We start from the raw sequence: 113,102 nt of genomic DNA on the forward strand, positions 1-113,102 counted from the left end.
AGGACATTCACGAGACCCGCGAGTGGATCATCCGGAACTCGCCGGTGCCGATCGGCACCGTGCCCATCTACCAGGCGCTCGAGAAGGTCGGTGGCCGCCCGGAAGAACTCACGTGGGAGATCTATCGCGACACGATCGTCGAGCAGTGCGAGCAGGGGGTCGATTACTTCACGGTGCATGCGGGCGTCCTGCTGCGGTACATCCCGCTCACCGCGGCGCGCGTCACCGGCATCGTGTCGCGCGGCGGCTCGATCCTGGCAAAGTGGTGCCTCGCCCACCACAAGGAAAACTTCCTCTACACGCACTTCCGCGAGCTGTGCGAGATCATGGCGCGCTACGACGTCGCGTTCTCGCTGGGCGACGGTCTTCGCCCGGGCTCGATCGCAGACGCGAACGATGAGGCGCAGTTTGCCGAACTGCGGACGCAGGGGGAGCTGACGCGAATCGCATGGGAGCACGACATCCAGGTCATGAACGAGGGCCCGGGGCACATCCCCATGCACCTCATCAAGGAGAACATGGACAAGCAGCTCGAGTGGTGCGACGAGGCGCCGTTCTACACGCTCGGCCCGCTCACCACCGACATTGCGCCGGGATACGACCACATCACGTCCGCCATCGGCGCGGCGATGATCGGCTGGTACGGCACCGCCATGCTCTGCTACGTGACGCCGAAGGAGCACCTCGGCCTGCCCAACCGTGACGACGTGAAAGCGGGCGTCATCGCCTATAAGATCGCGGCGCACGCCGCGGACCTGGCGAAAGGGCACCCGCGCGCACGCGAATGGGACGACGCGCTGTCGCGCGCGCGCTTCGAGTTCCGCTGGCAGGACCAGTTCAATCTCGCGCTCGACCCGGTGACCGCGCGCGCGTACCACGACGAGACGATGCCGGCCGAAGGCGCGAAGCTGGCGCACTTCTGCTCGATGTGCGGCCCGAAGTTCTGCGCGATGGAGCTGACGCAGCAGATCCGCGACGCCGGAATGAAGGAGAAAGCGGTCGAGTTCCGGAAGGCGGGCGAAATCTACGTGAGAACGTAGGGAGCACCGCGGAACGCGCGAGTGCCTGCGGTGCGCTATCGGGCAGTCGCCGGCGCCGGAACGATCTGGATAATCGTGCGGTATCGCTGGGGCGCCTGGCCGGGCCGCACGTAGAGATACCCTTCCGCGCCGTTCCAGGTGTAGTCCTTCACCGTGATTCCGGGCGGATACGCCATCGTCTCCTCGCGGAAGCGGCCCACTTCGAAGACGTGCGTCGGCGGGTCGTTGTCAAAGACCTCGTTGCCGCGCTGTTTCAGGTACGTCTTGTAGTAGGCCACGATCTCCACGAAGGTGGCGTTCGTTCCGTAGAGGTAGTAACGCTGCCCCTGCCCCGCGTCGGTCGAGGTGAGATACGTGGCAGCGGGATAGACTGGCAGGCCGCCGAGCGCCTCGTCCGTGGGAGTGCCGGCCCCCTTTGCGGTGGCCGGCTGCGGCGCGCCCGGTGCCGGCGCGGTGGCCGGCTGCTGCGGCGCCGGCCCGGTGACCGGCGGCGCCGGACGCTGCGGCGAACCGGGGCGCGGGAACGGCTGCGGCACCGGCTGCTGCTGCGCAAGACCGAGCACGACGAGGATTGCCGCGGTGACCATCGCCACCTCATTATAAGACGAGTGTCCGGGATGCAGGCCTTTTGCGAATCGCAACTGGGGTGGATGCTCGATGAGATCGAGCGGCTCGTGCGCGCCGAATCGCCCAGCACCGACAAGTCGGCGGTCGATCGCTGCGGTGAGATCCTGGCCGAGCGGCTGACGTCCATCGGCGGCCGCGTCCAGCGCATCGGGCGCGCCGCCTCCGGGGATCCGATTCGCGCGGCGTTCGGCCGCGGCACGCGCCAGGTGCTGCTGCTTGGCCATCTCGACACGGTCTGGCCGGTGGGGCAGCTCGAACGCATGCCCGTCCGGCGCACGGGGGATCGGCTCCACGGTCCCGGCACGCTCGACATGAAAGCCGGCCTTGTGGTCGCGATGACGGCGATGCGCGCGATCGATCGCGCGAAGGAAGCCGATGGCATGCGGCGCGTCATCCTGTGCACGACCGACGAGGAGATCGGCAGCGCGGCATCCCGGGAGCTGATCGAAGAGGAGGCACGCCGGAGCGACGCGGTGCTGGTGCTCGAGCCCGCCCTGCCTGGAGGCGCGGTGAAGACGAGCCGCCAGGCCGTCGGACAGTTCGAGCTGGCGATTGGCGGCGTGTCGGCCCACGCCGGGATCGATCCCGGAAAGGGGGCGAGCGCCATCCATGAGCTGGCGCGCCAGATCGCGCGCGTCGAAGCGCTGCAGGATCTCTCGCGCGGTGTCTCGGTCAACGTGGGAATCATCAGCGGCGGCACCCGCCCGAACGTGATTGCCGAACAGGCGCGCGCCACCGTCGACGTGCGCGCCCCGCGCATGGAGGACGCCCGCCGCGTGGAAGACGCGTTTCGATCGCTGTCCGTCCAGGATCCGCGCACAACCCTGACGCTCGCAGGGGGTTTCGAGCGGCCGCCGCTGGAACGCACGGCGGCCGTTGTGCGTCTGTACGAGATGGCGAGGGACGTCTCGCGCGATCTCGGCCGTGAGTTGCGGGAGGGGGGCACGGGCGGTGGATCCGATGGCAGCTTCACCGCGGCGCTCGGCGTGCCCACGCTGGACGGGCTCGGTCCGGACGGCGATGGCGCGCACGCCGTGCACGAGCACGTCCTGATCTCGAGCCTGGCGTGGCGGGCCGCGCTCGTCGCCGGGCTCGTGAGCCGCATCGCAAAGGCTGGTAAGATAGGGCCATGAATGGATTGAAGACGGCGTTCCTGCTCGGCCTGCTCAGCGCGCTCGTGCTGGTCGTGGGCGAAATGCTGGGCGGCTCGCAGGGGCTGGTCACGGCCTTCATCTTCGCGGCGTTGATGAACCTCGTGTCGTACTGGTTCTCCGACAAGATCGTGCTTCGCATGTACGGGGCGAAACAGGTTGGTCCGGAGCACCCGCTGCACCGGGTCGTCGCGCGCCTCGTGCAGCGTGCCAGCCTGCCGATGCCGAAGGTGTACGTGATTCCGGATGCGTCCCCCAACGCGTTTGCCACCGGGCGGAACCCGTCGCACGCGTCGGTTGCCGCGACCGAGGGGATCCTGCGCGTGCTGTCGGAGCACGAACTCGAAGGCGTCATGGCGCACGAGCTTGCGCACGTGAAGCACCGCGACATCCTGATCAGCTCGGTGGCCGCGACCATCGCGGCCGCCCTCATGATGTTCGTCCGCATGTCCATGTGGTTCGGCATGGGCGGCCGTGACGAGCGCGAAGGAGGGAACCCGATCGCGATGATCGCGATGGTCATCCTCGCGCCTCTCGCCGCGATGCTGATCCAGGCGGCGATCTCGCGGTCGCGCGAGTTCGCGGCCGACGCGGGGGGCGCGGCGATCGCGGGCAATCCCTACGGACTCGCCGACGCGCTTCGCAAGATCGAAGCGGCGGCCCGGCGCGTGCCGCTGGACGCCAACCCCGCGACCGCCCACATGTTCATCGTCAAGCCGTTTTCGGGCGGCGGGCTGATGTCGCTGTTCAGCACGCACCCGCCCACCGAGCAGCGCATCGCGGCGCTCCTCGGCACGATCAGGTAGGTAAGCCGTTTCCGCGCCGTAAGCGGGGCAGCACTCCTTTCCTCGACCCGCGGGGAACGTCGAACTGTCCCGCCTTTCCTTTTCAATCACTTCCACAGCCCAGCTTTGCACCATCGCGCGGGCGCGCATTTTGCGTTTCGCCGTTCCTGAGTACTGCACGGAGGGCCGAACGTGGTTGAGGATCTCGACATCCCGCAGAACAGGTTGGCCGAATCGGCCGAGCGCGTCGTGGACCGGGCCGTCGAGGAAGCTCGCCGCCGCGAGCACGCGCTGCTGACCAACGAACACGTGTGCCTGGCCTTCGCGCAGGTCGAGTGGGACTTCTTCGGGCAGGTCATGCGCGACAACGATCTCAACCCCCACCAGTTCCTCCAGGCGCTCGAAGAGCACCTGCGGATGCTGCCGGCCTCCGGTCGGGAGTTGCGCGTGGCCCCGGCCACCAAGCTTCTGTTCAAGCTCGCGCTGCTCCACGCGAGCCGCTGCGGCCGCCACGCGATCGAAGCGGTGGATCTGTTTTCCGCGATCTTCGAGGAGACGCAGGGCGTGCCGGTGTCGATCCTGCGACGCCAGGGGATCGAGCCGGAGGTGCTCGTTTCGCGCCTGACGACCCGCATGCGCGACCAGGAGGTCCGCGAGGAGCGTCTGAAGAAGCGCTTCGAGCTGCCGCCGTTCCTCAAGCATTTCGCGACGAACCTCAACCAGCTTGCGTGGCAGGACAAGCTGCCGCCTGTGTTCGGCCGCGAGGCGGAGATGCAGCAGGCGCTCGAGATCCTCTGCCACCGCGAACGGTCGAACTCCGTGCTCCTGATCGGAGAGCCCGGCGTCGGCAAGACCGCCATCGTCGAGGGGCTCGCGAGACGGATCGAGTTCGAGCCCGAAAGCATCCCCGTGCGGCTGCGCGACTGCCAGATCGTGAATCTGCAGATGAACACGATGGTGGCCGGCACGATGCTCCGCGGCATGTTCGAGGATCGCATCCAGAACGTGATCCGCGAGATCAAGGAGCGCCCCAACCTCATCCTGTTCATCGACGAAGTGCACACGATGATCGGCGCGGGCTCCGCGCTTGGCGCGCCGTCCGACGCCGCGAACGTCTTCAAGTCCGTGCTGGCCCGCGGCGAGGTCCGCATCATCGGCGCCACGACGATGGGCGAGTACAAGGAGTTCATCCAGGAAGACGAGGCGCTCGCGCGGCGATTCCGCACGGTGTACATCGCGGAGCCGTCGATCGAGCAGACGCGGACGATCCTGTACAACCTGCGCCCGCGGCTCGAGCGGAACTACTCGGTGCGCATCCTCGACGAGGCCGTCGAGATGGCGCTCGAGATGTCGTACCGGTACATGCGCCATCTCCAGCTGCCCGACAAGGTCATCGGCTGGCTCGACACCGCGTCGGTCCGCGCGGAGATCGACAAGCGCTACGAAGTGCGCGGCGACGACGTCGCGGACGTCATCTCCAACGTCGCGCGGATTCCCAAGGACATGGTGTTCCGCGACGTGACGGATCGGTTCAAGGACATCGAGTCGAGCCTCTCCCGGCGTGTCGTCGGGCAGCGGCAGGCGATAGGGTCGGTTGCGCGGCGCCTCGTGCTGAACAAGGGGCCCCTGAAGGACGGGTTCGACCGGCCGGATGGCGTGTTGCTGTTCCTCGGGCCGACGGGCGTCGGGAAGACGGAGCTCGCCAAGTCGGTGGCGGAGTTCCTCTTCGGCGACGACAAGAAGATGATCCGCGTGGACATGTCCGAGTACCAGGACGGCGCGGTCGGCGTGGACAAGATGATCGGCATGCCGCGCGGCATCGTGGGATCGGAGCGAGGGGGCGTCCTGACCAATCAGCTGAAGGACAACCCGTACAGCGTGGTGCTGCTCGACGAGATCGAGAAGGCCAGCCCGAACATGCTGAACCTGTTCCTGCAGGCGTTCGACGAGGGCTGGGTGACCGACGGTCGCGGCAAGCGCGTGTATCTCTCGGACGCGATCGTCATCATGACGTCGAACGCCGGGACGGAGCACTTCCGCAAGCTGACCAACCCGCTTGGGTTCTGCTCGGGGCAGACCGGGATCGACCAGGTGCGGGGCGAGGTCATGAAGGATCTGGAGCGCTGCTTCGCGCCCGAGTTCCGGAACCGCATCGATGAAGTTGTGCTGTTCACACCGCTGACCCACGACGACGTGCGGATCATTGCCGAGCAGGAGCTGGCCAAGATCGCGGCGACGCTGGAGAAGTCCGGCAAGCTGCTGACGATCGACCCCGAGGCGATCAATCAACTCGTGCGCGACGGGTACAGCCTCCCGTACGGCGCCCGTTTCCTGAAGCGGGTCATCGAGCTGAACGTGAAGCTGCCGATCAGCCAGTTCTGGCAGGGCGGGGTCGAGTTCCGCGTGACCTGCGACAAGGGCCAGGTCGTCATCGAGTCCGCGGGGATGCGGCTGGTGAAGGGGGCCGCCGCCGTGGCGTAGGTACAGACGCCGGGTCCTGAGATCGCCCGGAACGTAAGTGTGACTGTCACACTTCCTCGACTGTTGCGCTTCAGAACAGATAGGCGGCGGCGAAGCCGGTCTGGGCGACGAACATCATTCGATACATGTGCGCCCAGGAGACGTGGTTCTCTTCCACCGCGAGGTCCTCCGGCCGCCGCAGCATGAGGTAGCACACGTAAATCCCGTACGCCGTCATGAGGGCGCCAAGCGTCTGCAGCATCCAGAAATGTCCCGTGAGGATGTGGGTCGACGCGCCGATGTTGATCATCAGGAAGGGCACCACGAACGACGGGGAGATCATCCACGCGGCGCGCGACACGCCGTAGACGATCGGCAGCGTGCGGCAGCCGCCGCGCCGGTCCCCATCCATATCGGCAAAGTCCTTCGTCGTCGACGCGCCCAGCAGAAACAGCCCGAAGATTGACCCGATGTACCACGGCTCGACGCCGACGACGGTCTTGACGGTCGACCAGCCCGCGACCTTCAGCAGCAGCCCGCGAGGGATCGCGATCGTCACGTTGGCCCAAATGCCGAGGCGTTTGGTGCGCAGCGGCGGCACCGAATACATGTGGGTGCAGACCACGGCGGCGAGCACGATCCAGAAGCACTCGTGACGTCCGCCAGGCGCGACGAACCACGCCAGGATCAACGCGACCACGTAGCAGAGGATTGTGAACCCCCATGCCTCGCGGAGCGCCAGTCGGCCGCTCGGCAGCGGGCGTCTTGGCTTGTTGACGCGGTCGATCTCCAGGTCATAGATCTGGTTGAGTGCGTTGTTTCCCGCGTTGAGCACGGCCGCCATCGACGCGCCGAGCAGCGGGTAGGTCAGAAGCGTGAGGGCCCACGGTTCGCGTGGCGCGGCGCCGGCGGCCGTCACGGCGCCGGAGACGACGCCGAGCGCCGGCGCGACGAGCGTGAAGGGACGTCCGAATTCGAAGTAGGTGCGCCAGCGATTCATCCGAGTCCCATCAGAGTCGTGACGCGAGCAGCAGCGCGATGGCGGCAGCGGCCGCGGTGTTCACGAAGTTCAGCAGATCGTTGTTGAGCACCCGCGGCGCTTCCAGCGTCGCCCCGAGCGCGCTCTCGATGAGCGATGCGGCCGTTGCGGCGATGACGACGATCAGCAGCATGGCCTGGGGCACCAGCCCGACGCGCACCGCGACGAGGCCGAGCAAGGCGGCGGCGGCGACGCCCGCCGCGGTTCCCTCGAGGGACAACGCCCCGGAGGTGCCCGGCGGTACCGGCCGGAAGCCGACGACGAGGAGCGTGCGGCGGCCGAACGCTTTGCCGATTTCGCTCGCCACCGTGTCGCTGCTGCCGGCGATGAGCGCCACGGCGGTTGCCAGCAGTGCTTCGGCGCGATAAGGAGAGATCACGGCGAGGACTGCCGCAATGGCGGCGAGGCCGGTGTTGGCGACGGCGTTCGCCGCGCCGCGCCGCCCGCCGCGCTCCTCGGCAATCCCGAGCTGCAGCTTCCGCTTGTAGCCAATCCTCGAGGTCACCGCGGCGGCGCCAAACGACAGCAACAGCAGGATCCACGCGCCGGTACCGGCCGCCGCGAACACAATCGTGCCGATCGCGATCCCCGCGACGACGCCGGATCGCGACACGGTGCCCGCCATCCATCCCGCCAGGGCGACGGCGGCGTTGAGCGCGAGGCCAATCGCGATGCGCGGCCACGTGTCTGCCGCGTGAAGCGACCACGATGCCGCGCTGCTGATGTCGGCGCATACGATCACGAACGCGGCGGCAGCGGCCACCGAGATGTTGTCATCGAGCCGCACGGGGATCGTTTCGACGAGTCCCGAGGCCAGCGCGGCAGCGAACGCCACGAGCAGCCAGTAGGCCAGTCCCTGCGCCGCGCCGATTCCGCCCGCGACAAACCACCCCAGCGCGGCGCCGGCCAGGGTGCCGGACACCACGAACGCGATCGTCCCGCCGACGGACTTTTCCGCGTTCCACGGAAGGCGCGCCACCGGCGCGCGACGCCCGACGAGCGTTGCGAAGCCGTCACCGGCCGCGAGGATGCCCCACGCGCCCGCGACGATGTCGAGCCGCTGCCGGAAGATCAGGACGAGGACGAGCACCACGAACGGGTAGAGGAGGATGCCGATCGGATATCCGCGCGCCCGATCGACGTGCCGGTACATCGAACGGCCGCCGATGCGCGGCAGCACCAGCCAGTTGAACAGCAGCGCGGTCGCGGCCAGCGCGGCCGCCTGCGGCCACGTCGCCCAGCGCAGCACGATCGCCCACGCTCCCATCGTGACGTGAACGACCTGGCGCAGATCCTCGGAGACGCGGCTCACGCGGGTGACCTGCCTGCGGCGACCTGCATGCGCCAGTGCGAGAGCAGATCGGCCAGCGTCTCCTGGATCGGGATCTCGGCGCGCCAGCCCAGTTCGGCGGCGATGCGCGACGGATCGCCGAGCAGCACCGGCGTGTCGGAGGGACGCAGCCGGCCGGGGTCGGGCCGGACCTCCACGCGCACGCGCGCGAGCGAGACGAGGCGTTCGAGCAGGTCGCCGATCCGGTACGCCTGCCCCGAGCAGACGTTGTAGACGCGGCCGGGCACGCCACGCTCGGCAATCAGCTCGTAGGCCCGCACGGTGTCGCGCACGTCGGTGAGGTCGCGACGCGCGTCGAGGTTCCCGACGCGGATCACCGGCTCCACGAGCCCCGCTTCGGCGTCGGCGATCTGCCGGGCGAATGCGGATGCGACAAACGACGCTTCCTGGCGCGGTCCGATGTGATTGAACGGGCGCGCGATCAGCGCCTGGATCCGGCGGTCGGATTCCGCGCGCCGCGCGAGCATTTCCTGGGCGAGCTTGCTGATGCCGTAGGGGGTGCGAGGCGCCACGGGAGCATCTTCGCGCAACGCCTGGCCGTGAGGCCTGTACACCAGCGCCGACGAGGGCACGAGCAGCCGGGCATCCGGCGCATGCCGCTCGAGGGACAGCAGCACGTAGTGGGTCGCCAGGACGTTCGACTGCAACGGAACGAGCGTGTCGGACCACGAGCTGGCGACGTGCGGCGAGCCGGCGAAGTGGTACATCGTGGCGGGCGCGGCCGCGGCGATCGCCGCGTCGACCGCGTCGGCGTCGAGCGCGTCAACCGCCTGCCATGCCACGCGCGGCGACACGACGCGCGGCGCGGTGCCGCCGGGGCGGCGCCAGGCGACGAGCGGCTGCCCGGCCGGCATCCGCTGCACGAGCCGATCGAGCAGATGGCTGCCGGCAAAGCCCGCGGCGCCGGTCACGATGACGGGACGATCCACGATGGCGATCAGGAGGTCACGCGGCGGCCGTACTGCGCTTCGTAAAACGCGCGGTACCGCTCGTCGCGTTCCTTGACGGGGCGCCACCACCACTCGTTCTGCCGGTACCACTCCACGGTGCCGCGCAAGCCGTCGTCGAATCGAATCTGGGGATGCCAGCCGAGCGCGCGCAGCTTCGCACTGTCGAGGGCGTACCGCCGATCGTGGCCAGGCCGGTCGGCGACCGGCCTGACGAGGGAGTCCGGGCGCGACGTCAGCTCCAGGATGCGACGCGTCAGGTCGATGTTCCTGACCTCGTTGCCGCCACCCACGTTGTAGACCTCGCCCCCCTGTCCCTTCTCGAGCACGACATCGATCGCGCGGCAATGATCGCTGACGTGCAGCCAGTCACGGACGTTGAGCCCGTCGCCGTAGAGCGGCAGCGGCAGGCTGTCGACCGCGTTGGTGATGAACAGCGGGATGATCTTCTCCGGGAACTGGAACGGCCCGTAATTGTTCGACGCGCGCACGATCAGGACCGGCACGCCGTACGTGGCCCAGAAGCTGTACGCGAGGCGGTCGGCGCCGGCCTTGCTCGCCGCGTACGGATTGCGAGGCTTCAGCTCGTCGGTCTCGCGGCTCGCCCCGTGCGCCACGCTCCCGTAGACCTCGTCGGTCGAGATCTGCACGAACCGACGGAGCCGCGGTGCGGTCCGCGCCGCCTCGAGGAGCACGAAGGTCCCGAACACGTCGGTGGTGATGAACTCGCCGGCGCTCATGATCGAGCGGTCCACGTGCGTCTCGGCCGCGAAGTGGACGACGATCTCGGACTGGTCCACCAGGGGCGCCGCCACCGCGGCGTCGATGATGTCGCCGTGCACGAACGTGTGCCGCGGATGCTCGAAGACCTCCTTCAGGTTTTCGACGCGGCCCGCATACGTCAGCTTGTCGAGCGTGGTGACGTGCCAGTCCGGGTGAGCCGCGAGCGCGTGGCGGACGAAGTTGCTGCCGATGAAGCCGGCGCCGCCCGTGACGAGGACGCTAACCATCTTTCCGTGACCAGTCGTAGGGAAGCGTTCCGTGCGGATCCAGGCGGTACTCGTCCGGGGCGTCGTGCTGATACGGCTCGCTCGGGATATTGAGGACGAGCGAGGGCTCGACGCTGACGCACTTCCACCCGTGGTACACGCGCGCGGGAATCTGCACGAGCAGCGCGTGCTGCGTGCCGAGGTAGAACTCGTTCACGACGCCATGGGTCGGCGAGCCCTCGCGGGTATCCACCAGCACGAGCTTGACCATGCCGGCGACGCACGCGAAGTTGTCCACCTGCTTCTCGTGGTAATGCCACGCCTTGACCACGCCCGGGTAGGTCGCCGACACGTACACCTGCCCGAACTTGTGGAACACCTCGTCGTCGCTGCGAAGGATTTCGAGGAGCCAGCCCCGCTCGTCGGGAATCAGGCGGAGGTCCTTCGTCTTCACGCCGTCGATCCGCGTGGACGTCCTGGCGACGTAGGTGGTCGGCTGCGTCATGGCGCTCCTGTCCTACCAGCGGATGCCGATCTCCGAGCTGTCCCCGAGCATGAAGCGGTACGCGGACGGCTTCACGGGCAGCCGATAGATGCGGACGTTCTTCCCAATCAGGCTGTCCTCGATGCGGCTCGCGAGGTCGCTGATCACGCTGCCTTCGAGGATGATGCTGTGCTCGACTTCCGAGTCCCGGATCTCCACGTCGTTCATGATCGACGTGAACGGGCCGATGTACGCGTGCACGATGCGCGATCCGGCGCCCACGATCACCGGGCCTCGGATCACCGATCGCTCGATGACGGCGCCCGGCTCCACGATCACCTTGCCCTCGATCCGCGACTCGTCGTCCACGGTCCCGTCGATCCGCCGGGCGATCGTGTCGAGGATCAGCCGGTTGGCTTCGAGCATGTCGTCGAGCTTCCCGGTGTCCTTCCACCAACCGTCCACGACGTGCGGCCTCACCTCGAGGCCGCGGTCAATCAGGTCCTGGATCGCGTCGGTGATCTCCAGCTCGTCGCGCTGGCTCGGCTTGATGCGCTTGACCGACTCGAACACCTCGGCGCCGAACATGTACACGCCGACCAGCGCGTAATCGCTGATCGGCTCCTTCGGCTTCTCCACCAGGCGGACGACGCGGCCGTCGACCAGCTGCGCCACGCCGAAGCGGTGCGGGTCGGGCACGCGCGCGAGCAGGATCTGCGCGGCCGGGCGCGCCGCGACGAACTCCTCGACGAACGGCGTGATCCCCTTGTTCAGCAGATTATCGCCGAGATACATCACGAACGGCTTGCCAGAGAGAAACGGCTCGCTGATGAGGACCGCGTGGGCGAGTCCCCGCGGCGCGTCCTGCTCGATGTAGGTCACGCGCGCCCCCCAGCGCGACCCGTCGCCGACCGCCGCGCGGATCTCCGCCTGCGTTTCGCCGACGACGATGCCGATCTCCCGGATGCCGGCGGCGACGAGCGCCTCGATGCCGTAGAAGAGCACCGGCTTGTTGGCGACCGGGACCAGCTGTTTCGCACTCGTGTAGGTCAGCGGCCGGAGCCGCGTGCCCTTGCCGCCGCTCAGGATGAGGCCTCTCATCGGCGTCCTTCCTGCGTGCCGTTCAGGCCGCCGAAGGGGGGCGAAAACGTGCCGATGCCGGCGAGCGTCACCGAGATGCTGAACCGCCTGTCCTGCGCGACGCCGGCGAGCGTCCGCAGGTTGCCGTAGTTGTAGGTCTGGAACTCCGCCGCCACGCCGCAGCACTGCGCGTTGTAATAGCCGGTCACGCGCTGCTGCAGGAACGACCCGCGCCCGATGTCCCAGTTGAAGCTGTAGGCGCCGCCCACGCGGTTGCGCGGCGTGCGCAGGTTGGTCGCGGCGTTGAGATAGTGGTCCTTGCGGTTCGGATCGTCGAACCCGGGCAGCCCCTCGATGAACCGCCGCAGGCTCCAGCTCGCGGTCAGATCGAGCCAGCGCCCCTGGTGGTGCGTGCCGCTCGCGCTCACCGTGCGGACGGCGTTGAACGAGGTGTCGTACTCGGCCCGCAGCTCCCCCTGCGTGTCGTCGGTCATCGAGACGCCGAGATTGACCGCGACCGGCGAGAGCCGCGACGGCCTGAACCCGCTGAAACTGCTCTGGAAGTACCGATCGAACGCCGCCGCGTTCGCGTCGGTGTAGAAGGTCTGCGACAGCGAGAGCCGCGCGATCTCGCGCGCCGGCGCGCCGGGGCCGCCCGGGCGCTTGGCGTACAGCCGGTTGGTCAGGCCGTACACCACGCGCGTCACGCTGCCCACCACCGTATCGGTGCCGTCGTTCTGCAGGACCCGATCGAATTCGTCGACCGCCGTGATGCGCTGCACGGTGAGGTTCGGTTCGATGATGTGCTTGTACTTCTCCGCGTACGCACTCCCGGGCGTGTTGAACACGCGATTGAACGTGGGCCCGGTGAACGCGGCCTGCAGATCGAAATACCGGCGCGAGATGCCTTCGTCCAGCGGCGCGCCGGTCGCCGCGTCCTTGCTGCGGCTCCACCACGTGGTACGCCACGAGGCCGACGAGTTCATCGTCAGAAAGGGCCACCGCGTGAACGGAAAGCGAACGGCCGGCATGAGGTCGAGCCGGTTCACGCCGCGATCCACAATCCGCTCGGCGGTGCGGTCCTCGCGCGCAAGCGCGCCGTACTCCCCGGTCACCTGGAAGTAGACCGGCAGGGATCCAATCGGTTTCTCGGAGCGGGATACGCCGATGCGGGGAAGCGACCCGTTCACGCTGGAGGACGTCTCGTTGAAGAAGACCTCGTCACGCTGCAGCGTGCCGGTCAGGAGATACCCGCCGTACGAGGCGCTCACGTTGCCGCCGATGCGGCGCTGGCGGTTCGACGAGCGGAAGACGTCCTGGTTGTACAGCTGCTGCACCGTGACGTCGCTGAAGTAATTGGCGCTCCCACGGGCGCGGACGTTCCGCGCGACCGCCTGGTTGAACCCGCCGTCGACCCGGTAGCTGCGCCGCGGGTTGCGATGGAAGGACGAGCCGTCCGGCTGCGCGATGTCCGCCTCGTGCTCGTCAAGCCAGTACGACTGGAGATTGCCGTTGCCCCCGGCGAGCAGGTACCGGTACTCGCCGCCAATCCCCTGACCGGTTTTCGAGAACCAGTCGTGGAAGACCGTCGCGTCGTGGCTGCGCCCGATGGCCCAGAAGAACGCGTTGCTGATCTTCTGCCCCTGCACGGTCGAGACGCCGTACACCGGAAGCAGAAACCCGGTCGCGCGGTCGTCTTCCTGCATCGGGTAATACAGCGCGGGAAGGTAGAAGACCGGCACGCCCTTCACCTTCAGGACGGTGTTCACCAGCAGCGCGTAGTCATCCAGGTTGATCGTGACGCTGCGGCTCGCCATCTCCCAGCGCGGCGTGGGCTGCACGCAGGTGGTGAACCCTCCCCTGGTGACCCGGTAGCGCTTGGCGCCAATCTTTTCGAGCGTCTCGCCGTAGAAGTACGCATCGGGCTCCTGCGTGCCGAACATGCTCCGGTCCGCCCGCTCGCCGAGGGAGACCGTCCCCGACGCGTTGTAGAAGACGCCCGTGCGGCTCTCGGTGTCGAACTCCATCCGGTCCGCACCGATCCGGCTGCCCCCTTGCGTGAAGACGACGTTGCCGCGCGCGACGAGCCGGTGCGCGTCCAGGAACAGCTCCATCTCGTCGGCGAAGAACTTCATGTCGGCACAGGTCACCTCGACCGCGCCGGTCCGCTTGATGTGGTCCTTCGTGACCTGCACGAACTCGAGGCTGGTCTGCTCCCACTTCTCGCCGCAGCCCTCGAGCGTCTGCGCCGATGCCGAGCGCGCGGCCCAGAGGACAAGGAGGCACGCGCAGATCCGGATCAGGACAACACGTTTCATTCCGATGATTTACCGAACAATATCATTTGCCAGCCGGCCGCGCACCTCGCCGATGAGGAAGATCGAGCCGGCGACCACGGCGCGCCGGGCGTCGGCCAGCGCGGCGCGGCAGGCCTCGACCGGATCGGCGAGGCAGACGACGTCGAGCGCCGGAAACGCCTGCCGCGCGCGGCGCGCAACCTCATTGGCGGCCAGCGCGCGTGGCGTCCGCGCCTCGGTCGCGATGACGCGCGAGACGACCGGCGCCAGCGCGCCGAGCATTCCGCCGACGTCCTTGTCTTTCATCACACCGAAGACCAGGGGCAGCGGGGCGGATGCGGACAGATGCGCCGCGAGGCTTCGCGCGCCGGCGGGATTGTGCGCCGCATCGAGCAGCAGCTCGCCGCCTTCCACGCGGATCCACTCCAGCCGCCCCGGCCAGCGCACGTCCCGCAGGCCGCTCACGATGGCCTCGGCGCCAACAGGGATTCCCGCCGCGTCGATCGCCTCGAGGAGCCGTACCGCGACGAGGGCGTTGGCGACCTGGTGCATGCCGGGCAGCCCGAGCGTGAGCCGCGGATACTCGCGGAGCGGCGTCGCCAGCGCAACCGTGCCGTCCTCCGGATGGCAGGAGGCGCGGCAGCCGCCCGCGGGGGTCGCCTCGAGCAGCGGCGCGCCGCGCTCGGCCGCCACGCGCGCGATCGCCCCCCGCGGCCCGTCCGTCATGGCGCCGACGACCACGGGACGGCCCGCCTTGATGACGCCTGCCTTCTCGAGCGCGATCTGCTCGAGCGAGCTTCCGAGCTGCTGCTCGTGGTCGCGGTCGATCGAGGTGATGGCCACGGCGAGCGCGCCGGCGACGTTGGTCGCGTCCAGCCGGCCGCCGAGGCCGACCTCGAGCACCGCGATCTCCACGCCGGCCTCGCGAAACACGTCGAAGGCGATGGCCGTCGTCGCTTCGAAGAACGTGGGGGGCGCGTGGAGAACACCGCGCGCGAGGAGGTCGTCGATCGCGCCCAGGGTCCGTGCCGCGGCCCGCTCCAGCGCGGGCGTCTCGATCTCGACGCCGTCGATCGCGAATCGTTCCTCCACGCGGACGAGGTGCGGCGACGTGTAGCGCCCCGAGCGGTGACCGGCGGCGATGAGTGCGCGATCCACCATGGCCGTCACCGAGCCCTTGCCGTTCGTGCCCGCGACGATCACCGTCGCGAAGGCGCGCTGCGGGCCGCCGAGCGCCTGGCAGAGCGCGCGGATGTTGTCGAGCCCGAGCTTGATGCCGAACTGTTCGAGGGCGAAAACGGATTGGAGCGCGGTCACGGCGACAACGGGGCGGGACCCTGCTGTCAGGGCTGCGACACGTCCTCGACCGGCTCAGGACCGACCGGCACAGCGGCGTCGGCGAGCGCCGGCCCCTCTTGCAGCGCGGGAGAGTCGTCTGCGAGCATGAAGCGGAGCGCGCGCGCGATCGTCGCCTTCATCTCGCGCCGATCCACGATGGCGTCCATGAACCCCTTCTCGAGGAGGAACTCGCTGCGCTGAAAACCTTCGGGCAGCTTCTGCCGGATCGTCTGCTCGATCACGCGCGGTCCGGCAAACCCGATGAGCGCCCTCGGCTCGGCGATGTTGATGTCTCCCAGCATCGCGAAGCTTGCCGTCACGCCGCCGGTCGTCGGATCGGTCAGGACGGCGATGTAGGGGAGCCCGGCGCGATCGAGCTTCGCGAGCGCCGCGCTGATCCGCGCGAGCTGCATCAGCGAGAGGATGCCTTCCATCATCCGCGCGCCGCCCGAGCACGAGACGATGACCAGGGGGATTCGCTGGTCGAGGGCCCGCTCGATCGCGCGCGTGATCTTTTCTCCCACGACCGCGCCCATGCTGCCGCCGATGAACGAGTACTCCATCGCGGCGACGATCGTGCGGATCCCGTCGATCCGGCCGCTGGCGACGATCACCGCATCCTTCAACCCCGTCGCCTTGATGCTGGACTTGAGCCGCTGCTTGTACGGCTTGGTGTCCGTGAACTCCAGGGGATCGGTCGACACCAGGCCGGCGTCATGCTCTTCCCACGTGTCGTCGAAGAGGGACCGGAGCCGCTCGGCGGCACTCAGCCTGAAATGGTGCGCGCATTTCGGGCAGACGTTCAGGTTTGCCGCGAGGTCCTTGTTGTAGATGATGGTGCTGCACGACGGGCACTTCACCATCAGGCCTTCGGGCACCCGGCTCGGTTTGTCCGAGGGGGGCTCGATCGGCTTGCGGACCTTCTTGAACCACGCCATAACAGGTGAGCTTAACACTAGGCGCGCGGCACGTAATAGCGGGTGCCCTTGCCCATGTCCTTCAGCTGGCGCACGAGGTCGTCGAGCGCCGCGTCTCCCCACGTGAGATCGAACTGCGACGTTTCGACGACGAGCAGCGGAGTGGCGGAGTAATGGAAGAAGAAGTGGTTGTACGCCTCGTTCAATTCCTTGAGGTATTCGTCGTCCGGCACGGCGAAATCCGGATCGCGCTTCGCGCGGTCGCGCAGCCGCCGCCGCATCACATCGGTCGGCGCCTGCAGGTAGACGACGAGATCCGGGGCGGCAACGTCACCGGCGAGCAGGTCGAACAGCCGCTGGTAGATGAACAGCTCGTTGTCGTCCAGGTTCAAGTACGCGTAGATGCGGTCGCGCTCGAACAGATAATCCGACACCGTGGACTGGGCGAACAGGTCCGCCTGGCGCAGCTCGGTCTGCTGCCGGTGCCGCGCGAGCGTGTAGAAGAGTTGTGACTGGAACGCCGCCCCCGCGCGCCCGGCGTAGAAGTCGGCGAGGAAGGGATTGTCGACCTCGTCGAGGACGACCGTCGCGTCAAGGCGCGCGCCGAGGCGCTCGGCGAGCGCGGACTTGCCGACTCCGATGGGGCCTTCGATGGCCAAGTAGCGGAACTCCAAGGTGTTGTGGGCGCAGTATATCGAAATCGCACTTGCGATAGCATTACGCGCGTGAGGATTGACCGGCTGGAATTGCGGCTGCTGCGGCTGCCGCTGGTGCACTTTTTCGAGACCTCGTTCGGTCGCAGCTACGACAGGGAATTCGTGCTCGTCACGGCGTTCGGCGACGGCGCTGAAGGGTGGGGCGAGTGCGTCGCTGAGGCCGGCCCCTTCTACAGTTCCGAGACGACCGAAACGGCGTGGCACGTGATTTCGGCGTTTGTCGCGCCCCGCGTGATCGGCGTGCCGTTCGGGCACCCGCGCGAGATCCTGCCCGCGCTTGCCCTCATTCGCGGACACAACATGGCGAAGGCGGCCGTGGAGATGGCGGCCTGGGATCTGTTCGCCCGCCAGGAGGGGCTGACGCTGTCGCGCGTGCTCGGCGGCACTCGCGCGCGGATCGAGTCGGGCGTGTCCATTGGCATCCAGGACACGCTGGCCCAGTTGGTCTCGAAAGTGGAAACGGAAATGGCCGCCGGGTACCGGCGCATCAAGATCAAGGTGAAGCCCGGATGGGACGTGGAGGCGGTGCGCGCGGTTCGCGAGCGGTTTGGCGCGGTGCCGCTGATGGCCGACGCGAACGCGGCGTACCGGCTGTCGGATGCCGATCACCTGCGCCGCCTGGACGAGTTCGATCTGATGATGATCGAGCAGCCGCTCGGGTACGACGACGTGCTGGACCACGCGCGGCTGCAGGAGCGGCTGAAAACGCCTGTGTGCCTGGACGAATCGATCCACGACGCGAAGGCCGCCGCCGAGGCGATCGAGCTGGGCGCGTGCCGGATCATCAACGTGAAGCCCGGGCGCGTGGGGGGGCACGCCGAGTCCGTCCGCCTGCACGACGCCTGCGCGGCGCGCGGCGTGCCCGTGTGGCACGGCGGCATGCTCGAGAGCGGCATCGGCCGCGCACACAACGTGCACCTGGCGTCGCTCCCGAACTTTTCGCTGCCCGGCGACATCGCCGCGAGCCGCCGGTACTTCGTGCCCGACCTCATCGAGCCGGCGATCGACGTCGCGCCGGACGGCACGATCGCGGTGCCGGCGGCGCCCGGCATTGGCGTGGCGATCGATCGCGAGCGCGTCCAGGCGGCGACGCTGCGGCAGTTGAGCTTGCCGTAGCGATCGAGCACGTACAATGAAAAAGGTCGTGGAGAAAACGAAATCGATGTCGATGCCCCGGTGGGTTCTCGCGCCCGCGCTGGTGCTGTTCGGTGGCGCGTGCGCGTCCGCGCCCGCGTCGAAGGCGCCCGTGTTCACCTTCGAGCAGAAACTGGCGGACATCGTCCGTCTCGAGGACCAGCGAATCCTCCGCGCGGACCCGCCGCCGGCCCCGGTGGCGACCGGGCGCAAGGCGCGGAACGTGCCGCCCCCGCACGTCCCCGACCTCGTACCGCTGCTGGCCGATCCTGACGCGAAGGTGCGGCGCCGCGCCGCGCTCGCCGTGGGACGCGTCGGCGTTGCGGAGGGGGTGCCGCCGCTCCTGCCGCTCCTCAAAGACCCGGATCCCGACGTTCGGCAGATGGCGGCGTTCGCGCTCGGCCTGATCGGCGAGGCGCCGGCGGCGGCACCGCTGCAGGCGCTGCTCTCGGACACGTCGATGATCGTGCGCGGCCGCGCGGCCGAAGCGCTCGGCCTGATCGGCAGCCGCGCGGCGGCCGCGCCGATCGCGGCGATGGTGCGGGAGGCGGCGGCCCAGGGGAATGTCGGCGCGGTGCCAGCAGACACCGAGGAATGGCCCGCTGACGCGCCGCTCGAGGCGTTCCGCCTCGGGGTGTACGCCCTGGTCCGGCTCAAGGCGTACGAGCCGCTGGCATCCGCGGTGATTGGACCCGACGGGCAGCCGGTCACCAGGTGGTGGCCGGTGGCGTTCGCGCTGGCGCGCATTGAAGACGCGCGCGCGGTGCCCGCGCTGACCGCGCTCGCCTCCGGCGAGGGGCGCTACACGCGCGCGTTTGCCGCGCGAGGCCTGGGCGCCGCGAAGGCCCCGGCGGCGGTCGCGGCGCTGGCCGGGCTCGCCGATCCGGCGCGGCTCGACCCGCTCGTTGCCGTGTCCGCCGTGCGGGCGCTGGCGCAGGTCGGCGGCGATCGCGCGCTGTCCGCCGTGCTCGCCCTGGTGACCGCGCCACAACTCGATCCCAACGTCCGGCTGGAAGCTGTCGCGGCGCTGGTGTCGCTGGCCTCGCCAGCCGCGCCGCTGGCGAATCTCGCGCCGCAGGCCGCCGATGCGCTGATGGATCGGGTGGCCGACCCGTGGCCCGCCATGCGCGGACAGGCGCTTCGCGCGCTGGCGCAGATCGATCCCGATCAGTTCCTGTTCGCGCTCTCCGGCCTCGACCCGGATCCGCACTGGAGCGTGCGCGCCGCGCTGGCCGGCGCGCTCTCGACGCTGTCCCCCGACGTCGCGGTCCCACGGCTCGAGGCGATGCTCGCAGACGCCGACCGGCGCGTGATCCCGCCGGTCCTCTCCGGCCTGGTGCGCGTCAGAGCCCCGGACGTGGAAGCGATCCTGCGGAAACACCTGACCGATTCCGACGTCGTGATCCGCATGACGGCGGCACGGGAGCTGGGCGAGCTCAAGCCGGCCGATGGCCCGCAGCTCTTCGCCGATGCCTACCGGATGTGGTCAGGCGACGCCACGTATCTGGCGCGCGCGGCGGCGCTCACGGCGCTGGCCAGGTACGGCGCGGCGGCGAACGAGACGCTCAGCGCCGCGCTCAGCGACAGGGAATGGGCCGTCCGCGTCAGGGCGCTCGATCTCCTCGAGGAGATTGACCCCGAGGCGGCGCGCACCGCTGCGACCACGATCCGGCCTGCCCCGGGACAGCCCCTGGTCGCGTACGACGCGCCCGAGGTGGTCGCGCCCCGCTTCTCGCCGCATCTCTACCTCGAGACCACCAAGGGCCTGATTGAAATCGAACTCGCCGTCGGCGAGGCGCCGCTGACGGCGCACACCATCATGGCGCTCGCGCGCAAGGGGTTCCTGACGAACATCCCCTTCCACCGTGTCGTTCCGAATTTCGTCGTCCAGGTGGGGGACCCGCGCGGTGACGGCGAGGGGGGACCGAACTTCACGATCCGCGACGAGATCAACCAACTGCCGTACGTGCGCGGCGCGGTCGGCATGGCGCTCGACTGGCGCGACACGGGGGGGAGCCAGTTCTTCATCACGCACTCGCCACAGCCGCACCTCGACGCGCGCTACACGATTTTCGGCCGCGTGGTCAAAGGCATGGAGGTGGTCGATCGGCTGCAGCAGTGGGACGTGATCGAGCGGGCGCGGGTGTGGGACGGGGTGACCTTGACGCGTGCAAGGTAACAGGGAAAAAGGGAAAAGGTAAGAGGGAAGAAGAACGTCCGCAATAAAAAAAGGGGGCTGCTTTCGGCCCCCTTTCCCTAGTGGCTAGGGCAGAAGCTTACCGCTTCTTGCCACCCTTCTTCTTGGCGCCACCTTTCTTCGCGCCGCCTTTCTTCGCCATGTGTGTTCCCCCCTTTCGTCCGGGCGTTCGTGAGAGCTTCAACCGCGCGATTGCCTGCTGCCTACCGGCACGCCAGGGAACCCGTGCGGCGCCCTCAGCTTCGTTGCACTTCCGGGCGTCATGCCCGGAAGATCCTGCTGCAAAAAACTTCGGGGGTGTCAGGCTCGCCTAACACCCCCGGGACCGGCGACGGCTATCTCTTTTTGCCGCCCTTTTTCTTGCCGCCCTTTGCAGTCTTCTTCGCCATTCTTCCTCCTCAGGAATTTGGCAGCTCAGCGTTCTATCCGGTTCCGAGTGGTCGCTACAGGTGGGCTGAGCAAGCCACCTGCATACCAGATGTAGATTATGGATGAGAAAAATTCGGTGTCAAGCACAAAACATCGCTTGAAGTCAAAAATTTTCTCTCCCGAAGGTGTTTTCGGCGCCGCACGGCGCGCGCTGTAGGAGACCGCGGCCTAGCGGCGCGCCGCGCGCGCGGCGCGCGGCGATGCCGTGGCCGCCGAGAGGCGCGCGAGCAGTCGCTGGGCGAGCGTGCGCGTTTCGGCGGACGCGCCGAACACGCCGGACGCGCCGCGATACATCGCCGCGGCGCGATCGCGGCGCCCGGCCCGCTCGTGCAGTCGTCCCGCATCGAGATACGCGGCGGCGAGGATCGTTGGCGGGCATGCGGCGCGCAGCCGGATCGCGCGGTCGTACGAGCGAAGCGCGTCCGCCTCGTCGCCGCGCGCCTGCGCGAGGCGCCCTGCGCGATAGTGCGACACCGGATCGTTGCCGCGCAGCTGCAGCGACCGGGTCAGCGCCGCGGCGGCCGTTCCCAGCTCGTTGCGCTGCAGGGCGCGCCACCCCTCCATCGACAGCCGGTACGCGTCGGCGACCCGCGCATCCGGCCGCCGGCCCAGCGCGCGGTTCGCCTGGTTGACGATGCCGAGCGGGTCGTCGGCGGGGGCGGCCGCGAGCGCCGACCGGTACGCGGCCGAGGCCAGATCCCGGTCACCCATGCGGTCGTACGCCTCGCCGAGGCGGAACGCCGCCAGCGCGCGCGCCGAGTAGGGGGCCTCCGGGCGCAGCTCCAGCGTCGCCTTCAGCTGCTCGATGGCGCGGTCGGTTTCCACCAGTGCCTCGAGCTGGCGCGCCATGCCGATCCGCGCCTGCGTCTCCGCCATGCGCGGGTCGCTGACGCGGTGCTCGCGCGCCGAGGCGAGCACCGAGGCGTAGGCGGCCAGCGCCGCGGTCGGGTCGTGAAAGTAGATGTCCTGGATCTCGGCGATGAGGATCGCGAAGTACGCGTTGGTCGGATGCCGCGCGCGGAGGCGCTCGAGCAGTTCCACGGCGCGGTCAGGCCGGTTCTCGTACCAGAGGTACAGGATGTGGAGCTGGAAGTCCGCCTCCCCCCTCAGCACCTCTCCCAAGGCCTGCGTGCGCAGCATCTGCCGCAGCCCCTCCTTCTTGTCACCGCCGGGCAGCAGCAGGAGCCACCGCAGGATCTTCGCGGCCGCCGGCGCCACGTCGGCATAGTACTGGTAGAGGCCGATGCCGAAGTACGCGTCGTTCAGCCGCGGGTCGAGCGCGACCGCGCGTTCGAGCGCCTGTTTAATCCGCTTGCCATCGCGCGCGGCCGCCAGTTTCTCGGAGCGCAGCACGCGGAACTGCACGCGCAGCGCGTATGCGGCGCCGAGATAAAACCAGGCCTCCCCGTCGCGCGGCGCGCGGCCGGTCCACGCCTCGGTCGCCGCGATCGCCGCGTCCACGTCGTGCATGAACGCGGCATCGCCGGCGCGCGTGTGCGGATCGCGCTGGATGCGCCACCAGGCCCCCGTCACGCGCAGGACCTGGCACGCTTCCGCCGGAGCCGGCGGGCAGGCTTTCCCCAGCTCGATGTCGATCTGATCGGCGCTTCGTCCGTCCAGGATGGTGTCGTAGACCGCCCCGAGCGCTTCGGAACCGCGGAGCCGCCTTGCCGGCGGGGCCTGCGCGGCCACCGGCAGTTGCAGCAGCGTCACGCAGATGAGCAGCGCCGCAATCATCCGCCGAAGTTGCCGCAGGCCGCGGTTGACCCGGACCGCCGCGCGAGCCGGCCGATCCGCCGCAGCCGGCCGCCCCCCGAGGGTCATACCGAGGTCTTGAGCTGCTGGCGTTCGGCGTGGCGCTCCAGCGCGAGCGCGATCAGCCGGTCGAGCAACGCGGGGTAGGACAGCCCGGAGGCTTCCCACATCTTCGAGTACATGCTGATCGTGGTGAAGCCGGGGATCGTGTTGGCCTCGTTGATGTAGATCTGGCCGGTCGACCGGCTCAGGAGGAAGTCGACGCGCGCCATCCCGCTGCAGTCGACGCAGTCTGCTCCCCGGTGAGCGGCGCCGGGATGAGGAGCCTCGACCCCTCGTCCAGGTACTTGGCCTCGTAGTCGTAGAACTCGCGCGAGGGAATGATCTCGCCGGGGACCGACGCTTCCGGCGTGTCGTTGCCGAGGACGGCCACCTCGATCTCCCTCGCGTCGGGCACCGCGGCTTCGACGATGATTCGCCGGTCGAAGCTGGCGGCCAGATCCATGGCCGCGGCGAGCTCGTCCGCGATCTTCACCTTCGAGACGCCGACGCTCGATCCCAGGTTGGCCGGCTTGACGAAGACCGGGAATCCGAGCCGCTTCGCGACGCGCCTCGCCACGCCGGCGCGATCGGCGAGCCAGTCCCCCCGGAGCACCAGCTCATAATCGGCCACGAGCAGTTTCCGCGCGGCGAAGATGACCTTGGACGTGACCTTATCCATGCCAACCGACGAGGCGAGGACGCCGGCGCCGACGTACGGCACGTTGGCCAGCTCCAGGAGCCCCTGCATCGTCCCGTCCTCGCCGTACGGCCCGTGCAGGACCGGGAAGATCACGTCGAGGTGCAGCTCGGTCACGTTCGCCGGGCTGCCGTCGCCGTTCCCCGTGCCGCGGCGATCGATCGCCAGCAGCGTCTCGTCGCCCGGGCGCGGCAGCAGGAAGATCTCGCGGCCGCCGCGGGAGCGCGAGCCTTCGAGACGCGCCTGTTCGATCACTTCAGCCGCCGAGGCGGCCGTGGGCGGGCGATCGGCGAGCACCCAGCGGCCATCCTTTTCGATCCGGATCGCGATCGGCTCGTAGCGCTCGCGATCGAGATTGGCAAACACCGCCGCCGCCGACGCGAGCGACACTTCATGCTCGCCGGAGCGGCCGCCGTACAACACGCCGACGCGAAGACGCTTACGTGGAAGATTCACGGGAAATCCCTGCTGGTCCGAGCATTCGATTATAAGCTACGAGCGTGGCGCCGGCGCTCGAGTTCACGATCACCCATCGCTCAGGCCACGCGCGGGCGGGCGTGCTGCGCACGGCGCACGGCGAGGTCGACACGCCGGCGTTCATGCCGGTCGGCACCCGCGCGGCGGTGAAGGCCGTCACGCACCGCGATCTGCTGGACGCGGGTGCGCAGATCGTGCTCGCCAACACGTACCATCTCTACCTGCGGCCCGGCGACGATCTGATTGCCCGGCACGGGGGGCTTCACCGCTTCATGTCCTGGGACCGGCCGATCCTCACCGACAGCGGAGGCTATCAGGTCTTCAGCCTCGCGGACACCAGGACGGTCACCGACGAGGGTGTCCGCTTCCAGTCGCATCTCGACGGCAGCGCGCACGCGATCTCGCCGGAGAAGGCGACCGACATCCAGGCCCAGCTCGGATCCGACATCGCGATGGTGCTCGACGAGTGCGTGGCCTCGCCCGCCACGCCGGACGTCGCGCGACGGGGGATGGAGCGAAGCGCGTCATGGGCGGCGCGCGCCCGCGCGCGGTTCGAGGCGATCGGCGCCGGCGAGGCGCCGGGCGTGCGGGCGACCAATCGGGGACAGGCGCAGTTTGGCATCATCCAGGGGGGCGTGTACCCGGACCTGCGCACCGAAAGCGTCCAGCGGACGACGGAGGTCGGTTTCGAGGCGTACGCGATCGGAGGGCTCAGCGTCGGCGAACCGGTGGACGTGATGTATGACGTGGTGGGGCACACCGCGCCGCGGCTGCCGGACGACCGGCCGCGGTACTTGATGGGCACCGGCATGCCCGACGACCTGATCGAGTGCGTGGCGCGCGGCATCGACCTGTTCGACTGCGTGCTGCCGACCCGCAACGCGAGGAACGGGCAGCTGCTGACGCGCGATGGCCGCCTCGTCATCAAGAACGCGCGCTACGCCGACGACGAGCGCCCGCCCGACCCGGCGTGCGGCTGTTACACGTGCCGTACTTTTTCACGGGCGTACCTGCGCCACCTTTTCCTCAGCCAGGAAATGACCGCCGCGACCCTCAACTCGTTGCACAACCTCTACTTTTACCTTGACACCATGCGGAGGATTAGGGAGGCTATAGTGTTCGGCACGTTCGAGAATTTGCGACAGGAATTCCATCGGACGTTTTCTCGCCGATCCATCACGACATGAACAGCCTTGCTGACCTGCATCTGATCGCGATGGCGGCCCCGGCCGGAGGGCCGAGCCCGCTCTGGCAGTTCCTGCCCTTCGCGCTCATCCTCGCCATCTTCTATTTCCTGATCCTGCAGCCGATGAAACGGCGGCAGCGCAAGATCCAGGACTTCCAGAGCTCGCTCAAGGTGGGCGACCAGGTCGTCACCACCGGCGGGATCTACGGCCAGGTGACGAAAGTCGACGAGCGCACCGTGCAGCTGCAGATCGCGGACAAGGTCCGGATCCACATCGCCCGTGCCGCCATCGGCGGGTACCAGGGCCAGGAGCCGGTTGTCCCCGAACAGGGCGCATGAGCGGCACGGTCACGTAGACCCGAGATTCAGACCCCATGACCAAGAACCTTCGCTGGAAAGTGATCACTATCCTCGCCGTCACGGCGATTGCCGTGTGGGCCTTCTACCCGCCGCAGCAGAAGGTGCGGCTCGGTCTCGACCTCAAGGGGGGGGTCCACCTGGTCCTCCGGGTGCAGACCGACGATGCGCTGCGCATTGAAACCGAGGCGTCCTCCGAGCGCCTGCGCGAGACGCTGAGCGGCAAGGGCATCAACGTCACGATCGCGCCGGCCTCCCCGACCGAGTTCCGTGTCGAAGGGGTGTCCGTCGATCGCGACCAGGAGTTCCGGCGGACAGCCGACGAAGAGGTGGGCACGGTCTACAACCGCGAGTCGGGCGCGCGCGGCACGTACGTGTACCGCATGAAGCCGAACGTCGCGATCCAGCTCCGCCAGGATTCGGTCACGCAGGCGCTGCAGACCATCGAGCGGCGCGTGAACGAGCTGGGCGTCGCCGAGCCGATCGTCGCGCTGCACGGCACGGCGGCGGACCAGATTCTCGTCCAGCTGCCGGGCGTCAGCGACGTCGCCCGGGCGAAGGAGATCATCCGCTCGACGGCGATGCTCGAGCTGAAGATCGTCGAGTCGGGTCCCGCCACCTCGCGCGAGGAGCTGCTGAAGGCGAGCGGCGGCAAGGAGCCGCCGGAGATGCAGGTCGTGCCCGGCGTCAGCGCCGCGACGGAGGGAGGGCGCGCGGAAACCGTCTATTACACGGTGCGCCGGGTCGCCGCCGTCACGGGGCGCGACCTGCGCAACGCGCGCCCGACGCTCGACGAGAACAACCAGCCCGCGGTCAGCTTCTCGCTGAACCGCGAGGGGGCCCGGAAGTTCGGGACGGTGACCGGCGCCAACATCGGGCGCCAGCTCGCCATCATCCTGGACGGGCGCGTCCAGTCGGCGCCGACGATCGAGGGGCGCATCACCGACGAGGGGCGCATCACCGGCTCCTTCACCCAGCAGGAGGCCGCGGACCTGTCGCTGGTGCTGCGGTCGGGCGCGCTGCCGGCGTCGCTGACCTACCTGGAGGAGCGCACGGTCGGGCCGACGCTGGGCCGCGATTCCATCCGCGCGGGCGTGTACGCGTCGATCACCGGACTCCTGCTCGTCGCCCTGTTCATGCTGGCGTTCTACAAGCTCTCGGGCATCAACGCGCTCGTCTCGGTGGCGATGAATCTCGTGATCCTGCTCGGGTTCATGGCGTACATCGGCGCCACCATGACGCTGCCCGGCATCGCCGGCTTCATCCTGACGATCGGCATGGGTGTCGATTCGAACGTGCTGATCTTCGAGCGCATCAAGGAGGAGATGGCCGCGGGCAAGGGGGCCCGCGCGGCGGTCGCCGCGGGGTTCGACCGCGTGTTCCTCACGATTCTCGACACGCACGTGGCGTCGCTCATCGCCGCCGCCTTCCTCTTCCAGTTCGGCACGGGGCCGATCCGCGGGTTCGCGACGACGCTGTTCTTCGGGCTGCTGTCGAACGTGTTCACCGCCGTGTTCGTGTCGCGCACGATTTTCGAGATGGTACTGGGACGCCGCACCGCGGCGAAGTTGAGCATCTAGGGTCCTTATGCGAATCTTCACGAACGCGCACTACAACTTTCTCCGCTGGCGCTGGCACGCGCTCGCGCTCTCGGCGGTCGTCGTCCTCGGCGGACTCGCCCTGATGGTGTCGCGCGGCGGTGTGCCCCTCGGCGTGGACTTCTCGGGCGGCACGGTCCTCGTCTATAAGTTCGACCGGCCGATCTCCGAAGACGCCGTGCGCAGCGCGATCAGCGGGCTGCCCGGCGAGGAGATCATCCAGTCGTACGGCCAGCCCGGCGAGAACGAGATCCTGATCCGCCTGCCCGAGATGGTGGCGGAGGAGGGGGCGAGCCTCGAGCAGGGCTCTCGCGCCGTCGAGGACGCGCTCGTCCGCGCCGACATCGGCAAGCCCGAGCTCCTCAGCCGCGAGATCGTCGGGCCGGTCGTCGGCCGCGACCTGCAGCGCAAGGGAATCTACGCCACCCTCGCCTCGATCCTCGGGATCACGGCGTACATCGCGTTCCGGTTCCGCTTCAGCTTCGCGATCGGCGCGATTGCCGCCACGCTCCACGACATCCTCGTCACGCTCGCCTGCCTGTCGTTTGCCGGCTACGAGCTGTCGCTGAACGTCGTCGCGGCGCTGCTGACGATCACCGGGTACTCGGTGAACGACACGATCGTCGTCTTCGACCGGGTGCGCGAGAACCTGCGCGGCATGCGGCGCGATGCGCTGGACCAGGTCGTCAACCTCAGCGTGAACCAGACGCTGGGGCGGACGATCATCACCGCCGGGACGACCTTCGCGGCGGTGCTGGCGCTGTTCTTGTTTGGCGGCGAGGTGCTGCACGCCTTCGCCTTCACGATGCTCGTGGGGATCGTCAGCGGCACGTACTCGACGATCTTCATCGCCTCGGCGATCGCCATCATCCTGAGCAAGCGGCGCGCGCGGGCGCGCGCGCCGGCCGCGCCGGCGGGCGACAAGGGCGACAAGGGCGACAGGAAAGACCGCAAGGCGCGCGCGTCGTAGCCCAGTGGGCCTGGTGGATCTGCTCACCGCGGCGCTGCTCGGCGTCCTGCAGGGGCTCACCGAGTTCCTGCCGATCTCGTCCACCGCGCATCTCCTTGTGGCGGCGAACCTGCTCGGCTACGAGGACCCGGGCGGCGCGTTCACCGTCATGATCCAGCTGGGATCGATCCTGGCGGTCATGTGGCTGTACCGCGCGAAGCTGCGCGCGCTGGTGGCAGGACTGCCGGAGGAGGCCGGCGCGCGCCGGTTCGCGATGGCGATCCTGGCGGCGTTCGTGCCGTCGCTCGTCGCGGGCGCGCTGCTGGCGGACTACGTCAAGACGGTCCTCTATCACAGCACGGCGGTGATCGCGGCCGCGTTCATCGCGGGCGGCATCGTCATGCTGCTGGTGGAGCGGTTCCGATCGCCGGCTGCCGTGGCGGAAGCGGACCAGACGCCGGTTGCGCGCGCGCTCGGCGTGGGCGCGTTTCAGGTGCTGGCGCTCGTCCCCGGCGTGTCGCGCTCGGGCGCGACGATCGTCGGCGGCCTGCTGATGCGGCTCGACCGCCGCGCCGCCGCGGAGTTCTCGTTTTTTCTCGCGATGCCCACGATGGTGGCGGCGTTCGTGCACGACCTGGTCGCCTTCCGCGGGCACTTCGCGTTCGACCGCGCGGCGGAGATCGTCGTGGGGTTCGTCGCGGCGTTCGTCGCCGCGGCCCTCGTCGTGCGGCCGTTCCTGGCCTTCGTCGGGCGGGCGGGCTTTGCCCCCTTCGCCTGGTATCGCATCGTGGCGGGCGTGGCGCTGCTTGGCGCGCTCGCCGTGGGACTGCTGTGATCCAGTGGCTGCGCCGCAGCTTCATCACCGGCTTCTTCGTGACGGTGCCGCTCGTCGTCAGCGTCGCGGCGCTCGTCTGGCTGTTCCGCCAGGCCGACGGGTTTCTCGGACCGCTCTACGCGAAATGGCTCGGCCGCGAGGTGCCGGGGCTGGGCGTCGTGACGATTGTCCTGGGCGTGCTGCTGATCGGCGCCTTCGCGGGCAACGTGATCGGCAGGCGGTTGGTGCAGCGCGCGGAGTACTATCTGCTGCGCGTGCCGGTGTTCCGCACGATTTACGCGCCAGTCAAGCAGCTGGTCGTCGCCTTTTCGCCTGATAACGAGTACGGGTTCAAGCGGGTGGTGCTGCTGGAGGACAGCGCGCGCGGGTTCGTGCTCGGCTTCCTGACGCGCGAGTTCACCATCGATCGCGGGCAGGGGCCCGAGCGGCTCATCGCGGTCTACGTCCCCACCAACCATCTGTATCTCGGCGACGTCCTGATCTGCCCGCGCGACAAGGTGTTCTATCCCGACATCACCGTCGAGCAGGGGATCCGGATTTTCCTGACCGGCGGCATGGCGCTCGCCGCGCGGCTGCGGGTGCGACGCGGTGAGGATCTGGGGATATGAGGATTCGACGATCCAGGGATGTGACGATGTTCAAGAGAGGAGAGACGAGCGTGAAGAGTGTTGTGCTCGCGGTACTGCTGCTCGCGATGCCGGCGATTGCGGTGGCGCAACCATCGACTCCGCATCCGACCCCGGAGTCATCCGCCGTGCCGGCGCAGGGGCCGCAGCACCGCGGCGGTGAGGCCAACCTCGTGCTGCCGGATCTGTCGCCGGTCACCTTCGGCGGCATCGGGGCCCGGACGCTGCTCCTGGCCGGGCTCGGCGTGTGCCTGCTCGGCCTGGGCTTCGGGTACGTGATGTTCACGCAGCTGCGCGGCCTGCCGGTCCACCAGTCGATGCGGGAGATCTCGGAACTGATCTACGAGACCTGCAAGACCTACCTGATCACACAGGGGCGTTTCATCCTCCTGCTCGAGCTGTTCATCGGCGCCGTCATGTTCTTTTATTTCTATTTCCTGGCGCATTTCGCGCTGGTGAAAGTGGTGATCATCCTGATCTTCAGCCTGATCGGGATCGGCGGCAGCTACGGCGTGGCGTGGTTCGGCATCCGCATCAACACCTACGCGAACTCGCGGACGGCGTTCGCGGGGATGCGCGGCAGGCCGTTCCCCATCTACGACATCCCGCTCAAGGCGGGCATGAGCATCGGGATGCTCCTCATCAGCGTCGAGCTGTTCATGATGCTCTGCATCCTGCTGTTCATTCCGGGCGACTACGCCGGACCGTGCTTCATCGGGTTTGCCATCGGCGAGTCGCTGGGCGCGGCGGCGCTCCGAATCGCCGGCGGCATCTTCACGAAGATCGCGGACATCGGGTCCGACCTCATGAAGATCGTCTTCAACATCAAGGAAGACGACGCGCGGAATCCGGGCGTGATCGCCGACTGCACCGGGGACAACGCCGGCGACTCGGTGGGCCCGACGGCGGACGGCTTCGAGACGTACGGCGTCACCGGCGTCGCCTTGATCTCCTTCATCCTGCTCGCGGTGAAGGACCCGCTCGTGCAGGTCCAGCTGCTCGTGTGGATCTTCATGATGCGCGTCATGATGATCGTCGCCAGCGGGCTGTCCTACGTGATCAACAACGCGATAGCCCGCGCCCGCTACGGCGAGGCGCGCGCGATGAACTTCGAGGCGCCGCTCACCTCGCTGGTGTGGATCACGTCGGTCGTGTCGGTCGTCCTCACCTTCATCGTGTCGCGCTGGCTGATTGCCGACCTCGGCGACGGGTCCCTGTGGTGGAAGCTGTCGGTCGTGATCACGTGCGGCACGCTCGCCGGCGCGATCATCCCCGAGCTGGTGAAGGTCTTCACGTCGACCGAATCGGGCCACGTCAGGGAAGTGGTGGCGTCGGCGCGGGAGGGGGGGGCGTCGCTCACCATCCTGTCCGGCTTCGTGGCGGGCAATTTCAGCGCGTACTGGCTCGGCGTCAGCATCGTCGCGCTGATGGCGATCGCCTACGGCGTCAGCCTCATGGGGCTCGAGGCGCTGATGATCGCGCCGGCGGTGTTCGCGTTCGGCCTCGTGGCGTTCGGCTTCCTCGGGATGGGGCCGGTGACGATTGCCGTGGACTCGTACGGGCCGGTCACCGACAACGCGCAGTCCGTCTTCGAGCTGTCGGTCATCGAGACGCTTCCCGGCATCAAGCAGGAGATCAAGCGGGACTACGGCTTCGACGTCGACTTCGAGCGCGCGAAGCACCTGCTCGAGGAGAACGACGGCGCGGGCAACACCTTCAAGGCCACCGCCAAGCCGGTGCTGATCGGCACCGCCGTCGTGGGCGCCACGACGATGATTTTCTCGATCATCGTCGTGCTGACCGAGGGGCTGCAGCCGGAGCTGGTCCGGAACCTGTCGATCCTCCACGCGCCGTTCCTGCTGGGGCTGGTGACCGGCGGCGCGATGATTTACTGGTTCACCGGCGCGTCCACCCAGGCGGTGACCACGGGCGCGTACCGCGCCGTGGAGTTCATCAAGCGCAACATCCGCCTGGACCGGCCGGAGCGGGCATCGGTGGCCGACAGCAAGAAGGTCGTCGAGATCTGCACGCAGTACGCGCAGAAGGGGATGTTCAACATCTTCCTGGCGATCTTCTTCGGCACGCTCGGGTTCGCGTTCCTCGAGCCCTACTTTTTCATCGGCTACCTGATTTCCATCGCGCTCTTCGGCCTCTTCCAGGCGATCTTCATGGCGAACGCCGGCGGCGCGTGGGACAACGCCAAGAAGATCGTCGAAGTGGAGCTGAAAGAAAAAGGCACGCCGCTCCACGCGGCGACGGTCGTGGGCGACACCGTCGGGGATCCCTTCAAGGACACGTCGTCGGTCGCGATGAATCCTGTCATAAAGTTCACGACGCTGTTCGGGCTGCTGGCCGTGGAGCTGGGGGTGCAGCTGTCCAGGGACGTGGGGGTGGGGCTCGGCTATGGGCTTTCGGCCCTGTTCCTGCTGATCTCGATGACGTTCGTGTACCGGTCGTTTTACAGTATGCGGATCAAGGCGTAAAAACGGGGTCGGGGTCTCTTGTCGCCCCGGACGGGGCGTCCGGACCATAGAGGCCGGCCCATCCGCGGCTCCTGCCTTTACGGCCGGGTTCCCGGGAGCCGCGCCGGATTTTTCGGAACCGGTGGCCATCGTTCGGGATCCGGTGTCTAAGGCTTCAAGGCGATTCGTTGACACCGGTTTTTGGCTGCCGATATACTTGCGTCCTTTGTCGGCTCCCGCTCCTTCTGTAGGAGGACTCACCCGTGCCGCGTGAAATGTTCGGCGATGTGACCGATCCATCCGTCAGGGTTGGATCGAAGCAGTGGTACGTTGTCCCGCTCTCCATTGCCGCTCACGTTCTTATTCTTGGTGCTCTCATCATCATTCCGCTGATGGCGGCTGACGTGCTGCCGACACCGCCGGCAATGATGGCGTTCGTGGCGGCTCCCCCACCCCCGCCGCCACCCCCACCCCCGCCGCCAGCGCCCACGCCTGCTGCGCCGAAGGTGCAGCCGGTGCAGGCCAATCCCGCCGCGGCGCCGATCGAGGCGCCGAGCGAGATCAAGCCTGAAAGCGCGGTGGCGGCCACCGCAGCCGAAGGGGTCGCGGGCGGCGTCGAAGGCGGCGTCCCTGGCGGCGTGGTCGGCGGCGTCGTTGGCGGATTGCCGGAGGCGCCGCCTCCCCCCCCGCCGCCCCAGGCGCCGGTGCGCGTCGGCGGCAACATCCGCGCGCCGCAGAAGCGCAAGCACGTCAACCCGGCGTATCCGCCCATCGCGCAGTCGGCGCGCGTGCAGGGGGTGGTCATCATCGAGGCGACGATCGGACCGGATGGCAAGGTGAAGGACGCGAAGGTGCTCCGCTCGATCCCGCTGCTCGACCAGGCGGCGCTCGACGCGGTGAGGCAGTGGGAGTTCACGCCGACGCTGCTCAACGGCGTGCCGGTGCCGGTCATCATGACGGTCACCGTCAACTTCACGCTGCAGTAGACACGTAACCCGCACTTATTCGGAGGTTGGATCGATGGAAGGCGGAATGAACCTGATCGAAATGTGGAACCAGATGGGTTGGGTCGCGAAGGCCATCGCGGTCATCCTGGCCATCATGTCCATGTGGTCTTTCGGCGTCGCGATCGAGCGCATCTACACGTTCACCCAGGCGCGGAAGCAGTCGAAGCTGTACGCGCCGCAGGTCGCCAAGCACCTCAAGGAAGGGCGCCTGAAGGATGCGATCGCCGTGTCGTCCTCGAAGAACTTCCGGTACAGCCACCTCGCGAAGGTCGTGCTCGCCGGCCTGCAGGAATACCAGTTCCAGCAGGAGAGCGGCTCGACGCTGAGCCGTGAAGACCTCGTCGACACCGTCCGGCGCGCGATCCAGCGCGCGGCGGCGCTGACGGCCAACGACCTGAAGAAAGGGGTCGCGGCGCTCGCGACCATCGGCGCGACCGCGCCGTTCGTCGGGCTGCTCGGCACGGTGGTCGGCATCATCACCGCGTTCCAGGGCATCGCGGCCACAGGCTCGGGTGGTATCGGCGCGGTGTCGGCCGGTATCGCGGAAGCGCTCGTCGAAACGGCGCTCGGGCTGCTCGTCGCCATCCCGGCGGTGTGGTTCTACAACTACCTGTCGGGGCGCATCGAGTACTTCAACGTCGAGATGGACAACTCGTCGTCCGAGCTGGTCGACTACTTCATCAAGAAGACCGCGTAAGGGGACACAACCATGGCAATGGATGTTGGCGGCGCCAAAGGCGGCCTCAAGGCCGACATCAACGTCACGCCGCTCGTCGACGTCATGCTGGTGCTGCTCATCATCATGATGCTGGTCGCGCCGATGCTGCAGAAGGGCGTCGACGTCAAGCTGCCGCAGGCGGCGAACACGAGCGACAAGCCGGACACGCAGGAGCAGACCGTCCTGCACGTCACGGCGGACAGCCGGTTCTTCGTGAACGGCGTGCCGGTGGATCGCCGCGACTTCGCGGACCGCGTGGCCAACGTGCTCGAGGATACGAAGGAGCGGGTCGTCCTCATCAAGGGGGACGAGGACGCGCCGTACAGCGCCATCATGGAGGCCATGGACGACCTCCGGAAGGCGAACATCGAGAACGTCGGCCTCATCACCGAGCGCAAGCTGCGGCCCGGTGAGACGGGAGGCAAGTAATGTCACACGCGCACAAGCACCACGGCGCCGAGAAGGTCGTCAAGGGCGCGGAACTGCACGCGTCGGCGGATATGAACGTCACGCCGCTGATCGACGTGCTCCTCGTGCTCCTGATCATCTTCATGGCGGCCCTTCCGTTGACCCAGAAGGGCGTGGACATCAACCTGCCGCTCGAGACGAACCAGAACCCGAACGACACGCCGGACCTCAACCAGATCGTCGTTGAGTACAACGCGGGCCGGCAGATGGCCGTCAACAAGCAGCCGGTCAAGATGTCGGAGCTCGAAACGCGGCTCCGGAACATCTTCGAGCAGCGCAAGGACAAGACGATGTTCATCGTCGGCGATCCGTCCGTGCGGTACGGCGAGATCGTCGAGATCATCGACGCGGCGAGGGGCGCCGGCGTGGAGAAGGTCGGGATCGTCACGCTCGGCATGCGCCAGGCGGCGGCCGCAAGCGCCCCGTCGGGACTGTAAGCTTCACATCGATCGAACAACCTGGGGCCGCCTGTCGCACAGACAGGCGGCCCTTCTTACGTACGCAAAGGTTCGCACGGAGGGGAGGTTCACCTTCGTCCTGCTGTGGCGTCCCCACGCCACGATGACGCCCTCGTGAAGGCGTGCGACGGCATCGACTACGTCACGCAGGACATGGCGATCACGATCCTGACCGACGAGCAGGAGCACCTGGGAGTTCGAGGGGTTCCTCAGGGAGTACGAGTCGAAATAGGGTCGCTCGCAGAAGCGAAAAGGGCCGCTGGCGATGATCGCCAGCGGCCCTTAATGAACCGAACCCTGAACCCTGAACCCTTAGTCGCCCACTCCCGCGGTCTTCTTCTTCTGGAGTTCGATGGCCTTGTTCCGCAGCGTATCCGCCTCCTTGTAGAGCGCGGCGCGCTTGGCGGGATCCTGTTCCAGGTTGCCCTTGAGCCGGAGCAGGAGGTTCTTGTAGGTCAGTGCCTCCATGTAGTTGGGATTGAGCTCGATCGCCCGGGTCGACGCCTCGATCCCCTTCTCGATGTTGTCTTTCTTCTCGGCGTCGGTCAGCCGGAAGTTCCGGAAGGCGTTGTCCCAGTAATACGTCGCGATGGTGTAATGCGCCTCGGGGTTGTTCGGCTCGATCTGGGCGCGCTGCTGGAGCGCTTCCATCGTCTTGTCGAACTCACCCTGCCGGTTGTAGAAGCCGGCGATTGTCATGTACACGGTGGGGTCGTTCGGGCGGGCCTGCTTGGCCTGCTCGAGCACCTGCGCGGCCTCGTCATAGCGGCCTGCATCCTCGTAGATGCGCGCGAGCGCCGAGTAGTTCTCGACTTCCTTCGGATCCATCTCGATCATCCGCCTGACGATGGGCTCGGCCTGCTCCGGGTCGTTCAGCTTGTCGGGCCCGTACGCGGCGACCAGGTACTGCAGCGCAAGCCGCTTCATCTTCGGGTTTTCTTCCCGTTCAGCGGCAATCCTGTAGTTCTTGATCGCGTTCTCGAGCAACTTGTCGTTCTCGGGCTCACCCTTGCGGGTGGCCTTGTACAAATTGTCATAGCTGTTACCCAGATAGAAGTAGGCGGTCACCAGGTTTGGATCCTGCTGGAGCGCCGTTTCGTACTCCGTGGCGGCGCGGCGGAACTCCCCCTGCTGGTACAGGGCGTTCGCGTCCTTGAAGTTCTTCTTGGCCTTGAGTTCGTTGAACTTGCCGCAAGCCGTGACGGACAGGGCCAGCGCCGCGACCATCGCCATGGCCAGCAGGCCCCGCATGGACTTTCGCATAAGCTCCCCCTTGATGCGACCGGGAACGTCTGGCCCGGCGCCCGGAGTGGGTTTGTAGGACGGGGAGAATGAATTCGCCCGAACCCGGTCAGTATAGTGAACCGGATTTCGGACCGTCAAGCGCCGTATGGCGAAAAACAGGGCCTTTTTGCCGTGATTTCCCGCGCCGCGGCCGCCCGCCTGCGCCCGTCCGGTTATCATGAAACTTAGACACCGCTCTCCATGATCAGGTTCGAAGATCTCGTCGAAAAAGTCCGGTCGGCCAGCCCGGATGCCGATATCGAGTTGCTGCGGCGGGCCTATGTCTTTTCCGCCTTCGAGCACAAGGGACAGGTCCGCCACTCCGGGGAGCCGTACCTGGTGCATCCACTCGAGGTGGCGGACATCCTGGCCGACATGCGGCTGGACGTGGTGACCATCGCGGCCGGCCTCCTCCACGACGTGGTGGAAGACACGCTGACCACCATCGAGCGGATCCGGGAGCTGTTCGGCGAGGAGGTGGCCCACCTGGTCGAGGGGGTCACCAAGCTGGGCGCGATTCCGTTCAGCTCCAGCGAGGAGCGCCAGGCGGAGAACTTCCGCAAGATGCTGCTCGCCATGGTTGACGATGTGCGCGTCATACTCGTCAAGCTGGCCGACCGGCTCCACAACATGCGCACGCTGCACTTCCTGCCCGAGGAGCGGCGCCTGAAGATTGCCCAGGAGACGCGCGACATCTACTCCCCGATCGCCAACCGGCTGGGGATGGCCAAGGTCAAGAACGAGCTGGAGGAACTGGCGTTCCGCTCTCTCGAGCCGAAGGCGTACGAGGCGCTGCGTTCGCAGGTCGAGGCGCGCCGGAAGGCCACCGAGGGGATGATCGAGGACCTGAAGCGGACGATCGCGGCCAAGCTCGAGGAAGCGCAGGTGCCGATCATCGAGATCGACGGGCGGATCAAGCGCCTGTTCAGCATCCACCAGAAGCTGCGGCGCCAGAAGATCGATCTCGACCAGGTGTACGACTTCGTCGCGCTGCGCATCCTGACCCACTCGGTGAAGGACTGTTACGCCGCGCTCGGGATCATCCACCAGACCTGGTCGCCGGTCCCGGGGCGCATCAAGGACTTCATCGCGATGCCGCGGCCCAACGGGTACCAGTCGCTCCACACGTCGGTGATCAGCGAGCGGGGGTTCCCCTTCGAGGTGCAGATTCGCACCGCGGACATGCACCGCATCGCGGACGAGGGGATCGCGGCGCACTGGAAGTACAAGGAGGGGCGCGTCGGCGCCGACCGCGACGAGCAGTACTTCATCTGGCTGCGCCAGCTCCTCGAGTGGCAGCAGGAGGTGCGCGATCCGCAGGAGTTCATCCAGAACCTCAAGATCGAGCTGTACCCCGAGGAGGTCTACATCTTCACGCCGAAGGGGGAGGTGAAGGCGCTGCCGCGCGGCGCCACGCCGGTCGACTTCGCCTACGGCGTGCACACCGACGTCGGACACCAGTGCGTCGGCGCGCGCGTGAACGGCAAGATGGTGCCGCTCCGCACGCGCCTCAAGAACGGGGACATCGTCGAGATCGTGACGACCGCGGGGCACAAGCCGAGCCGCGACTGGCTGAACTTCGTCGCGACCTCGCGCGCGCGCAGCAAGATCAAGCACTTCATCCACGGCGAGGAGAAGGCGCGCGCGATCGAGCTCGGGCGGAAGCTGTTCGAGAAGGAAGCGCGCCGCTTCGACGTCAACCTGAAGGATCTGCTCGCACCCGAGACGATCGCGAAAGCGGCCTCCGACTACGGCGTCACGAAGGCGGACGAACTGCTGGCGGCCATCGGCTACGGGAAGCTCGAGCCGCGCGCCGTCCTGACGAAGCTCGCACCGCAGGGCGGGCTCAAGGAGAAGGCGCCGGACACCGCGCTCACGTCGGTCGTCAAGCGCGTCCTGGGCACGGGAGAGGAGAAGATCAAGGTGCGCGGGTTCGACGACCTGCTCGTCTTCCGTGCCAAGTGCTGCAACCCGATCCGCGGGGAGAGCATCGTGGGCTACATCACGCGCGGCAAGGGCGTGTCCGTGCATTCCGCCACGTGCCGCAACGTGGTCAACCTGCTGTTCGATCCGGAGCGGCGAATTGACGTCGAGTGGGACAAGGGCGGGGACGCGGCGCCTTACGTCGTCCGCCTGGCGATCCAGGTCGAGGACCGCAAAGGGATCCTCGCCGACGTCAGCTCGAAAGTATCGGGCATCAACACCAACATCCGGAACGTCGAGGCCACGAGCAACGGCGAGCGGCTGGGGCGCATCAACATGACGGTGGAGATCAGCGACCTGAAACACCTGCAGAAGGTGGTGAAGTCGCTCAAGAGCGTGGAGGGCGTGCTCGACGTGGAACGGGAGCGGGCACGGCGGTGATCGGATCGCCGGGAGCCTCTGGGATCTACAGGATGGCGATCACGTCGATCTCGATTCGCGCGTCCTTCGGGAGGCGTGCCGCCTGCACGGTGGCACGCGCCGGCGCCGGGTTGGAGAAGTAGCCCGCATAGACGTCGTTCATCGCGGCGAAATCCCCCATGTCGGCGAGGAACACGGTCGTGCGCACGACGTGGTCGAGCGAGCCGCCGGCCGCCTTGAGGATCGCGGCGAGGTTGTCGAGCACGCGCCGCGTCTGCGACGCGATGTCTCCCTGGATCAGCGCGCCGGTCGCCGGATCGATCGGGATCTGCCCCGACACGAAAAGCATGTTGCCGGCGCGCACCGCCTGCGAATAGGGGCCGATGGCTTTGGGGGCGTGTTCGGTCGAGACCGCCTGGCGCATGGCGAGGACTAGGCGGCCTTGACGACTTTGTTCGAGCGCAGGCAGCGGGTGCACACGCGGATGCGGCGGATACCCCCGTTGATGAGTGCCCGGACCCGCTGCAGATTCGGCTCGAACCGGCGCGGCGTCACATTGTGGGCGTGGCTGATATTGCGGCCCACCGCCGGGCCCTTCCCGCAGATTTCACAACGCTTGGCCATTATCAGGTCAGTCCTTGGATACAGGAACCCCGTATAATAGCGTGAAATAGACCTTTAACGCAAATTACCCCAATGTCCGACCGCAAGTACCGACAGCGCGGCTACCAGGACGACGGCCGTCCCTCCAAGCCGGCCGGGCCGGCCGGCGGCCGGCAGGGGCCGGACGCGCCCAAACCGGCCCATTCCGGCGAGCCCCGCGGCCGCGTGCGCGAGCCGCGCGCGCCGAACATGCCGGGGTTCCGCGACGTGGTTCGCTGCGCGCGCTGCGGCAACGAGTTCACCGTGGCGCAGGCCTTCAGCCTGACAGGGCAGTGCGGGAAGTGCGGGTCGGATCTCCACGCGTGCGCGCAGTGCACGCACTTCGATCCGGGCAGCCGGTTCGAATGCGCGCAGCCGATCGCCGCGCGCGTCGCGCCGAAGGACGCGCGCAACACCTGTGAGCTCTTCGAGCCCCGTACCACGATGGAGCGCGAGACGCGCAGCGCATCGTCCGGGCCGACCAGCGCGAAGAAGGCGTTCGACGATCTGTTCAAGATCTAAGGGGACAGTCACACTTTCCGATTCGGTCTTGGGAAAGTGTGACTGTCCCCCTTCTGGTCCTCGTCGGGGCGGGCCATCATGCGTGTGCTTGGGAGCCGTTCAGGGTCGCACACGGCGTGCCCAGGGTCAATAAATGTCATCGGCCTGCGCCAACTCTTGCCTCTCCCGGGGACGGTTCCCTATAATTCAACCGAATTTCACGGCACAACTCGCGGAATACGACTTGCACTGCGCACCTGGCGGGAGAGGAGGAGCTCACGCAGATGAGCACGGCACTCTTTCATCGCGAGACGCCGGCCGAGTACTTCAGGACGCTCGTGGAATCGGCCTGTGAGCACCGGCGCCTGAAGGTCAGCGATCTCACGTCGTACTACCTCGTGAATCTGCTGTGCGGCTACGTACGTTTCGGCCCCGGCTCGCCCGCACCCCTGGACGACGAACCGCTGGCGCTGCGGCTGGCAAAGGCGCTCGAGAGCGGCGGCGAGGAGCAGCGCGCGCGGCTGCGCAGCCTCGGCGACGTCTCGCTCTTTGTTTCCGGGTTCTTCTCCGACAGCCTGCGCCGGAAGGTCGTGGACGTCGATTACTACGTCTCGATGGGTGAGTACGCCTACGGGTCGCTCAGCCGCTTGGATCGCGACACCTTCGCCGTGACGTTTGCCGAACTCGCGGAGCGGTTCGCGCATTTCGTGGACGTGCTCGGCGAGGTGAGCGAGCAGAGCGGCCTCACCTCGCAGCAGGACCTCCTCCGTCTCTACGAGCGCTGGCTGCGCGCCGGCAGCCGTCGCGCCGGTCAGAAGCTGGTGGAGCGCGGGATCGTTCCCAACGCGTCGATCGGCAAGCGGTTCCTCCAGTAGGGCACGCCGTGGGGACCCCCGATCACGTCTCGCCCGAGGCGTTGCGCGACGAACAGCGCCGCCTCCGCCGCGTCCGCTTCGTCGTCGACTTCACGGCGGGCGTGTTGATGCAGAGCGGGCTGACGCGCGCCGAGGGAGAAGCACTCGTCGCCGCGGCACGCGAGCGCATCCTGGAGCTGTTTCCCGGCCGTGAGGAGACGTACGAGATTCTTTACGCGAGGCGGTTCGCGCGGCTGCTCGATTCCTGCACGGTCGCCCGGCGCGGCGCCGCGATGGGGCGCGTTCTGCGTTTCGACAGGCCCTGAAGCCCAACCATACAGTCTCCGCCGACCCGCTGACTGTGGCTTTTGAGCCAAGCCGGACCTCCGGCAGTGCCGCGCTGTGTCCTTGCCAGGGGACATCAATTCTCGTAAGATTGCCCGAACCAGAAGTGGGCTGTCCGGCGTCTAATCCGGCAGCAGACGGGTTTCCGAGGAATGCGGGCCGCGGGTCCGATTCCTACAAGGCTATGCCGATGAGCCATTTAGCCGATGGGTCCCGTTGGGGAGCGGCTGGGTAGCGGATTAAGTCGTCCGCCCATACCTGCCACGGTTCTCCTTCGAAGGCCGACTCTTACTGAGCTGAAGCGAGCGAATGCGGCGCCGGACGTGTGCCCACACCCGGCAGAGTTTCGTGGCAGTGGCTTTGCATTGTAACGGTGTCCAAGAAAGGTGATAGGAGTCGCAATCATCATGAGCGTTCAGGATCGTAACCAGAACATGAATCCGGAGCGATACGCCGAGCTGCGGCGCATCCTCGAGGAACGGCGTCGCGAGATGGTCAGCGAGGTCAAGGATAAGATCCGCGACGTTCGTGCCGAGGGGGCGGGCACGCCCGTCAACGGTGTGCTCGACGCCGCGGAAAGTTCCGATGCGGATATCCAGGAAGACATCGAGCTGGCCCTCATCCAGATGAAGGCGGAGACGCTCAACAAGATCGGCGAAGCGCTCGCACGGCTCGAGTCCGGGACGTTTGGTTTCTGCACGGAGTGCGGCGCGGAGATCTCGGAGCGCCGGCTGCGCGCGCTGCCGTTCGCGCTGCGCTGCAAGGACTGCGAGGAAGCGCGGGAGATTGCCGAGCAGCGCGAGCGCCAGGCCGCGTCGCGCCGCCCCTCGTCGCTCTTCTTCGACATGTCGAGCTGAGGCTCGACCGGCCCCTGTCGACCGGGCTGCGGCGCGATCGCCCGATCGCGCGACGGCCCGGTCGCCCGAACGACGCCATTTTCAGTACCTATGGCTGACGCAGACGAGCCCCTTGGCATCGAGGAACGCTCGGTCGGGGAAGTCCCGGTCGTCGTGCCAGACGAGCTCCCGGTGCTGCCCCTGCGCGACACGGTGCTCTTCCCGCAGTCGTTCATGCCGCTGGCCGTGGCGCGGGAAAGCTCGGTGCGTCTCATCGAGGAGGCGACCGGCACCGGGAAACTCATCGCCGTCTTCACGCAGCGCGAAGCCGCCGTCGAAGAGCCGGACCAGGACGATCTGTACCTGGTCGGCACCCTGACCCACATTCACAAGATGTTCAAACTGCCCGACGGCAGCCTGCGGCTGATCGTCCAGGGGCTGGCGCGCATCCGCATGAAGCGGCTCGTCGCGCTGAAGCCCTACCTGCGGGCGGAGGTGGTCGAAGCGCACGAGCGGCTCGAGGAGGAAGACCGCCTCGAGGTGGATGCGTTGCAGCGGAACATCAAGACCAACTTCCAGCAGGTGGTATCGCTGTCCTCGCTGCTGTCGGACGACCTGCAGACGCTCGCGGCGAACATCACGGACCCGGCACGCCTCGCCGACTTCATCGCGTCGAGCCTGCCCACGCTGTCCACGCAGGCCAAGCAGGAGGTGCTCGAGACCGTCGACGTGCGCGCGCGGATGGACCTGCTCAATCGCGTGCTCATCAAGGAGCTGGAGGTCCTCGAGCTCGGATCGAAGATCCAGTCGCAGGTCCAGTCCGAGGTCGGCAAGAACCAGCGCGAGTATTTCCTCCGCGAGCAGTTGAAGGCGATTCAGCGGGAGCTGGGCGAGGGTGACGACCAGGCGAAGGAGATCGAGGAGCTGCGACAGAAGATCGAGGCGGTCGGCCTGCCGGAGCTGGTGAAGAAGGAGGCGCTGCGCGAGCTGGATCGGCTGTCGAAGATGCCGGTGGCGGCCGCGGAGTACACGGTCTCGCGCACGTATCTTGACTGGATCGTCGCGCTCCCGTGGAACAGGCGCACCGAGGAGCACATCGATCTCAAGCGGACGAAGCAGATTCTCGACGCGGACCACTCCGACCTGGAGAAGGCCAAGGACCGGATCCTCGAGTTCCTCGCCGTGCGCAAGCTGAACCCCGAGCTGAAGGGGCCGATTCTCTGCTTCGTCGGGCCGCCCGGCGTCGGAAAGACGTCGCTCGCGCGGTCGATCGCGTCGGCCATCGATCGCAAGTTCGTGCGCGTGTCGCTCGGCGGCATGCGGGACGAGGCGGAGATCCGCGGGCACCGCCGGACCTATATCGGGGCGCTGCCCGGGCAGGTCATCCAGGGGCTGCGGCGCGCCGAGTCGAAGAACCCGGTGTTCATCCTGGACGAAATCGACAAGCTCGGGAGCGACTTCCGGGGCGATCCCGCGTCGGCGTTGCTCGAAGTGCTCGACCCGGAGCAGAACAATACGTTCCGCGATCATTATCTGGACGTGACATTCGATCTGTCCGAGGTGATGTTCATCACGACGGCGAACGTGCTCGACACGATCCCGGCGGCGCTGCGCGACCGCATGGAGGTGCTGGAGCTGCCGGGCTACACCGAGGACGAGAAGCTGAATATCGCGCGCGAGCACCTCGTCGGCAAGCAGGTGAAGAACCACGGGCTGACGCCGGAGCAGATCGCGTTGACCGACGCCGGGCTGAGCGCCGTGATTCGGGGCTATACGCGCGAGGCGGGCGTCAGGAATCTCGAGCGCGAGATCGGCGCGCTCTGCCGCAAGGTGGCGCGCCGCCGCGCCGAAGGGGACGAGCAGACGGTGACCATCACGCCGGAAGTCGTGATGGAGATGCTCGGCGCGCCGCGCTTCCTCGACGAAGAGCTCGAGGAGCGCACGAAGGATCCCGGCGTGGCCATTGGCCTTGCGTGGACGCCGGCCGGGGGCGAGGTGCTCTTCATCGAGGCGTCGCGGATGCCCGGCCAGAGCGCGCTCACCCTGACCGGCCAGCTTGGCGACGTCATGAAGGAATCGGCGCGCACGGCGCTGTCCTGGTTCCGTGCGCACGCGAAGGAATTCGGCGCCGACCCGGCGTTCTTCAAAGACGCCGAGGTCCACCTGCACGTGCCGTCGGGCGCCATCCCGAAGGACGGCCCGTCGGCCGGCGTCACCATGGTGACCGCGCTCGCCTCGGAGCTCACCGGCCGTCCGGTCCGCGGCGACATCGCGATGACGGGCGAGATCACGCTTTCGGGGCGCGTGCTGCCGATCGGCGGCGTGAAGGAGAAGGTGCTGGCCGCGCGCCGCCACGGCATCCGCGAGATCATCCTGCCGCGGCAGAACGAGAAGAACGTCAAGGAAGACCTCAGCGAGGAACTGCGCGGCGAGCTGACGATCCATCTCGTGTCGCACATCGAGGAAGTGTTGAAGCTGGCGCTGACCCCCGGCGCCGTCGGGCGTCCGTCCGCGGCCGCCGCTTCCGGCGGGGCCCGCCCGACAGTAAACTGAGGCGTGCGCCTCGTTCATTCCGCTGCGTACGAGATCAACATCGGCCCGCATGTCTGGCCGACCGCGAAGTACCGGCTGGTCAAAGAACGCCTCGCCCCCAGGGACGGGGCGTTCGTGTTTTCAGAGCCTGTTCCGGCCACCTGGGAGGACCTGTCGCTCGTCCACTTTCCGTCATATCTCGACAAGCTGCGAGACTGCTCGCTCACGCCCGACGAAATCGCGAAGCTCGAAATTCCGTGGACCGCCCGGATCGCGGCCGGTTTCCTCACGATGGCCGGCGGCACCATCGACGCCGCGCGGCTGGCGCTTCAGGACGGCGTCGCGATGCACCTGGGAGGAGGGCTGCACCACGCCTTTCCCGGCCACGGCGAAGGGTTCTGCCCGGTGAACGACATCGCGGTCGCCATTCGCGTGATGCAGCGGGAAGGGCACATCACGCGCGCCGCGGTGATCGACTGCGACGTGCACCAGGGCAACGGCACCGCGGTCTGTTTCGCCAGCGACGCGGACGTCTTCACGTTCTCGATCCACCAGGAGCACAACTACCCGTCGTGGAAGCCGCCGAGCGACCTGGACATCGGCGTCCGCGACCGCACCACCGACGGCGAGTACCTCGAGCAGCTCCAGGAAGGGATAGAGGCGGTGGAGGCGCATCGCCCGCAGCTCGTCGTCTATGTCGCCGGCGCCGATCCGTTCCAGGAAGATCAGCTGGGCGGCCTGTCACTGACCAAGGACGGCCTGCGCCGCCGCGACCGCGCCGTGCTGTCGGCCATCCGCGGCGCGGGGGTGCCCGTCGCCATCGTGCTCGCCGGAGGCTACGCGCGAAAGGTCGAGGACACCATCGACATCCATGTTGCGACGGCGGAGGAGGCGAGGGCATGCGGATTTGCGGATTTGCGGATTTGAGGCGGCGCCTTTCCGCGAACGACGGATGGCTACGTGGTTGCGCGACAGCTCCTCAAGGCCGCGACTTCCGTGGGCGCGAACTACAGGGCCGGCCGTCGAGGCCGTTCTCGTGACGAATTCATCAGAGTGATCCCGACGACGGTCTTCATATCGGAAATCTCGCCGCGCTGCGCCATCGCGCGCGCATCCGCCAGCGCGAAGATCTTCGGCTCGATGATCTCGTCCTCGTCCATCTCCGCGTCCGACGTCGGGGCATCGAGGCCGTCGAGGCGATAGAAGTACATTTCTTCGTCGCAGAAGCCGGGCGTCGGGAAGAAGCGCCCCACGAGCGTCGTCTGGCGCGGCACCAGGCCGATTTCCTCGTGGCACTCGCGCCGCGCGGCGGCTTCGACCTCCTCGCCGGGATCGAGGCTGCCGGCCGGCAGCTCCCACAACCACTGCGCGACCGGATAGCGATACTGCCGCACGAGCACGACGTGATCGGGATCCGGCATCGGGATGAGGACCACAGACCGCGGGTGGCGGACGACCTCGACGTTCACCTCGTTGCCGTTGGGGAAGCGCACGCGATCGACGTGCACGTCGAAGATGCGCCCGTGGAACGCCACGCGTGAATCGAGCTTCTGGAAATCAGTCATCGGATTGAAGCCCTCGAATGTCGTCGAGCACCTGCTGGAGGTCCGGCGCGAGCGGGGCAGTGAAGGTCATCGCGCGCCCGTCCGCCGGGTGCTTGAAGGCCAGCCGGGACGCGTGAAGAAACGGCCGCTGGAGGCGCCTGATCGGCAGCAGGTCCCCCGCGACATGCCGCCGCAGCCCGCCGTAGGCCGGGTCGCCCACGATCGGGTGGCCGATCTCGCTGAGGTGCACGCGGATCTGATGCGTGCGCCCCGTGTAAATCGCCACTCTCAGCAGGGAGACTCCCCGCAGGTGTTCGGCCCCCGTGACGCGCGTGACGGCGTGGCGCGCGTGCCGCGCCCGGCTCGACATCTTCTGGCGGTCGTTCGGATCGCGGCCGATGGGCGATTCGATTCGCCGTCCTGCCTGGACCACGCCCCAGACGAGCGCGACGTACTCCTTTTCGACCTCGCGAAGCTTGAACTGACGCGACAATTCCTGATGCGCCGCGTCGTGCTTGGCGACCACCATCAGCCCTGATGTTCCCCGATCCAGCCGATGGACGATCCCGGGGCGACGCTCACCGCCGATGCCGCTCAGATCCTTCACGTGATGCAGCAGCGCGTTGACCAGCGTCCCCTGCGAATGCCCGGCGCCCGGGTGCACCACCATGCCGGCGGGCTTGTCGATCACGACAATGTCCGGGTCGTCGTAGATGATGGGCAGCGGCAGGTTCTCCGCTTCAGGCGCCGCGGGCCCGGGCGGCGGGATGTCGATCGCGATCCGCATGCCGGCCCGCACGGGCGTGCTCGGGCGGACGTGGGTCATCGGTGCGTGTACCTGCTCGCCCTTGATCAATCGCTGGATTTGCGATCGCGAGTGCGATGGGAGCAGGGCGGCGAGGAACTGGTCGAGTCGAACCCCGTCGTGCGCCTGCTCGACGATCAGCTCGTAGCGTGTCCGGTCGGCGCTCACGCGACCCGCTTGCGCGCGGCGGCGGCCGGCGGGGGCGCCGGGGCGCGCCGCACCAGCCGGATCAGCATCGCCACGCTGATGGGAACGAGGATCACCGAGATGAGCTGGGACGTGGACAGCACGCCGACAGCCCCGCGAGGGTCCCCGCGGTAGAACTCGATGACGAAGCGCGTGACCGCGTAGAGCAGCATGTACAGCCAGAACGTGCGGCCGGGGAACTGGCGCCCCCGCCGCTCGGTCGCAAGCAGCAGCACCAGGATCACGAGTTCCGCCCCGGCTTCGTACAGCTGCGTGGGGTGCAGCGGGACGCCGAGCGGCGTGCCGACGTTCTCGGCGGCGAGGGGGTTCGTGAAGGTGATCGCCCACCTGACCGACGCGGGCCGCCCGTAGCAGCACCCCGCCATCAGGCAGCCGAGCCGGCCGACGACGTGACCGAGCGCGATCCCGGGCGCGAAGGCGTCGGTCGTCGGCCACAAGGGCAGTCTCGTCCGGCGCATGTACCACATCGCCGCCACCACCGCGACGATGAGCCCGCCGTAAAACACGCCACCGGAACGGAACAGGGAGAACAGCTCTGCCGGGTTGCGCGAGTACTGCCCGAAGTCCACGACCAGCAGCAGCAGCTTGGCACCGACGAGGGCGCTCGCGATGATCAGGATGCCGAGGTCCATCACACGATCGCCGTTGAGCCCGCCGGCGCGCGCGCGGCGCACGGCGAGCCAGAGGCCGGTCAGGTACGCGGCCGCGAGCAGGAGGCCGTACGTGTAGACGGGAAACCGGCCGACCTCAAACAGCAGCGGATGCATGCCGATCTCCAGGGAACAGCACTTCGAACAGGACGAGGATCGCGCCCACCGTGATGGCCGCGTCGGCGACGTTGAAGGCCCAGAAGTGAATGTCGCCGTAGTACACGTCGACGAAGTCGAGCACGTAGCCGTGCTGGATGCGGTCCAGCAGGTTGCCGACGGCGCCGCCGAGGATGAGCGCCAGCCCCGTCCGGGCGACGCGCTCGTGCGCACCGAGCTTCACGGCATAGGCGCCGAGCGCGATGAGCGCGCTGAACGCAATCAGCATCATCAGGGTCGGCTTGAACGCGAAATCCACGGCGTTGAGCAATCCGAACGCCGCGCCGGTGTTCCGCACGTGCGTGAGGTCGAGGAAGCCGGGGATGACCGCGATGCTGTCATGCAACTCCAGCGCGCGCCGGATCATGACCTTGGTGGCCTGGTCGGCGATCACGATGGGCACGGCAATCAGCAGCAGTGTGCGCCAGGAGCCATGGCGGCGCCCGAGGCCGGCCTGGGCCGCGTCACTCATGCGACGATCTGCGCCACCGCGTCAGCGCAGCGTCCGCAGACCTCGCCTTCCAGGGCCTGTACGAGCTCCGGGACCGTGCGCCAGCAGCGCGGACACTTCGTGCCGTCCGCCTTCACCACGTCCACCGACAGGGTGTCGTCCGGCACCCGCTCGAGCTGGACGTCGGACACGATGAACAGCATCGGCAGGTCCGGGCGGTGCCGCTCCAGCAACTCCCCGATGGCGCCGCCCGCGCGGATCCGGACGCTCGCGCCAAGCGAGTTGCCGATCACTTTCTGCCGCCGCGCGGTTTCGAGCGCGACGTTCACGCGATCCCGCACCTCGATCAGCCGTGTCCACTTCTCCGCCAGCCCGGCATCCAGAAGCTGCCCGACGTCCGCCGGAAAGAGCGCGAGGTGGACCGAGTCCTCGCGGCGGCCGGGCAGATGTCGCCACAGCTCCTCGCAGGTGATCGGCAGCACGGGCGCGATGAGCCTCGTCAGGCCATCCGCAATCCGATACACGGCCGTCTGCGCCGACCGCCGTTCGTCGGAGCGCGCGGCGAACGTATAGAGCCGATCCTTTGACACGTCCAGGTAGAACGCGCTCAGGTCCACCGTCACCAGCCCGTTCAGCGTGTGGAAGATCGTCGGGTAGTCGTAGCCCTCGTACGACTTCAGCATCCGCGACGCGCCTTCCGCGTAGCGCGCCAGGGCGTAGCGGTCGACCTCCTGCATGCGCTCGAGCCGCACGGCATCGGTCGCGGGATCGAAGTCGTAGAGGTTCGAGACGAGATACCGCAGCGTGTTCCGGATCTTGCGATACGCTTCCACGGCACGCGCGAGCACCTCGTTGCCCAGGCGGATGTCGTCGCGGTAGTCGACCATCGAGACCCACAGCCGCAGCACGTCGGCGCCCGATTTCTTGATCAGGTCCTCGGGATCGATCGAGTTCCCGAGCGACTTCGACATCTTGCGCCCCTGTTCGTCCAGCACGAACCCGTGCGTCAGCACGCCCCGGAACGGCGCGCGATCGCGCGCGCCGAGCCCGACGAGCAGCGAGCTCTGGAACCAGCCGCGATGCTGGTCGCTCCCCTCGAGGTACAGATCGGCCGGTGAGCCCAGGGCCTCACGCTGTTCGAGCACCGCGACGTGGCTCGACCCCGAATCGAACCAGACGTCGAGGATGTCGCGCTCGCGTTCGAACGTGGACGCGCCGCAGCGGCACGCCAGCCCCTCGGGGATGAATTCCTCGACCGGGCGCTCGTACCAGGCATCGGCGCCGTGCTGCTCGAACACGCCGGCCGTTTTTTCCGTCAGCTCCGGCGTGATCAGCGCCTCGCCGCACGCGGTGCAGCTCACCGCCGGGATCGGGACGCCCCAGGACCGCTGGCGCGAGATGCACCAGTCAGGCCGCCCGCTGACCGTCGCGCGCATGCGGTCGCCGCCCCACTCGGGCACCCATCGCACGCGTTCGGTCTCGGCCAGCGCCTGGTCGCGCAGCCCGCGGTCGGTACGCCCGTCCGCATCGGCGTCGAGCCTGATGAACCACTGCCACGTCGCCAGGAAGATCACCGGGTGGTGGCAACGCCAGCAGTGCGGGTACGAATGCTCGAACGCCTCGCGGTGCCACAACCGGCCGCGCTCCCTGAGCGCCTCCTCGACGCGCGGGTTCGCATCGAACACCCGGAGGCCGCCGAACAGCGGCAGTTCCGCCGCGAAATGGCCGCTGCCCGTGACCGGCGCGTCCACCTCGAGCCCGTACCGCACTCCCGTGTAGAAGTCATCGGCGCCGTGGCCCGGCGCCGTGTGCACAGCCCCGGTTCCCTGGTCGAGCGTCACGTAGTCGGCGAGCACCACGACCGATTCCCGCGGGAACAGCGGGTGCAAAAAGGCGATGCGCTCGTCGCCGCCCTTCTCGAGGTCCGACCCTTTGAAGGTGGCCACCGGCGAGGAGAGCGCCTTTCCGACCTTCGCCGCCACCGCGTGTGCGAGTTCCTCCGCGACGATGACGACACGGCCGCCGTCCACCGGGTAGGCGGAGTACTTGAACTCCGGGTGAAACGCGATCGCGCGGTTCGCCGGGATCGTCCAGGGCGTGGTCGTCCAGATCAGGACCGACACGTCGCGGCCGGCGAGCGCCGGGATTCGGCGGCCCAGCAGGCCGGCGCTGTTCGGATCCAGCTGGAACTCCACATAGATCGATGGCGAAGAGTGCGGCCCGTATTCGACTTCCGCCTCCGCGAGCGCCGTGCGGCAGTGGATACACCAGTGGACCGGCTTCTTGCCCTTGTAGACGAGCCCCCTGGCCACGAACCGGCCGAGCGCCCGGACGATCGACGCCTGGTAGCCGTACGTCATCGTCATGTACGGATCGTCCCAGTCGCCGAACACGGCGAGGCGCTTGAATCCCTTGCGCTGGATGTCCACGAACCGCTCGGCGTACTTGCGGCACGTCCGCCGGAAGTCGGCGATGCTCATCTCGCGCTTCTTCGGGCCGAGCTCGCGATCGACGTTCAGCTCGATGGGCAGGCCGTGGCAGTCCCATCCCGGCACGTACGGGGCGTGATATCCCGCCATCGCCCGTGACTTGACCACGAAGTCCTTCAGGACTTTGTTGAGCAGATGGCCGGTGTGGATCTTCCCGTTGGCGTAGGGCGGGCCGTCGTGCAGGACGAAGCGCTTCGCCGCCGTTCGGCCGCGCTCCTGCAGGCGATCCCAGACGCGCAGCTCCTCCCAGCGGGCGAGCATCTGCGGCTCGGTCGCCGCGAGGTTGGCCTTCATCGGGAACTCGGTGCGGGGCAGGTTGAGCGTCTCTTTCCAGTCGCGCATAGGAAGGTGAAACTTCTATTGTACAAAAAAAGGCCGGGGACCTCCGGGATCCCCGGCCTCCCGGGACCGGTTTGGCTGGCAGCGCGGGTGATTAGCGGCGGCGCCCGCCAGCCCGCCGCACGATCGTGACGTTGAACTGGCCCTGGTTGTCGCCGAGCGAATCATCGTTCACTCCCAGATACAACGGGCCGCTTTCCGGCATCTGCACCTGCGCCAGGTTGCCGATGGCAAACGGATTACCGTTGCCGATGCGCGCGATCAACGCGCCCGCCAGTTCGTTCGAGAGCGGTGACCCGGGGGCGCGACGGCCGTTCAGCGAGCCGGCCGGGGCGGCCTTGTCGTTCATATCCCCGCTCAACTGCACCTCACCCTGCGCGTGGACCCCGAGCGTCTCTCCCTTGCGGACGGTGATGCCGCTGGCGACCCACTGCTGGTTCGCGGGCACCGCAATCGCGCCCGGCACCGACGCCGTCGTCGCCGTGGTGCCGCTCGTCGCCGTCGCCGACGCGCCCTGCGGCGCGAGGTAGATGCGGCTGATATCCGAGGAGTTGATGTCGCGGCGGCCGCCGGCGACGTCCACCGTGATCTTCAGCGGTGATGTGCCGCCGATATCGAAAAGGTTGCCCGCGATCTGCTCGCCGCTCCGGAGCACGACAACGTGCTTGCCGCTGTTCAACTGTGTCATCGTCTCGTTCGAGACGTTCGGGTTGCCGGCGTTGGCAAACTCGATCAGCGCCACGTCGGCGCGCGGCACCCGCCGCATGTTGCCGTTGACGTCGATCGTGAACCCGACGCCGCCCAGATCGACCAGGGCGCCGCTGATGCGCTCGCCCGAGCGAAGCACAATCGTTGCGGATTCCTGCGCCTGAGCCACGCTTCCTGACGCCAGCACAGCCGCACAGCCGATCACGAGAATGTTACGTTTCAGCATCTGCCCTCCTGCAGTCCTCACAAAGCGCATCCGTCTGATTGCTTCTGGCGAGTGTGCAAAGCGAGGGCCAGCGAACTAGGCCTGTTTCCCGCGATTTCTGCCGCAAAACCGGCCGCTATAATGGACGCTATGCCGCCGGTTCCGCTCGCCGCCCCACCTCCTACTATCGTGCATCAGCGCGTCCTGGACAATGGATTGCGGGTCCTGGTGCAGCCGGTGCACACCGCGCCTCTCGTTTCGGGGTGGGCGTGGTACCACGTCGGGTCGAAGGACGAAGGGCCGGGCAGGACCGGAGTCTCGCACTGGGTGGAGCACATGAATTTCAAGGGCTCGGCCCGGATTCCCCGCGACGAGATGAAGACGTTGGTGGAGAAGTTCGGCGGCACGTGGAACGGCTACACCTGGATCGATCAAACGGCGTACTTTGAAACCGCCAGCCGCGATGCGCTCGATCGCCTGTTGTTCCTCGAAGCGGAGCGGATGGGCGGCTGCACGTACGATCCGCTGGACTGCGCGTCGGAGCGCACCGTCATCATCTCCGAGCTGCAGGGGAGCGAGAACGATCCCGAGCAGCTCCTGGACGTGGAGCTGACGGCAACGGCCTTTCGCGCGCATCCCTATCGCCATCCCACGATCGGCTGGCTCACCGACCTCCAGACGCTGACGCGCGACGATCTGTACGGGCACTACCGCGCGCACTACACGCCCGGGAACGCTCATCTGGTGATCGTCGGCGACGTGGACCTCGACGTGGCGTTCCGCGCCGCCGACCGCCACTTCGGTGGGCTCGCTGGCGCCGCGCCGGGCCGGCGCGTGACGACGGTCGAGCCCCCTCAGCACGGTGAGCGCCGCGTGCGCATCGAGAAGCCGGGGACGGCCTCGTATCTGAAGGTCGCGTGGCCATGCCCCGCGATCGGCGATCCCGCGTTCTTCGCCCTGGTCGTCGCCGATGCGGTGCTGACCGGGGCGAAAGGCCTGAACCTGTGGGCCAGCTTCCGGCTGCCGCCGCCGCAGCGAAAGGCGCGGCTGTATCGGGCGCTGGTCGATGGAGGGCTCGCGTCGGCCGTATCGGGCGCGATCCTGCCGACCGAGCACCCGTTTCTGTACAGCGTGTCCGCGACGGTGTCGGAAGGGGTTGCCCCGGAGCGCGTCGAGGAGACGTTGCTCGCCGAAGTGGAGCGGCTGCGGCGCGACGGCGTCGAGCCCGGCGAGCTCGAGCGCGCGAAGCGGCAGCTTCGGGCGAGGCTGGTGTTCGAGACCGATAGCCTCACGAACGTCGCGCACCAGCTTGGCTACTACTCGACGATTGCGTCGCTCGACACGTACTTCTCGCTCGAATCCCGGATTGCCGCAGTGACCGAGGCGGACGTGGCGGCGGCGATCGAGCACCGCTTCAAGTCCTCGCAGCGGACGGTCGGCTGGTTCCGGCCGGTGGAGGGCGCATGAGCACCCTGGCGAGCGCCGGCCTCGCGCCGACGCGCGCGCGGCTCGACAACGGCCTGGTCGTCCTCGCGAAACAGGCGACCGCCACGCCGGCCGTGACGCTCCACGTGATGTGCCGCGCGGGCGCCGCGCACGACCCCATCGGCCTGCCCGGCGCGTCTCACCTCGTGGCACGCCTGCTCGACCGCGGCACCGAAACCCGAAGCGCTGAAGATATTGCCGACGCGCTCGAGGAGCGAGGCGTGTCGCTCGCCATCAAGACGAGCCGCCACACCATGTCGATCGCGGTGGACTGTCTGCGCGACGATTTCGACGCCGTGCTCGCCATCGTGGCGGACGTGATGCGCCGGCCCGCATGCCCAGACGATCAGCTCGCGCTGCGCCGCCGCGAGACGCTGACCCGACTGAAGCAGGACGAGGACAACCCCGCGGTTCGGGCCGGCGAAGAGCTTTTCTCGATCATGTACGGATCGTCGCATCCGTACGGGTGGCGATCGAAGGGCACGCCGGACTCGGTGGCGCGCATGACGCGCGAGGACCTGCTGGCCTTCCACCGCGCATGGCTTGCGCCTGGACGCGTGTCGATGGCGATCGTTGGGGATATCGAGCCGGCCCGCGCCGTCGACCGGGTGCTCGGCGCCCTTGGCGACTGGAACGCGGCCGGCAAAGAGGATGCCCCGATTCCGGCGCCGCCTGTTCGCACCGCGCGCGAGATGCAGGTGATCGCTATGCCGTCGAAGGCGCAGGCGGATATCGCGTACGGCTTCGTGACCATTACGCGCCTGGACCCGGCGTACTACGCGTACTGGGTCATGAATACCATTCTCGGCCAATACGGCATCGGCGGCCGCATTGGCGACCATGTGCGCGAAAAACAGGGGCTTGCGTACTACGCCTACAGCACATTCGACCCGCACGTGGTACCCGGCCCCCTGGTGGTTCGAGCCGGCGTTGACGGGGCGAACGTGGATCGCGCGCTGGCGACGATCGACGCGGAGATCGCGGCGATCGCCGCAGAGGGGCCGACCGAGGCCGAGATCGCCGACACGAAGCGGTTCCTCATCGGATCGCTCCCGCGCACCCTGGAGACCAACGCCGGCATCGCCTTCTTTCTTCAGACGGCGGAGCACTTCGGGCTGGGTCTTGACTACGACCTGCGCCTGCCCGCACTCGTGGACGGTGTCACGCGCGACGAGGCGCACGCGGCCGCGAGAACGCTCGCGCCGGAGCGGGCGTCGGTGGTGGTCGCCGGGCCGTACGCGGGGTGATTCGCGCGTTCCGGCAGCTTCCGGGTATCCTCACCCTGCATGGCGCACACGATTCGGCCACTGAAGACGCTCGAGGACTGCCAGCAGGTCGTCCAGCTCGAGAAGCAGATCTGGAGGTACACCGACAGCGAGGACGTCGTTCCAGCGGCCATCCTTCTCGTCTCGGCCAAACGAGGAGGCATCCTGCTCGGTGCCTTCGACCCGGTGGCGCCGGGGCGGATGGTGGGGTTCGTCTACTCTCTGGCGGCGTTCAGGGACGGCCGGCCGGCGCAGTGGTCGCACATGCTCGGGGTGGTCCCGGAGGCACGCGACAGCGGCCTGGGGGCGGAGCTGAAGTTCCACCAGCGGCGCGCGGCGCTCGATGCCGGGATCGCGCTCATCGAATGGACGTTCGATCCGATGCAGGCGCTCAACGCCCACTTCAATTTCTCGAAACTCGGCGTCGTCGCCGAGGAATACGTCGAGAACTTGTATGGAGATTCGAGCAGCGTGCTGCACCGCGGCACGCCGACCGATCGACTCATTGTCCAGTGGGACCTCGACGCGGCGCACGTCGTCAGGCGCCTTGAAGGCGGCGCATTGGTGATGCGAGACGCAGGCGCCTTGGAGGCGCCGGCGGTCCTGAGGGTGGGCGAAGCGCTCAAACCATCGTCCGTGGACACGTCGTGCTCAGAACGGCGCATCGCGTTGGAGATTCCCGTCCGTTTTTCGGAGATCCAGGCGGGCGATCCGGGCCTCGCGCTGGCCTGGCGGCTGGCCAGCCGCTGCGCCTTCACGACGTATTTCGCGCGGGGTTACCGCGCGGTGGAGTTCTTTCTGGAGCGGGAGAAGGGCAGAGGGAAGTACCTCCTTGCTATCCCGGCGGCCACCTGAACGTCCGGCCGCCAAGCACGTGCAGGTGGATGTGGAACACGGTCTGTCCCGCATCCGCGTTGCAGTTGAACACCGTGCGGTAGCCGCGGTCCGAGTGGCCCTGCTCCTTCGCGATCGCCGCGGCGCGGCGGATCATCTCGCCCACCAGCCCATCGTCTGCCGGCGTCAGCTCGTTGAGCGAGCCGATGTGCCGCCGCGGCACGAGCAGGACGTGCATCGGCGCCTGGGGGTTGATGTCGCGAAAGGCCACGACGCGCTCGTCCTGGTACACGATGCTCCCCTTGATGTCGCCCGCAATGATCTTGCAGAAGAGACAGTCGCTCATCGCTCAACGAACCTCGCGCGGGGGTCAGCCCTAGAAAAAAGTGAGGATTCTAGATCTGACCCCTCAGAACCACGATGCGCGGGATACCCGCGAGATCGGGGCGGATTTCCACCAGATGCAGCCCGGGGGCCGCGGCAATGATGCCACGGATCGCGCGCTCCTGCCCGGCGCCGCATTCGAAGATGAGACACACGCCGGGCTTCACGCGCGCGACGAGCTGCCGGATCGCGTCCAGGCCGTCAGGCCCCGCGAACAGCGCTTCGGGCGGCTCGTAATCGCGAACTTCCGGCGGCAGCGACTTGCGATCGCCGTCCGGAATGTATGGAGGATTGGACACGATCAGGTCCACGTCGTGCATCGCGGCAGACGAGTCCGCGTGCACGAACGCGATTCGGTTGGCCACCCCGTGCCGCGCGGCGTTTCTTCGCGCGACGCGCAGCGCCCTTTCGGAGATGTCGCTCGCAATGAACCGGGCGGATGGAAGCTCTTTCGCGATCGCGATGGCGATGCAGCCGCTGCCGGTTCCGACGTCTTCGACCACCGCGGCATCCCGTGCGTGCGTGAGGACCGCCTCGATGATCCCTTCGGTCTCGGGCCTGGGCGTCAGCACGTGCCGCGTCACCTCGAATTCCAGGCCCCAGAACTCGCGCCGGCCGAGCAGTAGCGAGATCGGCTCGCGCCGCTCGCGGCGACCGACCAGCCGTGCAAAGGGGCCCGGGAAGCCAGCCGGCGCCGCGTCACGCCATGACGCGATCAACCGCGTGCGGTCCCAGCCGAGAACGTGCGCGGCGAGCAGCTGCGCGTCGAGCTCGGCCTCCTCAGGCGGGATTCCAGCGTCGCGGAGCCGAGCCGCCGCCGCGGTGGTCAATGAATGCAGGGAGATGACGGAGGACACCATCCCGCCGCCTGACGCCGCCTACGCGGGCGAGGTCGTTGCCGTGGCCTCTTTGAGCTTCTCGGACTGGAAGTGCGTCACCACGGTGTCGATCAGCTCGCTGAGGTCCCCGTCGAGCGCGTTGCTGAGCTGATACATCGTGTAGTTGATGCGGTGATCGGTGATCCGGTTTTCGCGGAAGTTGTAGGTGCGGATCTTCTCCGAGCGGTCGCCCGACCCGACCTGGCTGCGGCGGTCCTTGGCAATCGCCTCCTGCTGCTTGCGCATTTCGATCTCGTAGAGGCGCGCCCGCAGCACTTTCATCGCTTTCGCGCGGTTCTTGATCTGCGACTTTTCGTCCTGCTGCGAGACGACGAGCCCGGTCGGGATGTGCGTGATGCGCACGGCCGAGTACGTCGTGTTCACGCTCTGCCCGCCGGGACCGCTCGAGCAGAACGTGTCCACCCGCAGGTCCTTCGCATCGATCTGGATGTCGACTTCCTCGGCCTCGGGCAGCACGGCCACGGTGGCGGTGGACGTATGAATCCGCCCGCTCGCCTCGGTCGCCGGGACGCGCTGAACGCGATGCACGCCGCTCTCGTACTTCATGCGGCTGTACACGTTCCGCCCTTCGATCACGAAGATGGCTTCTTTGATTCCGCCGACGCCCGTCTCGCTGATCGACATCGTCTCGATTCGCCAGCCCTGGCGCTCGGCGAAGCGCGTGTACATGCGGACGAGATCCGCCGCGAAGAGCGCCGCCTCGTCGCCGCCCGTGCCCGCGCGGATTTCGACGACGACGTTCTTCGCGTCGTTGGGGTCCTTCGGGATCAGGAGAACCTTGATGTCCGCAAGCAGCACGTCGCGCCGCGCCTCGAGCGCGCGGAGCTCCTCGGTGGCGAGCTCGCGCATCTCCGCGTCGGCGGAGTTGACCAGCTCCCCGGCCTGTTCAATCTCCTGGGCGACGGTTTTGTACTCGCGGTACTTTTCAACGAGAGGTGCAATCTCGCTGAGCGACTTCGCGACGGTCCGGTACTCGGACGGGTCCGACTGCACGGCGGGATCGGCCATACGCCCCATCAGGTCTTCGTACCGCGACTCAACCGCCTGCAGTTTGTCGAACACAGGTCCTCATCCACCCGATACCGGTGGCAGGAATGCCACCTCGTCGCCGTCCTGCACGCGCGCGTCGAGGCGCGCGTACTCTCCGTTCACCGCGCCGGAAATCGTCGGCGTGTAGCGCTCCAGCGCGGGGAACTCCGCGATGAGCGCCTGCCACACGGCGCGGAGCGGCATTCCCTCCGGGATGTCGCGCTCCAGCTCCGCGGCGCCAACGATGTCCCTCAACCGCGCGAACAGCCTGACCCTTACCCGCATGCGAGCTTCAGCGCGCGCTCGCGCGCCACCTCGTCGTCGGGCCGCGCGACGGCCCCTTCGATCCATTCCTCGCCCCCCTCGAAGCGCTCGCGCTTCCAGATGGGCGCGATCTGCTTCAGGCGCTCGATCGCGTAACGCGCGACGGCAAACGCCTCGGAGCGGTGTGGCGAGGCGGCGGCAATCACGACGCTCGGCTCGCCGATCTCGACACGCCCCACGCGATGGTGAATCGCGAGGCTCGCCTCGGGCCACCGCGTGCCGGCCTCCGCCGCGATGCGCTCGAACGCGCGAAGGGCGAGCGGCGCGTACGCCTCGTACTCCAGGAACAAGACGCGCCTGCCGGCGTTGTGATCCCGCGTCGTGCCGACAAACGTCGCGATTCCGCCGCAGTCGGGGCGGCCGGCCTCCCCGAGAACGGCCGCGATGTCGAGCGGGGCGGCAGAGATGGCGAAGCGCATCACGGGACCCGATCACCATTTTACCGGAAGTGCGCGAGCGGCCCGTGGCCGCTCCCGATCTGCGGTGCGTGGCGGATCGCCTCCAACACGTAGTCTTTCGCGCGCTGGGCGGCCTCCCGCAGGGAGTGGCCGAGCGCCAGGTTGGCGGTGATCGCGGACGCGAACGTGCACCCCGTGCCGTGCGTGCTGGTGGTGGAGATGCGCGGCGACTGCAGTTCGACGAGATCGCGGCCGTCGACCAGGATGTCCACGGCATACGGGCCTTCGATGTGCCCCCCCTTGACGATCACCGCGCCCGGGCCGAGCGCCTTCAGCCGGCGCGCGGCGGCGCGGGCCTGCGCGAGCGTGCGGACCTCGTCGCCGAGCAGCACGGCGGCCTCGGCCGCGTTCGGCGTGATCACCATCGCGCGCGGCAGCAGCTCCGCCTTCATCGCTTCGATCGCTTCGTCGTCCAGGAGGTGCGCGCCGCCTTTCGCGATCATGACGGGATCGACGACGACGCGCGGCAGGTCGAGGTCGGCGATGGCCGCGGCGACCGCCTCGACAATCGCCGCCGTGGCCAGCATGCCGGTCTTGACCGCGTCGGTGCCGATGTCGCTCGCGACCGCTTCGATCTGCGCCACGACGATGTCGGCCGGCACGGTATGGATGGCGGTGACGCCCATCGTGTTCTGGGCCGTCACCGCGGTGATGGCGCACGTCCCGTAGACGCCGTGCGCGGCGAACGTCTTCAGGTCCGCCTGGATGCCCGCGCCTCCACCCGAGTCACTGCCGGCGATTGTCAACGCTCTCTGCATTTCTCATCCTCACGGGGTGGCTTGCGGTCGCAGACGCCTTGCGGCGTTTCCGGGTGGCGTCGCTCGCGGCGTATCGCTGATTTACGGTACAATTCTCCGTTATGACTGTGAGGACCGGCGATTCCACCTTTCTGACGCTGGCGGCGCCCCGCGGCTTCGATCGAAGACTCGTCCGCGCGGGGGCCGTCGTGGCCATGACGTTGCTGACGATAGCGGCCGCGCAAGTGAGCCTGCCGCTGCCGTTCACGCCGGTGCCATTCACGTTCCAGCCGATGCTCGTGCTGCTCGGCGGCGCTGCGCTTGGCGCGCGCCTCGGCGCGACCAGCCAGATCCTGTACCTGGCGCTCGGCGTCGCGGGCCTTCCGGTGTTTGCCGCCTCACCCATTCTGCCCCAGGGGGCGCTTCGGTTGCTCGGCCCGACCGGCGGGTACCTGATGGCCTATCCGATTGCCGCCTTCATCACCGGATACCTCGCCGAGCGCGGGTTCGATCGACGCTATTGGACCTCGTTTGCGGCGATGGCGGCCGGGCTCGCGGTCGTGTTCCTGTTCGGCGTGATCTGGCTGGCGACCTTCGCGTCTCCGGCGGGCGGCTTTGCAGGCGCACTGCGCGCGGGATTCTGGCCGTTTGTCGGCGCCGACTTGATCAAGCTCGCGATTGCGGCGGGCATCCTGCCGACCTTCTGGCGCTTCGCGCCGCGCCCCTGAACCGCCTATCGGATATACCCGAGGCTCCTGAGCCGCTCGAGCATTTCCTTGTCGAGCGGGTCGGCCTGGGCGGCGCGCGCGTCGGCCGCGTAGCGCCCGTACGTCTCGACGTGCCGCAGCGGATAGCGGCGCACGAACGCGGGATCGAGCGCCTGGATCATCGGCTCGCCCGTCAGCTCGCGACTCACCGGCAGGCCAAGCAGGTAGAGCACCGTCGGCGCGATGTCGGCCAGCGATGCCCGCCTGGCATCGTGCCGCACGCCCGATCGCACCGGGCCTCCCGAGATCGCGGTTGCACACCGCGCCCTGCCGCCGACACGTCCCGGGTGCGTCACCACCAGGACCACCGTCTCCGGCGGCAGATCCTCCAACAGCGTTTCCCGTATGAGTCGATCGAGATAGGCGTGGTAGCGGGGCAGCGCGGCCAGCCGCTCCGCCAGCACCGACGGCGGCAGGGCGGGAGCGTTGCGGCCCTGCAGCATCTCGTGCTGGGCGATGTCGAGCCCCGGCAGGTACACCGAAAGCAAATCCGGCGAGCCCAGGGCGGGCTCGCGCGCGAGCAGCGCCTGCTCCGCATCCAGCACGGCCGATCGAATGAGAATCCTCGCGGAGGCCCGATCCGTGACGTCGCGACCGAGGGCTTCCGCGAGTTGCCGTGCCCGTTCGCGAATGTCGGGCCAGCGCCGGCGCAACACCGGGTACAGTGACGCTGGCGACAGCTCGGCGCTTGGCTGACCGCCCGCCTCCAGCCGCAACGTGGCGCGATCGGACAGGACCACCGCCTTCGTATGTGTCGCCGGCCACGTGGCCCACCAGTTCACGACCGCGGCGTTCAGGCCCTTGTCGGCGGCAACCTCCCACATCATCCGGTGACGGCGCTCGAGACCGCCCACGGGCGCCGGCCTGGTGAGCCGCACGAGGTCCGTGGCACCGCTCAGCGCCTGCACGAGCGGCGAGCCCGCGGCGATCGTTCCCTGCAGGCCGAGAACGCGCCACGATTGGAAGCCGCTCACGCCGTGCTGCCCCGAGGGGACGCCCGTCCCGATGCTCGTCCAGGTGCTGGCGGGGTCTGAATGGTCCTGGTCGAAATCGTCGCACGCCGAGAGTCGGTCGAGGATGGGTGTCGGCGGTGCGGTCGCGGAGCCCGCCCACTTTTCGTAGAGCGCCGGATCGAACCCGTCGATCCCGATCACGACGACCCGGACGCCCGTGGGCACCACCGCGAATTCCGGCAGCGGGGGTGCCGCGGCCGCAGACGCCGACAGCGCGAGCATGCCCGACGCCCCCACGAAGGCCACGCCGGCGACCGCGATGCTGGCCCGCCACGACATCGCCGGGGCGGGCAGCGCGACCTGCTCGCGCGCGACCAGCGCCAGCGCCGCGATGGTGATCGCGTGCCCGAGGAGGACACTGATGCCGACCGCCGCGGCAAGCGCCGCCAGCGTTCGCACCGGCGCAGCCCACGCGGCGCCCAGCGAGGCCGCGTTCCACCATAGCGTGAGGTACACGAGACACGCGATGCCGACGAGCGCACCGGCGGCGATCGCGCCGCGACGCGCGGCTCCGGCCGACGCGCCACGGGCGGCGAGACGGACTGCAATCGCTGCGGCGAGGGACATCAGCGCCGCGCCCGCGCCGAAGATCAGCGCGAGGTAGGCGGCAACCACGACCGCGTCGCGCGCGCCGGCGATGAGTCCGGGGAGACGGGAGAAGACGCCCAGGGCAGCGGCCGGGCCAAGGAGCAGCGCCGCGAGCAGCCCGATCCGCAGGCTGACGCGCCATGCGAGTCCCATCGGGCCGCGCTCGCGCGCGGAGGGGGCGAGCACGAAGCGATCCACGCCGGCGTTCAGGTACCCGAGCGCACGCAGCCGCTCCCGCAGTTCGGCGACCTCGATCGGCTGGCGCTCGCTCACATCCGCCGCCCTGCCACGAACGCGGACAGCTGCCGGAGCCGGTCGGCACGCTTGCCGAACTTCTCGACCGCGGCGTCCGCCGTGGCGCACAGTTCGGCCGCCAGCTGTCGTGCCCCTTCAGGACCGCTGAAGGAAACGAAGGTGGTCTTCTTCGCGTCGAGGCGCAGCGCCTTGCCGGTCTCAGCGGGATCCCCCTCGACGTCCAGGAGGTCGTCCACGATCTGAAACGCGAGCCCGAGGTTCTTCGCGTAGGCGGCAATCGCCGCCACCTGCTCCGGCGCCCCGCCAGCGGTGAGCGCGCCGGCCGTTGCGGCGGCGCTGAAGAGCGCGCCGGTCTTGCGGCGGTGGATCCGCTCGAGCGTCTCGAACGAGACCTGCTGCTCGGTGGCGAGCAGGTCTTCGGCCTGGCCGCCGATGAGGCCGTCCGAACCGACCGCGTCGGCGAGCAGCCGCGCCAGGCTGCGGCCGGTTTCGCCCGGATACGCCGCCGCGAGGGTGCCGTACGCGAGGTTGAGGAGCGCGAAGGCGGCGAGGATCGCGATCGCCTCGCCGTACACCAGATGGTTGCTCTTCCTGCCACGCCGCAGCGGCGCGTTGTCCATCGCCGGGAGGTCATCGAGGATGAGCGACGCGGCGTGCACCAGTTCGACCGCCGCCGCCACCGGCACCGCGCCATCCGCCGTGCCGCAGAGTTCCGCGGCGAGCAGCGCGAGCACCGCGCGCACGCGCTTGGACTCGGCCAGCGCCGTATAGCGCATCGCCTCCCGCACGACCGCCGGCCCGTGGCCGGCCGAGGCGAGGATCGTCTCAATCTCACGCGAGACGCGCGACTGGTGCTCCGCGAAAAACGGGGGAAGAGCGGTGCTCACGACCCGGGACCGAAGACCAGCATGTACTGATAACGAAGGAACGTTTCGCGGCGCAGCAGCACGAGGCCGGCCCGGGCAGTCGCGTCGAGCACGTGTCGTTCGTCGACGCGCTCCTCCAGCGCGGGACCGGGGCCGAGCCCGTCGGCCTTGAACTCGATGATGCCGACGCGCCCGCGCGGCTTGAGCGACCTCGCGAGGTTCCTGAGCAGCGTGACCGGATCCTCCATCTCGCTGAAGGTCTCGACGATCAGCACCGCGTCGAGGGCGGCCGGGGGAAGCCGCGGGTCGGTCGCCGTGCCGTGCACGAGCGTCACGTTCTTGAGCCCTTCGCGCTCGACGCGACGCTGGATCGACTCGATCATCTGCGGCTGGATGTCCTCGGCGTACACACGGCCGTTGGGGCCGACGCGCCGCGCGAGCCGGATCGTGAACCAGCCGCCGCCCGCGCCGAGGTCAGCGACCGCCGCGCCGTCGGCGATCCCGAGCGCGTCCATGATCTGCTCGGGCTTCTGCCACGCGTCGCGATCCGGCCCCTCGAGCAGGCCGAGATCCTCGGGAGGAAACAGCCGGCCGTGCCTGGTCCGCTGCTGCGCGCTGGCGCCGCCCCCCGCGAGCGCCGCGACGAGCAGCGCCGCCGCCGCTGCCTGGAGTCCTGTTCTCACGTTTGGCGTCCGTCTTCTCCTCGCCGGGAACCCCCGGCGTCGTCATGGCCTCGGGCGCGAGGATGCGCGCCAGCTTGCGAGCGTCGACGAGCCCGCGCTCGCGCGCGAGGTCGGCGACGCTGCGGCCGGTCTTGACCGCCTCTTTCGCAATGTCCGCCGTGGCGGCGTACCCCATATAAGGGCTGAGCGCCGTCGCCACGGCCGTGCTGCGATCGAGCAGCTCGCGCGCCCGCTCGGCATCGGCGCGGATGCCGGTCACGCACCGCTCGCGCAGCGCGTCCATCGCGTTGCCGAGGATCGTCGTGGCGTGGATGGCGTTCCAGGCAATCACGGGCATCATGACGTTGAGCTCGAGCTGTCCCGCTTCGCATGCGCCCGCGATCGTCTCGTCGCAGCCGCGCACCTGGTAGCAGACCTGGTTCACCATTTCCGCGATGGACGGATTCACTTTCCCCGGCATGATCGACGACCCGGGCTGCACCGGCGGCAGCTGGATTTCGGCGATGCCGGCGCGGGGCCCCATGCTGAGCAGCCGCAGATCCGAGGCCACCTTGGAGAGCTCCACGGCGAGCCGCCGCACCGCTCCGGAATACGCCAGGACGTCGCCCATGCTCTGCGTCACGCGGAAGCGATTTTCCGCCGGGCGCACGGCGATGCCGGTGTGCGCGCGCAGCCGGCGGATCGCGAGCTCGGTGTAGTCGGTGCCCGCGTTGATGCCGGTGCCCACGGCGGTGGAGCCGAGGTTCAGCTCGCGCAGTCCGTCAATCGACGGCTCCAGCGCGTCGCACGCCACGGCGATGCACGCGGCGTAGCCGCCGAACTCCTGCCCGAGCGTGATCGGCACCGCGTCCTGCAGGTGCGTGCGCCCGGTCTTGAGCACGCGCCGGAACTCGCGCGACTTCCCGTCGAGCGACTGCGCAAGCGCGCGCCCGGCCCTGAGCAGGTTGGGAACGATCAGCAGCAGCGCCAGGCGCGTGGCGGTGGGGAACACGTCATTGGTGGACTGTCCCATGTTGACGTGGTCGTTCGGATGCACGAGGGACACGTCGCCACGCGCGCCGCCGAGCAGCTCCGCCGCACGGTTGGCGATCACCTCGTTCGCGTTCATGTTGTGCGAGGTGCCGGCGCCCGCCTGGTACACATCCACGACGAAGTGCTCGCGCAGCCCGCCCGCGAGTATCTCGTCGGCCGCCTGCACGATGGCCCGGCCGACCCGGCGGGACAGCCGGCCAAGCCGCACGTTCGCCTCGGCCGCCGCCTTCTTCACGAGGACCGTCGCGGTGACCAGCGGTTCGGGCGCCCGCAGGCCGCTGATCGGGAAGTTCTCGATCGCGCGCTGCGTTTGCGCCCCGTAATAGGCGCGCTCCGGGACGTTGACCTCGCCGAGCGTGTCGCGTTCGATGCGGAAAGTCATGGCAGAGGCGGGAAACACCTAATTATACTGGCCGTATGCCTCCCGCCTTTTTAGACAGCCTCATTCAGCTCATCACCAGGACGTCGACCGACCTGCCTCCCGACGTGCGCGCGGCGATGCGGCGCGCGGCGGCGGCCGAACCCGACGGCACGCGCTCGGCACAGGCGCTCGCCGTGATTGCCCAGAATATCGACCAGGCCGAGTCCTGCGAGGGTCCAATCTGCCAGGACACCGGCATGCCGACGTTCAAGATCAAGACGCCGGTCGGCGCGAACCACATCTGGATGCGCGAGCAGGTTCGCACGGCCATCGCCGAAGCCACCCGGCGCGGCAAGCTCCGATCGAACTCCGTCAACTCGATCACCGGCGAGAACACCGGCGACAACCTCGGGCCGGGGACGCCCATCATCCACGTCGAGCAGTGGGAGAAGGACGAGATCGAGGTGAAGCTGCTGCTGAAGGGGGGCGGCTGCGAGAACACCAACGTGCAGTACGCCCTGCCGATGGAGCTGCCGCACCTCGGGCGCGCCGACCGCTCGCTCGAAGGGGTGCGCAAGTGCATCCTGCACGCCGTGTGGCAGGCGCAGGGGAAGGGCTGCAGCCCGGGGGCGATCGGCGTCTGCATCGGCGGCGACCGGACCTCCGGCTACATGCACGCGAAGGAGCAGTTGTTCCGCACGCTGGACGATGTGAATCCGGAGCCGGCGCTGGCGGCGCTCGAGCAGACGGTCATGGCGACCGTCAATTCCCTTGGGGTCGGCACGATGGGGTTCGGCGGCGGCGTCTCCCTCATCGGCTGCAAGATCGGCGCGGTCAACCGGCTGCCGGCCAGTTTCTTCGTCTCCGTCGCGTACGACTGCTGGGCGTTCCGCCGCCTGGGCGTACGGCTGGACGCGAAGACGGGCGCCATCAAGGAGTGGATGTACCGCGAGCCGCGGGGGCAGAAGTCCGAACCGATGCTGCCGGCCGCGCGGCAGGATGGCGGCTTCCCGCGCACGGGCCAGGAAATCACCCTCACCGCGCCGATTACCGAGGAGCAGATCCGCACGCTCCGCGTGGGCGACGTCGTGCTGGTGAACGGCCGGATGTACACCGGGCGCGACGCCGTGCACGCGCACCTCGCGAAGAACGTGCCGCCGGTCGACCTGAGCGGCCAGGTGATCTACCACTGCGGTCCCGTGATGCTGAAGCAGGGAGACCGATGGACGGTGGCCGCGGCAGGCCCCACGACCAGCATTCGCGAAGAGCCCTACCAGGGGGACATCATCACGCGGTACGGCGTCCGCGCCGTCATCGGCAAGGGGGGCATGGGCGCGAAGACGCTGGCGGCGATGAAAGACGCGGGCGCGGTGTACCTCAATGCGATCGGCGGCGCGGCGCAGTTCTACGCGCGCTGCATCGAACGGGTGGATGGCGTCTCGCTGACCGAATTCGGCACCCCCGAAGCCATGTGGCACTTCGAGGTGCGTGAGTTCCCGGCGATCGTGACGATGGACGCGCACGGCAACTCGCTGCACAAGGAGGTCGAGGACAGCTCCGCGAGGAAACTGGAGTTGCTTCGCGCGTAGGTCTCGGGTTCTGGGTGCTGGGTTCCGGGTCACAGTGCCGTCCTGAAGATCCGTCGCAGCGCGTGCCCGCGTTCGTTCATCGCGCCGAGGTGAACGCGCACGACCTTCCGGCTGTGTGCCTGCAGCGCCTGCAGGTCGCCGATGGCCTGCGCCCGCTTCAGCACGCTGAACGTGTACGGCGCGTCCGGCACCGGAGTCGCCGTCTCATCCTCACCGGTCACCACGAGGAACGTTCCGGTGTCGGGCCCCCCTTTGTGATACTGGCCGGTCGAGTGCAGGTAGCGCGGCCCGACGCCGAGCGTCGTGGCGGCCTGCGTCCGATCGCCAACCGCGGCGCGGAACTCCGCGATCGCCTCCAGCGTGTCGGACTCCACCGGCAGGTACGACAGGATCCCGAGATACCGCGGCGGCGCGAGCTGGCGCACGAGCGCGGCGAGCGCGCGCGCGCTGTCGGCTTCAGCCGGCGGCGCGTCCTGGAGGGCGCCTCCCTGCACGACCTGCGCGAGCAGCGCCTTCGTGCGGTCCTTCGCCTCCTGCACGTTCGGCTCGTCGAACGGATTGATCTCCAGCGCGGCGCCCGCGACCGCCGTGGCGAACTCCCACCGAAAGAATTCCGCGCCGAGCGCATCGGACCGCATGGTGAGCCGCAGCAGCGGGTGCCCCGCCCCCTCGATCGCATCGACATCAGCGTCGACCCGGTCGCGCTCCGTCTCGAGCGAGACGAACGCGCGGTCCGGGCCGTACGCGGTTGCGGCCCGCGGATCTTCGTCCACGATCGGCAGCACGCCGGTGCCGTGCTTGCCCGTGCTTTCGGCGACGAGCTGCTCGATCCACAGGCCAAGCGTGCGCAGCGAGGGAGGCAGCAGGACCGTCAGCTTGTCGCGGCCGTGACTGCACTCGTGTGCCATGAATGCGCCGAGCGCCAGGCCCGGATTGAGCGGCCCGGTTTCGTGGCAGCCGGCCGCCATCTCCGCGGCCGCGCGCAGCAGGTGCCTGGGATCCATGCCGATGAGCGCGGCGGGCACGAGGCCGAACAGCGTCAGCGCGGAAAAGCGTCCCCCCACATCTGGAGGATTCAGGAAGGTGTCACGGTAGCCGCGCTCCCTGGCGAGCGCTTCCAGCACCGTTCCGGGATCGGTGATCGCGACGAAGTGGCGACCGGCCCGCTCGCCGAGCGCGGCGCGCATCCGCGACCAGAAATAGCGCTCCAGCGACGCGACTTCCACCGTGCCGCCGCTCTTGCTCGCGACCAGGAACCACGTGCGCGACGGATCCATGCGCCCGGCGACCGCCGTCAGCGCGCGTTCATCGGTCGTATCGAGGATGTGGAGCGCGGGCGCACCGTCTCTTTCCGCCGCGTGCCCGGCCTGGGACGTGCGCATCACCTCGGCGCAGAGGCTGCTGCCGCCCATGCCGATCAGATGCACGTCGCGGACGCCTTCCCGCCGCGCCATCTCTGCCAGCGCGCTCACGCGATTGGCGTGCTCAGCCATCGTCTCCGGCGCGTCCAGCCAGCCCAGGCGGTTCCCAATCGCTCTGGCCGCCGTCTCGGACTCGCGCCCCTGGGGCATCCAGACGGCGGTATCCCGCCGCCAGATTCGAGGGACGATGGTCTCCAGATCCCGCACGAACGCTCCCTTCGATCAGCCCAGCTGCTGGTTGATCACCAGCAACTTCAGTTCCGTCATCTCCTCGATGGTGTAGCGCGGGCCCTCCCGGCCGAGCCCGGAGTCCTTCACGCCGCCGTACGGCATGTGGTCGATGCGCCAGGTGGGCACGTCGTTCACGAGGACGCCACCGACCTCGAGCGCGTCGAACGCCCACAGCGCGTGCAGCAGGTCGCGCGTGAAGACGCCCGCCTGCAGGCCATAGTTCGACTGGTTGACCGCGGCGACGGCTTTCTGGAAATCGGCGAACTTGAACAGGGCGACGAGCGGCGCGAAGACTTCCTGCGTGCAGACCTTCGCCGTCAGCGGCACGTCGGACAGCACCGTCGGCGCGTACATCGACGCGCCGAGTCGTTTCGCGCCCGTGAGCACCCGCGCCTTGCCCCTGATCGCCTCCCGGACCCAGGTCTCGATCCGATCGACCTCCTTTTCCTCGATCATCGGCCCGATGTCGGTGGCCGGATCGAGCGGATCGCCCACCGTCAGCGACTCGACTTTCGCGACGAGCCTTGCGGCGAAGTCGTCGTACACCCGCTCGTGCACGAACACGCGCTGCACGGCGATGCAGCTCTGTCCGGCGAAGGCAAAGCCGCCGACGGCGACCCGCTGCACCGCGAAATCCAGGTCGGCGCTCTCGTCGACGATGACGCCGGCGTTGCCGCCGAGTTCCAGGATGACTTTCTTCTTGCCCGATCGCTTCTTCATGCTCCAGCCCACCGCGGAGGATCCGGTGAAGGTCAGAAGCTTGTAACGGTCGTCGGTCACGAGCTTGTCGCCGACTTCGCGCCCCATCGGCAGCACCGAGAGCGCCCCCTGCGGCAGCCCCGCCTGCTGCACCGCCTCGCCGAGCATGACCGCGCTCAGCGGCGTGCGCGTTGCGGGCTTGAGCACGATGGGGTTGCCCGCGGCGATCGCGGGCGCAATCTTGTGCGACGTCAGGTTGAGCGGAAAGTTGAACGGCGAGATGGCCGCGACCGGCCCGATCGGGAAGCGGCGTGTCAGCGCGACGCGTCCCTGGCCGTGCGGCGCGAGGTCGAGCGGGATGACCTCGCCGCCGATGCGGCGCGCTTCCTCCGCGGCGACGTGGAACGTCATCGACGCGCGATCGACCTCGGCGAGCGCATCCCGGATCGGCTTGCCCGCTTCGCCCGCGAGCACCCGGCCGAACTGCTCGCGGCGCTCGGTGAGCGTCGCGGACACGCGCATGAGAATCGCCGCCCGCTCGAACGCCGGCAGCTGGCGCATCGCCGGCGCGGCGGCCACCGCCGCCTTCGTCGCCTGCTCGAACTCCGCTTCGCCGGCGAGCCACGTCCGGCCGACCGGCGCGCCGTTAAACGGGCTCTTCACCTCGAGGGTTGCACGGGTCCGCCCGGCCATGCCGGCGAGCCAGAACGGGAACTGCGCAGTGGTCGGTGCTTTCGCCATACGGGCAGTATCCCCGGCCCTGCGGTTTCCGCACAAGGGGAGCTAAGTCTCTGGCCCATCGGCGCTTAGCGACCGGCGGCCGCTTCCTTGCTATACTGGTAGCCAAGGGGAGTTCATCAGGATGATTACCGTTACCACGACTGCCGCATCGAAGATCAACGAGCTGTTGACTGAAGAGAACAAGAACGCCGCGGCGCTGCGGGTCTTCGTCCAGGGGGGGGGCTGCTCGGGGTTTCAGTACGGGCTCATGATCGACGAAGGCGAGGGTGAGGCGACCACCGACACCGTCGTCGAGTCGAACGGCGTGAAGCTCGTGGTGGATCCCATCAGCGCGCGATACCTGCGTGGCGCGGAAGTCGACTTCGTCGACAACCTCACCGGCGGCGGTTTCACGATCAAGAACCCGAACGCGAAATCCACCTGCGGCTGCGGCAGCTCGTTTAACGTGTAGCGCTGGTGCCGGCCGTCCGGCCGGCTGCGCCGGCGTAGCGCCATGGATACAGCCACCGCCTACATTGAGCGTCTGCGCCCGGCCGGCGGCAAGCGGTCAGGGAAGCGCGACCTGATCGTGAATGTTTTCCTGCGGCAGGAAGGGCACCTCAGTGCGGACGATCTGGTGGACCTCATCCGGCGAGAGGACCACAAGATCAGCCGCGCGACGGTGTACCGCACGCTGCAGTGGATGGTGGACGCGGGCATCGCGCGCAAGGTCGATTTCGGCGAGGGGCGCTTCCGCTTCGAGCACTCCTACCGGCACCCGCGGCACTTCCATCTGATCTGCAAGAGCTGCAACCAGTCGTCGGAGTTTCTCAGCTCCGACATCGAGGCGCTGCTCGAGGAGGTGGCCGCCGCCCGTAATTTCTCCGCGCGCCAGAGCGTGCTGCAGATTTACGGTACGTGCGAGTCGTGCCGCACCGGCCGCCGGCAGGAGGCGCCGCAGGGGGCGCCGACCGAGCTGCTGTTCGCCCGCGATGCGCTGCGCATTGCCATCGCCACCGAGCGATCCGGGCTCGAGTTCTATACCCGCGCCGCCCGGATGACGAAGGACGCGCGCGGCCGGCGCGTGTTCGAGAAGCTCGCCGAGGAAGAGAAACACCACCTGGCCACGCTCGAGGCGCGCTACCGCCAGCTGCTCGCGCAGGACCCGCAGCTCGACTCGCGGCCGACGTTCCTCTTCTTCAAGGGAGCGGCCAACGGCCTGTTCGCGGCCGGCACCGACCAGCTCGCGCGCGGCGGCGTGAACGATCGCCAGGCGCTCATGATCGGCATCCGCTGCGAGCGGGGATCGCACAAGTTCTTCAAGCGGTACGGCGAGCGGTTCGAGGACTCGGAAGGCAAGCAGATCTTTCTCGAGTTCGCAGACGAGGAGCGGCAGCATCTCGATCTGCTCATCCGCGAATACCGCGCGCTGGTCGCGCGCGCCAGCAAGCGGAAGGCGCGACGCCGCACGCCGCGCGCCACCGCGTGATCGATCTCCATCTTCACACCAACGTCTCGGACGGGCAGGACACGCCCGCCGAGCTCGTCGAGCGCTGCCGCGCCAGGGGCATCCGCGTCCTCTCGGTCACCGATCACGACACCACCGCGGGATGGGACGCGACCGCCGCCGCGTCGGCCGCCGCCGGCCTGACGTTGGTCCGCGGCGTCGAGGTCACCGCGGTATTGGACGGTCGCGACGTGCACGTGCTGGGGTACTTTCCCCCGATCCGGGTGCCGATCCTCGACGAGTTCCTTGCCGAGCAGCGGCAGCACCGGATTCGGCGGGTGCACGCGATCGCGGACCGCCTGGCCGCGCTGGGCAAGCCGATTGACGTGAACGCCGTGCTCTGCTCGGGAGCCCGGCACGCCGGCCGGTCCATCGGCCGCCCGCGCATCGCAGACGCCATGATTGCCGCGGGCCACGTCGCGTCGCGCGACCAGGCGTTCGCGCAGTATCTCGGCACCGGCTGCCTCGCGTTCGTGCCGCGCACCGGTGCGTCGCCCGAGGAGGTCGTCGAGCTGATTTCGTCGTCGGGCGGACTCGCGTCGCTCGCGCACCCCGGCCTGCTCGACAGGGACGACCGCCTGCCGTCGCTCATCGTCGCCGGGATGCCCGCGATCGAGGTGTTTCATTCCGACCACGACGCGGAGATGCGAGCCCGCTACCAGCGGCTGGCGCGCGCCAGCGGCCTGCTGATGACGGGCGGATCGGATTATCACGGCGAAACGGCGGCGCACGGTGAGCTGGGCGGCGTGACCCTGCCCGAAGAGCACTACCACGCTCTGCGGGAACGGCTGTTTGCATGACGCCGGCCGACGACGTGGTGGTCGCGCTCGCGGGCGTCACCAGGGACTACCGCGGACTGCGCCCGCTGCGGATCGCCATGCTGGAGATTCGGAAGGGAGAGCGCGTCGCGCTCGGCGGCGTTGATGCGATTGCCGCCGAGGCGCTGGTGAATCTCGTCACCGGTGCCGTGCTGCCCGACGAGGGTGCGGTCACGGTGATGGGAACCTCAACCGCCGCGATCGCGGATGGCGACGCCTGGCTCGTCTCGTTGGACCGCTTTGGGATCGTCAGCGAGCGCGCGGTGATGCTGGACGGGTCGACGTTCCTGCAGAACCTGGCGCTGCCGCTGTCGCTCGAGATCGACGCGATTCCCGCCGACGTCACGCGCCGCGTGAAGGCGCTCGCGGCGGAGGCAGGGCTGGCGCACGAGCGGCTCGCCACGCGGGCGGGCGACGGGACGCCGGACGAGCGGCTGCGCGCGCAGGTGGCGCGCGCGCTCGCGCTCGATCCGGACATCCTGCTCCTCGAGCACCCGTCCGCGTCCCTGCCGCGCGGGCAGGCGGGCCGATTCGCCCGCGATCTCGGCGACCTGATCGCGCGTCGCGGCATCACCGCGCTGGCAATCACCGGCGATGCCGATTTCGCGGAACCGTTCGCGACGCGCTGGCTGACCGTCAAGCCGGCGACGGGCGAGGTCGTGCCGGCGAAGTCGAGATGGCGGCTGTTCGGGTAAGGAGAGTGGGCACCGCGAAATCAACTCTTCGTGATCACCCCGCAGGCCACGCGCGGCCCGCCGCTCACGCCGGACTTCGGTTCGCCCGTGATGCCCTGGTCGGGATTGCCATGGATGATGATCGCCGAGCCGTCCGCGTCGAACAGGCTCACCGGGCCGTCACTGAGCGTCGCGCGCGAGGTCATGGCGCGCAGTGTTCCTTTGCCGTCCTGGCCCACGGTGAGATTCGGGATGTCTCCCATGTGGAACGGATGGTTCGCGTCGGGATCCGGGTTGCCGGCTGGGCCCGGATCGAAGTGTCCGCCGGCCGCGGCGAAATCCGGCTCGCATTTGCCGACGGCATGCAGGTGGACGCCGTGGCGGCCGGGCTTCAACCCTTCGGCGGTCAGCTCGATCATCACGACCGTGCCTTCGCCCATGCGGCGCTCGGTGAACGTGGCCTGGCCGCTGATGCCTTCCCCCTTGATGGTCGCGGTGGCCCGCGCGGTGACTTCGCCGGGCTGCGCGAGTGCGACGGCGGACGCGAGACCGCACGCGGCCGCGATGGCCGCGATGTGACGGATGTGCATTGATGCCTCCTCTGGAGTCGATTCTATCGCGCCTGGTGCTCTTCGACGTGGACGGCACGCTCGTGCTCACCGGCGGCGCAGGAGGCCGCGGCATGACGCTCGCACTCCGGGACGTGCTGGGCGTCGAGGACGGATTCGCCGGCATCCCGATGCCGGGCCGTACCGATCCGCTGATCCTCGCTGACGCGCTCGAGCGACTGGGACACGCCGGCGACGAGGCGATGCGAGAGTCGTTCTACGACCGCTACCTCGAGCACCTGGGGCGCGAGATCCACACTCCCGCCGCGGGAAAGTTCAAGGGGGTCCTGCCCGGCGTGCGTGAAGTGCTCGACGCGCTGGCGTCCAGGCAGGACGTGATGCTCGCGCTGCTGACCGGGAATTTTCGCGAGGCCGCGCGGGTGAAGCTCGAGCATTTTGATCTCTGGCGCTATTTCCGTTGTGGCGCGTTCGGCGACGACGCGACGGAGCGGAACGATCTGGTGCCGGTCGCCGTCGCCCGGGCGGCGGCGTGCGGGCTGCCTGCGCTGCCCGCCGATCGCGTGGTGGTCGTCGGCGACACGCCGCTCGACGTGGCCTGCGCGCGCGCGGCAGGCGCGCACGCGATCGCCGTCGCGACCGGAGGGGTTGACGCCGCAACGCTCCGCGCCGCCGGCGCGGACGCGGTGTTCGAGGATCTCAGCGATACAGACGCGGTGGTGAGAGCGATTGGCGGAAGCGCCTCGGAGTCGAACCGAGCCTTCCCGCGAAACGCGGGGAGCGACCGATTTTGAAGACCGGGAGGGCCACCGGGCCCCATTCGCTTCCTTTTTTCCTCTTTTTCCTCGCGGGCGGCCTCTTGCAAGGACCTTGCTGATTCGCGTGGCGACTTTTTACATTTTACCTTTTACCTTTCACGTCGTGGTGGGGTCCCTATGCTCCGAGCCCCAGCAGGTACGCGATCATCTTCGGCAGCTCGCCCAGCATCGCGCGCATGGTCCGGCGCTTCCTCCAGTATCTCGCCGGATCATCATCGTCATAGCGTGACGCGCGCACGATGACGCGCACGTTGGTCCCCGCCAGCTCGCGTCGCACCGCGAACCCTGCCCGGCGCGTGTGCAGCTTCGCCGTGACAACGATGACGCGTCTCCAGCCCCTGGCGGTCGCCTCGCGTCGAAGCAGCGCGCCTTCCGCCGCGGTGTTGTCCGCAAAGCCGAGCACCCGCACCGACGCGGCGGCGTGACCGAGCTGGAGGAGCGCCGCGCGCGCGACCTCTCCCTCGCTCGGGATGCGCACCCCCCGTTCCACCAGCGCGCGCTCCACCGATTCGCGATAGCCGGCGCTCAGGACGATCACCGGTGACCAGCCTTCCCGGACAAGTTCGTGCGCCTCGAGCCAGCGGATCACCCGATCTCCGGCGAGCACCATGATGGCGTCCGCCTTCTCCAGCGGATCCTCGCGATAGAGGGCGCGCCCCGCGAAGGGGAGCGCGGCAACGAGCAGGCAGACGACGGCGATCTGCGCGACGAAGAGGCGGCGAATGATGGGACTGAGGTAGTAGGGCACTAACGGACGAGGCGCGACCGACGGGGTCGCGCCTCGGAAAGAACTTCGGTGCGGGGGGCGACGTGGAGCGTCAGCCTTCGATCAGGCGCACATCTCCGGCGCGCGGCCCCTTCTGCGACTCCTCGATGCTGAACTCGACGCGCTGCCCTTCACGCAGCAACTCGAAGACGGCGCCACGGACGGCACTACGATGGAAAAAGTGCTCCACGCCGCTCTCGTCGCGGATGAACCCGAAACCCTTGTCAATCAACAATCTGGCAATCGTCCCGCTTGGCATACGACCGATCCTCCGACGGATGAGGCGCAGTGTAGGCGGCTTTCCGCGGCCAAGTCAAGGAAGTCAAGGGTGACGGGCCGCTAGCTGGCGCTGGTGGCGGCCCGTTCTGGCTTCGGCGGCGCAACCGGGGGTGCGGGATACGTGGTCCAGAAATGCCGCCCGCACACGGGGCACACCCAGAACTGATCGGTGCGCCAGGGGGCCCCGGGAGCCGGGTCGTGCATCACCATGTCGGTGCCGCAGCGCTGGCAGGGCAATCGGAAATCGCTCATAAGCTAGAGTCTACCTGTGATTACCGGGATTGTGCTCGCCGCGGGGAGCGGAACACGCATCGGCTGCCCGAAGGCCCTGCTCCGGACAGGGCGCGGAGACGAGTCGTTTCTCGAGCGCGCGTGCGCCGCGCTCCACGACTCGGGCGTGGACGCGGTGATGGCGGTGGTCGCCCCCAATCTGGCCGATGTGGCGGTCACCGCCATGACGCGCGTCCTCGTCAACGACGATCCCGGGCGGGGGCAGCTCTCGTCTCTGCAGGTCGCCCTGGCGGTGCTCGATCCGTCGACCGAGGCGATCGTGGCGCTGCCGGTCGATGTACCGCTGGTGCGACCTGACACCATACGCGCGCTGGTCGCCCGCTGGAGGGAATCGCGGCCAAAGGTCGTTCGTCCGGTGAGAACGCTGCGCGAGACGCAGCACGGGCATCCTGTCGTGTTCGACCGGGCCGTGTTCGACGATCTGGCGCACGCGCCGCTATCCGAAGGTGCGAAGCCTGTCGTGCACCGCCACGCCTCGCCATCAGGAGAGGTGACTGTCGACGAAGACGCGGGCGCGTTTACCGACATTGATACGGTCGAAGAGTATGTCGAGGTGTTCGGGCGGCTGCCAGAGGCGGTCTCGATTCGCTGAACCATCTCATGGCCTCCGCCCGCTGTTTTGATTGACATCGATCGTGGGCGGGCGTACGTTGTTGGTCGCCCACCGAGGCCCGCCGTTCACACGTGTCGTCGCCACCGGCCGCTGCGCCCGCCCGTCTCCATCGCCCGTTTTCGCCCGCCCAGGTGCTGGTGCTCAGCTTCGCTGCGCTCATCACCTCGGGCACCGCTCTTCTGCGCCTGCCTGTCTCGGCCACCCGCGAGCCGCTGACGGTGCTCGACGCCGTGTTCACGGCGACGTCGGCCGTGTGCGTGACCGGGCTCGTCGTCGTGGACACTGCCGGCGAGCTGTCGCTCTTCGGGCAGACGGTGGTGATGCTTCTCATTCAAATCGGCGGGCTCGGCTACATGGCGATCTCGACGGTCGTCGGCGTCGCGCTGGGCCGGCGATTGACGGTGCACGAGCGCCTGACGCTGCAAGAGGCGATGAACGTGCAGACGATGGAGGGGCTCGCGCGGTTCGTGCTGACGGTGCTCAAGCTTACCGTCGCGTTCGAACTTGCCGGTGCGATCGCGCTGGCCGCCCGGTGGACGCCCGAGTTCGGTTTTGCCCGGGCCGCCTACTACGGGCTGTTCCACTCGGTCTCGGCGTTCAACAACGCGGGATTCTCGCTGTTCCCAGACAGCTTGATGCGATTCCGCGGCGACTGGATCGTGAATCTCGTCGTGACGACGCTCGTGATCTCTGGAGGGCTCGGGTTCGTCGTCATCACGGAGATAGGCCGGGTCCGGCAGTATCGGCGCTTCTCGACACACACGCGGCTGGTCGTGACCATGACGGCGGCGTTGATCGTCATCACGACGGCCCTCATCTGGGTGATCGAACGCGATAATCCCCGCACGCTTCAGCCGCTGGGCTCCGGCGAGGCGATTCTTGCGGCGTACTTCCAGGCGGTCACGCCGCGGACCGCGGGCTTCAACACGATCGACATCGGTGCGATGATGCCGGCGAGCCTGTTTCTGGTCATCCTCCTGATGTTCATCGGCGCGGCGCCCGGGGGCACGGCCGGCGGGGTCAAGGTCAGCACCGTCAGCATCATGGCGGCCGTGATCTGGGGGATGATTCGCGGCAGGAGCGAGCCGACGCTGCTGCGGCGGCGGATCCCGCCGGCGCTCATCGCCCGCGCGTTCTCGATTTGCCTGATCGGCTTTCTCGCGCTCAACGTGGTGGCCGGGCTGTTGCTGGCCATCGAGTCACGCGAGCTGCTGCCGACGCTGTTCGAGGCCACGAGTGCGTTCGGGACGGTGGGCCTCTCCATGGGCGAGGCGGACGCACCGGTGAGCCTCGCAGGTCATTTCTCCGCCGTTGGAAAGATCCTGATCATGGGCATCATGTTCATGGGCCGGATAGGACCATTGACGCTCGCTGTGGCCATCGCTCGGAGCCGCCAGCCGGCGCGCGTCCGGCACCCCGAGGGCAAGTTCCTCATCGGGTGACTCGAGGAGGATGAAGTTGAAGCGGAAGCAGTTTGGAGTCATTGGCCTGGGGCGCTTCGGGTCCGCGATGGCCACGACGCTGACCGAACTTGGCCACGATGTCATCGGCGTCGACGCCGACGAATCGCGCGTGCAGCAGCTGGCGGACGTGATCACGCAGGCGCTGCAGATCGACGCCACGGATGAGAGGACGCTTCGGGCTGCGGGGGTTCGGGACGTCGACGTGGCCGTCGTGTCGATAGGCGAAAACATCGAGTCGAGCCTGCTCGTCGTGATGCAGCTTCGCGAGCTTGGCATCCGGACGATTGTCGCCAAGGCGGTGACGCCGCTGCACGGGCGCATCCTCGAGAAGCTCGGTGTCTCGCGGGTGATCTTCCCGGAACGCGAGATGGCGGTCCGCGTCGCCCACAGCCTCGTCATGCCGAACGTCCTCGACTACATCGAGCTTTCCAGGGATTTCAGCATCGTCGAGGTGCCGGCGCCCGATGCCTTCGTCGGGCGCACGCTGAAGCAGCTCGAGCTGCGCCCGCGGCTGGGGCTCACGCTCATTGCCATCAAGCGGCGGTCGCCCGACTCGCGCGTGATCGTCACGAACATCGCGCCTGCCGCCGACGAGGAGATACGCCCCGGCGACACGCTGGCGCTGCTTGGCAGCAACGAACGCCTGAACCAGCTCGATCAGCTGCTGGGGCGGTGAATCAATGCTTCGTGAAGGTGATCGCGGCTCCGCCGTGAGTGGGCGCCACGCCCACGTTGAATTGAGCCTTGCCGGGCCCGAGCGTCACTGTCCGGCCCGCCGCTACGCCAATCGCGGCGCCAAGCAGCACGTCGCTCAGATGATGCTTGTTGGCTGACATCCGGGACGCCGCGACGTAGGCGCCAAAGCCATACGCGGGAATACCGGCCTTCCAGCCGAAGTGCCGCTGGAGAACCGTCCCGGTCGCAAAGGCGCTCGCGGTGTGGCCTGATGGGAGCGAGTATCGGTCGCTGCCGTCGGGTCGCGCGCGACGCGACGCGAACTTGGCCGCGTGGACGATCCCCTGCGTGAGGATGTGCGCACGCGTCAGATCTGCGCCAAGCGCGGCGAAGTCGTCCGACCCGGCCAGCCTGGCGACGGAGTACAGCCCGAAGCTGGCGCCTGTCTGTATGAGGAAGCCGCCACCGATGTTGCCAGTTTCGAAGACGCTCGGGCGCAAATGCTGCTGCGATTCTTCGACGACCTCTCCATCCCACTGATGTGCCGCGAGCGCCCCGGCCCCGCCGATAGCCACGATCTCGAGCGCATCTCGCGAAAAGAACCGGGCAAAATCGTCGGGGATCTCTTTGAATGGCGCCCAGAAACCGGCGTCTGGCCGAGCGGGCCCGGTTGGGTCAAAGATGGCCGGCAGGGGAGGCGTGACGCCGCCGCTCGGGGGCGCCGATGGCGTCGACGGCCTTGTCGAAACAGTCGGCGGTGCGAGACGCGTTTGCGCCACGCTCACACGGGGAAACGTCAGACAGACGGCGACGCAACATGCCGCCACAGCATCGCGCATGGCCCTACCTGCTCCGCGCATCGGAGCCGAAATGGAAAATCGAGAAACCCCTCCCGCCGAGGTTGGACCTCGGCCACACTGCAGAATGTGTGCCAGCGCTGAGCCGCGGCCGCAGTGCCGGTTTTCGGGGAACTGGCTGGACTCGGGCCGCGATCTACCGGGTCGCCGTCACATCGCGTAGACATTGGTGTCCTCTCGGCCTGCGGTCAGCGGCTGCGCGCCAGTTCGAGGTCCTGATGCTCGAAGGCGGAGGCCATGCGATCGATCTCCTGACGGGCGATGCCTTGGCTTGCCGCCTCGGTCCGCCACGTTGACATGGCGCCGGCGACATCGGAGGCGATCTCCCGCGCCCTCGCGTCCGAAACTTCAAAGTACCCCGCCACCTCGAAGGCAAGCGCGAGCGATGCCGTCGTGTCGTCTTCGGTGATCGCCGTGATAAGGACTCTGGGGTTGATGTCAGCGGGCACGGGGTTCAGATCATAGGCCGGCGAGAGCCGCCAGCCTTTTTGTCCTTCGTAGACAAGAACTTCCTTGTCCATCACGCACCCGCCGTCGGCTTCGGTCTGCGGGGCGTGCGGATACGCTTGGGCAGGTGCTCCTCTTCAAGCTGCAGCTCGATGGGATCGTTCTTCGGATCTGCGATGTCGGCGAGGCGGTCGGCGAGTCCCAGGACGAACAGCACTGTCGCGCAAATCCCCACTGCCACGCCCGGCTCGCCCTTTTCGAGCCGGAGAAGGGTCATGCGGCTGATGGAGGCGCGCTCGGCTGCGATGACCGTGAAGATTTGGTGGACCTGACGGGAGTCGAACCCGTGACCTCCTGAATGCCATTCAGGCGCGCTCCCAACTGCGCTACAGGCCCACGTGCGGGTGCGTGAGAGAATCTCTCATTTTATCGAATCGGCACCTTTCCGGCAACCGCCGAACGCGCACGGTTCGACGCCGTTGGCGCCAGGTCGAGGTCGGGATCTCCGGTCTGAGCTAAGATTAATAACGCCGCTGTCCTGAACCGCCTTCCTGGGAAGCGGCGACTCGATTCCGCCACTCGGCCAGTCAGCCGGCCCACGCCACGCCACGGCACAGAACAGCGTCGTTCCCGTTGACCACACCCGAGGACCGGTGGGCGGAAGGAAGAAGGAGTCTCTATGCGAAGAATTGCTCTCATCATCCCCACATTGGTGGCCGTGCTCGTCGCTCCAGCAGCGCTGGGTGCGCAGACCAATCAACCGGTCCGCGCTGCGTCCGTTGACCGTCCGTGGTCGGTCGCCCTGGGCGCGGGTCTGACGTCGACCTCTCCTGGCAGCGGCGCGACGCTTGGCGGCGCGCTGGTGCTGGACTTGAGCGAGCGCGTGGCCGTGGAGGTCACGGGCAGCCGGCTGGCGGCCCGACGCGGCAGCGACGGCGTGACGCTCGGCGGAAGCGTGCTCCTGAACCTCCTGCGCGGCGAACCGAAGGCCATGCCGTTCGTCTCGCTCGGGGCGGCCGTGGTTCGCACGAGTTTCGACATGGACAGCGCGGAATTCCTGGGCCGCATGGCGGGCGCATTCGGGCCCGGCGCGACGATGGTCCCGTTCCAGGGGAGTCCTCACGGCGGCATGATGCAGGGGCCCTACGCGGGGCCAAACTACTGGACCGGCGCGTGGACGAACGGTCCGACCGTGGACCTGTCGAGCATGCCGATGTTCTACCAGCAGCGGCTCGGCCCGATGCAGATCGGCGCCGACGGTCGCTGGGGCATGCGCTCGTTCACCGACCCGGCCCTGAGCGTCGGCGGGGGCGTGCGGTTCGGCGTGTCGGAGCGGTTCTATGTCCGCCCGGACGTTCGCGCGCTGATCCTGATGGCGGACGGCGATCGCGACACGATCGGGATGTTCACGGTCGCCGCCGGGATGACGTTCTGATGCGATCGATCGCGTCCGCACTCGCGTTCGTCGTGCTGGGCGCCGCCGGACCGGCGGCCGCGCAGGAGGAAGCGCGGCCATTCGACGCCGGGCAGCAAGTCACCCTGCTGATCCCGGCCCCGCTGTTGACCGCGCGATCACCACTGTGGTTCGACTCCCGTTCGGTGCTGGTCGTCGAGATCGCCGGCGCGCCCGGCGCCCTCCGCATCGGCGACTCGGACGACTGGCGGAGCGCCGGCTGGCCGTCGATGCTACCACTCGAGGTGCGGCGCTCGCGCACGCGCGGCGGTATTACGCAGGTGGATCTGCGGAGCGAGCGTGAGATCGTGCGACTCGAATTCGCCGATGGCCTCGATGCCACGCGGGCCTTGCGCGAAGTGGTCGTGGAAGGACCGCCCTCCGGCCCGGCGGCGCGCGCCGCGCTCGATCATCTCTATGCGCTCCTCGCCGGCCGCTGGTTCGATCGCGAGACGCTGGCGCTGTCCCACGACACACGACTCGCGCTCGTGCGCCTCGCCCACGCGCGGGGGACCCGCGTGGCGTTTTCCGCCGCCGTCTACAGGGACCGGCGGTACCTCTCGCTGGATCTTGGAAGCGCCGCCCCCATCCTGACAGCGCTGCAGCCGAACGCTCCGGCACGGGCCGCCCCTCTCTTCAACGACGACCTGCTCGGCGCGGCCAGGGAGGTGTGGCGAGTTACCGGCGGAGTGCCGGGCTTCGAGGGGATTCGTCTGACCGTGCGCCTCCCGCACCGCCAATCAGCCGGTGCGGTCGCCACGCGCGACGGCGACTCCATCGCGTGGTACGCTCCACGCGACCTGGTCGGCCGGTTTGCCGCCGACGACATCACGGGTCAACAACTCGTGGACGGATCGGTGGTGCTGGTCAACGGGAACCGTGCGCAGATCCTGCTCGGCGCCGCCCGGTGAGAGGGTTTACGTCCGTGCGGCTTGGGGACCGCTCGGCAGCCGGGACCGTACAAGCAGTCAATCCGGAGCGTGACTCGATTGCCCGTGTTCAGCATCCTTTTCTGTCTGCAGATGGTCGCCGCCGAGTTCCTGTGGGCCTCCGACTTCATCCAGACGCTGGAATCGCCCTCCCGGTACGCCAGGGAAGTGATGGACGCGGCGGAACGGGACGGCATCCGGCCGGAACGCGTCGCGTCAGAGCATCTGCCAATCACGATGTGGAGCGAGGTGCTCAAGGCGCAGGCGTCGGTGATATCCAGGTGACGGACACCACCGACGGCGAGCCCTCGCGTTCTAAGGCAGCACCCTCACGAACCCGAACATCCCGTCGTTGACGAAGTGCGGGAGCACCCCGCAAATGACGAGGTGCGTCCCCGGATTGTGGAACTGCACCACTTCCACCCGGTCCTGCGGCTGCAGGCTCGGATCGAGCCCCCGGTAGATGCGGTTGTTCGGATCGTCAATCAGTGGCGGTCCCGGAGGGGCGGTGACCGGTCTGACCAGGCTGGTGTTGATGTCGGACGGCTGCGTCCCCGCGGAGTACACCAGCACGTGGTGGAACCCGCCAATGACGAAGTTCACGGTCCCCCCAACCTTGATCGTCGTCTCGTGTGGAGTCAGCTGGTGCCCGTTGCGCGTCCTGTCGTTCAGGTTGGGAAACCTGTCGAGCGGCGGATCCGTGCGCCAGGACCCGAAGCTGACCGTGGCGTTGGCCAGCGGTCCCTCCAGGGGAGAGTGGTCGTGCCCCCGGGCGGCGGCGAGCGGTGTTACCAGTCCGGTCGCGAGCACCGACGTCACGAACGTTCGTCGTTCCATCATTTCGCCCCTCCTTCGGCTCATGCAGCCGGAGGCGGGGCGGCAACGGGCGTGCCACGACGCGGCCGCCGATAATGCGCCGCCATTCGGGCGCGCCACGCTGCCCGGGCTTACGCGCGCGGTAAGCGCTTACGTCCGACGCGGCGGGCTGCCGCACCTGGTCCGGGGGGCGAACGGCCAAGGCGGCGCCAGCCTCCATAACCGCTTCCGAATCGTCCGGTTCCACCAGACCACAACGCCGGACGCGGCGAGCACCGCCATCGCGAAGCCGACGATGAACCACAGCACCCCGCTCAGGGCGCCCGCGAAGCGCCCGCCGTGGAGGATGCCTAACCATCGGATCGCGCGGTCCCCTACAGGACGACCGGCGTATCGGTCTATGCGCACCACCTCCCCCGTGGCCGGATGGAGAAATACCACATCTGCAAACGCCTGGATGCGCTCACCCTCGCCGAGCATGAGCGCCCGCACCGGCTGCGTGGAACCCGCCGGCAGCTGGAGCGTGTGGACACGTTTGTGCGGCACCGCGGCACGGGCTGCCGCGAGCAGCGTCTCGATCCGCGCCGGCGGTCGACCGGCGGCGTCCGCAAGATGCTGCTGCGGCTCGGGCGGGCTCACCGGCAACACCGCCGCGATCGGCGTCCGGAACCACAGCGGCCAGGTGTGATACACGCCCGTGATGGTGATGAGCAGCGTGAGCGGCAGCAGCCAGATGCCCGTCGCGCCGTGCAGATCCCACCATCGCCGCGGCCACGGGGCGCTCCAGTCGATCCGCAACCCTCTGCCCCAGAGACCGCGGCCGCGCCACCAGATGACGATTCCGGTGACGCACAGCAGCGTGACGCTAAGGCCCCCGATCCCGTTCACGACGCGGCCCGTGCGGCCGGACAACAGGTTATTATGAAGATCCTCGAGAAACCGCCACCCGCTGTTTCGCCGCGTGATGACCCGGCTGATCTCGCCCGTGACCGGATGCACCTCCGCGAATGCCCATTGACCACGGTTCAGGAGGAAACCGCCGTACGGCCCGCCGGGCCGCTCCGGGACCACCACCGAGGCCGCGCGAAAGCCCGGAAGCGCGGCGCGGAGTGCACGCAGGGCCTCGTCGGGCCCGACGGGCAGCTCTCCGCGCGCGACATCGGCGTGCGGCACAGGCGGCTCCAACAGATCGTGCAGCATGAGCAGGCTGCCGGTGACGCTGGCCACGACGAGGTACAACGCCGTCAGAACGCCCGCCCAGAGGTGCAGCTGGAAGAACCAGTGGCGGCCGCGCCACTGGCGCGGCCTGTCAAGTATCTGCTCCCAGACCGTCATGCGTCTCAGAACTGGATGTTGAGACCGGCGGAGACGACAACCCCCGGATCGCGCTGTGTGCCGGCCACGCGCCGGGCGCTCCCGTCCGGACTGATGATTGTGCGATCGAACCCGAGATCGCGCTGGTTCAACAGGTTTTCGACCCGTGTGAACAGACCCCAGCGCGAGGAGGCACTCCAGGCGATCGCCGCGTTTAACTTGCCGAAGCCGCCAAACCGCGTGACCACGACATCGTCGTTGAGCCGCTGTTCCGACAGGCCGCCATCGTCGTAGATCCCGTAGACACTGGCCGCGAGCCGCCTGTGGAGATCGATGTGAGTGCCAAAGCCGGCCACGTAGTTCGGCAGCGGCGCGAAACGGAGATCGACGTTCGAGGCGCTCGGATTCGTGCTGTCGTCGCGGTAGCTGCGCAGCCACGTGAGGGACGCGAACGGGCGAAGCCTCCAGACACGCCACTCGGTCCACATCTCGACCCCGCGCGTCCGCGCTGCGTCGTAGAACGGGATCCCCATGCCGGTGTTGCCGAAGTTGAACAGGTCGGACTCACGACTCTTGAATACCGCGACGCGGACGGTGCCCGAACCATGCGAGCCGATCGAGACCGGCTGTTCAGCGCCGATTTCAACCGTGTCGGTGGTCGACGGGCGGAGTCCAACCGCAGGATCCCGGCGAATGAACTGCCCGTTTCCCCACCACAGGTAAAACGCCTTGTTCAACTTGTAACCCGTGGACCACGAGCCGAAGAGGCGCGTGCGTGCACCCGGGATGACCCACGCGGCTCCCGCATCGTAAGCGGCGCGCGGTTTGTTGCGGAGTCCGTTGTCGATGTTGGCCACGCGAACGCCGCCGTTCAGCGTGACCGCGCCGATCTCGAACGAGTTGCGCCAGTAGACGGCCTGCTCGCGGAACGAAAAGGCGACCGGCTGTGTCGTGATGTCCTCGAACCGATCCCACGTCAGGTCGGCGCCGCTGGAACCGCTGTAGGTCACCCCGCCCGCGAGCGGGACGCGCCACTGAATGTTGGCGAACAGCCGGGCGGCACGCTGGGGCCGATTGCGGCGGGAGACGCCGGTCGCCACGCCGCCAGCGGCGTCTTCAACGCGGTTCTCGTGAAACCAGTTTCCCGTGATGCCGACACCAGCACCGAAGTTCTCGGACTTGCGCCAGTCGTAGCGGGATGCCAGGAAGTAGTTGGTCTTGTCCGTGTGGTAGTCCTGGCGGATCAGCCGGCCAGCCTGCGTGCTTTCCTGGAAGTAGTCGTGACGCTCGCCACCGCCGATGTACATTGTCTCCCAGCGTCCGCGGGTGGATGTCTGCACGCCGAGTTTCATGAGACCCGACGCCAGCCGCAGGCCTTCGATCGGTCGTGGAAACGTGCTGTACGCGCTTCCGTAATCCGCCAGCGAGCTTTGCCCGGCGACGTAGTAATCGACAGGCCCCTTTCCGCCACCGGTATCGCCCATGAAGATGCCTTCGCCGAGGCTGAGCATTTCCACGCGAAAAGAACTTGCGGGGTTCGCACCGGACCCGCGCTTCAAGTAGTTGCGGATCACGCCGCCTGACGCCTGGCCGTATGAGACGCCGAGGCCGCCCGTGGCGATACTGAGCGATCGAATCGCGATGGATGGAATGATGGAGGAGAATCCGGCGGTGTAGCCGCCGTCTTCCGCCGATACGGGGGTGATGTCAATAGACGGATACTGATCGACGGTTTCGACAGTGCCCCAAGCGTGACCGCCGCGGATATGCGTGGGAACGCTGAACCTGTCGCGGCCTCCTGCGCCAGCATTCATCACGCCGGGCAGCAGGCGCAAGGCGGCGTAGTTCGCGACCGGGTTCAGACTCGTGAGTACGTGCCCATCAACTGACGTCACCGACTTGGTCGTGTCGTAACTCCGATCCACGCGGCGGGCCAGATCCTCCTCCCCGCCAGCGAGAACGGTCACGGTCGCCGTGACAGGTGCGATGGCCAGCCGCAGGCGAACCGTGCGTTGTTCGGCCGTGCTGATCGATCGCGAGATCGGGGCAAAGCCCCGCGCTGCGACCCGCACCGTCGCGTTGCCGGACGGCAACCCTTCGAATCTGAACGTGCCATCGGGATTCGTTCGTTGCGTTCGGCCGTGGGTTCCGGCGACTTCAATTACAACTTCAGCGCCGGGAATCGGTCGATCCTGGTCGTCGACAACCGTACCGACGACGACATGGGTTGGAGCCGCGGAAACGTCCGACCCGGCTGACGCGCTCGGGGAGGTCGACAACAGGGCCAACATCACCGAAGCGACCCATGCGGTTGCGATTGAGGGAAATGGAAAATTGCAGCGAAATGCCAGGGAGTGGCCGGGCTTGCATTCATGCCCGGGCGAAGAACAGACGGCTCGCTTCATAACGCACCCTCCTGCTTGCGCGCGACGAAGCGTGGCCGTACACTACCGGCGTCGGACGCTCTCATGCGCGCAGCGCGTGAACGGTTCTCTCCAGGACCGAGCGGTTCGACTTACCCGCCGTGTGTGGCGCACGCGGCGGGTTTTTTTGTTGTGGAACGAGTGTCGATGCGTTCTATGAGAGCAACTTCATAAACTTGAGACTCGTTCTCATTTTGTGCAGGATATCTCGGACCAATTTGGTCGGTCAAGCTCAAAATGCCCGACCACGTCCGCCCGGCGGCGCGAGAGGCTGATTCGCGGGTTTGTGGGGGGCCGTCGGTTGCCTCAGAACCAGGTACGCACGCCGAGCGCGAGCTTCGCGCCGCCGACGTCTCGGCCCTTTTCGCGGGCGAAGTCCGCTGTTCCAAAGAGCTTCCGGTCCCACACCACGCCGACGTACGGTGCCAGCTCGCGACGGATCTCGTAGCGGAGCCGCACGCCGGCTTCAATGGAGCTGAAGCCTGCGCCGATGGCACGCTCCGGATCGTCCTTTCCGTACACCTCCAGTTCGACGAGCGGTTGAAGAATGAGCCGGTTCGTGAGCAGGAGGTCGTACTCCGCCTCGAATCGCGCGTGCGTGCGGCCACCGGCGCCGACATAACCGGTCGCTTCGATCTCGAACCAGTACGGCGCCAGCCCCTGCACGCCCGCCGCCGCCCACGTCTGCGGATCGCCCGGCCGGAAATCCTGGCGCACGCCGGCGACGAAGTCCCACCACCGCGAGACGCTCCGCCCCCACAGCGCATGCACGAACGCGTTCGTGACGCGTCCGTCCTCGCTTTCACCTTCGGCGCGGATCCAGAGGCGGTCGACGTCGCCGCCGATCCACGACGTGTTCTCGAGGTTGCCGCCACCCGATCCTCCACCCTGCCACTCGAGCTGTTCGAACAGCACGAAGGCCGTGAGCGTCCGATCGTGGACGGCGTGTCCGCCGAGCGCCGGCGGGAACGCGGCGGCACGGTCTGCATCGGTGATCGGCGGGATCGGATCTTTCGGGCCCTGCTTCGGCGCGTCGGCCGGCTTCGCGTGAGCCGAATGGTCGTCTGGCGGCTTTGGCTGCGGCTGCTGCGCGGGCGGGGGTGGAGGGTGCCCGGTGTGCGGCGGCGTCTGGGCAGCCCCGGCAGGCACCATCAGGAGCCACGCGGTGAAGACGAGGACAGGGAAGTGCCGCGCCCGGATCATTCCTCCACCCTCACTTCCCGGAACATGCCGGACTCCATGTGATAGAGCAGGTGGCAGTGAAATGCCCAGCGGCCGAGCGCGTCCGCCCGCACGCGAACGCTGCGCTTCGTCCCCGGCTGGATGTCCACCGTGTGCTTCCGCACGATGAACTCACCGGCCTCGTTCTCGAGGTCGCTCCACATGCCGTGCAGGTGCATCGGGTGCGACATCATCGTGTCGTTGACGAGGACGACGCGCAGGCGCTCGCCGTATTTGAGTCGAACGGGTTGCGCGTCAGAGAACTTGATCCCGTCAATCGACCACGCGAACTTCTCCATGTGCCCGGTGAGGTGCAACTCGATCGTGCGGCTCGGCTCCCGGCCGTCCGGGTCCTCGAAGATGCTGCGAAGATCCGCGTAGGTGAGCACGCGCCGCCCGTTCCCGCGCAGCCCGACGCCCGGATCGTCCAACCGCGGCATTGGCATGGTGGCCTGCATATCCACAAGCGGATTCCCGTTCTCGCTTTCAGGGTGCGCCTGCATCGGCACGTCGTGTCCCGGCGTGTTGTGTCCCGCCATCTCTCCATGCCCCATGTCCGCCATCGTCAGCAGTTGCGGTTCGTCCAGGCGAGGCACCTCCGCGCGCAGCCCGCGACGGACCGCAAGCGTCCCCGCGGCGTAGCCAGTCCGATCGGCCGATTGGGCGAAGATCGTGAAGGCCTCCGAGCCCGATGGTTCGACGATCACGTCGTAGACCTCGGCAGTCGCGATGCGGAACTCGTCGACCTCCACGGGGTGCACGTACTGCCCGTCGGCGGCCACGACCGTCATCTTCAGCCCCGGGATGCGGACGTCGAAGTACGATTGCGCCGACCCGTTGATGAAGCGCAGCCGGACCCGCTCGCCCGGCTCGAACAGCCCCGTCCAGTTTTCGTTTGGCGCGAGGCCGTTCATCAAGTACGTGTACGTGTAGGCGCTGAGGTCCGAGAGGTCGGTTGGATTCATCCGCATCCGGCCCCACATCCTGCGGTCTGCCAGCGTCGCGGAGAGCCCCCGCTCCCGCACATCGCGGAAGAGATCGACCATCGTCCGCTTGTTGAAGTTGAAGTAGTCGGACTGCTTCTTCAACTTGGCGAAGACCGCGCGCGGATCCTCGTCCGTCCAATCCGAAAGCAAGACGACGTGCTCGCGGTCGTGCTGGACGGGAGAGGGTTGCCGCGGCTCGATGATGATTGCGCCGTAGACGCCGAGCTGCTCGTCGAACCCGGAATGGCTGTGATACCAGTACGTGCCGTTCTGCCGAACCGTGAACCGGTACTCGTACGACTCACCAGGCCGGATCCCGCCGAAACTCAAGCCGGGAACGCCATCCATGTTGGCGGGCAGCAGGATGCCGTGCCAATGAATCGAGGCTTCGTCCTCTGAAAGGGTATTCGCGACGCGCAGCGTTACGGTTTCGCCTTCACGCCACCGGAGCGTCGGTGCCGGGAGCGACCCGTTGACCGTGTAGGCGGTGCGGGGCCGGCCGGTGATGTTGACCGGCGTCTCGCCGATACGAAGGTCGAAGTTGGTACCTGAAAGTTCGATGGTCGGCTGCCGCGCCGGCGCCTGCGCCCACACCCGCGGCGTGCGCCAGAGGCCGAGGCCCGCGACCGCCCCGCTCGCGGCGAGTCCTTTCACGAACGTTCGGCGGGACGGCGCGGCGGGATCGGCGCGATGAGTGCGGTGAGACGGCATCATAATCCCCAGCTGCAGCGAGCATTGGACAGCAAGGATGATGCCTGTGCGCGCGCCGGCCGCCGGGGTTCCCGGCGGCCGGCGCACGTGCGCCTAGTTCGCGCGGGCCGCCTGCACGTTCAGCGTCACATCCACATCGTCGCCGACGAGGAAGCCGCCGGTCTCGAGCGCGGCGTTCCAGGTCAGGCCGAATTCCTTCCGGTTCAGCCGGATCGACGCCTCGAAGCCCAGCTTGTCGTTGCCCCACGGATCGCGCGCGACGCCAAGATAGGTAACCGGCAATTCGATCTGCCGGGCGACGCCGCGGATGGTGAGCGTGCCGCCGACCGCGAAGTTGTCGGCCCCCTTCGACACCACGCGATCGCTCACGAAGGTGATCTCCGGGTGGTTCTCGACGTCGAAAAAGTCCGCGGACTTGAGGTGCCCGTCGCGGTCAGCGACCGCCGTATCGATGGAGGCGGCTTTGATGCCGACCGCCACGCGCGCGTTCTCGGGTCGCGCGGGGTCGAAGGTGATCGACCCGCTGAAGTCGCGGAACTGGCCGCTCACGCGCGAGAGCAGGTGCCGGACTCGGAAGAGCACCTCGCTGTGCGTGCGGTCGATGGCGTACGCGGTCGAAGCGGTCTGCGGGGTAGCGGTCGTGGTCATGGTCATCTCTCCGTCATCTCGAATGTGTTAGGCGGTTAATAGTTGACTAATCATGTTGTGACGCCGGCATCGCACCGCGCGGCCGCGCGCCTACTCGTCGGGATTTCTCACATGGTCCAGCAGTTTCACGAGGCGCCGCCGGTCCGACTCGCCGAGCGCGCCCAGCGCCTCCTCCTGCGCGGCGATCATCGGATCCTCGAGGCGCTCGAGCACCCGCGCGCCCTCCTTTGTCAGCCAGCAGAGATGCTGGCGGCGGTCGCGGCGGCAGCGCTCGCGGCGGATATGTCCCTTGCGTTCCAGTCGATCGAGGAGCCGGGTGACGCCGGGCGTCTGCTCAATCATGCGCTCCGCCACCGCCAGGGTGGGGAGCCCCGCGTCGCCGGCGCCCCGCAGGATTCGCAGCACGTTGTATTGCTGCAGGGTGACGCCGTGCGGCTCGAGCACCGCGGCGAGCCGCCGGCGACGATATCAATAGTTGACTAGTCAAGCATTCGTCGTTCCACCCGCAGAAGGCGCGGGCGAGCCTCAGTACTCGTTGAAGATCCGCTGGATTTCGGCGGCGTCGTCCGTCCTGGTCAACGCCAGCATCAGCAGGACCCGCGCCTTGAGCGGCATGAGGTCCTCGCCCGCGATGCGATACGACGGCGACGGCGGCTGCCCGGTGCCGGGCGCCGCGGCCGGCGGGCGCCGGAACGGCGCGATGCGCCCGCTTCCGGCGCGGGTCGTGACGACCACGGGCACGCGTTTGCCGACCGCGTACTGGATGCCCTCGTTCTGCGTGCCGCTGGTCGCACCGGCGCCGGCCGTGGCCATCACGATGCCTCTGGCGCCGGCATCGACCGCCGCGCGGATCAAATCGCCGGGCGCTCCCTGATACACGAGCAGGACGTCCACGCGGGGCAGCGCCGCGATCTTCGCGAGATCGAACTCCGTGTCGAAGGTTCGCCGCTTGACCGGCTCGCGGTAGTAGACGATCCGATCGGCGTCAACGACGCCGAGCACGCCGTAGGGGCGGCTCTGAAACGTCTGCAGCCGCAGCGCGTCGGTCTTGGTGACTTCGCGCGCGGCGTTGATCTCGTCGTTCAGCACGACGAGCACCCCTTTGCGTCTCGAGGCAGGGTCCGCCGCGACCCGGACCCCTTCGAGCAGGTTGGCGGCCCCTTCGTACCCCAGCGTGCTCGGGTTCCGCATCGAACCGACCACCACGACGGGGCGTTCGTCTTTAACGGTGAGGTTGAGGAAATAGGCGAGCTCCTCCAGCGTGTCGGTGCCGCTGGTCACCACCGCACCCGCCAGATCCGTGTCCGCGAACGCGTCCTGGATGCGCCGGGCGAGGAGCACCCACTGGTCGAGCGTGAGGCCGCTGCTCGGGAGGTTCGAGAACTGCTCGGACTCGACGCGCGCGTAGTGCCCGACATCCGGCATGCTCTTGACCAGTTCCTCGTGCGTCAGGCGGCCGCCGGCACGGTTGGAGATCGTGCCGCCGGTCGCGAACAGCTTCACGCGGGGCGGCTCGGCGGCCGCGGCCGCGCTCCAGCACACGAGGAACGCGAGAACGAGAGGCGAATGCCGTGTGAATCGCATGCAGGGCCTAAGCTACGGAATGGCTGCCGGACGCATCGAGCGGCGCCCGCGGCGACTGGCTGGGAGCGCCGTGTGCCCGGGCCAGCCAGCTGCTGAGTTGTTGCGCCGCTTCCTGCGGCGTCGCACCGTAGAACGGCATCAGGGCCGTCGAGCCGCCGGGGACGCGCACGAGGTGCGCGCGCCATCGGTTGCTGCCGACCGCGGATACCTCGATGAGGAACTCGCGCCCGTTGATTGTCTCTTCGAAGGTATGAACGCTCACGTTAGACGCCGGAAAGAAAGGAGACGCGTCATTCTAGCTATTCGCGGCGGCCGATCAAGCGAAAGGGCAACCGAAAGCGCCTCCACACAGTGCATCCGGCCCGGGTGCCGTGGCGGGCACGGCAAAAAAAGATCGGCTGTCGCTTTGTCCACATCAAATCCGCGATGCGTCCACATGTTTTCCACAGGACCCGGATCGGGTGATTTTCGCCTTGCGGCGCGCGGCGCCGCGCGCGCGTTGGTAAACTAGCGTGACTGTGGTTCGGGCGCTCATCGTCTTGTTCGCGGCGCTGGCCACGGCTGGCAGCGCGGCAGCGGAACCTCCTGCCGTTTACTACCGCGTTTTCCTGACCAACGGGTCCTCGCTCGCGAGCTACGGCGAGTTCGCGCGCGTGGCGGACCGCGTGGTGTTCTCGATGCCGCTGGGCGGCAGCCACACCGCGCCCGCGCTGCAGCTCGTGAGCATTCCGGCGGCCAGCGTGGACTGGGCCGCGACCGAGCAGTACGCCGACGCCGCGCGCGCGGCGTACTATGCCGGCACGCGCGGCGAGCAGGACTACGCGGCGCTCAACGCGGAGGTCGCCTCCGCGCTGAACGAAATCGCGACGACCGAAGACGCCGGGCTGCGGCTGCGCATCGCCGACGCCGCGCGGCGCCGGCTCGGCGAATGGTCCCGCGACAGTTACGGGTACCGCTCGCGCGATGTGTCGGAACTCTCCACGATGCTCGATGAAGTGGCGGCGGAACTGCGCGCGTCTGCCGGCGCCCGGGGCGGCTTCGACCTGCAGCTGGTCGCGATGGTGCTGCCGCCCCCCGCCGTTCCGCTGCTGCCGCCCCCGTCGTTGCGCGAGTCCGCGGAGCAGGCGATGGCCGCCGCCGCGCTCGCCGGCGACGCCGGCGAGCGACGGACGGTGCTCGCCGCCGTCGAACGCGCGCTGGCCGGCGCCGGAGAGGATTGGGCTGTGGCGCTCGCGGCGCGCGCCCGCCGCGAGATCGACGCCGAGGGCACGATCGATCGCTCGTACGGCGGGCTGGCGCAGTCAGCCCTCGCGCGCGCGCAGTCGCGGGCCCGCGCGGCCGATGTCCGCGGCGTCCAGGGCGTGATCGCCCAGGTGCTCTCGCAGGACGATCGGCTCGGCCGCCGCAGGCCGGCGGAGGTCAGCGCGCTGCTCGCCACGCTCGACGCGCGCCTGGATGCCGCGCGGCGCCTGCGCCTTGCGCGGGATCGCTGGGCGCTGCGGCTGCCCGAATACCGCTCCTACAGGCGCGAGATGGCCGAGGGGCTGCGCGTCGTCGCCGGCCTGCGCCACGTGGTCGATGACATCAAGGAGCTGGCCGGCCCTTCGCGTGCCGCACTGCTGCGTGCGGAACTGCGGACGAGCGAGGCCGCGCTGCTGATGTCGCGCGTGACCCCCCCTGCCGACCTGACGCCGGTCCACGCCCTGTTTGTCAGCGCCGTTCAGCTCGCGGCGTCCGCCTGCCGCCAGCGGCTCGACGCGATCTCGACCGGTGACGAGCAGACCGCGTGGAGCGCCTCGTCGGCGGCGGCCGGCGCGCAGATGCTGTTCGATCGTGCCCAGAAAGACCTGACCCGTTGGCTGAGACCCCCGTCACTCCCGTAGTCACCCCGCGGCGGACGCGCCTGGTCCGCGCCGCCGGCCTGCGCGCCATGCAGCAGGCGATCGTCGAGGCCGCGTTCGCCACCGACACGCTCGACGATCTGCGCGCGCGCTGCGTCATCGTTCCCACGCACGCCGCCGGCGCATCGCTGCGCCGCACGGTCGAGGACGTGCGCCTCTCCGAGCGTGCGCCCGCAACGACGCTGCCGATGATCGTCACGCGCGCGGAGCTGTATTCCGTCCTCCACGAGCGCATCGGGGGAGAGCCCTCGCGTCTCTCTGACTTCGAGCGTGAAGCGCTGCTGCGCCGTGCCGCGCGGCAGACGGCCGCGGGCGGCATCGTGCCTCCCTTCCGGCTGCGCCCGGGTCTCATCGTCGAGATCCTGCGCTTCTACGACGAGCTGCGGCGGCGCCACCGGACCGTCGAGGCCTTCGATCGGCTCCTCACCGAGACGCTCGGCGCGGGCGCTGATGACGATCGGGGCGCCGAACGTCTGCTGCGGCAGACGACGTTCCTGGCAGCGACCTATCGCGCGTACGAAGCCGCGGTCGCCAGGTCGGACGGCATCGACGAGCATGCGCTCCGCCGGATGCTTCTCGAGCGCGAGGCGCCACGCCCGATCGCGCACATCGTCGTGGCCACCGGCGACGACGGGTCGGGTCCGGGAGGCTTGTGGCCGGCGGACTTCGACCTGCTGACGCGACTCCCGGGCCTCCGACAGGTCGATGTCATCGCGACGGACGGCGAGCTCGCGGCCGGGTTGCACGAACGCCTGATGGAGCGTCTCCCCGGCATCGAAGAGGTGCGGGCGGGCGGCGGCCTCGGCCCGGCTCCGATCCTGCTCGCGCCCGAAGGGCCCGGCGCGCCGTTTCATTTCACCGCGCGCGATCGCGAGGAGGAGCTGGTCGAGACCGCGCGCATGCTGAAAGGGCGCGGTACGGATCCCGGACGGTTTGCGATCGTGTTCCAGCGGCCGCTGCCGTACCTGTATCTCGCGCGGCACGTGTTTCCCGCCGCCCGCATCGGGTACGAAGCGTCGGATGCGCTCCCGCTCGCGGCCGAGCCGTTTGCCGCGGCGCTCGATGCAGTGTTGGCCTGCATGGTGTCGGACTACACGCGCGGCTCGTTGATCGATCTCCTGCGGCTGCCGCAATTCGCATTCGCCGGCTCCGGCCGCCGGCTGTCGGCGGGCGCCGTCGCCGCTCTCAATGGCTTGCTGGCCGAGGCCAAGTACCTGGGCGATCGAGCGCAGCTCGCGCGCGTCCGCGAGCATCCGCGGGCGAAGGAGCCGGCGCTCGGGGCGCTCGACGCCGCGCTGAGGGTCGCGGAGGAGCTCGAGGCGGTGCGCGAGGGCGGGCGCGCGTCCGCGCAGCTCGACGCGCTCCTCGCGTTCCTGCGGCGGTACGACCGCACGCCACCGCCGTCCGCCTCCTGGCGCGAGCGCCATCTTCGCGCGCGCGCCGCGGTGCTCGCCGCGCTGGAGGGTCTGCGGGACGCGCACGCACGATACGACGACGAGCCGATCGACGCGGCGGAGCTGAGCGCCGCCGTTCGACGCTGGATCGAGGGACAGACCTTCGCGCCGCGCACGGGCGAGGGCGGGATTCACCTGGTCGACAGCGCCGCGGCGCGCTTCGGGACGTACGACGAGCTCCGCATTGTCGGTCTCATCGAGCGCGACTGGCCCGCGCGTTCCGGGCGCAACATCTTCTATCCCGGTCACCTGCTGACGCAGCTCGGATGGCCGGCCGAGCCCGCTGAACTGGCGGCGGCGCGCGCCGGCTTCACGGATCTGCTGCACCTGCCCAGCCGGCGCATTTCGGTTTCCGCACCGAGTCTCGAAGACGACGCGCTCGTGGCGCCCTCCACGTTCGCCGAGGAACTCGAGACATCCGGGTTGCGCGTGGAGCGTCCCCCCGCTCCGCCTCGCGCGAGGATCTCGGTGCACGACGCACTCGCAACGGATCCGGTTGCGCCCATCGTCGAAGGGGACGCGGCCGAATGGCTGGCGCTCCGGAGGGGACCGGACGAAGGCGATCCCGCGCGCTTCCGCGGCTCGGCGGGCCCCCAGCCAGCCGGGACGTTTGCTGTCAGCCATCTCGAGCAGTACCTCGCGTGCCCGTTCAAGTACTTCGCGGCTTTCGTGTTGAAGCTGGACGAGGAGCGCGAGGCGGAGGCGGGAATGAGCCCGGCCGAGCGCGGCCAGTTCCTGCACGATCTCCTGATGGAGTTCTTCAAGCGCTGGCAGGCGTCCGGGCGTGGCGCGGTCACCGCCGACATCGCCGAGGAGGCGCTCGCGGAGTTCCGCGCGCTCGCCGAAGAGCGGCTGCCGTCGCTCTCGGCGCTCGACCGCGCGCTCGAGGAAGCGCGGCTCCTCGGATCGGCGGCGGTGGCGGGGCTTGCCGAGCGCCTGTTCGCCTTCGAGATCGAGCGCGACGTGCCGGTCGTGGAGCGCCTGCTCGAGCACCGCCTCGAGGGGGAGTACACCTTCGAGGCGGGGGAGCGCCGTCGCGCGATCCGGATCCGCGCGCAGGCGGATCGGATCGATCTGCTGGCCGACGGCACGCTCCGCATCATCGACTACAAGCTCGGGCGCGCGCCGAGGATGTCGCGTGCGCTGCAACTGCCGATCTACGGCGTGTGCGCGACGCAGCACCTCGAAGGGCACGGCGGCCGGTCGTGGCGCGTCGCGGAGGCGGGATACGTCGCGTTCGGCGAGCCGGACGTGTTCCGCGCGCTCGCCGCGCGCGGCGACATCGACGCCGCGCTGGCGACGGGGCAGGCACGGCTGCTCGATGCGGTCGAAGGGATCGAGCGCGGCGAGTTCCCGCCGCGGCCGGACGACCCGTACCTCTGCACCTACTGCGCGTATGCGGCGGTGTGCCGGAAGGACTACGTGGGCGATGAGTGAGCAGCTCGATCTGTTCGGCTCGGCGCCCGGGGCGACTCACACGCGGCAGCTGCCGGACCAGCCCGCGCGCGAGTACGCCGTCGATCCGCGTCACAACGTCGTGCTGGAAGCCTCGGCGGGCACGGGAAAGACGACGGTCCTGGTGCGCCGCTATTTGAACCTGCTGCGCGACGGCGTCGATCCGTCCAACATCCTCGCGATGACTTTCACGCGCAAGGCCGCGGCGGAGATGCGCGACCGGATCGTCCGCGAGCTGAAGCGCGCCGCGTCGCAGTCGGCCGCGGACCGCGCGCGGTGGAACGGGCTGCGCGATCGCCTGTCCGACATCGAGATCAGCACGATCGACGCGTTCTGCCTGTCGCTGCTGCGCGAGTTCCCGCTCGAGGCGAACCTGGAGCCGGGCTTCTCGATGGCCGACGAGACGGAGGTGCCGCGGCTCGTCGAAGAGGCGCTCGACCGCGCGCTGCGCATCTGCCTGCTGCGCGCCTCGAAAGACGAGGAGCTGGCGCTCGTGCTCGCGCAGCTCGGCATCACCCGCGCGCGCGCGGGCCTCGCGCACCTGCTGCAGCGGCGGCTCGTGGCGCGGCAGGCGCTCGATCGCTTCCTCGCGTCGGGCCCGCGCGACCTGCACGTGCGCGGCGTCTGCCGCGCGTCGGTGACGCGGCTGCAGGACGCGCTGCAGGGCGTGCCCGGCGGCCTCGCGGCGCTCGTGGCCGATGGCCCGGTGCGCCACCCGCGCTACCGCCTTTTCGCGCGCGACCTCGCGCGGCTCGAGTCGCTCTGCGACGCGCCGCCGGCGCAGGTGCGCGGCGTGATGGAGCGCGCGCGGCGGCACTTCCTCAAGGCGGACGGCGAGCCCCGCACCACCGCCGGCCAGCTGCATCCGTACCGGCAGGAGCAGTTCGACTCCCCGGCCGCCTACCGCCGGCACCGCGACGCGGTGGCCGCCGCCGCGCCGCGGGTGAAGGACGCGCTCGACGCGTTCTCACGCGATCTGAACGTGGTCCTGGCCCGCGGCGTCCGGCAGATGTTCGCCATCGCGATCGACGAGTATCGCCGGACGCTCGAGGAGCGATCGGTCCTGGATTTTTCGGACGTGCTGGAGCACGCGCTGGCCCTCCTCGCGCAGATGGAGGAGTTCTCGCGCAGCCGCTACCGGCTCGAGTCGCGCTACCACCACGTGCTCGTCGACGAGTTCCAGGACACGAGCCGCGCGCAGTGGGAGCTGGTGTCGCTGCTGATCCAGGCGTGGAGCGAGGGGAGCGGCGTCGCGCACGACGCGCCGCTGCCGCCATCGATCTTCGTGGTCGGCGACCGGAAGCAGTCGATCTATCGCTTCCGTGATGCCGAGGTGACGGTACTGCAGCAAGCGGGTGCCTACATCGGCGCGCTGAGGCCGGACGGCCTGTCGCCGCGGCGATCGATTGCATTCAGTTTCCGCGCGCGCCCGGCGCTGCTGGCGTTCGTCAACGGCGTGTTCGGGGAGATCGAGCAGGACGCCGGGCGGGCTGACGCGTTCCAGTTCGGCGAGAGCGACCGGTTTCCGCCACCGATGACCGCCGACGTGGATGATGCGCGCGCCGCGACGCCGCTGGGGATCGTCTTCGCCGAGACGCCGGAGGGCTGTGCGGCGGCGGTCGGCGACGAGATCGCCGCGCTGCTCGGCGGCGCGACCGTGCGTGACCGGGAGACCGGCGTGAGCCGCCCGGCGCGCCCCGGAGACATCGCGATCCTCTTCCGCTCGCGCGCGAGCCATCGCGAGTTCGAAGCGGCGCTGGAGGAGCGCGGCATCCCCGCGTACGTCTACAAGGGGCTCGGGTTTTTCGACGCGGACGAGATCAAGGATCTCCTCGCGCTGCTGCGGTTCCTTGCCGACCCGACGTCCCACGTGCGCGCGGCGGCGCTTCTGCGCTCGCGGTTCGTGAGGATCTCGGACGAGGGGCTGGTACGGATAAAAGGGGTCGGGAGTGTTCTTGCGGCCCTCGATTCCGGCAAAAATACTCCCGACCCCTTATTGCGCCCCGACGATGCGGCCCGCCTCGCGCGGGCACGCGTCTCGGTCGCCGGCTGGCTGCGGCTGGCCGACCGCGTTCCGCCGGCCGAACTGCTCGATCAGATCCTCGCGGAAACCGCGTACGACTACGAGCTGCGCGGCCCTCGCCGCGCGCAGGCGCGCGAGAACGTCAAGAAGATGCGCGCCCTCGTCCGCCGCATCCAGAACCGCGGCTACGCGACGCTCCGGCGAATCGCCGAGCACCTCGACAGCCTGTCGGCCGGCGACGAGTCGAACGCGACGCTCGAAGCGGTGGCCGCCGTGAACCTGATGACCGTGCACGCCGCCAAGGGCCTGGAGTTCCCGGTGGTGTTCGTCGTCAATCTCGCGAAAGGGGCGGGGGGCACGCCGCCGCCGGTGCGCGTCGTGGCCGATGGCCCTGGCGGGGAGCCGTCGGTTTCGGTCGCCTCCTATATCTCCGAGGCGGACGAGGATCACCGGGCGCGCGAAGAGGAAGAAACCAAGCGCCTCTTGTACGTCGCGCTGACGCGCGCGCGCGACGCGCTGTACCTCGGGACCGTCCTGAAAGACGGCGAGATGCGCCCGATGCGCGGCAGCCTCGGCGAAGTGCTTCCCGGCTCTCTCCGGGCGCTCTGTGGGTCGCAGAACGCCGCGCACGACACGGTGGCGTGGCGCACGGCATCGGGCGAGACGCACGTGTTGCGCGTCGTCAAGCCCGCGGAGCCGCGCCGCGCTGCGCCGGTCCCCCTGGCCAGTCTCGAGACGGCGTTCCCCGGCGGTGACATCTTTGGCCCGCTCGCCATCGCGGGTGGCGCGCCGCGCATCGCCGCGACGAGCTACGCCAGCGCGGCTGCGGCAGGCACGAGGTTCGGCGCCGCACAGCCGTTCGCGTCGGCCGACGACCTGATGGTCGGCACGCTCGTGCACCGGCTCTTCCAATCAGCCGTGCCGCCAGGAGACGCGGCGGCGGTGGCGCGCCGCGCCCGCGCGCTCCTTCGCCCCGAGGAACGCGCACAGCTCGCCGCCGAGGAGGCCGCGATTGCCGAGGCGTCGACACTGTACGGATCGCTCGCGCGCCGCGCCGACGTGGCGGCGATGCTCGCCAGCGGCGTTTGTGACCACGAAGTGCCGTTCTCGCTGCAGATCCAGAAGGGCGACGGCTCGGTGATCCTGCGGGGCACGATCGATTGCCTCGTCCGCCGGGCCGACGGCACGGTGTTCATCCTGGAGTTCAAGACCGGCCGCCGGAAAGCGGAGCACGCACGCCAGCTGGAGATCTACGAAGCGGCGGCACGGGCGCTGTTTCCCGGTGCCGACGTGAGCGGCGCCGTGATTTACCCCTGATGCCACGGGCTGGTTCCCGCACGCGCAGCCGCCTCAGCGGCGCCAGCTCTGCGCGCGCGTAAGAACCGGGGGCACGAGTATCAGTTAGGGCGATCGTGTCATTCAGACAGGGCGAGGGAACCGAAAAGCAGTTGAGAAGGTCTAAGGAAATAGTGGCTCCGGGTTTGCATCGGCACGGGGCACGTGGCGCCGGGGCCGCCGACCCCCCCGGGAGGTGCAGCATGACAGTCTCCGCCGGGTTTGTTTCCGACGCGCGACGCGCGAACCCGCTGTTCGAGCTCGAAGCGCTCGAGGGCATGCCCTGCGGCTGCGTCGCGGCGGCGTATCGCGCCCGGCCCTGGGACGTGGCGGTCGTGTCCATCGAGGCGAAGGGACATTACTGCAGCCTGACGGGTCATACGCAGGGGCAGATTCTGCGCCTCGGCGACCTGGCGGATCCCGAAGCCGACGCGTACGAATTCGACGAGGAGGAAGGCCAGACTTACACGCCGTAATACTGGCGTGCCCGCGCCTCGGCTTCCTCCCGCGTTCGTCCCACCAGAACTATCGCGTTCCGGGGCTTTCCGGCCTCGTCCGGGACCCAGGCAATCCAGTGCGGGCCGCGCGGTTCCGAGCGGATCTCGGCGTGGCTCGTCGAGTCAATCGGCATAAATGAGGGCTCCCGGACGATTTTACTGCCTCCGGGCGTGAAGATCTCATTGCTTCGCGCGGTGCGCGCTCATACAATTTCAACGTTGAGTTGAGGAGTTCTGAATGGCACTTGTCTGTCCGAACTGCGGCAACGACCGTAATTTCGTCGTGAAAACGCTGCAGATGCACGTGGTACGGGTCGAAGATTCCCGTGTCGAGGTGGCCGAGGAGAACCGGCCGTCGGTCGCCGAAGTTCTGTGCGACGAATGCGAAACGTCGCTCGATTTTCACGACTTCGAGGATGCACTCCGCCGCGAGATGATGCTCACCCTCGGCGTACGGTAAGCCTTCGGGGGCTGCGGCCCCCTCGCCCTCAGCCCTCGTCCTCGGCCGCTTCCTCGAAGTAGTCGCACTCGCGGCACGTCCATTCGCGGATTTGCCGCTTGTATGTCTCGGCGGTGCCCGGCACGCGAACGGTCTCCTCGCGGGCGACCAATTCCATCGAATCGCCGCACATCGGGCATTCTTTTGGCATGGGTCAATTATGCCTCCCGGGCGGGGTCGCGCCGCGATCGAGAAAGGTTGACAGCGCGCGGATCGCCCCCTAGTGTACTTCCCAGTGCGCGATTACTACGACGTGATCGGCGTGAGGCGCGACGCGGGGGCGGAGGAAGTGCGCCGCGCGAGCCGCCGGCTGTCTTCGCACGAGCCGTGGCACGACGAGGTCGCCATCGACTTTCCGTCGGCGGCGCGGCTCGCCGACCGGATGCGCGCGTCGTTTTTCGGGCGCGAGCCGCACACTGGCGCGCTCGTCGCCGAACTCTCGGTCTCCCGCGACGAAGCACGCGCGGGCGGCGACGTGCCCCTCATGATTCCCGTCCGCCATCTCTGTCCTGCCTGCGGCGGGCGCGGCGAGGTCTGGCTCGACGCGTGTGCGCCGTGTGCGGGCACCGGCGAGCTGGTCTCCTCGCGCCGGATCTCCGTCACGCTGCCCGCGGGCACGGAAGACGGCGCGTTTTTCCGGTTCGCGCTGCCGGTTCGTCCCTTGGACGGGGCCTCGCCGTTTACGGCCATCGAAATTCGGGTCGCGGTCCGTTAGAATCAGCGCGGCTCATTCCCACAATCCGATACGTGATGCAGCGGAGTCGCGGCGCTCCCCAGGGGCGCTGAGCATGCTTAAACACATCGACCTGCTCGGGCTGCTGTACATCGTCTGGGGCGCGCTCGGCGTGCTGCTGGGGATTTCCGTGCTGCTGCTGGCGGCCGGCGCGGTGGCGATTGCCGCCTCCGGCATGCACCGGGGGCCGGAGATCGGGGCGGCGCTGACGGCGTTCGCGCTCACGGCTGCGAGCATCGTGCTGCTGATTGGGGGCGGGGCCAACGTGTGGGCGGGGGCGGGACTGCGGCGGCATCGGGGGGCGGCGCGGATCACCGCGCTTGGCCTCGGGTTGCTGAATCTGTTTCTGCTGCCGTTCGGCACGGCGCTGGGGATCTACACGTTCTGGGTGCTGTTGAACCAGGATGCGCGCGCGCGCTTCGAACCCGCGCCCGCGCAGCCGTCTGAGCCGACAAGGAGTATTCAATGAACCTGCAGGAACGCGTGACGCGCATTCTCAAGCAGCCGAAGCAGGAATGGCCGGTGATCGAGGCGGAGCCGACCGACATCGCGACGCTCTACAAGTCCTACATCGTCCCGCTCGCGGCCATTCCGGTCGTGTGCAACTTCATCGGCCGCGTCGTCTTCGGCATGCCGGTGCCGTTCGTCGGCCGGTACCGCTTCGGCGTCGGCGAGGCGCTCCGCGCGGCGGTCTTCGAGTACATCGGCGCGCTCGTCGGCGCGTTCGTCGCGGCCTTCATCGTCTCCAAGCTGGCGCCCACCTTCGGGTCGCGCGACGATCAGCGCCAGGCGTTGAAGCTGGTGGCCTACTCGAGCACGGCGGTCTGGATCGCCGGCGTGCTGAACCTCGTCCCGGCCCTCAGCGTTCTCGTGATCTTCGCGGCGGTGTACTGCGTGTACGTGTATTACCTGGGCGTGCCCGTCATGATGAAGACACCGCCCGACAAGGTGATCGCCTACATGGTCGTCTCCGTTCTCGTCGTCATCGTGGTGTACTTCGTGCTGGCGCTGATCATGGGCGTTGCCGGGGGCGTCGGGGGCATGATGTCGGGCGGGGCGCTCTGAGTTGACCGACGGCGGAAGTCCGGAAACGTCGAGCACCGGCCTGGACCTCGCGGTGGCCGGAATGCTGGCCTATGTCGCCGGCTGGCTGAGCGGCGCGCTGTTTCTCGCCATCGAGAGGAAGAGCCGCTTCGTCCGGTTCCACGCGTGGCAGTCGGTGCTCACGTTTCTTCCCATCTTCCTGGCGCTGTGGTTCGTGCCGCTGTGGTTCCTCTTCTGGCCCGTCAGCGTCGCGCTCTGGATTCTCCTGATGTACAAGGCATTCCACGGCGAGCGTTTCAAATTGCCGGTCGTCGGCGACATGGCCGACCGGCGGGCGGGCCGTTAAGCCACCGCGGATTCCCGCCATCGATCGCGCCCCGCCCGGCGTTGGAAGGTACAATAGCGGGATGGCTACCGAAGTCACTGAGGCGGCGGTCCTGTCGGCGTTGCGGAGCGTCAAGGACCCCGACCTGCATCGAGATATCGTCGCCCTCGGGTTCATCAAGAAGCTGTCCATCAGCGGCGGTCGTGTCGATTTCACGATCGAGCTGACCACGCCCGCGTGTCCTGTGAAGGACAAGATGCGCGACGAGGCGAAAGCCGCGGTCTCGGCCGTTCCGGGCGTGACCGAGGTCGAGGTGCGGATGTCCGCGCAGGTTCGTGCGGGCGGCGCGGACTTCAGCCGGGCGGGGATCCCCGGCGTCAAGAACATCATCGCGGTCGGCGCTGGAAAAGGGGGCGTCGGCAAGACGACCGTCGCAGTGAACCTCGCGGCGGCGCTGGCGAGATGCGGCAGCCAGGTCGGCCTGATCGACGGCGACATCTACGGCCCGAACGTGCCGATGATGCTGGGGCTGAACACGCAGCTCACGACCGACGGCCAGAAGATCGTGCCGGCCGAGCAGTATGGCATCCACGTCGTGTCGATCGGCTTCCTCACCCAGGACGATTCGCCGGTCATCTGGCGCGGGCCGATGCTGCACGGCGTCATCCAGCAGTTCTTTCGCGAGGTACGGTGGCCGGCGCTCGACTACCTCATCGTCGACATGCCGCCGGGCACCGGCGACGTGGCGCTCAGCCTCAGCCAGGTGGTTCCGGTGACCGGCGCCGTGCTCGTGACGACGCCGCAGAACGTGTCGCTGGCCGACACGCGGCGGGCCGTGCGGATGTACCAGAAGCTGAACATCCCGACGCTCGGGCTCATCGAGAACATGAGCCACTTCGTGTGCCCGAACTGCCATCACGAGAGCGACATCTTCGGGAAAGGGGGCGGCGAGGGACTCGCGAAGGCGATGAGCGTCCCGTTCATCGGCCGCGTGCCGATCTACGAGCCAATTCGGCGCGGTGGCGACTCGGGAATGCCGCTGGTGCTGGCCGAGCCCGATTCACCGCCCGCGCGCGCGTTCATGGCCGCGGCCGAGCAGATGGCCGCGCAGATCTCGATCGCGAGCTACAAGCGCCCGATCCCGCTCACGCCGGTCAGCTAGGAGCGAACCGGTCGGCGCGCGCTGGGGAAGCGCTGACGGAACGCGTCCGAGGCCCGCACGCGCACGCGGTTCCCCGAGGGAATGAGAAAGCAGGCGGAGACACCCTGCGCGTTCGCCCAGCGCAGGCCTTGCTCCGGCCCCATCACGTACAGCGCGGTCGAGAGGATGTCCGCGACGAGGCCGCGTTCGTTCCAGACCACGACCGAGCCGCCGAATGTCGCCGGCGTGCCGGTGCGAGGGTCGATGATGTGTCCGACGCGCGCGCGGCCCGCGCGCTGATCGCGCTGCGACCCGCCGCTGGTCGCGATCGATCCGCTCGTCAGCCTGACGTCGAACAGCCTCCGGGACCGGTGTCGCGGATGCGCGACGGCGACGCGCCAGCCGCCTGGCGGGCTGACGCCCCACACGCCGACCTGGCCCCCCAGATCGATGAGCCACCCCGCCGAGGGAACGGCCGCGGCAGACGCCCGATCGATCGCCTCTCCTTTTCCGAAGCCTCCCGAGTCCAGGCGCCCGTGCTCCGGACGGCGGATCGTGCACGCGGACCTCTCGAAGCTCCACGCGGAGAAGCGCGATGCCGGCAGGGCCGCGATGATTTCCTCGTGCGACGGCACGCGCGCGGTCGTCTGCACGCCCCAGATGTCGAGGAGCGGCCCCGCCGCGGGGTCGAAGGTGCCGCCGGTGCGGCGCGTCCAGTCCGAGAGGAGGCCCATCAGCTCGCAGAGTGCCGGCGGCACGGCGGCGATCTCGCCGGGGCGCGCACGGTTCAGCCGATTGAATGGCGTGTCGCGCCAGGTGCTCAGGTCCTGCTCGGTGTCTTCGAGAACGCGAAGGAGCGCGTCCAGCGCGGAGAGCGCCTCGGGACGGGACGCCGCGCGCGCGACAAGAGTGGCGCGCGTGCCCATCAGGTATGCCTCGCGGCTCGCTTCGGCCGACGCGACCGGCTGCGCCAGCGCGAGCACGAGCGTCTGAGCGAGCGCGAGGGCCGGGATCACGCGGCCGGCCGGATCGGTTCGGCTCGTCGCTGCCGGCGCTGGTGGCGCAGGCTTAACGCGATGTGCGCGGCGTACATGATGAGGAACAGCGTGCCGCTTGCCACGTGCGCCACCATCGTGGCGAAATGCAGCCGTTCAGACGTGAGGACCTGGAGCAGATATCCGGATGCGACCATCACGACGAATGTCCAGACCGACACGAGGCCCGACCGGCGGTTGTACGGCTGGCCCCCGTCGATCTTCGCCGTCACGTGCGCGGACCAGATGATGCCGAACATCAGCACGAGCGCGGGGGCCGACAGGATGTGCACGTACAGCATGTACGGCTGCCACGGATGGTTCACGACGGCGAAGGGATCGCTCGCCTCCATGAAGTACTTCATCCACAGATAGGCGAGGCCGCTCGCCCCGACCATCACGCTGAGCGCCGCGAGCAGGCGCCTCTGGAGAGCGGTCATCGCTGGAGCTCCTTGCTCAGCACACCGTCGATCGCCAGGACGCGCCGGACGGCTTCAGTCACCGCCCTGGCCGTCAGCGTGGCTCCGGCGATGGGCCGGATCGCGCGGTGCAGCCGCAGGTCGTCGTCGAGCGGGCGCCCCTGGTGCTGTTTGGCCCAGGCGTGCGGGGCACGGTATTCGGGAGGTTCGAGGAACGCCGTGACGTCGATCCTCTTTACGCGTCCCCCCGCATCGAGCGAGATCAGCAGCGACTCTTTTTTCGTCCGCACGACGTGCGTATCGACGTAGGCGCGCCCGACAGCCTGCCCGTCTTTCGTCGCGACGTAGCGGGCCACGAGCGCGCTGGGAACGCCGACCCCGGCGAGGGACGCCGCCTGGCGCTGCTGCTCGGCGGTCAGGAACACCTGCTCGGCCTTGATGACCGCGCCGGGAAACGCTGCCGCCAGCGCTTCGTCCCGCGTGATGCCGGCCGGACCGGCCGCGGCAGATGCCGTGGCCAGACCGAGCACGCCGATCGCGAGCAGGACGTCGCGCATCAGAACGCGTAGCCGAGCGCGATGTTGAACTGGTTGCGGCCCGTCCGCGCGCCGTTGGTCACCCACTGGTAATCGGTCTTGACCACGACGCCGGTCACCGGGCGCAGCTCGAGGCCCAGCGTCTGCCAGGTAATGCGCTTCGCCGGATCGGCGGTGAAGCCCGCTGGGACTTCGGCGTGCGTGTTGACTCGCTCGAACCGGTAGTAGGGCGTCAGCGCGATCGTGGTGCTCCGGCGGTTCAACACGTTGTAACCCGCCTGCGCGTATCCCCCTTCCATGACGCTGCCGATGCCGGCGGCGCCCGTGAGCTTCAACGCCCCGTTGAGCGCGGCGGCATCGTCGATTGACGCGCGGGCGTACAGCGCGCGCACGTCGAGGCCGCGCATCTGCGCCTGGCCGTGCACCTCGCCGATCGTCGTTCCCGCGTCCACCTCGCCGACCTGGTTCTGCCCGGATGCACCCGCGTAGAGGCTGCCGCCGACCAACACGCCGTCGAGCGGCGCGAGGTCGGCGCGGCCCACGAAGGCGAAATTTTCCGCGATGGCCTCCTTGCCGGACTGGCGCCCGCCCCGGATGCCGTTCGCGCTGAAGCCGCGCGCGTTGAGGCCAGTCACGACGTAGGCGCGGTAGCTCACGGGGCCACGGCTCCCCAGTACGCCGGCGCCGTTCTCGCGCCACGTGGACGGCACGATCCGCCGTTCCGTCTCCGGCCGGCCCGTGCCGAAGTACACCGTCGGCTCGTGGAACTCGTTGATCAGGCCCATCGGCAGCAGCAGGAGCCCGCCGCGCAGCGTGAGGTCGTTGCGCACGCGGTAATCGACGTAGGCGAACTCCACACCGACCTCTTCGCCGCCATGCTCGAACTCGATCTCCGAGTTGAACAGGAATCGATCGTTGAAGCGATAGCCCGCGTAGAGCACCGCGCGCAGGAAGTCGAACCGCGACGATGCGGGGCTCGCGGCGCCGTTCTCCAGGGTGTCGTCCAGTTTCTGGTAGACGATCTCGCCGTACCCGGCGAACGAGACCCCTTGCTTCTTGCGGTAGATGGCCGCCGCCGACGGGGCGACGCCAAGGCTGCGGCGCTGCGCCTCGGTCAACTCTTCTTCCGGCTCCCCGCTGCGCAGCCGCTCCAGTTCCTGGGCGAGTACGTCGAGCCGCCGGCGCAGCTCGTCGATCTCGCTTTGTGCGGGCTGCTGCCGGGCGGGCGAAACGGTGGGGACGGTGGGGGATGACGGTGGGGTGGTGAACGTCAACAACCCCGCAACGAGGTACTCAAACATGATGACTCCAAGTCAAAATGAGAACCGATCTCAAGTTTAGGCAAGTGTATATCCGACCAAATAGGTCGGTCAAGCCGTATTGTTGAGATCCTCAGCGCCCAGCGCGCCCCACGACCAGGTTGCCCAGGAAAGGCCCAATCGCCAACGGCGCCAGTGCCCACTGCCACCCGGCGGTTTCCGCGATCGCCGCGGTGGCCCGGATGCTCAGCATCGTCAGCAGAAAGCCGGCGCACGTCTGCAGGGTCAGCGCGGTGCCGATGTGCGCGGGGTCGCACGACTCGGTGATGAGCGCGGAGAACTGCGCGGAGTCTGCGATGACCGTTGCGCCCCAGACCACGGCGACGAGCACGAGCAGCCACGGCGCGCGCCCGAACACGAGCGGCGTCGTGAGCGCCAGGATCCCGCTCGCGATCATCGCGAGTCTCGCCACGCGCGCCTTGCCCACGCGATCGGCAGCGATCCCGGCGAGCAGGCAGGCCGGCGCGCCCGCGACGAACGTGATGGCGGCAATCACCGGTCCCCAGCTCGCCGCCGCGCCGGAGTAGGCGAACGCGCTTGCCGCGCCGAACGCCGCCATCCAGGTCCAGCAGCCGTACAGCTCCCACATGTGCCCGAGATAGCCGAGCGTTGAGGCACGGGCGCGCGGCTCGCGGAAGATGACGAGCGCGGCTTTCGGATCGAAGCGCGCCGTCGGGATGACGTGCGGGCCGTCGCGCACGATCAGCAGCATGATCGCCGCGCCCGCGATCGCCTGGATCGAGACGCCGGCCATGACCTGGCGCCACGCCAGCGGGGCGGCGATGGCGGCGAGCACGTGCGGTCCCGCCGATCCGAGCGTCAGCGCGCCGATGAGCAGTCCGAGCGCCGTGCCTCGCCGCCGGAGCGTCCATCCGGCGGCAATCTTCATGGCCGGCGGGTAGACGCCCGCGAGCGCAACGCCGGTGAGAAACCGTCCGGCGATGAGGGATGCGCCGTTCGGCGCCACGAATGCGGACAGCGTGGCGAGGGCGCCCATCACGCAGCCGCCCGCGAACACGCGGCGCGGCGCGACGATGTCCGGCAGATTGGTGAGCGCGCTGGCCAGCGTGCCGACGACGAACCCGAGTTGGACGGCCATCGTGAGCCACGCGATGCCGTCGGCGCCCAGCGCGAAGCGTGCCGCGAGGGCCGGCGCGACCGCCGTGCCGGCAAACCACAGGCTCATGCCAAGCAGTTCGGCGAGGGCAATCCACGCCAGTTGGATGGCTGATTGCGGTTTACCGCGCGCCGGTTTGCCGGTAGGATGCACGATGACTCCCGGGGACAGCATGGTGCGAGAGCATAGCCGGATTTTTCACCGCGCGGGTGTGGCCACCCTCGTTGTGCTCCTGGTGATGAGCATGACGGCGAGCGCGCAGTTGAGACCTGAGTTTCGCGGGCGCCGCGGCGTCGTGGCCGCCGGCCGCAGCCACACGGCCGAAGCCGGCGCGCGGATGATGATGAACGGGGGAAATGCCATCGACGCCGGCGTGGCCGCGGTGTTCGCGGCCGCGGTGGTGGAGATCTCGCATTTCGGCCTGGGCGGCGAAGCGCCCATCATCATCTACTCGGCGCGCGACCGGCAGGTGATCGTCATCAACGGGCAGGGCCGCGCGCCGCGCGCCGCCACCCCCGCGCTCTTCGCCGGCAAGGCGGCGATCCCCGGCAACGGTCCGCTCGGCGCGACGATTCCCGCGGTGGTGGATGCCGCCACGCTCGCGCTCGCGCGCTACGGCACGAAGTCGCTGGGCGACGTCCTCGCGCCCGCGGTCGCGCTCGCCGACGGCTTCCCGATGTACGACTTCCTCCGGCGGTATCTCGAGTCGGAGCGCAAGGGGTGCGAGCCGTACGCCTGGACGATGCGGACCTACTATCCGGAAGGGCGCATTCCGGCGGCCGGCGAGATGTTCCGGCAGCCGAACCTCGCAAGGACGCTGCGGGCGCTGGCCGACGCCGAGCGCGCCGCGCTGGCGGCTGGCGCCGGGCGGGAGCAGGCGATCCGCGCCGGGCGCGACGCGTTCTACAAGGGAGACATCGCGCGACGCATGGCGGCCGCCGTGCAGGAGGCGGGCGGCGTGATGACCGAGGCGGACCTCGCCGCGTACGAGGGGCGGATCGAGGAGCCGACCTCCGCCACCTATCGGGGGCTGACGATCTACAAGGCGGGCCCGTGGAACCAGGGACCCGTGCTGCTGCAGACGCTCCGGCTGCTCGAAGGATTCGATCTCAAGTCGATGGGCGCCGGCTCGGCCGACGCGGTCCACGTGGCGACCGAGGCCGTGAAGCTCGCGTACGCCGACCGCGACCGGTACTACGGCGACCCGGACTTCGTGAAGGTGCCGATGGCGGAACTGCTGTCCGACGGCTACACGACCGAGCGCCGGGCGCTGATCGATCGCGCAAAGGCGAGCCTGGACACCCGTCCGGGCGACCCCGCCGCCCGACGCGCGCTTACCGAGGAGGAGCGAGCCGCCGGAGGGGAGCGCCGCGAAGCGGCGCCGGCGAGCGGGGAGCAAAGCGCCGCCGGAGGGGAGCGCCGCGAAGCGGCGCCGGCGAGCGTTGAGAAAGACACGACCGCGGTGGAAGCCGTCGACAAGGACGGCAATCTTTTTTCCGCGACCCCCAGCTCCGGCTGGCTGCTCGGCGGCGCGTTCGTCGCCGCCGACACCGGCGTGCCGATGAGCAACCGGATGCAGGCGTTCCGGCTCGACCCGGCGAGCCCCAACGTGCTCGCCGGCGGCAAGCGGCCGCGCACCACGCTGACCCCGACGATCGTGTTGCAGGACGCCAGGCCGTTCCTGGCCATCGGCACGCCCGGCGGTGACAGCCAGGATCAGCAGATCCTCAACGCGCTTCAACTCGTTGCATCCGGAAAGCTCGTTCGACGATCATCGTGCGCAGCCCGGGGTGCTCGAGATCGAGGCCTCCGCGCCGGCGGCCGTGCGCGACGAGCTGGCGCGTCGCGGGCACGTTCTTCGCGTACGTCCCGCGTACGGGATCTCCACCGGCGTGGTGGCAGCCGGGATCGATCCCACGACCGGCCTGTTGAGGGGCGGCGCGGATCCGCGCCGCGAGCGGTACATCGTCGCGTGGTGAGCTGATGCACATACCTTTCGTCACCGAGAAGCTCGCCAATGGCCTCGACGTCATCGTCCATGAGGACCACGGCTGCCCGATCGTCGCGGTGAACCTCTGGTATCACGTCGGCTCGAAGAACGAGCGGCCGGGTCGAACCGGTTTCGCGCACCTCTTCGAGCACCTCATGTTCGAGGGGTCGCAGCACTACGACCGCGGCTATTTCCACCCGTTGCAGGAAGCGGGCGCCTCGCTGAACGGCTCGACCAACGCAGACCGGACGAACTACTGGGAGGTCGTGCCGTCCAATGGCGTCGAGCTGGCGCTGTGGATGGAGTCGGATCGCATGGGCTATCTGCTTCCCGCGCTGACCGAGCAGAAGTTCGTCAACCAGCGCGACGTCGTGCTCAACGAGCGCCGGCAGAACTACGAGAATCGCCCGTACGGGCTCGCGACGATGGCGCTGGTGGCCGCGATGTACCCGCCGGATCATCCGTATCACTGGCTGACGATTGGCGGCGCCGAGGACCTCAAGGCGACAGGGCTGGAGGAGGTCCGCGCGTTCTTCCAGACCTACTACCATCCGCGCAACGCGTCGCTCTCGATTGCGGGCGACATCGACACGCGCCGCGCGCTGGAGCTGGCCAGGGACTACTTCGAGGAGATTCCCGCCGGCCCGGCGCCGCTGCCGGTGGTGCCCCCCCGCGCGGAGGTCACCTCCGAGCAGCGGCTGCTCCTCGAAGACCGCGTGGAGCTCCCGCGCATCTACATGTCGTGGCACGCACCGGCGCTGTTCGAGAAAGGGGATGCCGAGCTGGATCTCGTGGCTGAGATTCTGGCGGGGGGCAAGACGTCGCGGCTGTACCGCGCGCTGGTCTATGAAACGCGCGTCGCGACCGAGATCGCGGCGTCGCAGAACTCGCGCGAGCTTTCCAGCTTCTTCCAGGTCGTGGCGACCGCGGCGCCCGGACGGATGCTGCCGGAAGTGGAGCGGATTATTCGCGGTGAGATCGAGCGTTTTATCGCGCACGGCCCCGAGCCAGCGGAGCTCGAGCGCGCGCTCGCGCAGGCCGAAGCGCATTTCGTGCAGCGGCTGCAGACCGTGGGAGGCTTCGGGGGCAAATCCGATCAGCTCAATGCGTACAACACGTTCCTCGGCGGGCCGGATTACTTTGCGCAGGATCTGCAGCGGTACCGCGACGCGACGGCAGACGACATCCGCGAAGCCGCCGCAACGCACCTCGCGACCAGCCGCCGCGTGATGCTCAGTGTCGTGCCCCGGGGGCGGCTCGCGCTCGCCATGCCCAATTCCAAGCCGGTGTCCGTTTCATGATGCGCGTCGATCGCAGCTCCCTGCCGGTGCTCGGGCCCGATCCCCAGCTCCGGTTTCCGACCATCGAAAAGTCGTCGCTGTCCAACGGGCTGAGGATCTGGACGATCGAGCACCGCGACGTGCCCGTGGTCGTCTTCGTGCTGCTGCTGCCGGTCGGCGCCGCCGCCGATCCGGACGATCGTCCGGGCCTTGCCGCCATCACCGGCGACCTGCTGGACGAAGGGTGCGGCAACCGCTCCGCGCTCGAGATCCACGACGCGCTCGCGCGGCTCGGCGCCCAGATGGAGACCGAGGTGGGCTCGGACGCGAGCGTCGTGACGATGTCCGTCCTGTCGCGGAACATGGGGCGCGGCCTCGGCCTGCTCGCGGAGATGGTGCGCGAGCCGCGATTCGAGCAGAAGGAATTCGACCGCGTCCGCGATCTCCGGCTGAACCGGTTGCTGCAGCTGCGCGACCTCGCGCCGGCCGTCGCCGATCGGGCGTTCACGCACCTGCTCTACAGGAACCACCCGTACGGGCATCTCGCCATCGGCACAGAGGGATCGCTCCGGGGCATGATGCTGCGCGAAGTCCACCAGCACTACCGCCGCGCGTACCGCCCGGAGCGCGTCACGGTGATTGCGGTCGGCGATGCCACGCACGACGCGTTGAAGCAGGCGGTCGCGCGCGGGTTCGAGAGCTGGAAGCCGGCGGCCGGCGGCAACGGCACCCCGCTCGTGGATGCCGGCGAGATCGATCCGCCACGCGGGGCCCTCGAGCGCCTCGCGGTCGTGCATCGCGCCGGTGCGGCGCAGTCGGAGCTGCGTATCGGCCAGGTCGCAGCGGCGCGACAAACGCCCGACTATCACGCGCTCCTCGTGCTCAACATGGTGCTGGGCGGGCAGTTCATCAGCCGCGTGAACATGAACCTGCGCGAGGAGAAGGGATACACCTACGGCGCGCGGACGGCGTTCGATTTCCGGCGCGGTCGCGGCCCCTTCCTGCTGCAGGTGGGGGTGCAGACCGAGGTCACCGCCGACGCGCTCCGCGAGGCGCTGGCCGAACTGGCGGCCATCCGCGGCGATCGGCCGGTGACCGACGCGGAGCTGACCACCGCCCGCGCGGCGCTGACGCGCGGCTACCCCAGGAACTTCGAGACCGCGGATCAGATCGCCCGCGCCGCGGCGCAGCTCGCGCTGTACGGGCTGCCGGACAATTACTTCAGCGAGTTCGCGCCGAAGGTGACCGCCGTCGATCGCGACGAGGTGACCCGCGTGGCGCAGGCGTACCTCGATCCCCCGCGCATGCTCACCGTCGTGGTCGGCGACCGCGATCGCATTACGGCACCGCTCTCGGCGCTCAACCTGGGTGACTCCTCGGAAGTGGCGATGGCGTAAATGAAGGCGATCAGATTCCATCAGCATGGCGGGCCCGAGGTCCTGCGCTACGAGGACGCGCCGGACCCGGCGCCGGCGCCCGGCTACGCGCGCGTGCGCGTGCGCGCGTGCGCGCTCAACCACCTCGATCTCTGGGAGCGTCGCGGCCTGGATCGCGTCAGCCTGCCGCTCCCGCACATCTCGGGCAGCGATGTGGCCGGCGAAGTGATCGACGCAGAGGGTTTCGAGACCGGTGCGCGCGTGCTCGTGCAGCCCGGCCTGAGTTGCGGTCGTTGTCCCGCGTGCCTCGCCGGGCGCGACAATCTGTGTCCGTCGTACGACGTTCTTGGATACCGCTCCGATGGGGGGTACGCCGAGATCGTCCGGGTGCCGCTCGCCAACCTGGTGCGCATCCCGCCGCACGTCGACTTCGTTCGTGCGGCCGCCTTTCCGCTGACCTTCCTGACGGCCTGGCACATGCTCGCGACCGTCGCGCGCGTCCGGCCCGGCGAGGATGTGCTCGTGCTCGCGGCGGGCAGCGGCGTGGGACAGGCGGCCGTTCAGGTCGCGCGTTTCCTGGGCGCCCGGGTCATCGCCACCGCTGGATCGGACGAAAAG

The 113,102-nt window shown here is 68.5% G+C and carries 108 protein-coding genes, 2 tRNA genes and 2 pseudogenes (1 of these 112 running past the window's edge); 55 read left to right on the top strand and 57 right to left on the bottom strand.

The annotated features are described in order from the left end of the window. Nucleotides 1-1,040 (top strand): phosphomethylpyrimidine synthase ThiC (thiC, locus tag HYU53_16130; GenBank protein ID MBI2222721.1); only part of this gene is annotated, 1,040 nt, incomplete at its 5' end. 35 nt (nucleotides 1,041-1,075) lie between these two features. Here the strand turns inward: thiC and HYU53_16135 are convergent. Further along, nucleotides 1,076-1,627: a hypothetical protein gene (locus tag HYU53_16135; protein MBI2222722.1), complete on the bottom strand. Its 552-nt coding sequence runs from the start codon at nucleotides 1,625-1,627 to the stop codon at nucleotides 1,076-1,078. A gap of 63 nt (nucleotides 1,628-1,690) precedes the next feature. Here HYU53_16135 and HYU53_16140 point away from each other — a divergent pair, with 63 nt between their 5' ends. The 3 genes from HYU53_16140 to HYU53_16150 all read left to right on the top strand — a co-directional run bounded on the left by HYU53_16140 (nucleotide 1,691) and on the right by HYU53_16150 (nucleotide 6,084). After that, the gene (locus tag HYU53_16140) at nucleotides 1,691-2,800 is read left to right on the top strand and encodes a M20 family metallopeptidase (protein MBI2222723.1); all 1,110 of its coding nucleotides are present in this window, start codon (nucleotides 1,691-1,693) and stop codon (nucleotides 2,798-2,800) included. Then, nucleotides 2,797-3,624, top strand: coding sequence for a zinc metalloprotease HtpX (htpX, locus tag HYU53_16145; GenBank protein ID MBI2222724.1), 828 nt, complete (start codon nucleotides 2,797-2,799; stop codon nucleotides 3,622-3,624). Before HYU53_16140 ends, htpX begins: the two co-directional genes overlap by 4 nt. A 171-nt stretch (nucleotides 3,625-3,795) precedes the next feature. Beyond that, the gene (locus tag HYU53_16150; protein MBI2222725.1) at nucleotides 3,796-6,084 is read left to right on the top strand and encodes an ATP-dependent Clp protease ATP-binding subunit; all 2,289 of its coding nucleotides are present in this window, start codon (nucleotides 3,796-3,798) and stop codon (nucleotides 6,082-6,084) included. A 70-nt stretch (nucleotides 6,085-6,154) separates the two neighbouring features. On the opposite strand, the gene HYU53_16155 is transcribed toward HYU53_16150, so the two are convergent. The 10 genes from HYU53_16155 to HYU53_16200 are packed head-to-tail and all read right to left on the bottom strand — an operon-like array spanning nucleotide 6,155 to nucleotide 17,179. Then, nucleotides 6,155-7,063, bottom strand: coding sequence for a UbiA family prenyltransferase (locus tag HYU53_16155; GenBank protein ID MBI2222726.1), 909 nt, complete (start codon nucleotides 7,061-7,063; stop codon nucleotides 6,155-6,157). Between the two features lie 10 nt (nucleotides 7,064-7,073). Then, a complete protein-coding gene (locus HYU53_16160) occupies nucleotides 7,074-8,414 on the bottom strand; it encodes a DUF92 domain-containing protein (GenBank protein MBI2222727.1) in 1,341 nt (446 codons plus the stop codon). Next, nucleotides 8,411-9,382 carry a GDP-mannose 4,6-dehydratase gene (locus HYU53_16165; GenBank protein MBI2222728.1) on the bottom strand — a complete coding sequence of 324 codons (972 nt, stop codon included), beginning with the start codon at nucleotides 9,380-9,382 and terminating at the stop codon, nucleotides 8,411-8,413. The genes HYU53_16160 and HYU53_16165 overlap by 4 nt, the downstream gene beginning before the upstream one ends. Nucleotides 9,383-9,390: 8 nt before the next feature. Then, nucleotides 9,391-10,410: a dTDP-glucose 4,6-dehydratase gene (gene rfbB / locus HYU53_16170; GenBank protein MBI2222729.1), complete on the bottom strand. Its 1,020-nt coding sequence runs from the start codon at nucleotides 10,408-10,410 to the stop codon at nucleotides 9,391-9,393. Then, a complete protein-coding gene (locus HYU53_16175; GenBank protein MBI2222730.1) occupies nucleotides 10,403-10,894 on the bottom strand; it encodes a dTDP-4-dehydrorhamnose 3,5-epimerase family protein in 492 nt (163 codons plus the stop codon). The genes rfbB and HYU53_16175 overlap by 8 nt, the downstream gene beginning before the upstream one ends. 12 nt (nucleotides 10,895-10,906) lie before the next feature. After that, nucleotides 10,907-11,974, bottom strand: coding sequence for a glucose-1-phosphate thymidylyltransferase (locus tag HYU53_16180; protein ID MBI2222731.1), 1,068 nt, complete (start codon nucleotides 11,972-11,974; stop codon nucleotides 10,907-10,909). Then, nucleotides 11,971-14,271 (bottom strand): hypothetical protein, encoded by a 2,301-nt coding sequence (locus tag HYU53_16185; GenBank protein MBI2222732.1) that lies wholly within the window; start codon nucleotides 14,269-14,271, stop codon nucleotides 11,971-11,973. Before HYU53_16185 ends, HYU53_16180 begins: the two co-directional genes overlap by 4 nt. A gap of 9 nt (nucleotides 14,272-14,280) precedes the next feature. Next, entirely contained in the window at nucleotides 14,281-15,567 is a 1,287-nt protein-coding gene (locus HYU53_16190) for a bifunctional folylpolyglutamate synthase/dihydrofolate synthase (protein MBI2222733.1), read from the bottom strand. A gap of 26 nt (nucleotides 15,568-15,593) precedes the next feature. Continuing rightward, a complete protein-coding gene (locus HYU53_16195; protein ID MBI2222734.1) occupies nucleotides 15,594-16,526 on the bottom strand; it encodes an acetyl-CoA carboxylase carboxyltransferase subunit beta in 933 nt (310 codons plus the stop codon). A 17-nt stretch (nucleotides 16,527-16,543) separates the two neighbouring features. Next, nucleotides 16,544-17,179, bottom strand: a complete 636-nt coding sequence (locus tag HYU53_16200; protein MBI2222735.1) for a deoxynucleoside kinase — start codon at nucleotides 17,177-17,179, stop codon at nucleotides 16,544-16,546. A gap of 51 nt (nucleotides 17,180-17,230) precedes the next feature. Between HYU53_16200 and menC the strand changes: the two genes are divergently transcribed. Further along, entirely contained in the window at nucleotides 17,231-18,337 is a 1,107-nt protein-coding gene (gene menC / locus HYU53_16205) for an o-succinylbenzoate synthase (GenBank protein MBI2222736.1), read from the top strand. A gap of 52 nt (nucleotides 18,338-18,389) precedes the next feature. Then, nucleotides 18,390-20,534, top strand: a complete 2,145-nt coding sequence (locus HYU53_16210; protein MBI2222737.1) for a HEAT repeat domain-containing protein — start codon at nucleotides 18,390-18,392, stop codon at nucleotides 20,532-20,534. A gap of 615 nt (nucleotides 20,535-21,149) precedes the next feature. Here HYU53_16210 and HYU53_16215 read toward each other — a convergent pair. After that, a complete protein-coding gene (locus HYU53_16215) occupies nucleotides 21,150-22,805 on the bottom strand; it encodes a hypothetical protein (protein MBI2222738.1) in 1,656 nt (551 codons plus the stop codon). Then, nucleotides 22,802-23,931: pseudogene (locus HYU53_16220) on the bottom strand (D-alanine--D-alanine ligase). The gene HYU53_16215 and the pseudogene HYU53_16220 overlap by 4 nt, the downstream one beginning before the upstream one ends. Nucleotides 23,932-23,975: 44 nt before the next feature. Between HYU53_16220 and tgt the strand changes: the two are divergent. The 11 genes from tgt to HYU53_16275 all read left to right on the top strand — a co-directional run bounded on the left by tgt (nucleotide 23,976) and on the right by HYU53_16275 (nucleotide 34,595). Next, nucleotides 23,976-25,139 (top strand): tRNA guanosine(34) transglycosylase Tgt, encoded by a 1,164-nt coding sequence (tgt, locus tag HYU53_16225; GenBank protein MBI2222739.1) that lies wholly within the window; start codon nucleotides 23,976-23,978, stop codon nucleotides 25,137-25,139. Next, nucleotides 25,136-25,477 carry a preprotein translocase subunit YajC gene (yajC, locus tag HYU53_16230; protein ID MBI2222740.1) on the top strand — a complete coding sequence of 114 codons (342 nt, stop codon included), beginning with the start codon at nucleotides 25,136-25,138 and terminating at the stop codon, nucleotides 25,475-25,477. Before tgt ends, yajC begins: the two co-directional genes overlap by 4 nt. 35 nt (nucleotides 25,478-25,512) lie before the next feature. Beyond that, nucleotides 25,513-27,075 carry a protein translocase subunit SecD gene (secD, locus tag HYU53_16235; protein ID MBI2222741.1) on the top strand — a complete coding sequence of 521 codons (1,563 nt, stop codon included), beginning with the start codon at nucleotides 25,513-25,515 and terminating at the stop codon, nucleotides 27,073-27,075. A gap of 7 nt (nucleotides 27,076-27,082) precedes the next feature. After that, nucleotides 27,083-28,063, top strand: a complete 981-nt coding sequence (gene secF / locus HYU53_16240; protein MBI2222742.1) for a protein translocase subunit SecF — start codon at nucleotides 27,083-27,085, stop codon at nucleotides 28,061-28,063. Between the two features lie 4 nt (nucleotides 28,064-28,067). Beyond that, a complete protein-coding gene (locus HYU53_16245; protein ID MBI2222743.1) occupies nucleotides 28,068-28,877 on the top strand; it encodes an undecaprenyl-diphosphate phosphatase in 810 nt (269 codons plus the stop codon). Beyond that, nucleotides 28,874-29,485, top strand: coding sequence for a DUF502 domain-containing protein (locus HYU53_16250; GenBank protein MBI2222744.1), 612 nt, complete (start codon nucleotides 28,874-28,876; stop codon nucleotides 29,483-29,485). Before HYU53_16245 ends, HYU53_16250 begins: the two co-directional genes overlap by 4 nt. Nucleotides 29,486-29,571: 86 nt before the next feature. After that, nucleotides 29,572-31,986 (top strand): sodium-translocating pyrophosphatase, encoded by a 2,415-nt coding sequence (locus tag HYU53_16255; protein MBI2222745.1) that lies wholly within the window; start codon nucleotides 29,572-29,574, stop codon nucleotides 31,984-31,986. A 242-nt stretch (nucleotides 31,987-32,228) separates the two neighbouring features. Then, nucleotides 32,229-32,951, top strand: a complete 723-nt coding sequence (locus tag HYU53_16260; protein MBI2222746.1) for a TonB family protein — start codon at nucleotides 32,229-32,231, stop codon at nucleotides 32,949-32,951. A 46-nt stretch (nucleotides 32,952-32,997) separates the two neighbouring features. After that, nucleotides 32,998-33,669, top strand: a complete 672-nt coding sequence (locus tag HYU53_16265) for a MotA/TolQ/ExbB proton channel family protein (protein ID MBI2222747.1) — start codon at nucleotides 32,998-33,000, stop codon at nucleotides 33,667-33,669. Nucleotides 33,670-33,681: 12 nt separating this feature from the next. Further along, nucleotides 33,682-34,119 (top strand): biopolymer transporter ExbD, encoded by a 438-nt coding sequence (locus HYU53_16270; GenBank protein MBI2222748.1) that lies wholly within the window; start codon nucleotides 33,682-33,684, stop codon nucleotides 34,117-34,119. Next, nucleotides 34,119-34,595, top strand: coding sequence for a biopolymer transporter ExbD (locus HYU53_16275; protein ID MBI2222749.1), 477 nt, complete (start codon nucleotides 34,119-34,121; stop codon nucleotides 34,593-34,595). Before HYU53_16270 ends, HYU53_16275 begins: the two co-directional genes overlap by 1 nt. A gap of 333 nt (nucleotides 34,596-34,928) precedes the next feature. Here the strand turns inward: HYU53_16275 and HYU53_16280 are convergent, their stop codons facing one another. Further along, on the bottom strand, nucleotides 34,929-35,879 hold the full coding sequence (locus HYU53_16280; protein MBI2222750.1) for a tetratricopeptide repeat protein: 951 nt from the start codon (nucleotides 35,877-35,879) through the stop codon (nucleotides 34,929-34,931). A gap of 222 nt (nucleotides 35,880-36,101) precedes the next feature. On the opposite strand from HYU53_16280, the gene HYU53_16285 reads away from it, so the two are divergent. Further along, nucleotides 36,102-38,264 (top strand): bifunctional (p)ppGpp synthetase/guanosine-3',5'-bis(diphosphate) 3'-pyrophosphohydrolase, encoded by a 2,163-nt coding sequence (locus HYU53_16285; GenBank protein MBI2222751.1) that lies wholly within the window; start codon nucleotides 36,102-36,104, stop codon nucleotides 38,262-38,264. Nucleotides 38,265-38,289: 25 nt separating this feature from the next. Here HYU53_16285 and HYU53_16290 read toward each other — a convergent pair whose 3' ends face one another. After that, nucleotides 38,290-38,667 carry a RidA family protein gene (locus HYU53_16290; GenBank protein MBI2222752.1) on the bottom strand — a complete coding sequence of 126 codons (378 nt, stop codon included), beginning with the start codon at nucleotides 38,665-38,667 and terminating at the stop codon, nucleotides 38,290-38,292. Nucleotides 38,668-38,675: 8 nt separating this feature from the next. Further along, nucleotides 38,676-38,867, bottom strand: coding sequence for a 50S ribosomal protein L28 (locus tag HYU53_16295; GenBank protein MBI2222753.1), 192 nt, complete (start codon nucleotides 38,865-38,867; stop codon nucleotides 38,676-38,678). Between the two features lie 72 nt (nucleotides 38,868-38,939). On the opposite strand from HYU53_16295, the gene HYU53_16300 reads away from it, so the two are divergent. The 7 genes from HYU53_16300 to HYU53_16330 all read left to right on the top strand — a co-directional run bounded on the left by HYU53_16300 (nucleotide 38,940) and on the right by HYU53_16330 (nucleotide 45,156). Continuing rightward, nucleotides 38,940-39,407 (top strand): hypothetical protein, encoded by a 468-nt coding sequence (locus HYU53_16300; GenBank protein MBI2222754.1) that lies wholly within the window; start codon nucleotides 38,940-38,942, stop codon nucleotides 39,405-39,407. A 263-nt stretch (nucleotides 39,408-39,670) separates the two neighbouring features. Further along, on the top strand, nucleotides 39,671-40,261 hold the full coding sequence (locus HYU53_16305) for a hypothetical protein (protein ID MBI2222755.1): 591 nt from the start codon (nucleotides 39,671-39,673) through the stop codon (nucleotides 40,259-40,261). Nucleotides 40,262-40,269: 8 nt separating this feature from the next. Further along, nucleotides 40,270-40,566 carry a hypothetical protein gene (locus HYU53_16310; protein MBI2222756.1) on the top strand — a complete coding sequence of 99 codons (297 nt, stop codon included), beginning with the start codon at nucleotides 40,270-40,272 and terminating at the stop codon, nucleotides 40,564-40,566. 426 nt (nucleotides 40,567-40,992) lie between these two features. Next, nucleotides 40,993-41,442: a TraR/DksA family transcriptional regulator gene (locus tag HYU53_16315; protein ID MBI2222757.1), complete on the top strand. Its 450-nt coding sequence runs from the start codon at nucleotides 40,993-40,995 to the stop codon at nucleotides 41,440-41,442. 90 nt (nucleotides 41,443-41,532) lie between these two features. Next, nucleotides 41,533-43,974: an endopeptidase La gene (gene lon / locus HYU53_16320; GenBank protein MBI2222758.1), complete on the top strand. Its 2,442-nt coding sequence runs from the start codon at nucleotides 41,533-41,535 to the stop codon at nucleotides 43,972-43,974. 3 nt (nucleotides 43,975-43,977) lie between these two features. Continuing rightward, nucleotides 43,978-44,880 (top strand): histone deacetylase, encoded by a 903-nt coding sequence (locus HYU53_16325; GenBank protein MBI2222759.1) that lies wholly within the window; start codon nucleotides 43,978-43,980, stop codon nucleotides 44,878-44,880. Between the two features lie 33 nt (nucleotides 44,881-44,913). Further along, nucleotides 44,914-45,156, top strand: coding sequence for a four helix bundle protein (locus HYU53_16330; protein MBI2222760.1), 243 nt, complete (start codon nucleotides 44,914-44,916; stop codon nucleotides 45,154-45,156). A gap of 354 nt (nucleotides 45,157-45,510) precedes the next feature. On the opposite strand, the gene HYU53_16335 is transcribed toward HYU53_16330, so the two are convergent. The 5 genes from HYU53_16335 to HYU53_16355 all read right to left on the bottom strand — a co-directional run bounded on the left by HYU53_16335 (nucleotide 45,511) and on the right by HYU53_16355 (nucleotide 51,528). Then, complete coding sequence (locus HYU53_16335; GenBank protein MBI2222761.1) at nucleotides 45,511-46,443, bottom strand: RluA family pseudouridine synthase; 933 nt, start codon at nucleotides 46,441-46,443, stop codon at nucleotides 45,511-45,513. Nucleotides 46,444-46,466: 23 nt separating this feature from the next. Beyond that, nucleotides 46,467-47,276 (bottom strand): prolipoprotein diacylglyceryl transferase, encoded by an 810-nt coding sequence (lgt, locus tag HYU53_16340; protein ID MBI2222762.1) that lies wholly within the window; start codon nucleotides 47,274-47,276, stop codon nucleotides 46,467-46,469. Continuing rightward, a complete protein-coding gene (gene lspA / locus HYU53_16345) occupies nucleotides 47,257-47,787 on the bottom strand; it encodes a signal peptidase II (protein ID MBI2222763.1) in 531 nt (176 codons plus the stop codon). Before lspA ends, lgt begins: the two co-directional genes overlap by 20 nt. After that, nucleotides 47,784-50,597, bottom strand: coding sequence for an isoleucine--tRNA ligase (ileS, locus tag HYU53_16350; protein MBI2222764.1), 2,814 nt, complete (start codon nucleotides 50,595-50,597; stop codon nucleotides 47,784-47,786). Before ileS ends, lspA begins: the two co-directional genes overlap by 4 nt. A gap of 91 nt (nucleotides 50,598-50,688) precedes the next feature. After that, entirely contained in the window at nucleotides 50,689-51,528 is an 840-nt protein-coding gene (locus HYU53_16355; protein ID MBI2222765.1) for a hypothetical protein, read from the bottom strand. Nucleotides 51,529-51,657: 129 nt separating this feature from the next. Between HYU53_16355 and HYU53_16360 the strand changes: the two genes are divergently transcribed. Genes HYU53_16360 through HYU53_16370 form a run of 3 tightly spaced genes read left to right on the top strand, consistent with a single transcriptional unit; the run spans nucleotide 51,658 to nucleotide 55,112 of the window. After that, nucleotides 51,658-52,974 (top strand): insulinase family protein, encoded by a 1,317-nt coding sequence (locus HYU53_16360; protein ID MBI2222766.1) that lies wholly within the window; start codon nucleotides 51,658-51,660, stop codon nucleotides 52,972-52,974. After that, nucleotides 52,971-54,239, top strand: coding sequence for an insulinase family protein (locus HYU53_16365; protein ID MBI2222767.1), 1,269 nt, complete (start codon nucleotides 52,971-52,973; stop codon nucleotides 54,237-54,239). Before HYU53_16360 ends, HYU53_16365 begins: the two co-directional genes overlap by 4 nt. Before the next feature lie 39 nt (nucleotides 54,240-54,278). Further along, complete coding sequence (locus HYU53_16370) at nucleotides 54,279-55,112, top strand: hypothetical protein (GenBank protein MBI2222768.1); 834 nt, start codon at nucleotides 54,279-54,281, stop codon at nucleotides 55,110-55,112. Here the strand turns inward: HYU53_16370 and HYU53_16375 are convergent. Genes HYU53_16375 through thiD form a run of 6 tightly spaced genes read right to left on the bottom strand, consistent with a single transcriptional unit; the run spans nucleotide 55,093 to nucleotide 58,943 of the window. Continuing rightward, a complete protein-coding gene (locus HYU53_16375) occupies nucleotides 55,093-55,437 on the bottom strand; it encodes a histidine triad nucleotide-binding protein (protein MBI2222769.1) in 345 nt (114 codons plus the stop codon). The genes HYU53_16370 and HYU53_16375 overlap by 20 nt on opposite strands. Nucleotides 55,438-55,486: 49 nt before the next feature. Further along, the gene (gene prmC / locus HYU53_16380) at nucleotides 55,487-56,335 is read right to left on the bottom strand and encodes a peptide chain release factor N(5)-glutamine methyltransferase (protein ID MBI2222770.1); all 849 of its coding nucleotides are present in this window, start codon (nucleotides 56,333-56,335) and stop codon (nucleotides 55,487-55,489) included. An 18-nt stretch (nucleotides 56,336-56,353) separates the two neighbouring features. After that, nucleotides 56,354-57,436, bottom strand: coding sequence for a peptide chain release factor 1 (gene prfA / locus HYU53_16385; GenBank protein ID MBI2222771.1), 1,083 nt, complete (start codon nucleotides 57,434-57,436; stop codon nucleotides 56,354-56,356). Between the two features lie 6 nt (nucleotides 57,437-57,442). Further along, the gene (locus HYU53_16390; protein ID MBI2222772.1) at nucleotides 57,443-57,688 is read right to left on the bottom strand and encodes a MoaD/ThiS family protein; all 246 of its coding nucleotides are present in this window, start codon (nucleotides 57,686-57,688) and stop codon (nucleotides 57,443-57,445) included. Continuing rightward, entirely contained in the window at nucleotides 57,679-58,146 is a 468-nt protein-coding gene (locus HYU53_16395) for a molybdenum cofactor biosynthesis protein MoaE (GenBank protein MBI2222773.1), read from the bottom strand. Before HYU53_16395 ends, HYU53_16390 begins: the two co-directional genes overlap by 10 nt. A gap of 20 nt (nucleotides 58,147-58,166) precedes the next feature. Continuing rightward, a complete protein-coding gene (thiD, locus tag HYU53_16400) occupies nucleotides 58,167-58,943 on the bottom strand; it encodes a bifunctional hydroxymethylpyrimidine kinase/phosphomethylpyrimidine kinase (GenBank protein MBI2222774.1) in 777 nt (258 codons plus the stop codon). Nucleotides 58,944-59,044: 101 nt separating this feature from the next. On the opposite strand from thiD, the gene HYU53_16405 reads away from it, so the two are divergent. Further along, nucleotides 59,045-59,650, top strand: a complete 606-nt coding sequence (locus tag HYU53_16405; GenBank protein ID MBI2222775.1) for a biotin transporter BioY — start codon at nucleotides 59,045-59,047, stop codon at nucleotides 59,648-59,650. Nucleotides 59,651-59,655: 5 nt separating this feature from the next. Here HYU53_16405 and HYU53_16410 read toward each other — a convergent pair whose 3' ends face one another. Genes HYU53_16410 through HYU53_16425 form a run of 4 tightly spaced genes read right to left on the bottom strand, consistent with a single transcriptional unit; the run spans nucleotide 59,656 to nucleotide 64,508 of the window. Then, nucleotides 59,656-61,563 carry an alkaline phosphatase family protein gene (locus HYU53_16410; protein ID MBI2222776.1) on the bottom strand — a complete coding sequence of 636 codons (1,908 nt, stop codon included), beginning with the start codon at nucleotides 61,561-61,563 and terminating at the stop codon, nucleotides 59,656-59,658. Beyond that, the gene (locus HYU53_16415; protein ID MBI2222777.1) at nucleotides 61,560-62,432 is read right to left on the bottom strand and encodes a polyprenyl synthetase family protein; all 873 of its coding nucleotides are present in this window, start codon (nucleotides 62,430-62,432) and stop codon (nucleotides 61,560-61,562) included. Before HYU53_16415 ends, HYU53_16410 begins: the two co-directional genes overlap by 4 nt. Beyond that, on the bottom strand, nucleotides 62,429-62,926 hold the full coding sequence (locus HYU53_16420) for a class I SAM-dependent methyltransferase (GenBank protein ID MBI2222778.1): 498 nt from the start codon (nucleotides 62,924-62,926) through the stop codon (nucleotides 62,429-62,431). The genes HYU53_16415 and HYU53_16420 overlap by 4 nt, the downstream gene beginning before the upstream one ends. Beyond that, the gene (locus HYU53_16425) at nucleotides 62,886-64,508 is read right to left on the bottom strand and encodes an aspartate ammonia-lyase (GenBank protein MBI2222779.1); all 1,623 of its coding nucleotides are present in this window, start codon (nucleotides 64,506-64,508) and stop codon (nucleotides 62,886-62,888) included. The genes HYU53_16420 and HYU53_16425 overlap by 41 nt, the downstream gene beginning before the upstream one ends. A gap of 35 nt (nucleotides 64,509-64,543) precedes the next feature. Here HYU53_16425 and HYU53_16430 point away from each other — a divergent pair, with 35 nt between their 5' ends. Beyond that, nucleotides 64,544-66,076, top strand: a complete 1,533-nt coding sequence (locus tag HYU53_16430) for a fumarate hydratase (protein ID MBI2222780.1) — start codon at nucleotides 64,544-64,546, stop codon at nucleotides 66,074-66,076. Nucleotides 66,077-66,105: 29 nt separating this feature from the next. Here the strand turns inward: HYU53_16430 and HYU53_16435 are convergent, their stop codons facing one another. Beyond that, the gene (locus HYU53_16435) at nucleotides 66,106-67,704 is read right to left on the bottom strand and encodes a glucose-6-phosphate isomerase (GenBank protein ID MBI2222781.1); all 1,599 of its coding nucleotides are present in this window, start codon (nucleotides 67,702-67,704) and stop codon (nucleotides 66,106-66,108) included. A 15-nt stretch (nucleotides 67,705-67,719) separates the two neighbouring features. After that, on the bottom strand, nucleotides 67,720-69,168 hold the full coding sequence (locus HYU53_16440) for an aldehyde dehydrogenase family protein (protein MBI2222782.1): 1,449 nt from the start codon (nucleotides 69,166-69,168) through the stop codon (nucleotides 67,720-67,722). Nucleotides 69,169-69,289: 121 nt separating this feature from the next. Between HYU53_16440 and erpA the strand changes: the two genes are divergently transcribed. From erpA to HYU53_16460, 4 genes are read left to right on the top strand one after another with little or no spacing between them, the layout of a single operon-like run. Further along, a complete protein-coding gene (gene erpA / locus HYU53_16445) occupies nucleotides 69,290-69,619 on the top strand; it encodes an iron-sulfur cluster insertion protein ErpA (GenBank protein ID MBI2222783.1) in 330 nt (109 codons plus the stop codon). Between the two features lie 42 nt (nucleotides 69,620-69,661). Then, nucleotides 69,662-70,636, top strand: coding sequence for a transcriptional repressor (locus HYU53_16450; GenBank protein MBI2222784.1), 975 nt, complete (start codon nucleotides 69,662-69,664; stop codon nucleotides 70,634-70,636). Next, nucleotides 70,633-71,454: a PHP domain-containing protein gene (locus HYU53_16455; GenBank protein MBI2222785.1), complete on the top strand. Its 822-nt coding sequence runs from the start codon at nucleotides 70,633-70,635 to the stop codon at nucleotides 71,452-71,454. The genes HYU53_16450 and HYU53_16455 overlap by 4 nt, the downstream gene beginning before the upstream one ends. Further along, nucleotides 71,451-72,167 (top strand): hypothetical protein, encoded by a 717-nt coding sequence (locus tag HYU53_16460; GenBank protein MBI2222786.1) that lies wholly within the window; start codon nucleotides 71,451-71,453, stop codon nucleotides 72,165-72,167. Before HYU53_16455 ends, HYU53_16460 begins: the two co-directional genes overlap by 4 nt. A 20-nt stretch (nucleotides 72,168-72,187) precedes the next feature. Here HYU53_16460 and HYU53_16465 read toward each other — a convergent pair whose 3' ends face one another. Beyond that, a complete protein-coding gene (locus tag HYU53_16465) occupies nucleotides 72,188-72,736 on the bottom strand; it encodes a superoxide dismutase family protein (protein ID MBI2222787.1) in 549 nt (182 codons plus the stop codon). Nucleotides 72,737-72,738: 2 nt separating this feature from the next. Here HYU53_16465 and HYU53_16470 point away from each other — a divergent pair. Beyond that, nucleotides 72,739-73,419: pseudogene (locus HYU53_16470) on the top strand (HAD family hydrolase). A 23-nt stretch (nucleotides 73,420-73,442) separates the two neighbouring features. Here the strand turns inward: HYU53_16470 and HYU53_16475 are convergent. The 4 genes from HYU53_16475 to HYU53_16490 form a co-directional block, all read right to left on the bottom strand. Next, nucleotides 73,443-73,540 (bottom strand) — tRNA-Sec (locus HYU53_16475). 105 nt (nucleotides 73,541-73,645) lie between these two features. After that, a complete protein-coding gene (locus tag HYU53_16480; GenBank protein MBI2222788.1) occupies nucleotides 73,646-74,278 on the bottom strand; it encodes a YdcF family protein in 633 nt (210 codons plus the stop codon). Nucleotides 74,279-74,348: 70 nt separating this feature from the next. Further along, on the bottom strand, nucleotides 74,349-74,555 hold the full coding sequence (locus HYU53_16485; protein MBI2222789.1) for a cold shock domain-containing protein: 207 nt from the start codon (nucleotides 74,553-74,555) through the stop codon (nucleotides 74,349-74,351). An 80-nt stretch (nucleotides 74,556-74,635) separates the two neighbouring features. Continuing rightward, on the bottom strand, nucleotides 74,636-74,827 hold the full coding sequence (locus HYU53_16490; GenBank protein ID MBI2222790.1) for a hypothetical protein: 192 nt from the start codon (nucleotides 74,825-74,827) through the stop codon (nucleotides 74,636-74,638). Between the two features lie 16 nt (nucleotides 74,828-74,843). Between HYU53_16490 and HYU53_16495 the strand changes: the two genes are divergently transcribed. From HYU53_16495 to HYU53_16505, 3 genes are all read left to right on the top strand, one after another. Then, a complete protein-coding gene (locus tag HYU53_16495; protein ID MBI2222791.1) occupies nucleotides 74,844-75,458 on the top strand; it encodes a nucleotidyltransferase family protein in 615 nt (204 codons plus the stop codon). A 92-nt stretch (nucleotides 75,459-75,550) separates the two neighbouring features. Further along, on the top strand, nucleotides 75,551-76,921 hold the full coding sequence (locus HYU53_16500) for a Trk family potassium uptake protein (GenBank protein ID MBI2222792.1): 1,371 nt from the start codon (nucleotides 75,551-75,553) through the stop codon (nucleotides 76,919-76,921). Between the two features lie 10 nt (nucleotides 76,922-76,931). After that, nucleotides 76,932-77,618 carry a TrkA family potassium uptake protein gene (locus HYU53_16505; GenBank protein MBI2222793.1) on the top strand — a complete coding sequence of 229 codons (687 nt, stop codon included), beginning with the start codon at nucleotides 76,932-76,934 and terminating at the stop codon, nucleotides 77,616-77,618. Nucleotide 77,619: 1 nt separating this feature from the next. Here the strand turns inward: HYU53_16505 and HYU53_16510 are convergent, their stop codons facing one another. The 4 genes from HYU53_16510 to HYU53_16525 form a co-directional block, all read right to left on the bottom strand. Then, complete coding sequence (locus HYU53_16510; GenBank protein MBI2222794.1) at nucleotides 77,620-78,192, bottom strand: phosphatase PAP2 family protein; 573 nt, start codon at nucleotides 78,190-78,192, stop codon at nucleotides 77,620-77,622. A 470-nt stretch (nucleotides 78,193-78,662) separates the two neighbouring features. After that, entirely contained in the window at nucleotides 78,663-78,995 is a 333-nt protein-coding gene (locus HYU53_16515; protein MBI2222795.1) for a hypothetical protein, read from the bottom strand. After that, a complete protein-coding gene (locus tag HYU53_16520) occupies nucleotides 78,995-79,198 on the bottom strand; it encodes an XRE family transcriptional regulator (protein ID MBI2222796.1) in 204 nt (67 codons plus the stop codon). Before HYU53_16520 ends, HYU53_16515 begins: the two co-directional genes overlap by 1 nt. Before the next feature lie 43 nt (nucleotides 79,199-79,241). Beyond that, nucleotides 79,242-79,317 (bottom strand) — tRNA-Ala (locus HYU53_16525). Nucleotides 79,318-79,600: 283 nt separating this feature from the next. Here HYU53_16525 and HYU53_16530 point away from each other — a divergent pair. From HYU53_16530 to HYU53_16540, 3 genes are all read left to right on the top strand, one after another. Then, nucleotides 79,601-80,356, top strand: a complete 756-nt coding sequence (locus tag HYU53_16530; GenBank protein MBI2222797.1) for a hypothetical protein — start codon at nucleotides 79,601-79,603, stop codon at nucleotides 80,354-80,356. Next, nucleotides 80,356-81,285 (top strand): hypothetical protein, encoded by a 930-nt coding sequence (locus HYU53_16535; GenBank protein MBI2222798.1) that lies wholly within the window; start codon nucleotides 80,356-80,358, stop codon nucleotides 81,283-81,285. The genes HYU53_16530 and HYU53_16535 overlap by 1 nt, the downstream gene beginning before the upstream one ends. An 84-nt stretch (nucleotides 81,286-81,369) precedes the next feature. Then, nucleotides 81,370-81,588 (top strand): hypothetical protein, encoded by a 219-nt coding sequence (locus HYU53_16540; protein ID MBI2222799.1) that lies wholly within the window; start codon nucleotides 81,370-81,372, stop codon nucleotides 81,586-81,588. Between the two features lie 30 nt (nucleotides 81,589-81,618). Here the strand turns inward: HYU53_16540 and HYU53_16545 are convergent, their stop codons facing one another. From HYU53_16545 to HYU53_16585, 9 genes are all read right to left on the bottom strand, one after another. Further along, nucleotides 81,619-82,143, bottom strand: a complete 525-nt coding sequence (locus HYU53_16545) for a hypothetical protein (GenBank protein MBI2222800.1) — start codon at nucleotides 82,141-82,143, stop codon at nucleotides 81,619-81,621. A gap of 126 nt (nucleotides 82,144-82,269) precedes the next feature. Then, nucleotides 82,270-83,454, bottom strand: coding sequence for a PepSY domain-containing protein (locus tag HYU53_16550; protein ID MBI2222801.1), 1,185 nt, complete (start codon nucleotides 83,452-83,454; stop codon nucleotides 82,270-82,272). A 5-nt stretch (nucleotides 83,455-83,459) separates the two neighbouring features. Continuing rightward, nucleotides 83,460-85,724 carry a TonB-dependent receptor gene (locus tag HYU53_16555; protein ID MBI2222802.1) on the bottom strand — a complete coding sequence of 755 codons (2,265 nt, stop codon included), beginning with the start codon at nucleotides 85,722-85,724 and terminating at the stop codon, nucleotides 83,460-83,462. A 438-nt stretch (nucleotides 85,725-86,162) separates the two neighbouring features. Continuing rightward, complete coding sequence (locus HYU53_16560) at nucleotides 86,163-87,059, bottom strand: copper resistance protein B (protein ID MBI2222803.1); 897 nt, start codon at nucleotides 87,057-87,059, stop codon at nucleotides 86,163-86,165. After that, nucleotides 87,056-88,774, bottom strand: coding sequence for a copper resistance system multicopper oxidase (locus HYU53_16565; GenBank protein MBI2222804.1), 1,719 nt, complete (start codon nucleotides 88,772-88,774; stop codon nucleotides 87,056-87,058). The genes HYU53_16560 and HYU53_16565 overlap by 4 nt, the downstream gene beginning before the upstream one ends. A 93-nt stretch (nucleotides 88,775-88,867) precedes the next feature. Further along, nucleotides 88,868-89,422, bottom strand: a complete 555-nt coding sequence (locus HYU53_16570; GenBank protein MBI2222805.1) for a YceI family protein — start codon at nucleotides 89,420-89,422, stop codon at nucleotides 88,868-88,870. Between the two features lie 90 nt (nucleotides 89,423-89,512). After that, nucleotides 89,513-89,866 carry a winged helix-turn-helix transcriptional regulator gene (locus tag HYU53_16575; protein ID MBI2222806.1) on the bottom strand — a complete coding sequence of 118 codons (354 nt, stop codon included), beginning with the start codon at nucleotides 89,864-89,866 and terminating at the stop codon, nucleotides 89,513-89,515. 81 nt (nucleotides 89,867-89,947) lie between these two features. Next, entirely contained in the window at nucleotides 89,948-91,006 is a 1,059-nt protein-coding gene (locus HYU53_16580) for an asparaginase (GenBank protein MBI2222807.1), read from the bottom strand. Nucleotides 91,007-91,013: 7 nt separating this feature from the next. Then, nucleotides 91,014-91,268: a hypothetical protein gene (locus tag HYU53_16585; protein ID MBI2222808.1), complete on the bottom strand. Its 255-nt coding sequence runs from the start codon at nucleotides 91,266-91,268 to the stop codon at nucleotides 91,014-91,016. Nucleotides 91,269-91,518: 250 nt separating this feature from the next. Between HYU53_16585 and HYU53_16590 the strand changes: the two genes are divergently transcribed. The 5 genes from HYU53_16590 (at nucleotide 91,519) to HYU53_16610 (ending at nucleotide 100,131) form a co-directional block, all read left to right on the top strand. Then, on the top strand, nucleotides 91,519-92,889 hold the full coding sequence (locus HYU53_16590) for a hypothetical protein (GenBank protein MBI2222809.1): 1,371 nt from the start codon (nucleotides 91,519-91,521) through the stop codon (nucleotides 92,887-92,889). Then, nucleotides 92,862-95,798 carry a PD-(D/E)XK nuclease family protein gene (locus HYU53_16595; GenBank protein MBI2222810.1) on the top strand — a complete coding sequence of 979 codons (2,937 nt, stop codon included), beginning with the start codon at nucleotides 92,862-92,864 and terminating at the stop codon, nucleotides 95,796-95,798. Before HYU53_16590 ends, HYU53_16595 begins: the two co-directional genes overlap by 28 nt. Beyond that, a complete protein-coding gene (locus tag HYU53_16600) occupies nucleotides 95,791-99,156 on the top strand; it encodes a UvrD-helicase domain-containing protein (GenBank protein MBI2222811.1) in 3,366 nt (1,121 codons plus the stop codon). The genes HYU53_16595 and HYU53_16600 overlap by 8 nt, the downstream gene beginning before the upstream one ends. Nucleotides 99,157-99,377: 221 nt before the next feature. After that, on the top strand, nucleotides 99,378-99,650 hold the full coding sequence (locus tag HYU53_16605; protein MBI2222812.1) for a hypothetical protein: 273 nt from the start codon (nucleotides 99,378-99,380) through the stop codon (nucleotides 99,648-99,650). A 259-nt stretch (nucleotides 99,651-99,909) separates the two neighbouring features. Then, nucleotides 99,910-100,131: a hypothetical protein gene (locus tag HYU53_16610; GenBank protein MBI2222813.1), complete on the top strand. Its 222-nt coding sequence runs from the start codon at nucleotides 99,910-99,912 to the stop codon at nucleotides 100,129-100,131. Nucleotides 100,132-100,159: 28 nt separating this feature from the next. On the opposite strand, the gene HYU53_16615 is transcribed toward HYU53_16610, so the two are convergent. After that, nucleotides 100,160-100,321 carry a hypothetical protein gene (locus HYU53_16615; GenBank protein MBI2222814.1) on the bottom strand — a complete coding sequence of 54 codons (162 nt, stop codon included), beginning with the start codon at nucleotides 100,319-100,321 and terminating at the stop codon, nucleotides 100,160-100,162. A gap of 84 nt (nucleotides 100,322-100,405) precedes the next feature. Between HYU53_16615 and HYU53_16620 the strand changes: the two genes are divergently transcribed. The 5 genes from HYU53_16620 (at nucleotide 100,406) to HYU53_16640 (ending at nucleotide 103,434) form a co-directional block, all read left to right on the top strand. Further along, nucleotides 100,406-100,885: a hypothetical protein gene (locus HYU53_16620; GenBank protein ID MBI2222815.1), complete on the top strand. Its 480-nt coding sequence runs from the start codon at nucleotides 100,406-100,408 to the stop codon at nucleotides 100,883-100,885. Nucleotides 100,886-100,958: 73 nt separating this feature from the next. After that, nucleotides 100,959-101,372: a hypothetical protein gene (locus HYU53_16625; protein MBI2222816.1), complete on the top strand. Its 414-nt coding sequence runs from the start codon at nucleotides 100,959-100,961 to the stop codon at nucleotides 101,370-101,372. Beyond that, on the top strand, nucleotides 101,369-101,968 hold the full coding sequence (locus tag HYU53_16630) for a YIP1 family protein (protein MBI2222817.1): 600 nt from the start codon (nucleotides 101,369-101,371) through the stop codon (nucleotides 101,966-101,968). The genes HYU53_16625 and HYU53_16630 overlap by 4 nt, the downstream gene beginning before the upstream one ends. A gap of 1 nt (nucleotide 101,969) precedes the next feature. After that, entirely contained in the window at nucleotides 101,970-102,293 is a 324-nt protein-coding gene (locus HYU53_16635; GenBank protein MBI2222818.1) for a hypothetical protein, read from the top strand. A gap of 61 nt (nucleotides 102,294-102,354) precedes the next feature. After that, nucleotides 102,355-103,434, top strand: coding sequence for an Mrp/NBP35 family ATP-binding protein (locus tag HYU53_16640; GenBank protein MBI2222819.1), 1,080 nt, complete (start codon nucleotides 102,355-102,357; stop codon nucleotides 103,432-103,434). Here HYU53_16640 and HYU53_16645 read toward each other — a convergent pair. The 5 genes from HYU53_16645 to HYU53_16665 form a co-directional block, all read right to left on the bottom strand. Further along, nucleotides 103,431-104,429 (bottom strand): FAD:protein FMN transferase, encoded by a 999-nt coding sequence (locus tag HYU53_16645; protein MBI2222820.1) that lies wholly within the window; start codon nucleotides 104,427-104,429, stop codon nucleotides 103,431-103,433. The genes HYU53_16640 and HYU53_16645 overlap by 4 nt on opposite strands. Beyond that, on the bottom strand, nucleotides 104,426-104,887 hold the full coding sequence (locus tag HYU53_16650; protein ID MBI2222821.1) for a hypothetical protein: 462 nt from the start codon (nucleotides 104,885-104,887) through the stop codon (nucleotides 104,426-104,428). Before HYU53_16650 ends, HYU53_16645 begins: the two co-directional genes overlap by 4 nt. Beyond that, nucleotides 104,884-105,423: an FMN-binding protein gene (locus HYU53_16655; GenBank protein ID MBI2222822.1), complete on the bottom strand. Its 540-nt coding sequence runs from the start codon at nucleotides 105,421-105,423 to the stop codon at nucleotides 104,884-104,886. Before HYU53_16655 ends, HYU53_16650 begins: the two co-directional genes overlap by 4 nt. Then, nucleotides 105,423-106,703, bottom strand: a complete 1,281-nt coding sequence (locus HYU53_16660) for a hypothetical protein (protein MBI2222823.1) — start codon at nucleotides 106,701-106,703, stop codon at nucleotides 105,423-105,425. Before HYU53_16660 ends, HYU53_16655 begins: the two co-directional genes overlap by 1 nt. Before the next feature lie 91 nt (nucleotides 106,704-106,794). Further along, on the bottom strand, nucleotides 106,795-108,012 hold the full coding sequence (locus HYU53_16665) for an MFS transporter (protein MBI2222824.1): 1,218 nt from the start codon (nucleotides 108,010-108,012) through the stop codon (nucleotides 106,795-106,797). A 37-nt stretch (nucleotides 108,013-108,049) separates the two neighbouring features. Between HYU53_16665 and HYU53_16670 the strand changes: the two genes are divergently transcribed. The 4 genes in view from HYU53_16670 to HYU53_16685 are tightly spaced (each overlapping or abutting the next) and all read left to right on the top strand, a layout consistent with a single transcriptional unit that may run on beyond the window. Next, nucleotides 108,050-109,822, top strand: coding sequence for a gamma-glutamyltransferase (locus tag HYU53_16670; GenBank protein MBI2222825.1), 1,773 nt, complete (start codon nucleotides 108,050-108,052; stop codon nucleotides 109,820-109,822). After that, entirely contained in the window at nucleotides 109,822-111,129 is a 1,308-nt protein-coding gene (locus HYU53_16675; GenBank protein MBI2222826.1) for an insulinase family protein, read from the top strand. The genes HYU53_16670 and HYU53_16675 overlap by 1 nt, the downstream gene beginning before the upstream one ends. Beyond that, nucleotides 111,126-112,505, top strand: coding sequence for an insulinase family protein (locus HYU53_16680; GenBank protein MBI2222827.1), 1,380 nt, complete (start codon nucleotides 111,126-111,128; stop codon nucleotides 112,503-112,505). Before HYU53_16675 ends, HYU53_16680 begins: the two co-directional genes overlap by 4 nt. Further along, nucleotides 112,506-113,102 carry the 5' portion of a zinc-binding dehydrogenase gene (locus HYU53_16685; GenBank protein MBI2222828.1) on the top strand. 420 nt of this gene lie beyond the right edge of the window, so 597 of the gene's 1,017 nt are visible here — the first part of the coding sequence; the start codon lies at nucleotides 112,506-112,508; its stop codon lies beyond the right edge, outside the window.

It is taken from the genome of Acidobacteriota bacterium, assembly GCA_016184105.1.
Lineage (GTDB): Bacteria > Acidobacteriota > Vicinamibacteria > Vicinamibacterales > 2-12-FULL-66-21 > JACPDI01.

What these genes read in the sequence shown, in the direction of transcription:
- HYU53_16135 (MBI2222722.1), bottom strand. Translation starts at nt 1,627, where the DNA reads ATGGTCACCGCGGCAATCCTCGTCGTGCTCGGTCTTGCGCAGCAGCAG.
- HYU53_16140 (MBI2222723.1), top strand. Translation starts at nt 1,691, where the DNA reads ATGCTCGATGAGATCGAGCGGCTCGTGCGCGCCGAATCGCCCAGCACC.
- htpX (MBI2222724.1), top strand. Translation starts at nt 2,797, where the DNA reads ATGAATGGATTGAAGACGGCGTTCCTGCTCGGCCTGCTCAGCGCGCTC.
- HYU53_16155 (MBI2222726.1), bottom strand. Translation starts at nt 7,063, where the DNA reads ATGAATCGCTGGCGCACCTACTTCGAATTCGGACGTCCCTTCACGCTC.
- rfbB (MBI2222729.1), bottom strand. Translation starts at nt 10,410, where the DNA reads ATGGTTAGCGTCCTCGTCACGGGCGGCGCCGGCTTCATCGGCAGCAAC.
- HYU53_16175 (MBI2222730.1), bottom strand. Translation starts at nt 10,894, where the DNA reads ATGACGCAGCCGACCACCTACGTCGCCAGGACGTCCACGCGGATCGAC.
- HYU53_16180 (MBI2222731.1), bottom strand. Translation starts at nt 11,974, where the DNA reads ATGAGAGGCCTCATCCTGAGCGGCGGCAAGGGCACGCGGCTCCGGCCG.
- HYU53_16185 (MBI2222732.1), bottom strand. Translation starts at nt 14,271, where the DNA reads ATGAAACGTGTTGTCCTGATCCGGATCTGCGCGTGCCTCCTTGTCCTC.
- HYU53_16195 (MBI2222734.1), bottom strand. Translation starts at nt 16,526, where the DNA reads ATGGCGTGGTTCAAGAAGGTCCGCAAGCCGATCGAGCCCCCCTCGGAC.
- HYU53_16210 (MBI2222737.1), top strand. Translation starts at nt 18,390, where the DNA reads ATGCCCCGGTGGGTTCTCGCGCCCGCGCTGGTGCTGTTCGGTGGCGCG.
- HYU53_16215 (MBI2222738.1), bottom strand. Translation starts at nt 22,805, where the DNA reads ATGACCCTCGGGGGGCGGCCGGCTGCGGCGGATCGGCCGGCTCGCGCG.
- yajC (MBI2222740.1), top strand. Translation starts at nt 25,136, where the DNA reads ATGAACAGCCTTGCTGACCTGCATCTGATCGCGATGGCGGCCCCGGCC.
- secD (MBI2222741.1), top strand. Translation starts at nt 25,513, where the DNA reads ATGACCAAGAACCTTCGCTGGAAAGTGATCACTATCCTCGCCGTCACG.
- secF (MBI2222742.1), top strand. Translation starts at nt 27,083, where the DNA reads ATGCGAATCTTCACGAACGCGCACTACAACTTTCTCCGCTGGCGCTGG.
- HYU53_16255 (MBI2222745.1), top strand. Translation starts at nt 29,572, where the DNA reads ATGCCGGCGATTGCGGTGGCGCAACCATCGACTCCGCATCCGACCCCG.
- HYU53_16265 (MBI2222747.1), top strand. Translation starts at nt 32,998, where the DNA reads ATGAACCTGATCGAAATGTGGAACCAGATGGGTTGGGTCGCGAAGGCC.
- HYU53_16270 (MBI2222748.1), top strand. Translation starts at nt 33,682, where the DNA reads ATGGCAATGGATGTTGGCGGCGCCAAAGGCGGCCTCAAGGCCGACATC.
- HYU53_16275 (MBI2222749.1), top strand. Translation starts at nt 34,119, where the DNA reads ATGTCACACGCGCACAAGCACCACGGCGCCGAGAAGGTCGTCAAGGGC.
- HYU53_16280 (MBI2222750.1), bottom strand. Translation starts at nt 35,879, where the DNA reads ATGCGAAAGTCCATGCGGGGCCTGCTGGCCATGGCGATGGTCGCGGCG.
- HYU53_16285 (MBI2222751.1), top strand. Translation starts at nt 36,102, where the DNA reads ATGATCAGGTTCGAAGATCTCGTCGAAAAAGTCCGGTCGGCCAGCCCG.
- HYU53_16290 (MBI2222752.1), bottom strand. Translation starts at nt 38,667, where the DNA reads ATGCGCCAGGCGGTCTCGACCGAACACGCCCCCAAAGCCATCGGCCCC.
- HYU53_16295 (MBI2222753.1), bottom strand. Translation starts at nt 38,867, where the DNA reads ATGGCCAAGCGTTGTGAAATCTGCGGGAAGGGCCCGGCGGTGGGCCGC.
- HYU53_16300 (MBI2222754.1), top strand. Translation starts at nt 38,940, where the DNA reads ATGTCCGACCGCAAGTACCGACAGCGCGGCTACCAGGACGACGGCCGT.
- HYU53_16305 (MBI2222755.1), top strand. Translation starts at nt 39,671, where the DNA reads ATGAGCACGGCACTCTTTCATCGCGAGACGCCGGCCGAGTACTTCAGG.
- HYU53_16315 (MBI2222757.1), top strand. Translation starts at nt 40,993, where the DNA reads ATGAGCGTTCAGGATCGTAACCAGAACATGAATCCGGAGCGATACGCC.
- lon (MBI2222758.1), top strand. Translation starts at nt 41,533, where the DNA reads ATGGCTGACGCAGACGAGCCCCTTGGCATCGAGGAACGCTCGGTCGGG.
- lgt (MBI2222762.1), bottom strand. Translation starts at nt 47,276, where the DNA reads ATGCATCCGCTGCTGTTTGAGGTCGGCCGGTTTCCCGTCTACACGTAC.
- lspA (MBI2222763.1), bottom strand. Translation starts at nt 47,787, where the DNA reads ATGAGTGACGCGGCCCAGGCCGGCCTCGGGCGCCGCCATGGCTCCTGG.
- ileS (MBI2222764.1), bottom strand. Translation starts at nt 50,597, where the DNA reads ATGCGCGACTGGAAAGAGACGCTCAACCTGCCCCGCACCGAGTTCCCG.
- HYU53_16355 (MBI2222765.1), bottom strand. Translation starts at nt 51,528, where the DNA reads ATGCTGAAACGTAACATTCTCGTGATCGGCTGTGCGGCTGTGCTGGCG.
- HYU53_16360 (MBI2222766.1), top strand. Translation starts at nt 51,658, where the DNA reads ATGCCGCCGGTTCCGCTCGCCGCCCCACCTCCTACTATCGTGCATCAG.
- HYU53_16365 (MBI2222767.1), top strand. Translation starts at nt 52,971, where the DNA reads ATGAGCACCCTGGCGAGCGCCGGCCTCGCGCCGACGCGCGCGCGGCTC.
- HYU53_16370 (MBI2222768.1), top strand. Translation starts at nt 54,279, where the DNA reads ATGGCGCACACGATTCGGCCACTGAAGACGCTCGAGGACTGCCAGCAG.
- HYU53_16375 (MBI2222769.1), bottom strand. Translation starts at nt 55,437, where the DNA reads ATGAGCGACTGTCTCTTCTGCAAGATCATTGCGGGCGACATCAAGGGG.
- prmC (MBI2222770.1), bottom strand. Translation starts at nt 56,335, where the DNA reads ATGGTGTCCTCCGTCATCTCCCTGCATTCATTGACCACCGCGGCGGCG.
- HYU53_16390 (MBI2222772.1), bottom strand. Translation starts at nt 57,688, where the DNA reads ATGCGGGTAAGGGTCAGGCTGTTCGCGCGGTTGAGGGACATCGTTGGC.
- HYU53_16395 (MBI2222773.1), bottom strand. Translation starts at nt 58,146, where the DNA reads ATGCGCTTCGCCATCTCTGCCGCCCCGCTCGACATCGCGGCCGTTCTC.
- thiD (MBI2222774.1), bottom strand. Translation starts at nt 58,943, where the DNA reads ATGCAGAGAGCGTTGACAATCGCCGGCAGTGACTCGGGTGGAGGCGCG.
- HYU53_16405 (MBI2222775.1), top strand. Translation starts at nt 59,045, where the DNA reads ATGACTGTGAGGACCGGCGATTCCACCTTTCTGACGCTGGCGGCGCCC.
- HYU53_16420 (MBI2222778.1), bottom strand. Translation starts at nt 62,926, where the DNA reads ATGGACGCGCTCGGGATCGCCGACGGCGCGGCGGTCGCTGACCTCGGC.
- HYU53_16425 (MBI2222779.1), bottom strand. Translation starts at nt 64,508, where the DNA reads ATGACTTTCCGCATCGAACGCGACACGCTCGGCGAGGTCAACGTCCCG.
- HYU53_16430 (MBI2222780.1), top strand. Translation starts at nt 64,544, where the DNA reads ATGCCTCCCGCCTTTTTAGACAGCCTCATTCAGCTCATCACCAGGACG.
- HYU53_16440 (MBI2222782.1), bottom strand. Translation starts at nt 69,168, where the DNA reads ATGGCGAAAGCACCGACCACTGCGCAGTTCCCGTTCTGGCTCGCCGGC.
- erpA (MBI2222783.1), top strand. Translation starts at nt 69,290, where the DNA reads ATGATTACCGTTACCACGACTGCCGCATCGAAGATCAACGAGCTGTTG.
- HYU53_16450 (MBI2222784.1), top strand. Translation starts at nt 69,662, where the DNA reads ATGGATACAGCCACCGCCTACATTGAGCGTCTGCGCCCGGCCGGCGGC.
- HYU53_16460 (MBI2222786.1), top strand. Translation starts at nt 71,451, where the DNA reads ATGACGCCGGCCGACGACGTGGTGGTCGCGCTCGCGGGCGTCACCAGG.
- HYU53_16465 (MBI2222787.1), bottom strand. Translation starts at nt 72,736, where the DNA reads ATGCACATCCGTCACATCGCGGCCATCGCGGCCGCGTGCGGTCTCGCG.
- HYU53_16485 (MBI2222789.1), bottom strand. Translation starts at nt 74,555, where the DNA reads ATGCCAAGCGGGACGATTGCCAGATTGTTGATTGACAAGGGTTTCGGG.
- HYU53_16490 (MBI2222790.1), bottom strand. Translation starts at nt 74,827, where the DNA reads ATGAGCGATTTCCGATTGCCCTGCCAGCGCTGCGGCACCGACATGGTG.
- HYU53_16505 (MBI2222793.1), top strand. Translation starts at nt 76,932, where the DNA reads ATGAAGTTGAAGCGGAAGCAGTTTGGAGTCATTGGCCTGGGGCGCTTC.
- HYU53_16515 (MBI2222795.1), bottom strand. Translation starts at nt 78,995, where the DNA reads ATGGACAAGGAAGTTCTTGTCTACGAAGGACAAAAAGGCTGGCGGCTC.
- HYU53_16520 (MBI2222796.1), bottom strand. Translation starts at nt 79,198, where the DNA reads ATGACCCTTCTCCGGCTCGAAAAGGGCGAGCCGGGCGTGGCAGTGGGG.
- HYU53_16530 (MBI2222797.1), top strand. Translation starts at nt 79,601, where the DNA reads ATGCGAAGAATTGCTCTCATCATCCCCACATTGGTGGCCGTGCTCGTC.
- HYU53_16535 (MBI2222798.1), top strand. Translation starts at nt 80,356, where the DNA reads ATGCGATCGATCGCGTCCGCACTCGCGTTCGTCGTGCTGGGCGCCGCC.
- HYU53_16545 (MBI2222800.1), bottom strand. Translation starts at nt 82,143, where the DNA reads ATGATGGAACGACGAACGTTCGTGACGTCGGTGCTCGCGACCGGACTG.
- HYU53_16550 (MBI2222801.1), bottom strand. Translation starts at nt 83,454, where the DNA reads ATGACGGTCTGGGAGCAGATACTTGACAGGCCGCGCCAGTGGCGCGGC.
- HYU53_16555 (MBI2222802.1), bottom strand. Translation starts at nt 85,724, where the DNA reads ATGTTGGCCCTGTTGTCGACCTCCCCGAGCGCGTCAGCCGGGTCGGAC.
- HYU53_16560 (MBI2222803.1), bottom strand. Translation starts at nt 87,059, where the DNA reads ATGATCCGGGCGCGGCACTTCCCTGTCCTCGTCTTCACCGCGTGGCTC.
- HYU53_16565 (MBI2222804.1), bottom strand. Translation starts at nt 88,774, where the DNA reads ATGCCGTCTCACCGCACTCATCGCGCCGATCCCGCCGCGCCGTCCCGC.
- HYU53_16570 (MBI2222805.1), bottom strand. Translation starts at nt 89,422, where the DNA reads ATGACCACGACCGCTACCCCGCAGACCGCTTCGACCGCGTACGCCATC.
- HYU53_16580 (MBI2222807.1), bottom strand. Translation starts at nt 91,006, where the DNA reads ATGCGATTCACACGGCATTCGCCTCTCGTTCTCGCGTTCCTCGTGTGC.
- HYU53_16600 (MBI2222811.1), top strand. Translation starts at nt 95,791, where the DNA reads ATGAGTGAGCAGCTCGATCTGTTCGGCTCGGCGCCCGGGGCGACTCAC.
- HYU53_16605 (MBI2222812.1), top strand. Translation starts at nt 99,378, where the DNA reads ATGACAGTCTCCGCCGGGTTTGTTTCCGACGCGCGACGCGCGAACCCG.
- HYU53_16610 (MBI2222813.1), top strand. Translation starts at nt 99,910, where the DNA reads ATGGCACTTGTCTGTCCGAACTGCGGCAACGACCGTAATTTCGTCGTG.
- HYU53_16615 (MBI2222814.1), bottom strand. Translation starts at nt 100,321, where the DNA reads ATGCCAAAAGAATGCCCGATGTGCGGCGATTCGATGGAATTGGTCGCC.
- HYU53_16625 (MBI2222816.1), top strand. Translation starts at nt 100,959, where the DNA reads ATGCTTAAACACATCGACCTGCTCGGGCTGCTGTACATCGTCTGGGGC.
- HYU53_16630 (MBI2222817.1), top strand. Translation starts at nt 101,369, where the DNA reads ATGAACCTGCAGGAACGCGTGACGCGCATTCTCAAGCAGCCGAAGCAG.
- HYU53_16640 (MBI2222819.1), top strand. Translation starts at nt 102,355, where the DNA reads ATGGCTACCGAAGTCACTGAGGCGGCGGTCCTGTCGGCGTTGCGGAGC.
- HYU53_16650 (MBI2222821.1), bottom strand. Translation starts at nt 104,887, where the DNA reads ATGACCGCTCTCCAGAGGCGCCTGCTCGCGGCGCTCAGCGTGATGGTC.
- HYU53_16655 (MBI2222822.1), bottom strand. Translation starts at nt 105,423, where the DNA reads ATGCGCGACGTCCTGCTCGCGATCGGCGTGCTCGGTCTGGCCACGGCA.
- HYU53_16660 (MBI2222823.1), bottom strand. Translation starts at nt 106,703, where the DNA reads ATGTTTGAGTACCTCGTTGCGGGGTTGTTGACGTTCACCACCCCACCG.
- HYU53_16665 (MBI2222824.1), bottom strand. Translation starts at nt 108,012, where the DNA reads ATGCTGTCCCCGGGAGTCATCGTGCATCCTACCGGCAAACCGGCGCGC.
- HYU53_16675 (MBI2222826.1), top strand. Translation starts at nt 109,822, where the DNA reads ATGCACATACCTTTCGTCACCGAGAAGCTCGCCAATGGCCTCGACGTC.
- HYU53_16680 (MBI2222827.1), top strand. Translation starts at nt 111,126, where the DNA reads ATGATGCGCGTCGATCGCAGCTCCCTGCCGGTGCTCGGGCCCGATCCC.